The following is a 115,343-nucleotide window of genomic DNA, read 5'->3' as shown; positions in this document are numbered from 1 at the left end:
TTATTAGCGATGACATGATGTGGGAACATTTAAAACAATACGAGGTGAAGAAAGATGAATATCCAGACACATATCAAAATAAACCGTCAGATGACGATTCTGACCTCGATTAGACAGCTGAAATTCGCAACACGTAGGCATCTAATGGCGGTACACGATATGGGAGGGATTCGTAACGCAAATCGAATTTTGAAGGACCTCAGTCCATATGTAAATAACACAGTGTACCAAAAAGAGTACGTGTATTACTTAAATAAAAAGGGCCGTGAGCTGTTCGACGATACAGAGAAGATTGTACCAAATAGTCGACTAGCACACAGCTTAATGAGAAATGAAGCATGGCTCTATCTGTTTTGTCCCGACGACTGGCAAATAGAAACACCTATACGTTATAAAGTAGATGATAAAAAGAAGACAATTATTCCTGATGTGAAGTTCAGAGATGAAGAAGGTACACTAAATGCAGTAGAGATAGATCGTACGCAAATGATGCAGGTGAACGCTGAAAAGATGAGCAGGTACAGGGAATTTTCGTTATACTACAAAAATAAATACAGCGGAAGAGTACCGCTCATTCATTTCTTTACCGTGACAGAATATAGGCAAAAAAAGCTAGAGCAACTTGCAGCTAAACATGATATATATGCAAAGGTTTATGTGGTTCTAGGTGTTTAATTTTTAAAATTGAGGTGGTCTATCATGAATGAACCGGTAAAAGAATTGAATGCAATTTTACGTAAGTATGAGATAAGCGGGCCTCAACTTGCCTATTGGTTGTATCTAACACTTGAAAGAATAACAGAAGATTACCGTGATAATTATTTAGAAGAGCTTGGTCAGGAGATAATGGAACAGTTAGATTTGCTAGCGGATGAACTAAATGGTGTAGTTAATAATTACTGGCACTTAATCAAGTAAACCTACAGCTAAAGAGCTTAGAACCCTAACAGTAATAATACTTATATATTATTACTAATAATATACTCTATATATAATATATATATTTATAAGTTATATATTTATATTATATATATATAAGGTATATTTTTTATAGAGGGGGTTCTTTTTTGTTTTTGTTTTTATTAGGTGTTGTTGTGTATTGTTTACCCCCTCCTAAATTTTTGAGATTTATATATTTTTATTTTGACGACTGTAGAAAGTCGTCTTTTTACATTGGTAATAGATTGCCAGTTTTTGCGGTTAATCATATAATTTAATCATGATTATTCTTAGCAACAAACAGGAGAGGGTGTGTAAAAATTGCGGTATGCTGTGTATGTACGTGTATCAACTGATAAGGACGAGCAAGTATCATCAGTTGAAAACCAGGTTGATATTTGCCGATACTGGATTGAGAAGAATGGTTATGAATGGGATCAGAATGCTGTGTATTTTGACGATGGTATTTCGGGTACCGCATGGCTTGAGCGCCACGCGATGCAGCTTATATTACAGAAAGCTAGGAAAAAGGAATTAGATACGGTAGTTTTTAAATCGATACACCGCTTAGCTCGTGACCTTAAAGATGCACTAGAGATTAAAGAAATATTACTTGGTCATGGGGTGCGTTTAGTAACAATTGAGGAAGGTTACGATAGTTACTATGAGGGTAATAATGATATGAAATTCGAGATATATGCGATGTTTGCTGCACAACTCCCTAAAACATTATCAACATCCATCTCAGCAGCATTAAGTGCTAAAGTAAGACGTGGGGAGCATACAGGAACAATTCCTTTTGGTTATGATCGTATTGATAAAAAATTAATAATTAATGAAGAGGAAGCGCTCATTGTTAAGGAAATGTTTGACTGGTACGAAGACGGGCGGGGATATCGTATGATTGCTAATAACTTAAATAAAAAGGGCTGCAGGACAAGATTCGGGAACTTATGGTCTGAGGCATCTGTAAAAACAATAGTGACTAACTCTTTATATACTGGTGAACATGTAATGCACAAATATAAAACAGTAAAAGTTGATGGTAAAAAGAAAACCGTTAAAAATCCTAAAGAGAAGTGGTTAGTATTTGAAAATCACCATGATGCTATCATTTCAAAAGAACAATGGGAACGTATAAACCCAGTAAATGACGTGAAGGATAAAAAAACAAAATCAGATTATCGTAATGAGTTTCGAGGAATAGTATGGTGTGCACACTGTGGTAAAAGAGTAAGAGCAATTTATGCTGGAGTACGTAGTAAATATGAGCGCGTGTATATGAAATGTTCGACGTATAAGGCGTACGGAACATGTGTAAATCATATACCAGTCCGATACGAAGATTTTCGTAATTTAATCTTGGAACGATTAAAACAAAAGCAGGAGTATATTGAAACTAGATTAGTTGCACAAATTAAGGACAAGCTACAAGAAAAAATAGCAAAATCAAAAAAGACGATTAAACAGCTGGAGAGTAAAAAAGAAAAACTATTAGAACTTTACATGGATTCGTTCATTGATAAAGAAACTTTCGTTAATCGAAACAGGAAATTAAAAGATGAGATGACAGCTCAGGAACTTCAATTACTTAAATTAAGAGATAAAGATATTCAAAACAGGGAAACAAAGGATATACAGGATGCTTTTATGCTGTTGCAGGAGGAACAGGACTTACATAAAGCTTTTCAGAAACTAATAAAAAAAATAGTGTTTTATCAAGATGGGAAGCTAGATATAGAATATACTTTTGATTTTTAATTTTTGTAGCTATTGATATAATGAACATCAAGTAATAACTGGCAGCAAACACAAAATAAATGGTTAGATTATTGGTTGTACGGAATTGAAAATGGAATTATGGATGAACCAATGGTTGATGTGCAAAGAGAAAATAAAACGTGGCAAAAGATAAAAAATTGGCCAGATCCAGCGGCTGTACCTTCAAAAATCCGTATGTATTTAAGCAATAAATCAGTCAATTTGCCACTAAGTATGGGATCGGCTAATAAAGTTTTCTCATTCTTAGATGATGCACAAATAAAATCAAACCAATTAGTAGCAAACACAGAATTAGAAGTAGCAAATCGATTAGTATATACAATGCCTGTACTGCAAAAAGATACGCGTATAAGTGGTACACCAAAGATTTCAATTACAGGAAATATTGATCGATCTGTATCAAATTTAACAGCGTTACTTGTTGACTATGGAGGAGCGAAGCCGGAAATCGTAACGAGAGGCTGGATGGACCCACAAAACGTAAAGAGTATAGAAAATTCAACAGCGATTCAACCGGGCAAAGATTATACATTCACATGGGACATGCAGCCAGATGATTATGTATTTAAAGCGGGGCATCAAATCGGAGTTGTTTTAATTGCAAGTGATTATGATTATACAATTAGACCGAAAGCTGGTACAAAACTTACTGTGAAATTAAGTGAAGTGACATTGCCGATTGTGAAATAAATATTTTTTCTAAAGAGCTTACTAAAGTAAGCTCTTTAATTTGTAGTCTGAATTTTTAATTTTTATATTTCAAATTGGAAGGTTATGTAATACAATATCATTATATTCTATGGAAAGTGAGTGATATATTATGACAGTCAGCTCTTTCGAAATCTCATTAAAATTAGAGGTACAGGAAGATTAGTTGAATTGAAATCTTCCGTACGTAAAAACGGAGGAGAAAATAAATGTTTAGCTTTTATAGTACACTTTGTACGGAACTGTATGATTACACAAAACCAGTCGGTTATTCTTTAAATGGTGATATTGAGTATTACAAAGAACGTTTAAAAGATTGTAGAGGAAGAATCCTCGAAGCTGCAGTAGGTTCAGGGCGTGTCATCATTCCGCTTCTAGAGGCTGGTTTTAAAGTGGATGGGATAGATTATTCACCTGAAATGCTAGATTCTTGCCGTAAGCGCTGTAAAGAGAGAGGCTTACATCCTAATTTGTATGAAGGAAGCTTGCAACAATTTTCACTTCCGCATAAATATGACGCAATTATCATTCCTACTGGATCTTTTTGTTTAATTGAAAATCGTGTGGATTCTATAAATGCATTAAAATGTTTTTATGAACATCTTAATCCAGGTGGACGATTAATCGTAGATATTATGCTCCCGCATAAATGGAAGACTGGGGAAATTCATACATCGACTTTCTCTTTGCCAAGCGGAGACGGAATCACATTAGAAAATAAATCAATTGAAATAGATTGGCTGAACCAAGTTACTGTATCATATTTGAAATATGAAAAGTGGAGTAAAGGACAGTTAGTACAAACAGAATTGCAACGCTTTGCGCTGCGCTGGTATGGAATAGAAGAGTTTATACTTCTTTTAGAAAGTATAGGTTTCTCAAACATTACTTGCTCTGCTGAATATGTTTATGAAAAAGAACCGTCAAATGCAAATCAAATGATTACTTTTGAAGCTGTGCGAAAAGAATAGAACTAAAACTATGAATAAAAAATAAGGCAATCGATTAAAAATCGGCTGCCTTATTTTTAATTTTATGTAGTGGTTTATAGAGAAAGATTGGAGGGAAATAAATGAAACTTATATTAATATTTGGCCCACAAGCAGTTGGAAAAATGACAGTGGGGCAAGAATTAGCAACATTAACCGGTTTAAAACTTTTTCATAACCACATGACAATTGATTTAGTAAGTCTAATTTTTGATTACAGTACGAAAGAAGCAAAAAGACTAGTAAGTTTATTTCGTAATAAAATATTTGAAGAAGTATCTAAAAGTGATTTATCTGGAATGATTTTTACGTATATATGGGCATTTGACCTCCAAGCGGATTAGGATTATATACATCATGTAGAAAGTATTTTTGAATCAAAAGGTGGGATAGTGTATTTTGTAGAGCCGGAAGCGGAATTAGATGAAAGATTAGAACGAAATAAAAGCCCGAATAGATTAGAACATAAACCGAAAAAAAGAGATATTGAGTGGTCTAAAAATAATTTGAAAGAAACGATGAAAATGCATAGATTAAACTCTCTTCATGGTGAAATTGAAAAAGAAGAGTATATAAAAATTAATAACACGTATTTGAGTGCAAAAGAAGTAGCGGAAATGATTAAAGAGAAGTTTCAATTGTAAAATTCCCGAAGTCTATTTCGTTTCTATTGTCCAAGCATTCTCCTACTAATTACATATACTATTTATGTTAAAATCGGTCACTATTTTAGATGGTGCTATTTTAATATATATAACTATGCAGGGAAGAGGGGAGAATAAATTTGGAAAACGTAGAACAAGATAGAATTGAAAATCAAGTGTATTCAAATCGTGTAGTAAGATCAGAATTTGATGCGAATTGGGAAACTTGTATATCAAAGAGTGGTTATGTAATTTATATAGCAACAAGTAATAATGCTGAAGTAATAGTGCTTCTTGCAGATGGTTCAAGTAAATTATTAATTTTCGAAAAAGGCGGTAAAGTAGTTGTAGGTGGCGGTGGAACAAGTCATTACAGTAAGCCGCATATTGCAAGAAATATTTAAGATAGAGCATGTTAATTAAGAAGAAACTAGAAAACGGTTGTCATTCATGTTTAGGGCATGATAGACGAACCGTTTTTTATTTGTTTATAAATTTAGAAGAACTTCATTGATTACCAATACATCGAGATGAGCAGCGAAATTAGAAGAAAACTTGGCGGGTAATGGTACAAAATATTATGTACATTTGCAAGAATCTTACAGCGATATAAAAAAGCATTTCCTATTTGGGGAAACACTACTTCTATGTTATAGTATAATAGTGTTTTTAGATGGTACTATTTTAATATATCTATAATTTTGTTATGTATTATTTTCATATTAAATTAGCACCTAAAGTATTTTTTTATATAAGGAGTAGTAATTAGGGAATGAAAAATATAGACTTTATACTAGAAAGTGACGAGACATTAAAACCGTCTGAACGATTAGTACTATTATTATTAGAGAAGCATAGAATGTTATATACGAACGATCTATTGGCATTATCAAATTTATCATATAAAACATTAACAGATGCATTAACGGCGCTAGTTTTAAAATCGTATGTGTTAAAGGAAACAGGTAAGGGAAGAAGACAGAATTGCTATAGATTAGTATGATAAGGCAGCTGTTTTAGAAACTTTTACATATGTTTTTTCAATTGTAAGGTGAAATTGTATTTTTGTTTTCGAACGAAAAATTTACTATAAGAGGGGCTAAGATAGTAGCGTTTCATTTTTGTAAATATAATTATTCTATCATTGAAAATACAAAAATAAAATAAACCGCATAAAACAGAAATAAAAAACAATCCATTTTTAAAATGGATTGTTTTTTATTGGAATAATATTATTTGATATGTTGAAAGCATAAATAGCAGAATAAACATTACCTGTTTTAGTTCATGCAACTGAACAAATATGATGAAAACTATGTGTATAGTTTTTTGCTTGCTTTTTCAGTCACTCTAATGAAATCATGGTCTTCATTGTTTAAAGGCAGTATTTTTAACATTATTGCTATTCAGCATTAAGCACAAAAAGTGATATATAATATTATTATGTAAACTTAAGATTTTAAAAGGGAAATATAATAATGAATAGAACATGTAGAAGGAGATGCTTAAATATTTTGAAGGATGGGAGATTATTATGGAGCATTTACAATCAATAGCACAAGCTGTTATAAGTGGTAATAAGGAAAAAGTAGTGAAGTTTATAAAGGCGAGTCCAAGTATTGTTAACGAATGTAGTGAAGATGGATGGACACCACTTCATTTAGCAGCTTATTTTGGACAGAAAGAAATAGCGAGTTTTCTTTTAGAAAGTGGTGCAGATATACATAGTAGAGCGAAAAACGAAAATGAAAATACGCCTTTGCAAGCGGCAATTGCGAACAAGCAAAGTGAACTTGTCGATTTCTTAATTGAAAAAGGATCAGATATAAATATTATGCAAAGTGGTGGCTGGACAGGACTCCACGAAGCAGCATTATTAGGAAATGAGGAAATAATTATGTTGCTCCTTAAAAATGGAGCTAATAAGATGATTAAGAAAAGTGATGGGAAAACAGCGTATGATATTGCATTAGAAAAAGGGTATGATCACCTTTTACATCATTTGAAACAGGAAGTGAACTTATGATGAATAAATGGAGTGTTGGTATATTTTTATTTAATGAAGTAGAAGTGTTAGACTTTGCAGGGCCATTTGAAGTTTTTTCTGTAACTGAGGTGAATGGAGAAAAACCATTTACTGTTTATACAGTTAGCGAGAATGGGGAAATGATTACAGCAAGGAATGGATTGAAGGTACAGCCAGATTATAGTATTGAAAATTTACCACCAGTGGATATTTTAATAATTCCGGGCGGGCTAGGTGCTAGAAAATATGAAATAAAAAATGAAATAGTAATAAAATGGATTCGCCAACAAATGAAAGAAGTAAAGCTGATGACTTCAGTTTGTACAGGAGCGCTATTACTGGCGAAAGCAGGTTTACTGGAAGGTTTAAAAGCAACAACACATTGGGCTAGTATTGAAAAGTTTAAAAATGAGTTTCAAAATGTTGAAGTTATAGAAAATGTAAAGTTTGTAGATGAAGGACATATTATAACATCTGCCGGAATTTCAGCTGGAATTAATATGGCATTTCATATTGTGAAAAACTTGTTAGGTGTGCATGTTGCGGAGGACACAGCGAAGCGAATGGAGTATGATATTAGTTTCCCAAATTAAAAAGCCCGGATTGGGCTTTTTATATTGAATGAATATAACTAAGCTCTTCATCACTCAACATAGGGCGAACAGATGCATTTGCATTTTCTTGTGCTTGTATTCCTGTTTTGGCACCAGGAATTACAACACTTACTGCCGGATGAGAGAGTACATAGCGAAGTGCAAGTTGCCCTAAGGTCTGATTTTTATTTGAGAGCAACCGAAGTTTCTCTACATTTTGTAAGTCTTCTTGAAACCAAGTTTCATTTGGCCAATCTTTGCGTAAATCTCCATCCGGAAAAATTGTTTTATTTGTGAATTTTCCAGTTAATATGCCCATTTTTAATGGGCCACGAATAACAGCTCCTAAATTTTTCTCTTGTAAAAATGGTAATATATCTTTCTCTGGTTTTCGATTTAATATATTGTAATCAAGCTGTACGATATCAATTTCGTTGTTGTTATTGAAATGATGAATGTATTGTAAATCATGAGTCGAAACACCGACTGCCCTTACTTTTCCATCACGTTTTAATATGTCAAATGCACGTAGAAATGCTTCTGTTTCTCTACGATTATGCCACCAAATATGACAAAAATAAAGATCAATATAATCTGTTTGAAGACGTTGTAAACTTGTTTCAAATACGGCGATGATTTTTTCGGGAGTATCATATACAGGAACTCCATTAGGGTCGTAGTGGTGTCCGATTAAACCACCTTTCGTTGATAGGATAATATCATTACGATGTCCTTTAATCGCGGTAGCCACCAACTTTTCACTATGTCCTAAACCATACACATCCGCAGTATCAATAAAATTCACACCACACTCAATTGCTTTTTTTATAGCAGTTATAGATTGTTTATCGTTAACAGGTCCCCATTCATCACCACCGATTGCCCATGCCCCAAAACCTATTTCAGAAACAGTTATTCCAGTTTTACCTAATGTGCGGTAATGCATATTTCTCCTCCTTGTAAGCATGTTATAACATGGATATGTGGTGTAAGAATTTTGTGTGTGAAAAAACTCTTCTACAATAGTAGAAAAAGAATTACAGAAACTACTATTTTATAGCAGCATGTATAAAAAAAAACGGTGTAAATGTAGAAATGTCGTCGAATGCTATCTTTAATTGGTTAATTTATGGGATATTTTTGTGAAGGAGTTTATTTTATAAGAATAGAATTTAGTTTAGTAAGAAAACGTGCCGATGGTAGTGAAAAATATGGGTTAGGGGGATTTGAATGAGGAAACTCAAACGAGTAAATGTTCCTAATATACCAGAGCAATTATCACAACCTAGTGACAAGCGGAAGATAAATAAAAAGAAGTTAAGGCGTCTTATTTTAATGGTCCTTTTTATTGCGACAACTACTCTGTACGTTCAATATATTTTAACGAAACAACAAGAAGTAATTGATAAAAAGAAAGATACGATTACGGATCAAAAGAAACAATTAGTATCTTTAAAGAAAGATAAAGATTCTTTAAAGACTAACATAGAAAATTTAACAGACGATGAGGAAGAAATTTTGAAGTTAGCGAGAAAAGAGTATCAATTTTCTAAGTCAAATGAAACTATATTTGTGATGCCAAAGTAATAAAAAAACAGTTAGCCATTGAACTGCACCTCCAATTGTTAGGCAGCGTCTAACAATTGGAGGTGCAGTTTTTTATGTATGAATGTCATGGTACAAGGAACAATCACATATTGTAAAAATGAAGAGTTTAAGCTGTTTTCATAAATATGGAATATACACTAAAATAAATGTTGTTAAAATTCTGTCAATTATATTATAATACAAGGTAAGCGGATACATTTTTTAATCAACGTTGAGTTCCTCGCTCATACGACTATTAAGAAACCCGTTATCCTCGTATAAGAAAGGAAGATAGCTGTGTACGCTTCAAATACAATTTATATCGTAGGGGATGCGAAAGCACCTCAAAATAATCCCATTACTGAAAAGTTTAAAAGCTATTTCGTAGCATTTATCCTTGTTAAGGATACAGGGGAAATTGTAGATGCAGACTGCTCAGCGACAATTGCATTAACATCTCAATTTGTTAAATATTTATTTCTACATAAAAATATAAATGACCCGGCGTTAGTAATGGAAGTAAAGAACCGATATTTCGGTTCTTCTCAAAAAGCGTTACTTGTAGCGCTAAAAGATGCACAGAAAAAATATAATCAGCTTGCTGCTTTGTCTACTCAATCATAGACAAAATCCAGCCGTAAGAATCATTCTTATGGCTGGATTTTTTTATTTCACATTATCGTCCTACATTAAAAGTAAACGAAAATAAAGTAGAGAGATAGGAGAGTAAATGCCCAATGGGTTTACCTAATAATCCGTGGGTATAAATCTCCGGTGGATTAAAATTTCACTTCATTGGAGAACGAAAGGATGAACAAAATGAAAATTACAGATGTAAAAGTAAATCGTAGACGTGTAAAACTGCATACACCGTTTAAAACCGCGCTTCGTACTGTAACCGAAATTGAAAGTATAGATGTTTATATTCATACAGACGAAGGAGTGATTGGTAAGGGGGCTGCAGCCGCAACGCCAGTTATTACGGGGGATTTCACCAGCGGAATGGAAGAAGCGATTTTAGGGCCGATGCGTTCATGTTTAATTGGTCAAAATATCATTCAATTTCAGCAGTTACTACAGCGCATTCAAATGAGTTGTATTGGAAATTCAAGTGCGAAAGCAGCGGTAGATATCGCTTTATATGATGTATATTGCCAATATCAAAATGTGCCGTTATATGCATTGTTAGGCGGGAAGAAAGAAATTCATACCGATATTACAGTGAGTGTGGATGAGCCTGTATTAATGGCAAAAGAAGCGAAGAAACATATAGAAAAAGGATTTCAAACATTAAAGATTAAAGTGGGTAAAGAGGCGCATTTAGATTTGGAACGTATTGAGGCAATTCGAAATGTGGTACCAAGAAATACGACATTACGTTTAGATGCGAATCAAGGTTGGAGTCCAAAAGAAGCGGTCTCTATCATTCAAGAGATGGAAAATCGTAATTTAAATATAGAATTTATTGAACAACCAGTACACGCGAAAGATTGGGATGGGTTAAAGTACGTCAAAGATCGTGTGCAAACGCCAATTATGGCCGATGAAAGTATATTTTCAGCAAGTGACGCATTAAAGCTCGTTCAAGGAAGATATGCAGATTTTATTAATATTAAATTAATGAAATGTGGTGGCATACGTGAAGCATGGCGTATTGCTGATATCGCAGAAACAGCTGGTGTGAAGTGTATGGTGGGCAGCATGATGGAGTCTTCACTTTCCGTTAGTGCTGTTGCGCATTTAGCGGCAGCGCATCCTAATATTCATTATTTTGATCTTGATGCACCGCTTTGGTTAATGGAAGAGCCAGAAGGAATGACTTATTCTGGATCAAAAGTAAACCTTCAATCGACAGTGAATAGTAAATCTTAGGAGAAGAGACAAGTAAACTATCTTTTAAGGGGGATATATATGAAAAAAGTAGGAACTGCATTTTTAACAACTTTATTTATATTTTCATCGTTTACATCGGCAAATGCTGAAGAAAAGAAGGATAATAAAGCATTTATAGATGTATCTGCTGCAACGTTATGGACAGCACCTGATTCATTAAGACCAATCGATACACCGAGTGCAACAAATCCAGTGGATCTATGGAAATGGACGAAATCAATGACACTTGACGAGAAACTATGGTTAACAAATGCAAATAAATTAGAAACACAAGCTTTACTCGGTCAAGAAGTAACTGTTATTGATAAGAAAGGCGAATGGGTGAAGGTATTAGTGCATGGACAGCCAACACCACGAAATGAAGAAGGTTATCCGGGCTGGATGCCTGAAAAACAATTAACATATAATCAAGAATTTGCAGATAAAACAAATGAACCTTTTGTCTTAATAACTAAACCAACAGCGATTTTATATATAAATCCTTCTGAAAAACATAAATCACTTGAAGTCAGTTATAATACAAGACTGCCGTTATTAAGTGAAGACACAATTTCATACCGTGTATTGTTGCCAAATGGTCAGAAAGCATGGCTACGAAAAAATGATGGAACAGTTTACCGATCTCAAACTGATATTCCAACTCCGGCGGCCAATGATTTAATTAACACAGGGAAAATGTTTTTAGGCTTACCGTATATATGGGCTGGTACAAGTGGTTTTGGATTTGATTGCTCTGGCTTCACACATACGATCTATAAATCGCACGGCATTACAATTCCGCGAGATTCTGGACCGCAATCAAGAGCAGGGGTTGCAGTTGATAAAGAAAATCTACAAAAAGGAGATTTAATTTTCTTTGCACATGATCAAGGGAAAGGTAGTGTCCATCACGTTGCAATGTATATTGGTGATGGCAATATGATTCACTCACCAAGAGCTGAAAGGTCGGTAGAGATTATACCGCTAAATACACCAGGATATATAGAAGAATACGCTGGTGCTCGTCGTTACTTACCTTAAAAATAGAAGGGGGTTTTTAAATGAAAAAAGTTGTTCGTTACTCATTAGTTAGTACTCTATTAGTTTCTTCATTTTTAGTTGGTTGCGCAAAAGAAAAAACTGCAACAAAGCCGAAAGATGAGAAGAAAGTATTACAGTTACTAGAAACAGGTGAAATTCCGTCGTTAAATTCAGGGAAAGTAACAGATGCAGTCTCGTTTAACGTTTTGAATAACGTAATGGAAGGACTATTCCGTCTATCGAAAAATGATGAAATAATTGAAGCCGGCGCACAAAAGTATGAAGTGAGTAAAGATGGAAAAACATATACATTCCAATTGCGTGATGCGAAATGGTCTAACGGAGAGCCAGTAACCGCTCATGATTACGTATACGCTTGGAAGCAATTGATAAATCCAGATACTGCTTCTCAATATGCATACATTGCGTACGATGTAAAAAATGCTGAGAAGATAAATAAAAAACAACTAGGTCTAGATGAATTAGGAGTAAAAGCGAAGGATGATAAAACATTCGTCGTAGAGCTAGAACATCCTGTACCGTATTTTACGAAATTATTAATTTTACCATCCTTCTATCCAATTAACGAAAAATATGCGAAAGAGCAAGGTGATAAATATGGATTAGAAGCAAATAAAGCGGTATATAATGGACCGTTTACATTATCAGAGTGGAAGCATGAAGCTAGCTTTACAATGAAGAAAAACGATAAGTATTGGGATAAAAAAGAAGTGAAGTTAGATGAAGTAAACTATCAAATTGTAAAAGAAATTTCAACTGCGGTAAATTTATATGAAACAGATAAAGTTGATAGAGCTGTTATTTCTACAGAATTCGTAGATAAATATAAAAATAATAAAGAGCTAAAACAATATACAGATCCAGTTATGTACTTCTTCCGATTTAATGAAAATGTACCGATTCTTAAAAATAAAAATGCACGTCTTGCGCTAAGTACAGTTTTTGATAAGAAGGGACTCGCAGATTCATTTTTAAATGATGGATCGGTTGCAGCAAACTATTACGTACCAAAAGGATTTTTAAAGGGACCAGATAAAAAAGATTTTAGAAGTACGGCAGGTGAGTTTAATAAAACTGATGTAAAAAAAGCGAAAGAATATTGGGAAAAGGCAAAGCAAGAAACAGGTACAGATGAAGTGACGTTAGAACTATTAAATTATGACTTGGAAAACTTTAAAAAAGTTGGAGAGTACATTAAAGAGCAGCTTGAGAAAAACTTACCAGGATTAAAAGTGAATGTGAAATTACAACCACATACGCAAAAATTAGCACTTGAGAAGAAGAAAGAATATGAAATGTCGTTATCACGCTGGTTACCAGATTATCCAGATCCAATGACTTACTTAGAAGTATTCCTTTCTGGAAGTAGCGTCAATAATACAGAATATGCAAACCCGGAATATGATGCGTTAATTAAGAAGATTAAAACAGAATTAGGTAATGATGAAAAGGCTCGCTGGAAAGCAATGCAAGAAGCTGAAAAAATGCTACTTGATGATGCAGTAATTGCACCGGTATTCCAGCGCGGATTATCTTACTTACAAAAACCATATGTGAAAGATTTATATGTACATCAATTTGGTCCAGCTACAAGTTTAAAATGGGCAGATGTACAAAAATAAAAGAATGGAGAAACAGACTTCATGTATGTGATAGTCTGTTTTTCTTATTTAAAGTTAGAAAAATAGTTCATGGTATAATTTATTAGTCTGTAAACAGTATTTGGAGGGGAAATGATGTCTATGTTTGAAGAAGAGAAAGTAATTTATACAAAAAGATTATTTATGAGGAAACCAATTGTAGAAGATATTAATCAGTTTTATAACATATTAAAAAAAGATACTGTTGGCAAATGGTTGGCTAAATCAAGAGGAATGTCGAAGGAAGAAACAAATGATTATATTGGGCAACTTATCTTACATTGGGAACAGTATGACTTCGGGGTATGGTTGTTATTTAATAGTGAAACAGGAAAGCTTTTAGGACATTGTGGTTTAAGAACGGTAGAGGAAACAGGTGAAATAGAAATTATGTATCTCCTTGACCCAGAACATTGGAGGAATGGGTATGCATTAGAAGCAGCAGAGGCTTCCATTAAATATGCAATAGAGACTTTGAATGTAACAAGAATAATTGCTAGAGTTAAAGTAGCAAATGAGAGCTCGAAAAAACTTTTACGAAAGCTCGGGTTTATATATACTCATGAAGTTAATCATAGCGGGCGTTTATTATCATATTTTGAACTTCATACATCATCCGAAGAATTCTAGACATTTCATATGTTTTTTTATTGTTAAAAAATAAAATTATTACTAAAATTCCAGTGTGAAATTTATGTAGAATCTTGTATAATTAACATGTTTCTATGGAAACATTTTCTTGCGCTATTTATATAGGGCTTAATAGAACAAGGAAGGAAATACATACATGTATATAATAGATAAATAGAATGGAACATGTATAGAGACAAAGGAGAGAAAAGATGACGTGTCAAAAACAAGGGTTACAATTTAATAACGATAGAAAGAGGGACAGAAGATGAAAATGAAGCATGCTTTTGGTCCTATAATTTTAGCATGTGTGCTTTTTTTCATTATCATTCTAATCCCATCGAAAAGTTTAGTATCGCTTATTAGTGATAAGAAGGTAGAAGATGCGGCAACTTCTTTACAAAAAGAGAAATTACAAAGTGTTTTCTTACAGCAAAAAATGTTAGAGAATTCACAGTATTTACCGATGTACGGTTCATCAGAATTTTTACGAATGGATGCATATCATCCGTCTAATTATTTCAAAGTAAATCCAGCTGGTTTTACACCGTTTTTAATTGGAACTGGCGGTACACAAAGTTTAGCTCATATTTTAAATATGACATCTACTATGGATGAATTAGAAGGTAAAAAAGTAGTCTTTGTTCTTTCACCACAATGGTTTACAAAGACTGGTGTCTCACAAGGGGATTTCACTAATAATTTCTCCAAACAACAAGCATATCATTTTATTTTTAATGATAAGATAAATCCAGAAATGAAAAAGCAAATCGCGAAACGGCTATTAGATTATAAAGTTGTTCAAGAAGATGATATATTAAAAAATTCATTAGAAGGTATTGTATATAATGATACGAAACATAACATAAAAGCAGGTTTAGTTAAACCACTTGCTTATATGCATCGAAATATTTTAGATCATAGAGATATATTTAACTCTTTATTTAAAATCGAACCGATGAAGGAGAAAACAAATATCGGACTTCGTTCAATTTCTTGGGAAGATGCACGTAAACACGCAGAACAAGAAGGGAAAGCTGAGTCTACTACAAATACATTCGGAATTGAAAATCCGTATTATCATAAGAATAATCTGAAGAAAAAACTAAAAGGTTTAAAAAACTTTAGAGCAAATGAAACATATGATGAATCACCAGAATACGATGATTTACAAATTATTTTAGAGTTATTTAAAGAGAAAAATGTCAAACCACTCTTTATTTCTGTACCTGTAAATGGGCCTTGGTATGATTATACTGGCTTCCCGAAAGAACGCCGTGAAGTGTATTATAAAAAAGTTCGAGAACAGGTTGAGAAAGCAGGATATCCAGTAATTGATTTCTCTGGTCATGAATATGATAAGTATTTCTTAAAAGATACGATTCATTTGGGCTGGAAAGGTTGGATTTATTTTGATGAAGCAGTGCAGAAATTTTATTCTGAGAAATAAAGTATAGAAATCGGAATGGCTATGAGCCGTTCCGATTTTTTTAGTATAGAGGATTTTGGTGAGGACAATTTGGGAATGCATGTATATCTTGAATCTGTCTATAATCATAATGTTTCATTGCAAACTGAGCTTGATAAAGGTATTCATACACATATAATTGACCATCATGCGCTGAACATAATACACCAGAAGTTCCTTGCCCATTTATGAAGGAAATGCCGATAGGGCGTCCGATTAAGTACGGTATTTTTTGCTGCCAATGCATAGGGGAATCACTCCTTTTTGAGATAATATACGAAAGAAATGATCAAATGGTTGTTTATCCATGTAAATGTAGATGGAAAGGTATTATATAATTCCTGAAGATTAATTCATATATAAATAAAAAACCGCTATAATTCCGAATGAATTTATAGCGGTTTTTATTATATTCTTAAGCGAGATTTTTACGCTTTTTTGTCCATTTTTTTATAACGAAGTATAAAAGTATAAGTACGACGCCACCAATTGCGAATGATTTCACATACGGACCAGCAATATCATTTATATTCTCCCAATTTTCACCTAGTTTTTCACCTAAATAAATGAAAATAATAGACCAAGGGATAATCGCAAGTGCTGTTAATGTAGTGAAACGTAGTAATGGCATTTTTGTAATACCAGCAGGAATTGAAATCGCATGACGCACTACTGGAATGAAGCGTGCTGTAAAAATGACGCCAGTTCCGTAACGATTAAACCAATCTTCTGCAGCATCTATTTGTTTTTTATGTATGAAAATATATTTTCCGTAACGTTCTAATATAGGGCGTCCGCCGTATCGTCCAAGCCAATAAATAAAGATTTGAGCAATAACACCGCCAATTGTACCGAATACAACAGCGCCTATAAATGAGATACTTCCATTGAATACTAAGTATCCTGCATAAGCAAGGACAATTTCACTTGGGATAATTTCAATCATAAGTCCAAGCATAATGCCCCAATAACCTAATCCTTCAAAAAACGTTAATACTGAATGAATAAAACTACTTAACATTGTTGCACCTTCTAGTTTATGAATTTTTGAGTATAAGAACCTTTTATTTAATGACGTAAAAGGTTCACTATATGTAGATTATACCTTATTTACATAGGGGATTGCTATTTCAATTCTTTTATGTCTCTCATAATTATTATAGTAAAAGATATAAGCCGCGTTTTCATGAAGAGTTAATGAAAAGATTATTAAAAATTTCTCATAAAAAATAGAAGCATTTCTGCTCCTATTTTTTAAGGCTTCACATCTAAGTTCTGTAAAAATAAAGTTGCTGTTACGTAACGTTTTGCTAACATTTGTACATATGCGGTATGTACAGAAAGGGTCGCAATAATAATAGCGTTACGAATTGCTTCGCGTTGTTCGTTATTAATTTGATCGAACTTGCTTGCGATTTTATCAGCTTTTTCTTTTACGATGTTTTCAATTGTATGAACGGTATCTGTTGCATTTAATTGTAAGCAATTCCCTTGATTGAGTTCTTCAAATAGAGAAGAGTATGCTACATATAAATGAACAGGATTGATTAAATCATCACTTCGATCGGCTGGGTCATTTACAATAAGGCGTAGTAGCTTACGAATGGATTCAAAATCAAGTGCTGTTTTTAAATCTTCGACAATAAATAGTAAGGCTGCTTGTTCAATTGAATATTTTTTCCCCTTTTGAGGAGAGCCAATCATTTCTTTTATATCTCGTTTCACCCAGTTTTGCATAGCAGTTACAGAGAAACTTGTGTTTTCAATCTGATTGCCAAGCGCAACTATTTCATTTAAAGAAAAACCGACATCAGTATCGTCAATTTTAATCAGCTTTTCAAAAATAGGTGAAAGTGCGGTAGTAATAAAAGCTGTAACGCTTTGTCCGCTTTCAATATCTTTTTTATGTGACTTTGCCCAAGCTTCTTGTAAAATACCGAGAGGCTTTTTCGTATTCCATCCTCTTAGTGATAGAAGAAGGGTAGCCATTTCGTTTCGTGTGAGATGAAATGTTTCCATCTTTTCACCTCCAAAATAATAAAAAGTTCTTATGAACTTATAATATGTTTTGTTTCATTTAAAGTCAATTCTGTTTTGCTTAATTTTTCCTTTGTCACCAAACTGTCGGAAGTAAATAATACTTGCATATTTCGACAAAAGTTCATATAATAAGTTCATAAGAACCTTTAAAATGTTCTTAAAAACAAATCTATCATTCTGAATTTACTAGAAAGATAGATTTCACATATATCTATATAAAAGGAGAATGGATATAATATGTTGAAAAAACTTGTAGCAGTAATGACAGCATTCATGGTTATCTTTGGGGCTAGCAGCTTTATGTTCGTAGATCATGCGGCAGCGAAAAGTTACAAATCTGGTAAAAAATCATTTACACCAAGTTCAGGTCAAAAGTCAAAAGTTGATTTAAACAAAAAAGACTCAAATGTAAATTCTCAAAAAACGACTCCAGATTCAAAAACGAAAGCAACAAATACAGCACCAAAAAGTAATAAAGGAAGCTTTATGAAAGGTTTATTACTAGGTGGTCTTGGTGGTTTACTAATGGGTAGCTTATTTGCAAATATGGGAGCTCTTGGTTCTGTATTAGCGTTTATGGTAAATATGTTAGTAATGGCTGGTATCGTAATGTTAGCAGTTCGTGCATTTAAATACTTCAAAGACCAACGTAAGAAGAAGGCAGATGAAGTAGCATGGAAACAATAAAAATTTCTGAACAAGAGCTTATAAATGCGCTTTGTATATATATCGCTGAAAAAAGACAAGTGGGTCCAGAAGAAGTATTAGTTGAACTTATGTATGATGATGACTACGGTTTCTCTGCGGAAGTAGAGGTAAATGGTCGCCAGCAAATTTTAATTCAAGCAAACTTAATCGAAGCTTTACGCTTATTGCTTGACAGAGAATATAATGTCAATCCATTCGCAGCGAGATTGCAACTTGAATTAGATGATGAAGAAGGAATTTACGCATTAGCGAAATTTAATAACTCAGATGAGTAGAGAAAAGAGCTGTTGAGAATAATCTCAGCAGCTCTTTTTAGTATGTGCATATGTAGAAGAATAATCACGCCAAATTTCATTCATTTTTCGTCTACCGATATCTACCATCGGATTAAACTGAATTGCAGCTTTCTGACGAACAAAGTGAACGTTTTGCATGGCGTGAGATAATTGTTGGTCGACTATATCACGTTTTTTACTTGCATATTTTGCGATAGATAGACCTGCAACTGTTCCTTGCGCCATCGCAATTTTTCCGCTTTCAATGCCTGTAATATTGCCAGCTACAAATAAACCAGGAAGAGGAGTTTCCATTGTTTCGGAATGGAGAGGAACGTGTCCGCCTAATTCTGAAATGTAATGGAAGGGACAACCGGCTACAGCTGCAAGTTCGGCAAGTGGGTATAATCCCCCGGCAATACATACAAAATCTGCTTCATATATTTTCTCTGTTCCATTAATAACATTTCCTTTAGAGTCAATATTAGCAATACGTACACCTTCAACTTGATCTGTTCCGATAATTTCAAGAGCTGCTTTCCGAAGGTGAAGTGGCGTTCCGTTTATTTTCATTCCGTTGTTTGGATAGAATGTTAATCCAGCTTTTCGAATCCAATCAAATTTCATAAAGTGGCTACCTATTCGCAAGAAAGCAGAAGGAGCGAGGTGAGCTGCATTTAAAAGAGAGTTTAAAACTTCTTCAGGTTCACCAGCTTTTTGACTTAACTCGCTTTTCTCAGGGAGTACAATATGATCCACTGTAATTCCCGCTAATTGCAATTCACTTAAAATGGCGAAAGACAAAATGTTAGCACCAATAATAATTCCTTTTTTTCCAACTTGCACGCGATGAACATTTGTCATAACTTGAGCTGCTCCAATTGACATCACTCCTGGAAGTGTCCAGCCAGGAAGGGGAATAGAATATTCCGCAGCTCCAGTAGCAAGTAGTACGAAAGGTGCTTCTAACGTACCGATATTAGTATGTACAAACCAATTGTTTTCATCTCTATCTAAATTATAGACCGAAACACCGCACCTGATATGTACTGAAAGTGATTCTGCTTCTTCATGAAGTCGCTTCGATTCTTCTATTCCGTTCCACCATTCTCCAGTAGGCTCTTGATGCAACTGTCCTAACAATCTCCCGCCCGGCTTCATAAATTCATCAATAACGAGCACTTTTAGTCCGAAACGAGCACAAGAGATAGAAGCAGATAATCCCGCTGGCCCTGCACCTATAATAATTACATCACTCATCGCTTTTTCACCATCTCTCTCACGATATTCGGATGCTGTTTCCCGCTTTCAACAACCATGTTTTCTTCTACAACAGTTAAGCATGCGCGTACATTTGTTTGATTATTTACTGTCACGCGGCATTCGGAACAGTGCCCGATATTACAATAAATACCTCGCGGTGTTCCGCTATCTTCATGAACTCTTAATGTCCGTATTCCATTTGCTAACAGGGCAGCAGCTATCGTTTCATGTTCATATGCTTCGTATTGATGACCGTTAAATTGAAAGGTAATACGCTCACTACTTTGTAAAGTACCTAAAATAGGGTGATGTGTAATTCTACTCATTTACTTTCACCTACTGATCCAAAAGTAACTGCACGTATTGGTGGTTGATATTTTAACGGTAGTTCATTAAGAGTTACGTCAGGATTCGCATTTTCAATCATTCGATCTATCATTATTCTGCATGTGCGCCCACCGCAAAATCCCATGCCAGCACGTGTTCTTAGTTTTAATTCTCTTGCCGAGCAGTTATATTCAGCAATTGTCGATTGAAGTTGCCCATATGTAACCCCTTCACAACGACAAACGATTAAGTTGTTTTTATTTGTCATGTGTATTCCTCCTCTAGTTCGATTTTCACAAATTATATATGCAAAAATCATGCCAATATAGAGGAGGGAGAGAGGGCTACCTGTAAACGCCTGATCGGTGCATACTGATTCTTTATTGAAGTCCAAGTTTCTTTAAACGGTTATATAAAGTAGCCCTTGTTACACCAAGTTGTTTTGCGCATTCTAATTTATTCCCATTTAAAATTCGTAAAGCCCTTTCAATAACTTTTTTCTCATGCTCATCCATCTCTTCTTGTAAAGAAAGGATTGTATTATTGTTGCTGAGTAATAGGGAATGAGCTGTATGGTTGTCTAAAGTTTCAGTCGTATGAAATGGTAGATATTCTTGTTTTATAATTCCGTCTGTTGCGAATACCACAAGCCGTTCAACAACGTTTCGAAGTTCGCGAATATTACCTGGCCAATTGTAATGAAGCAGTTCATGCATAATGCTTGAAGGTAGGTCACGAATTGGTCGGTTATAGTTGATTGAAAAATCATTTAAGAAAGAATAAGTTAATTCAATAATATCCTCGCGTCTTTCGCGCAGCGGTGGAATATGCAAGCTAACTACATTTAAGCGGTAATATAAATCTTCTCGGAAAGTTCCTTTTCTCATTTCTTCTTGTAAATCACGATTTGTAGCAGCGATAATGCGGAAATCAATATTAATTTCTTTTTCACCACCAACTCGGTAATACTTTCGCTCTTGCAGTACACGTAACAGTTTTACTTGCATATCAAGTGGCATTTCACCTATTTCATCAAGAAATAAAGTACCGCCTTGCGCGAGTTCAATTTTCCCTTTTTTTCCTTTACTATTTGCTCCAGAAAACGCCCCACGCTCGTAACCAAATAATTCACTTTCAAATAACGCTTCTGGAATTGCCCCGCAGTTAATCGAAATGAAAGGCGCCTTCGCTGCCTCACTTGCTTCATGAATTGCTTTCGCAAATACTTCTTTTCCAACTCCGCTTTCCCCAAGTATTAAAACAGTTGATTTTACCGAACAAACTTTTCTAGCTAATTGTATCGTTCTTTGTATAACAGGACTTTTCCCATTCATCGCAAGGAATGGATCGGATTCATCTTTATACTTTGCCACTTCTTGTTCTAAACGGTGCATTTCATGTGACATATTAAATAGTTTTTCATTTAAAGCGACTTGATTTGTAACATCTGTTTCTGAAACGACTGCTCCTATAATTTCATCATTACAATAAACTGGATTTGAATTAATTAATACGAATAAATCGGGACGAGGCTGATGGAACTGAGCGACTATGCTTTTTCCATCATGTAAAGATTGTAAAATTTCCAAGTCTTTATAATCAAAAAAACGAGTAATCGGTTGCCCAATAATCTCATTATGATTGACTGAAAATATTTTTTCAGCGCCATCTGTCCAAGTTCGAACGTATTCTTTACTATCAATGACTGTAACAGAAGAGTCAGTTGTTTGTATTACAGTGTCATAAAATGACTGTAGTTCATTGTAGGACTTATAAAGAAATGGAATCATTTGCTGAGAAGTTATACAGCATAGCGGCTCATTGTTTTCGTTAAGGATGATAACAGCTAATTCATAAGAAAAAGCGTCAATTAATGCAGTGAATGAGTCATCTACATAAATAATTGCGCAATTATATTCTTCTGTAGTAGAAGGGAGATAATAAAACCTTTCGTTTATTTTCTTAATGCGATCAAGGCTACATGTATGATTGATTAAAGTGCTTTCCAAAAATTCTTGTATAGTCGGAAATGAAAATGCCATAATGTCCTCCTGTTATGTATAAAAATTTTGACAGTGATAAAAAAATAATACACCTATTTACTATAAATTTAAAATATTTTTACAAATAAAAATATTATTTATAAAAATTGTATATGTACAGAATTGGCACGTCAATTGCATAAAAGAAAGTGAGAGGTTTAGGGAAAGGAGGAGTATAGTGTGAGGCATTGCGACGTTTTAATTATAGGTGGTGGAATAATAGGGTGTTCTATCGCTTATTACACTTCAAAATACGGAAGAGACGTAACAATCATTGAAAAAGGAGAATTTGTCAGCGGGACGTCTTCACGGTGTGATGGGAATATTTTGGCCATTGATAAAGACCCAGGGTTTGATAGTCAAATGTCTTTAGTAAGTCAAAAATTAGTAACTGATTTAAGTGAAGAATTAGAGCATTCATTTGAATATAGGGCACCAGGAAGTATTCTCGTATGTGAGTCAGACGAAGAGATGGAAGCTGCGCAGCAATGGGTAAATCGGCAAAAAGAAGCTGGATTACCGTTTCGAATGCTTGATAGGCAAGATATAAGAGAAGAGTCGCCTTTTTTTGCTGATGATTTATTAGGCGGTTTAGAATGTGCGACGGATTCAACTGTGAATCCATATCTCCTTGCATTCTCGCTTCTGTCAAAGGCACAAAAGTTTGGCACAAAAGCCTTTAAACAGACCGAAGTAAAGAGTATAAACATAGATACGAATGGTTCATTTGTTGTAGAAACTACGAATGGAACTTTTACAGCACAACAAGTTGTAAATGCAGCGGGTGTGTGGGCTCCTAAGATTGGTCAGATGTTAAATGTAAATATACCAATTGAACCGAGAAAAGGGCATATTATTGTAGCATCAAGACAACAACACGTAGGGTGCCGTAAAGTAATGGAATTCGGTTATTTAATTTCTAAATTTGGCGGAAAACGAAAAGTAGATGCTTTAACTGAAAAATACGGGGTTGCGCTCGTATTTGAGCCTACTGAAAGTCAAAATTTCTTAATTGGAAGTAGCCGTGAATTTGTAGGGTTTCATACGAGAATAAACAATGAAGTCATTAAATGTATTGCAAATAGAGCGATTCGCTTTTATCCGAAAATGGCAGATATGATGGTAATTCGTTCTTACGCTGGTTTACGTCCGTGGACAGAAGATCATTTACCGATTATTTCACGAGTGGAACATATTCCAAATTATTTCATTGCCGCTGGGCATGAAGGGGATGGGATTAGTCTTGCAGCAGTTACTGGGAAAGTAATTGAAGAGTTATTAAATGAAAAAGAGACAATTATTCCTATTGAACCACTTCGTTTGAGTCGTTTTACAGAAAGGGTGTTAAACGGATGAAGTCACAAAGAGTCTTTACGACAATTGATACACATACGGGTGGGAATCCAACGAGGACATTAATTAGTGGACTTCCAAAGTTGATTGGAGAGACGATGGCAGAGAAGATGTTACATATGAAAAAGGAGTATGATTGGATTCGAAAATTGTTAATGAATGAACCGCGTGGTCATGACGTAATGTCAGGGGCATTATTAACAGACCCGTGTCATCCTGAGGCTGATATAGGTGTTATATACATAGAGACAGGTGGATATTTACCGATGTGTGGTCACGATACAATCGGTGTATGTACAGCGTTAGTTGAATCAGGTTTAATTCCGGTAGTTGAACCAATTACTTCTTTAAAACTAGATACACCGGCTGGCTTAGTTGAAGTAGATATTGCTGTTCAAGATGGAAAAGCAAAAGAAGTATCTTTCTGTAACATACCAGCTTTTTTATTAAAAAATATTACTGTACAAGTGAAAGACATTGGAACTATAGAAGCTGATATTGCGTATGGAGGGAATTTTTATGCCATTATTGATGCGAAATCAGTAGATCTAGAATTAGTACCAGAAAATGCATCTACAATCATCGATAAGGCGATTCATATAAGAAACACAATTAATGAGAAGTTTGAAATCACTCATCCAGAGTATTCGTTTATAAGAGGATTAACACATGTTGAATTTTATACAGATCCTACTCATGAATGTGCGCATGTGAAAAATACAGTTGTTGTACCACCAGGCGGAATAGATCGATCTCCATGCGGTACAGGAACATCTGCGAAGCTAGCTGTATTATACGCTCAGAAAGAAATCGAAATTGGTGAAGAGTTCATTCATGAGAGTATCGTTGGTTCTTTATTTAAAGGATATGTCATGAATACGACACATGTTGAAAATATTGAAGCTGTCATAACGAAAATTACGGGATCAGCTTGGCTTATGGGTATGCATAAATTTTTTTACAATGAAATGGATCCACTTAAAGAAGGATTTTTGCTAATTCCGCCGATGGAACATGAAACGGAGGATATAAAATGAACATTCAAAAAATGTATACAGCAGTAGACGTACATGTAAATGGCGAGGCATTTCGTGTAATGAAAGACGTACCATGCAAATACTACTACAGTTTGGAGCAATTAAATGAACAATTTTCGGGTGAATTAGCAGAAGAGATGAAGCTTTTATTAAATGAACCACGTGGTTTTATCGGTTTGAACGGGTGTATTGTCGTTCCATCTATCCATAATGAAGTGGATGCAGCTGTATTATTTTTTAATCATGAAGGTTCGATTCCGCTTCATTATGGAGGCATTGTTGCAGTAATAACGATGTTACTCGAAAGTGGGTATTTAAAAAAGAGAGAGTCCAATCAATACAAAATTGAAACGTTATCTGGAATATTTTTAGTTCATGCGTATGTAGAGAATGATGAAGTTATATCGGTTTCGTTTGAAAGCAAACTATGCTATTTGATTGAGGAAAATTTACAGGTTGGTAATGTAAGTTATTCTCTCATACAAGCAGATAAAGTATATGCAGTTGTAGAAAAAGGTGCGTATTCGCCAGAAATTCGTGTTGAAAACATTTCAGAATTGAAAAGATGGGGAGAAGCTACACTGCAGGCTATACAAAAACAGTCGCTAATAAAAAGGCTTATTTTAGTAGATCCTTCGCAAAAAGAAAAGAACCATATAAAGTCGATTACATTTCATGAAGATAACTTTATCGTACGTTCGCCAGGTTTTGTTTCTACTATCGTTTCCTATGTTCATGCGTTATTTAAAAATGATTATATGGCGGATAAACCTTTTAAAAATGAAAGTATATTTAATAGTTTTATAACTGTGGAAAAAGTGAAGAAGGAGGAACTAGGATACATTTTCCGTTTTGAAAGTAGAGGATTTATTACAGGAATGCAGACGTTTCTATTAGACCCTACGGATCCATTTCCGGCAGGTTTCTTATTAAAATAAAATGTGATAAGGAGAGATAAATATGCAAAAAATTAAAGGGGCATTTCCAGTATTAATAACACCGATGGATGAATTTCAGGAAATTAATTGGGATGGGGTAAAACAAAATGTAAATTACTTTATCGAACAAAAGGTTGCAGGTGTCATCATTAATGGAAGTACAGGAGAGTTTGTAAGTTTATCAAAAGAAGAACGATTTAAAATGGTAGAAACCGTGTTGAAAGAAATTGATGGCCGTATTCCAGTCATTGTTGGAACTGCAGCAGAGACGACGAAAGAAACAATTGAATATACGAAACATGCAGAAGCGCACGGAGCGGATTGTGCATTAATTATAAACTCTTACTATTGTAAACCGAAGGAAGAGGAGATTTATTTTCATTTTAAAGAAATCTCAAATTCTGTAAATATACCAATTATGCTATACAATAACCCATTTACTTCTGGTGTTGATATGAGTACAAAGCTAATGCTCCATATTGGAAAAGAGTGTGAAAATGTTACACATATTAAAGAATCTAGCGGAGATATTCGAAAAGCGAGAGATTTAGTAAGACAAAGTGAAGGGGCTTTCCAAGTCTTCTGTGGTTCTGAAGATTTAGTTATGGAATCATATTTAGTTGGTGCTTCGGGATGGGTTTCAGTAGCAGGAAATATCGTTCCCGGTCTCGTTACAAAAATGTATGAGCATTTTCAAAATGGTGAATTAGAAAAGGCGTGGGAAATAAACGATGCTATTTTACCACTTTGCGAGTTTCTTGAAGGATCAGGGAAATATGTTCAAATCGTTAAACGTTCCATGGAATTACATGGGCAAGCGGGAGGACCTTCTCGCTATCCAAGACTAGGATTAACTGTTGACGAAGATCAAAAGCTTCAAACGATTTTATCAAATATTGCAGCTCATGTAGCTGTTTAAATAAGGAGGAGAACATAATGTTAAAGACAAATATTGAGCTGAAACCAAAAGTGGAAGCGTTTTTAAATGAAGAAATTAAAATGTTTATTAATGGCGAATTTGTTGCTGCTATTGGGGGAAAGACGTTTGAAACGTATAATCCAGCTACAGAAGATGTTCTAGCTGTCGTATGTGAAGCGCAAGAAGAGGATATTGATGCTGCAGTAAAAGCGGCAAGATCTGCATTTGAATCCGGTCCGTGGGCAGAAATGACTACTGCTGAAAGAGCGCATCTTATTTATAAATTAGCAGATTTAATTGAAGAACATAGAGAAGAATTGGCGCAACTAGAAGCTTTAGATAATGGAAAGCCATATCAAGTAGCACTTGATGATGATATTTCAGCAACTGTAGAAAATTATCGTTATTACGCAGGATGGGCTACAAAAATTATTGGGCAAACAATCCCAATTTCAAAAGATTACTTAAATTACACGAGACATGAACCTGTAGGTGTTGTAGGTCAGATTATTCCGTGGAATTTTCCGCTCGTTATGTCTTCTTGGAAAATGGGAGCTGCACTGGCGACAGGTTGTACGATCGTATTAAAGCCAGCAGAGCAAACGCCTTTATCTTTACTATATACAGCAAAACTTTTTAAAGAGGCTGGATTTCCAAACGGTGTTGTAAACTTTGTACCAGGCTTTGGTCCTGAAGCAGGAGCAGCAATTGTAAATCATCATGACATTGATAAAGTTGCTTTTACAGGATCTACTGTTACAGGAAAGTATATTATGCGTCAGTCTGCAGAAATGATTAAGCATGTAACGTTAGAGCTTGGCGGCAAATCACCAAATATCATTTTAGAAGATGCGGACTTGGAAGAAGCAATTAATGGTGCATTCCAAGGTATTATGTATAATCACGGTCAAAATTGTAGCGCAGGATCACGTGTATTTGTTCATCGTAAACATTATGAAACTGTAGTAGATGCACTTGTGAAAATGGCGAACAACGTAAAACTTGGAGCAGGTATGGAGAAAGGAACGGAAATGGGTCCACTTGTATCTAAGAAACAACAAGAGCGTGTGTTACATTACATTGAGCAAGGGAAGAAAGAAGGCGCTACAGTTGCGGCTGGTGGTGAACGTGCACTTGAAAAGGGTTATTTCGTTAAGCCAACTGTATTCACAGATGTTACAGACGATATGACAATCGTTAAGGAAGAAATATTTGGACCAGTTGTTGTTGTTCTGCCATTTGATTCGACAGAAGAAGTAATTGAACGAGCGAACAACTCATCCTATGGCCTTGCTGCGGGTGTATGGACGCAAAATATCAAAACGGGTCATCAAGTGGCAAATAAATTAAAAGCAGGAACAGTGTGGATTAATGATTATAACTTAGAAAATGCAGCTGCACCATTTGGTGGATACAAACAATCTGGTATTGGCCGCGAATTAGGTTCATATGCGCTTGATAATTATACAGAAGTGAAAAGTGTTTGGGTAAATATAAAGTAATAGGGTGTTTTACTGACAAAAATTGAGGGATGAAATAATGAAAGATGCGGACAACTAGAAAGTTTGATAATAGTTGTCCGTTTTCTTATATACAAAATTGCTTTTCCAAAGAATGATAAGGGGGATTTGGATGGAGAATTTAGTAGAATGGTTAGTAGGGCAAGTGTGGAGTATCGGTTTAGTTGTTTTTGCATTAGGGGCAGGCGTATATTTCACGATTGCAACACGCTTTTTGCAAATTCGTTATTTTAAAGAGATGATTAAACTATTATTTGAAGGAAAGAGTTCAGAGACGGGAATATCATCTTTTCAGGCATTTTGTTTAGCCTTATCGGGAAGAGTGGGAATTGGTAATATTGCAGGGGTAGCGACAGCAATTGCTTTCGGCGGGCCTGGAGCTGTATTTTGGATGTGGGTAATGGCTTTGTTAGGGGCAGCGAGCGCGTTTGTAGAATCAACATTATCTCAAGTATACAAAAGTAAAGTAGGGAATGAATATCGCGGCGGTACTCCATATTTCATTGAGAGAGGTTTAAAAATGAAATGGTTTGCAGTCATTGTAGCGGTAGTTGTAACACTTTCATATGGCGTGTTATTACCAGGTATTCAATCTAGTAGTATCGCAGTTGGATTCGAAAACTCTAATGGTATTAGCAAATATATAACTGGTATATTTTTAGTCGTGTTACTAGCAGCAATTATTTTTGGTGGTGTAAAGAGAATTGCCGGTGTTTCTCAAATGCTTGTGCCATTTATGGCAATTGGTTATGTAATTGTTACATGTATCATATTAATTGCGAATGTAACGGAGATTCCAAGTATGTTTGCTTTAATTTTCTCTAGTGCATTTGGTGTAAATGAAATGTTTGGTGGAATTGTTGGTGCAGCTATTGCATGGGGCGTAAAACGCGCTGTATTTTCAAACGTTGCTGGTGTCGGAGAAGCGACGTATAGTTCGGCGGCTGCTGAAGTATCGCATCCTGCAAAACAAGGATTAGTTCAAGCGTTTTCCGTATATATCGATACAATTGTCGTATGTACAGCGACAGCTCTTATGATTTTAATAACAGGTATGTATAATGTTATACCTGAAGGGAAAACCGCTATTGTACAAAATATAGGAAATGTGGAAGCTGGTCCAATTTATACACAACAAGCAGTTGAAACTGTGATAACAGGGTTTGGTCCAATATTTATTTCAATTGCGATTTTCTTTTTTGCATTTACAACGTTACTCGCTTATTACTATATCGCTGAAACGACACTTACTTATTTAGATCGTCAACTGAAGTATGGCTGGTTAAAACCAGTTTTAAAATTTGGATTTTTAATTATGGTTTACATTGGTAGTGTTGAATCAGCGTCGCTTTTATGGAATCTTGGAGATTTAGGAATTGGTAGTATGGCATGGTTAAACTTAATCTCAATCTTACTTTTAAGTAAAACCGCATTAAAAGTGTTAAAAGATTATGAAAGGCAGAAAAAAGAAGGGAAAGATCCAGTATTTAATCCTAAAAATATAGGGATTGAAGGATTAATATTTTGGGAAGAAAGAAGTAAAGAGGTTGAAAGAAAAAGTTCTAGAGAAAAAGTTATTGTAGATGATAATTTAAAATTATAACGTAAATTAACTGAAAATTCTTAATTTAAAAGAAGGTATATTGCCTCCATTTCATCACATACTACAATAGGTATGGATAATATGACTGGAGGGAATAAGATGGAACATGAGCAACATAGTTCGATAAATGATATTCTACATCATTATAAAGAAGGTATAGGTAGTTTTACAAATCAAATTCCTGAAATCGCTGAGACATATAATGCGTTCACGCAAGCTTGTTTTCAAGAGGGTGCTTTAACAAAAAGAGAAAAGCAACTTATTGCATTAGGAATTAGTTTAGCAACGCAAGATGAGTATTGTACAATTTATCATACAAAAGGTTGTCTTGATCAAGGATGTTCAGATAAAGAGATTCTGGAAGCATGTGGTGTTTCAGCAGCATTTGCTGGCGGAGCTGCGATGAGTCAAGCGGTAACTTTAGTGCAAGAGTGTTTAACAGAATTGAAAAATCAAAAGCATTGAATAAAAAACGTTTTAAACTTTATGTTTAAAACGTTTTTTATTTGAAATTAAATTTGTATTCAATTTAATATTCTATATCTTCATAAATAGATTTTTCTACATCAGGAAGAACTGTGTATATACTCTTACCGATTAAAGCTTCTAATTCTTTCTTAATCGCATAAAACCCTTTCCAATGTAAAGATGTATGAGATGTTGTACCATGACGGAAACCAACAGAAATTAATCTTCTTTCCAGCGTAGTAAAGCCACCCGCATCAGCAAGAGCGTCACAAAGAGTAATTACTTTATTGTATAAGTCGTAGTTACAATGTTCATTTAATATTTCAACTAACCGGCTTCTCATATGGTCAGGAACGAGACTCCATTCCGCTGCGATATCTATATGTTCATTTTTGCATGGGAATGAGTGTGTCACACAAATAACAGCGTTTCCTGTATACCCTAAATCATTCATATACATATAACCATCATAGGAATGAATGACCGATTTGGTAAAACCTTTGTATCTTCCGATATCATGCAAAAGGGCAGCGTTATATGCTATGTCAGCATCTAGGTTATACCCATTTTTAATAAGTTCTATAATTATGTTTTCAGTTGCATGAGCAACATGTAGTGAATGTTCAAACCAAGGGCCCGGGTTTTGTTCATATGCCCATTCGAGTAATTCTTTTGCGTACGTTCTATCTAATATATATTTCATATCGTTATCCTTTCACAAAAAGTCATATCTTTCTATAAATTCATCTTATTATTTCATTATTCCTTCTTTAAAAATTGTTACAATGAAACAAAAGGGGGAAAAGTAATGCGAAATTTAGTAATTGAAGAAATAAAGCAACTAGAAAATGATATGGAAGAACTTTCGAAACTTTTGAAAATGGTTGTAAATGATGGGGCATCAATTGGTTTTTTGCCTCCACTGGAACAAAAAGACGCAACAAAGTATTGGCAAACAGTATTAGCGCCAGAAGTGATATTGTATGTGGCTAAAATAAACAACGAAGTAGCAGGGAGTATTCAATTACAATTAGTTACTAAGCCTAACGGAATTCATAGAGCCGAGATTTGCAAATTAATGACTCATCCAAACTTTAGACGTAACGGTATTGGACGATCGCTTATGCAAAAAGCAGAGGAACGAGCAAAGCAAGAAAACAGGTCTCTTTTAGTATTAGATACTAGAGAAGGAGATCCTTCCAATAAACTGTACAAATCACTAGACTACCAAGAAGTTGGAACAATACCAGGGTATGCAATTTCTCCGAATGGTAAGTTAGATGCTACGGTTATTTATTATAAAAACATTTAAGGTATAATCAAACGGGGAGAGTGCTTAATTATTAGTAAGTGAATAATAAACGACTATTTTTAACACAGTCTATATTTTTCTGGCGGTGTTAAAATAGTTAATTATAATCTAATTAACGCACTAAATGAATTTGAGAAAGTTTTTAGAGGGTTCTTTTAGTAATGATTCTCGTCTTATAATAAATGTAGAGAAGATGACTAGCCAACTATAGTTATTTTCGCTTTATTATCGGAAGGGGATGAAAGTATGAAAAAGAATAGTTTACAAAAGATGAAGAAAGTTATTTTAAGTGGTGGAGTATTACTTACGGGATTATTAACATTTGGATTTTCAGAAAAGGCTTCAGCTCATGGATATGTAGAATCACCAGCGAGCCGATCTTATTTATGTAAGCAAGGGGTAAATGTAAATTGTGGACCGATTCAATATGAACCACAAAGCGTAGAAGGGATAGGTGGATTTCCGCAACTAGGACCTTCTGATGGACAAATTGCAGGGGCTGGTCATTTTCCCGCTTTAGATGTTCAAACTGTAGATAGGTGGAAGAAAGTTACGTTAAATGGCGGGACGAATACATTCAAGTGGAAACTAACGGCTCCTCATAGTACAAAAGAGTGGAAATATTATATTACGAAAAAAGGTTGGAATCCAAATAAACCTTTAACGCGATCAGATTTAGATTTAGTGCCATTCTATGTGAAAAATGACGGTGGAGCTAGACCAGGGACAACAGTAACGCACGAAGCAAATGTACCAACTGACCGTAGTGGATACCATCTTATTTTAGCTGTTTGGGAAATTGCAGACACTGGAAATGCGTTTTATCAAGTTATAGATGTAAACCTTTTGAATAATGGCTTATCCTCAAATTTCGTTTTTAACAATGTAGTGCAAGCCCCTACACTATTTTAATTGAAACATACATTTCGATCATCTAATTCATTTTAGATGATTTTTTTTATGAAAATGATGAAAAATATAGAAGAAAGTGCAATTATTTATAAAAAAATATGCTTTAAATATTGTCATATTTGCTTCTTTAAGATATCCTTTTCATGAAGAGGTGGAAAACATGGAAAAAGTACTAGTTTTCGGGCATAAAAACCCAGATACAGATGCAATTTGTTCTGCAATTGCTTATGCAGAATTGAAAAAAGAATTAGGAATGAATGCTGAGCCTGTACGTTTAGGCGAAATCAGCGGTGAAACTCAATTTGCGTTAGACTATTTTAAAGTAGAAGGACCGCGTTTTGTTGAGACAGTAGCAAGCGAAGTGGACAACGTTATTTTAGTTGACCATAACGAGCGTCAACAAAGTGCTAACGATATCGAATCAGTTCGTGTGTTAGAAGTCATTGACCATCACCGTATTGCTAACTTTGAAACAAGCGATCCTATATACTATCGTTGTGAGCCAGTTGGCTGTACAGCTACAATCTTAAACAAAATGTACAAAGAAAATGGCGTAACAATTCGTAAAGAAGTTGCAGGTTTAATGTTATCTGCAATCATTTCAGATTCTTTACTATTCAAATCTCCAACTTGCACAGAACAAGACGTAGCAGCTGCTCGTGAATTAGCGCAAATCGCTGGTGTAGATGCAGATAACTACGGCTTAGAAATGTTAAAAGCTGGTGCTGACTTAAGCGGAAAAACAATGGAGCAATTAATCTCTCTTGACGCTAAAGAATTCCAAATGGATAATGCGAAAGTTGAAATCGCACAAGTAAACGCTGTTGATACAAACGACGTTCTTGTACACCAAGCGGAACTTGAAAAAGTAATTTCTGCAGTAGTAGAAGAAAAAGGTTTAGACCTATTCTTATTCGTTGTAACTGATATCTTAACTAACGATTCTGTCGGTCTTGCGATCGGTAAAGCAGCAAACGTTGTTGAGAAAGCATACAACGTATCACTAGAAAACAATACAGCTACTTTAAAAGGTGTTGTATCTCGTAAAAAACAAATCGTACCAGTATTAACAGAAGCATTCCAAGCTTAATCGTATTGCGTACAGATGAACAGTAAGGACAAGTAGTCAGATTGGCTACTTGTCCTTTTTTATTTATAATAAGCATAAATTTTTAACTTTTAAACAGTCGCATTGTGTATGCTTAATGATATGGAAGTATTGAAAAGTAAATTACAGGGGCTTTTTGAAAAAATATTGCATCTGTTTCAAAATTAGAGAGCTGGATTTCGGAGGAACTGCGTTTAAACGCTGAAATACAGATGTTGCGTTTAACTTTTTAGAAGAAAGGATATAAAGTTTTGATTAACGAATTAAAATAAGGATAGCGTTAGCTATCCTTATAATCGTTTATTCGTAAGATTTTTTCTTGTTTATATAAAATGTGATTATCGTAGTAATGAAGAAAATAGGTATCGCATACACTTGCCCAACAAATAACTTCCAGCCGACATAATTATAGCCTTCAGATGCTGGGATGATAACGGAAATAACGCAAACGATAAAATAGACTAATAGTGCAGGGATAATATTTTTCATTTTTATGAACCTCCTTTATTGTTTTATTTATACATACTTGTATTATAATTTAGTTTCGTTATTTTGAAGAAAAAATGAAAAATTTTTTATGGTATTATAATATTTGCAATGAGAGTAATCTATAGTACGCATATGGTAAAATGTGTAATTTTAACTTTCAGAATTATTATATAGTATCTCGAGAAAAAAATGTACAAAATAACGAATTTTATTTACCAAAGTAAAGGGAGTAGAAATATATATGAAAAGGCTATGTATAATTCCATGCGGAAAAAAGAAAATTTGGGATAAACATTCAGACTACGGACCGATGGAAGCAAAAGATGTATATATTAGTCCGTTCGGAAAAGCATGTCAGGCGTACGCAACTATGTTTTTCGAAAACTGGGTTATATTATCAGCGAAACATGGATTTTTAAGACCAAGTGATATTGTATTAGAAAACTATGATCTTGCATTTGATTCAAAAAGCGATGAGGTAATAAGTATAGAGCAATTACAAAAACAGATGGTAGATAAAAGTTTACTACAGTTTGACGAAATCGTCTTACTAGCAGGGAAGAAGCATAAAAAAGTAGTGACAAAGTTATATCCAGAAGAAATGATTACATATCCGCTAGAGGGGTGTAAAGGAATTGGATATATGTTGCAGAGGTTGAAAGAAGCTGTGAAGGAAGGGGAGGAAATATAGGTGTAGTTTCAGTGATTTTAAACTCTATTTATTTAGGGAGCTGAAAAGTAAAATAGAGTTTTTATGCATCGCCGAAAGGGTGATGCTTTTTTGTTCGTGTCGTCATTCATGTAAAAGTAATTTAGAGAATAAATCATTCGATTTATGAAGCGATAGCTTTTTTATATCGAAAACAAATTGCGTCACTTTTAGAAAATATAGGACGTATGGGCACAGTTAAGATTGTAAGTGGGAATAGCAATAAGACAAGTTTTGAATAAGATATTAAGAAAGGAGATGTTGATGAATAATGGCTAGATATAGTTTGCACGGAGGACACAATAGTATTGTTCAAGGTGCTAATTTCGGGAATCGGAAAGAACACGTTCTAGATAGGCAAGTTAAAGATGCCGTGGCGGCTAAGTTAAGAGCCCTAGGACACACGGTTTATGACGATACGGACGAGGTAGGGGCAACTCAATCACAAAATTTAAATAATATCATTCGGAATAGCAATTCCCATGCTGTGGATTTAGTTATTTCTTTTCATCTTAATGCAAGTGATGGAAATGGACAGGGTGTTGAGGTTTTATATTATGATCAGAAAGATTTGGCGGCTAAAATCTCAGCTCAACTAGCAAAAGATATTGGATGGCGTGATCGAGGTGCGAAACAACGTACAGATTTAGCAGTATTAAATGGAACGAAGGCACCGGCTATTCTTATTGAATTAGGGTTTATTGATAATGAATCCGACATGGCAAAATGGAATGTTGATAAAATCGCTAATTCTATTGTATTTGCTCTTACAGGACAAACTGGAGGAGGTGCAGCGAATTTGCTCAAAGTAAAAACTGGTGGTGTAGCATTTAGTAATTTACAAGCTTTGGCTCAAGCTATGGTTGATGCGGGTATTGATGGACAAATTGTCGTTCAAAAAGATGGCATTGGTTATGCTATAACGAATGGTTATCCGTCCGGGAATATTGATAAATTTACAGCTTGGTTAGATGCACGTAAATGGTACTATGAGTACGTGAGATAAAACGAAAATTGGTTTGATTAAAAACTAAAAATTGTCTTATTTTTAGTTAACAAGTATATTAAGTAACTATAAAAATATGGACAATGTATATGTAAATTAGTACACAAAACCACCTGTCAGAAAGGTGGTTTTATTTATCAAGCTATTTGCGGGAAGTAAAATTCTCACCTCAAAATTCGGATGAAGCTAAGAAATTAAGTGGGAATTTCACTGCTCGTAGCCTCCTACTAATTATAGTTTCACTTTATATAGTTTAGAGCTTTGTAAATCTTTACTTGTTAAACCTGTAATAATATTTTGTTTTCTCAATACATAAGCCGAATTTTAAATTATTACCCAATAATATACTACCTCTCATACTATTTATTAGTTGATAATAGCAAAAAAACAAGCTTTGAATATAATAATGAAAAAGGAGATGTTAAATAATGGGTTATATTGTAGATATTTCGAAATGGAATGGCGACATTAACTGGGATATCGCAGCACCACAATTGGATTTCGTAATTGCACGTGTGCAAGATGGTTCAAACTATGTAGATCCTTTATATAAAAATTATGTACAAGCAATGAAAGCAAGGAATATTCCGTTTGGTAATTATGCGTTCTGTCGTTTCGTTTCAGTAGAGGATGCACGGATAGAAGCAAGAGACTTTTGGAACCGTGGTGATAAAAATGCAACAGTTTGGGTAGCTGACGTAGAAGTAAGAACAATGAACGATATGAGAGCGGGTGCACAAGCTTTTATTGATGAATTACGCAGATTAGGAGCTAAGAAGGCTGGTTTATATATTGCTCATCATATGTATGCTCCATTTGGAATGGCAAATGTCAATTCTGATTTTGTATGGATTCCTCGTTATGGTGGTAACAAACCGGCGTATTCATGTGATATTTGGCAATACACAGAAACAGGGAATGTGGCTGGTATCGGCAAGTGTGATTTAAATAAGCTGATTGGAAATAAGCCGTTAGCTTGGTTTACAAATCCAATTGTTGAGCCGATAAAAAAACAAGAAGGGGTTGGAATTATAGTGAATAAATATAACAAAGTAGTTACTTATGAATTTGGTGTAAATTTAGTTCCTGACATGATTCAAATGATGGATAAGCTTGGATATACTTCTAAAATAATATCTCGTGGAGATAACCAAGGGCTTGTGTATTTCGAAACAGATTATCGTCAAGGGAACGAACTGGACAAAGCAACTGCTTGGTTAGATACGAAAGGAATTAAATATTTTTATACAAAAGAGTAGTTTGCTAAATAAAAAGCCGTCATGTGACGTTTTTTTATTTTTATGTAATCTTTTAACTCTACTTATAATATGGAGAAAATAGACTAATAAACAAGCCTTTGTATACTTTTAAACATAGAATATGATGAATTCTATTAAGGAGGAAGCAGATTCATGGGGAATACTTGTCATTGTGGGCATTCCCAAAATTGTAATACATTTTGGGATAATTTAATGTTTGGGAGATGTAGATGTAAACGCAATGATTTTCACGAATGTTGTTGCAAAGAGAAACCGAAATGTGAATGTGAAAAATGTCATTGTAAAACAAAACCGAAATGCCATTGTATTCATGAAGAGGAAGGGTATTAATAATAAAAAAGAGTACGATACGTACTCTTTTTTTGGGTGATTATATTCCATCTTGAACAGATTTCTTTACAATTACCCATGTGTCTTTCTTTTTAACCGTTATAGCTACATTAGTTCCATTAGATTCCTTATAAAAGATATATCCATTGTTTGAGTTTACATATGTTACTGGTTCGCCTATGCAATCTCGCGAGCAGGATTTGTTGACCAGTTCAATTAGGGATAGTTCACTTGGATCGGTTTTGCTTGCTTCTATAACAGCATCAAGGCTTGTTTTTCGATAACCTTGCAAGTTTATATGAAAAAGCTGCTCTATTTCTCCTGTAATGCTAGTGTTCATTACTTCTACTGAATTCTTTTTTTCTTGAAGAAAGCCGTTTTCATAAAGTAATTTTGTATAGCCAATCCATGCTATTAACACTAGCATGAAAAACATACCCGTCATTTTAAGTATTCGAAGTCGTTTGCTTATAATTGTTTCTGAGTATTTCATTCACTCTAATCCTCCAATGTTTTTAATTTAAAATATGCTTGGATACATACTTTTAGAAGAGGATGAAAGTTAATGAGTTTTCAATAAAAAAGAAAACATCCAGAGTTAGATGCTTTCTTTTTTTGTATTTTTGGCTATCTGTTCGTTACTTGTTTCATAAGTGGTCTTATTTCTTTAACTGGTGGTTTCTTATCATAGTCATCAACGTAAGAAAAGTAGTAGTTTAAGTTTCTTAGAAGACCTTTTCCTATTTTTGCACTTAAGAAAGGAAATACTTGTCCGGTATAATCATCGAGAGATTTACAGTAATATTTTTCATCTAAATATATACTGTATTTACATGTTAGTTCTACTAAAGGATTCCCTTCATCATCAAATACTTCTTTAGAATCAATAATATCTATTAGTGCAAATTTTTCATTTAAGTAAACTTTCTTTTTTTTCTCTTGTTTATTTGTAAGTATAAAAACGAGACCAATTGCGTTAATCAAACTATTTCCTCCTATAAAAAACGGATATTAATAAAATATATCGATATAAGCTAAATGTAAAGAGGAGAGGTGAAATATCATGGAGAGAAAACTAAATAAGCCGATTTATGTTTGGAAACCGACTTATTTTTATCAAGTATTACTTAGTAGTAATACCTACTCTGATTAAAGTTTCACTTTATTGAAATACTTGCGGGAATTGTTTTACGATTGCGTTTGTTATCATGTCGGCCATTTCCAATGCTTCTTTTTCAATTTTATCGTAAAGTTTTACTCCTGCTTCATAATCTTTATTTAGGAAGGCAAGTGCTTCTGCTTTCGTTAGTGCTAAATGTTCATAAAACATTTTTCTAAATTCTTCTTTATCTATATATGGGTTGATACTGTTAAGAAATTCAATAATTTCATCACCATTAGCGTACCATTTTTTCTCTATAGCGGCCGCTGCATTTTGATTACCAGCTTTTGCGGCTTTAACAAGATCCGCTGCAATTACTAAGTGATCTTTAATTAATGCACTATATTTTTTCACTGCATCCTCACCGTAAAATGGTTCAAGTGATAGTCCCATATGTGTTGCGTTTTGTAGAAGTCGTCCAACAGTAACGTTAACATCTGGTAAATTAAAGACTATACTTATAATAGCCAATCTCGTCCAAGCGACGTGTTGTTCCCATAAAGAACGCATATACCCTTTTAAAAAATTCTCATTTTTACTAATTCGGTAGTTCCGTACGGATAAATCATAGTTTACATAAGGGTTATGGTAGGGGGAGTAATACGATTGCCAATAAGAATACATAAATAGTAACACTCCTTTGAACATGTATAACTCAAAGTATGATGAAGATTTATTTTTAGTTACGTGTCCTAGATTATTTTTAGGGAATTTGAAATGGAGAAATTCAATGAATGATGTTGTGGTATATATGAATAAATTGAATATAAAGTAAAAGAGGGTCTGCAAGGGAAGTTGCAGACCCTCAAAAGGGTATTGCCGAGATGTCGGACTCGACTACGTAATGTTATCATAAAATTCTTTTGAAAAAACCTGGTAAATGTGTCCAAATAAAATTAGGACCTTCATACAGTCAAAGGGACCTGCTTCCCGCGGCAGGCCCCAATAACTAGATAATGTCGATGAGCAAAAAACTCATCTGGAGTACTTTTATAGTAACAAGTAAAATGTCTTTTGTGTATTGAGAAAGAAGAATTGCATAATTATATGTGAACAATTTAACTCCCAACAATTCATGATAATCATGAATTGTTGGGAGTTAAATATGGTTATAAAATGGAGAAAAGACTTGGAAGTGAGATCGAGGTACACAGAAGTATGTAATCATGAAAAAGACCTGCTAATATAAGCAGGTCAACTTAAGGGGTTTATCCAACAGATTATTATATATGGTAACAACTGAATTGTAGTAAGTCTATACATTTAATATTGAGAAAAATTTTGTGAATGATATATTTTTTGCGCATATATTAACGTCTAAAAAGTTGAGAAAGAAAATTAAAAAGCTTTTTATAAGAGAATAATGGCTGATACTTATAGTATGATTCATATTTCCACGCATCATTATTAGAGAATTGGAGTTTTTGTGTTTTCGTTTTCGCCGTGATGGAACTCATATTACGATGCTTCATATAGTAACCTCCTGAATTTATATGTATACGATTAGTAGTATTCAAGAAAGGGAAATAAAATGAACGTTTAAATTGAAACTCTTTCTTCTTGTGTACTGGATTTATATTATAAATGTTGTAAAACATATAAAATAATGATGCTAGTTAGTATTAAATAGGTGGAGAAACATAGAATAATGAAAAAACAATAAGCATCTAATCATCCCTTTCAAGTCGCATAAGTGATTGATATAATAGAAGTAGATGAAAGATAAAGAAAAGCAGGTGACTCTTTTTTGTTTACTAAAGCACAAGAACTTTTAGCGTCCTACTTTGGTTATTCTTCGTTTCGAAGAGGACAAGATGAAACAATTAAAAACGTATTAGATGGGAAAGATACGGTTTGTATTATGCCAACGGGTGGCGGTAAGTCGATTTGTTATCAAATTCCGGCATTAGTATTTGAAGGAACGACGTTGGTTATATCACCTTTAATATCACTTATGAAGGATCAAGTAGATACATTGGTACAGAATGGCATTTCAGCTACATATATTAATAGTTCTATTTCTATTGCTGAAGCAAATCAGCGAATTCAATTAGCGAAACAAGGACATTACAAATTACTTTATGTCGCGCCTGAGCGTCTTGATTCGATGGAGTTTGTTGACCAACTTATCGATATGAAAATCCCTATGATTGCGATTGATGAAGCACACTGTATTTCACAGTGGGGACATGATTTTCGTCCAAGTTATTTACATATACATCGCATATTAAATTATCTTCCAGAAAAGCCGCTTGTATTAGCATTAACAGCAACAGCAACACCGCAAGTACGTGATGATATTTGTAATACACTTGAAATTAATCAAGAAAATACAATTATGACAACGTTTGAGCGTGAGAACTTATCGTTTTCTGTTATTAAAGGGCAAGATCGAAATGCATATTTGGCGGATTATATTCGTCAAAATCAAAAGGAATCTGGGATTATATATGCAGCTACTAGAAAAGTAGTCGATCAGTTATATGAAGATTTAATGAAGGCAGGAGTTTCTGTATCAAAATATCACGCTGGTATGAGTGATATTGATCGAAATGAGCAACAAGAACTCTTTTTACGAGATGAAGTAAGTGTAATGGTAGCAACATCTGCATTCGGGATGGGTATTGATAAATCGAATATTCGTTACGTAATTCATTATCAGCTTCCAAAAAATATGGAAAGTTACTATCAAGAAGCAGGACGTGCTGGTCGTGACGGATTAGATAGTACATGTATATTGTTATATTCTTCTCAAGATGTACAAGTACAGCGTTTTTTAATTGATCAATCAACTGGAGAATCACGTTTTTCAAATGAACTTGAAAAATTGCAAAATATGACCGATTACTGTCATACAGAACAATGTTTACAATCATTCATTTTGCAATACTTTGGAGAAGAACCGAAAGAAGATTGTGGACGCTGTGGTAATTGTACAGACAATCGCGAGAGCATCGATGTGACAAGGGAATCACAAATGGTTTTATCATGCATGATTAGAACGAACCAACGCTTTGGAAAGCAAATGATAGCGCAAGTATTAACTGGGTCGAAGAATAAGAAAGTTATTGAATTTAATTTTCATACTTTACCAACGTATGGGCTTTTATCGAACCGTAGTGTAAAAGAGGTCAGTGAGTTTATCGAGTTTTTAATTTCAGACGAGTTAATTGCAGTTGAACATGGCACTTATCCGACGTTAAAAGTAACTGAAAAAGGGAAAGAAGTATTACTTGGTAAAGAGAATGTTTTACGAAAAGAACGAGTAGAGACAAGACAAATTGTTCAAGACCATCCTTTATTTGAAGTGCTTCGTGAAGTACGTAAAGAAATTGCACAAGGAGAAGGTGTACCTCCGTTCGTTATTTTCTCTGACCAAACATTAAAAGATATGTGTGTGAAAATGCCGCAAAGTGATTCCGAATTGTTGACGGTAAAAGGTATCGGAGAACACAAACTTGTGAAATATGGTTCGCACTTCTTACAAGCAGTTCAGCATTTTATTGAAGAAAATCCAAATTATGCTGAAACGATTAAGACAGAAGTAGTTTCAGAGCGTAAAAAGTCAGGAAAAGCGTCCGCAAATTCTCATTTAGAAACGTATGAAATGTATAAACAAGGTATTGATTTGAATGAGATTGCAAAAGAACGTAACTTATCAAGACAAACAATCGAAAACCATTTAATTCGCTGCTACGAGGATGGAATGGAAGTAGAGTGGCAAAGTTTTGTTCCATCAGAGTATGAATCTCTTATTGAAACTGCCGTTCAAAATGCAGAGGGTGGTCTGAAATCTATTAAAGAACAGCTTCCGAATGAAGTGAGTTACTTTATGATTCGTGCTTATTTACAAATAAGAAAGTAGAGACATATAAAGGGGATAAGAATTTATGTATCATGTTTTCGTTTATGGCACGTTAAGAAGAGGACAAACGAATGCTCATTATATGTTAGGTGCAACATGCATTGCAGACAGAGCTTGGACATATGGAAAATTATTTGATACGAACGAAGGATATCCGGCCATGACTTATTCGATTGAAGAAAAGGTGTATGGAGAAGTTTATGTAGTAAATGATGAGATATTGTGTAAGTTAGATGAATTAGAAGAATATACAGGTAATGCGGAGACTGATTTATATGATCGAATCACGCAAAAAGTATATGTTGCTGATAGGAAAATAGAGGCATATGTGTATATCGCTCAAGATAAAAAGATGATATTGAAAGTTATTGATTCTGGTGACTGGGTGGAGTATCAAAAAGAAAAATAAGAGTAGCTAAAGAGTAGATAGTGGAATAATCCATTATCTATTTTTTATACTTTCACTTTCAAAATTCTTATTATTTTGATAAATTGTAAATGTAGGGAAATCAAAAGGAGGATTTTTCATGGGGATTAGAAATTTAGTTTCTCACCTGTAACAGAAAAATAATTTGCAGGAGGAGAATAATAATGAACGAATTAAATGTAAAAGAATTTTATAAAAAACAATTTGAACTAATGAGCTATGATATAAATAATGAAAATTGGTTACAGGAAGTTGCTAAAGAAGTGCAAGAACAAGTTGGATATCCAATTCAGACGATGTTAGAACTAGGAGCTGGAAATGGCGGATTTGCAAGGGCGATGTCTAATTTGAATGTAAAAATGACTACTGTTGAGCTTGTACCGGAGTTAGCTATGTTTGCAAAAGAACATTCTACTAATGACATTGAGGTTCATTGCGCCGATTTTTATAAAATTAACTTTAAAGAAAAGTTTGATGTTGTTATTTATTTAGACGGATTTGGTGTAGGAACAGATGAGGAACAATTATTTTTATTAAAGCGTATAAATAACTGGTTGAAAGATGATGGATGTGCACTTATTGATATTTATCAACCGTTATATTGGGAAAAAGCCAATGGACAAGAAATGCCGATAGGTTCTGCAATACGAAAGTATGAATATGATAGTGAAAATGCAAGAATGCTAGACCATTGGTGGGAAATAGATTCTTCAAATGATATCGTGACACAATCTTTACGCTGCTATGCTGTAGATGAGATTAGTAATTTATGTGCCGAGGCTCATTTAAGTATAGTTGGGATTTTCCCAGGAGGAGCGTATGATTTTGAAGCTGGGAAATATGAAGAGCAATCATCTTTAAATGAATGTTTATCATATCGAGTAAAAGTGAAAAAGAGTAGGGATTAAATCCTTACTCTTTTTACTTTTATTGTGTGAATAATTATCGTTCTCTTTTTATTCTTATAGTTCTTAGTACGATTCCAATTCCGAGAAATAAAACAGTAGCAGCGACCCCGCTAATAGGATTTAACCAAAAATCACTACTGTTTGTAAGGGTAATAATCCCTGTTAGGGTAACTAAAACAGTAGGAACAGCATCCTCAATCGCATGCATGATAACGCATGGCCAGACGGATTTTGTAAGTCTATATATTTCAACATACATAATTGACCAACAAACCATAAGGATACAGCCAGATAGAAGCATATTTAATCTTGAGATAGATTCAAAATATTCATTTGAAGAGCCTCCTTTACTTTTATTTATCCTACTATTTATGGGCAGTAAAACGCCCATTGATTAAATTCTTTAATTTTTACAATGTTTTTTAATAGATAAATTAAATAGGAGACAAATAGAAAGTAGTATCTTTTGCATGCATCATTATACTATATGTGTATTTGTGTGATTTAGATGTTGCATATTCTTTTTAAATTAGAAAGATGAAAAGTAAGTTTTTTCGGAAAATTTAAATAGAAACTATTGACTTTATGATTGGATTTTTAATACAATGATACTTCGACTGAAAAATTAGAACGGACAGGAGGGAATCGTCGAAATGAGCAACATATTTGAAGATGAGTTACAAAAAATGAAGGATACTTTACATACGATGGATGAGCAATTGGATAAGCTTGAAAAAATCCCAGTTTATTATGGAGAAGATTTTAAAGAGCAAATTCTTGAAAGTATGAGGGAGTCTAATAGACAAAACTTACGTATTGGTGTGCAAGAGCCGTACTTTGGAAGATTAGATTTTCAGGAAGATGGAAAAGAAGAAGTTATGCCGATTTATATCGGAAAAGTAGGGGTTTCGGATATGGACACGATGAAGCCAATCATTATCGATTGGCGGGCACCTGTCGCAAGTATGTTTTATTCATTTACCGGTGGAGACGAATTAGCATTTTATCAATCACCAGATGGGTTAGTAGAAGGTGATGTGTATTTAAAACGAAACATTTCCATTCGAAAAAGAGAACTTGAACGTGTTGTTGATACATATGTAAAAGGAAATGAAGATGTATCGCATGCCGATGATTTTCTTCTATATCGATTAGGTGAGAATAAAGATAATAAGCTAAAGGATATTGTTTCAACGATTCAATCGGAACAAAATGATATTATTCGAGCGGAAAGAAATTTACCATTACTTATTCAAGGGGTTGCAGGGAGTGGAAAGACAACAATTGCTTTACATCGCCTTGCTTTTTTAATTTATGAATATCGTGAACAACTAGAAGCAGAAAGAATGATCGTATTTGCGCCGAATAGTCTGTTTTTAGACTATATTTCGAGTGTACTTCCTGAATTAGGTGTAGGGAATATTAATCAAACAACGTTTCCTGATTGGGCATTACGTACGTTAGATGATTCAGTGAAACTAAAGCAGACAGAAGAAAAATTGAAAGAAGCATTTTCAATTAATCGTGATGAAAAGAAGGTAATGCTAGGTAAATTAAAAGGTACGTTGGAATTTAAGACGTTTATTGAAGAGAGAATGATCCAATTTGAAAATGAGTTAGTTCCGACAAAAGATTTTGAGGCGTGGGATAGAGCGATTATTCCAGTAGAAGATATTAAAAAATGGATGCAAGTTGAATATAAACATTATCCTTTACAGAAAAGAAGAGAACGATTAGTAGGACGAATGAAGCGCTGGATTGAAATTGAGCTTAAAAAATTCGGGGAAACAAACGAGAAAAAATTACTAAAAAAAGAAGCGACTAAGAGACTGAACGCATATATGAAGTTTTGGCCGAAAATGAGTGCTCTTTCACTGTATAGTTCAATAGTAAAAAGTAAAGAAATACTTGAGGCATTACCTGAAGAACTTGTTAAAGAAACAGAAAAGAGTTGTCGTAAAAAAGAAGTGTATGTAGAAGATTTACCAGCTTTAATATACATACATCATCGTATAACAGGGATTGAAATCGGGCAGAAGTTTCATCACGTTGTTATTGATGAAGCGCAAGATTTTTCGCCTTTCCAAGTTTATGTATTAAAAGAAATTACATTAGGTAATTCTTTCACTATATTAGGTGATTTATCGCAAGCGATTTATGATTACCAAGGAATTGAAGATTGGAATGCTTTTAAGGAAGTATTCCAAGAAACCGGTTATTATGAATTGACAAGAAGTTATCGTTCTACAAAAGAAATTATTGAATTTGCAAATGAAATAATTAAAAATGCAGAAATCCCAGTAGGACTCGCAACACCAGTCTTCCGCAGTGGAGAAGATGTGAAAGTAATTCATGCAGAAAATCAATTTACTGAAATTGTGAAGACGGTAAAACATTTGCAAAATGCAGATGTGAAAACAATTGCGGTAATCGGAAGAACAGAAGATGAATGCCGTGATATATATGTGAAATTAACAAATGCAGGATTAACGGTCAACGTAATTGAAGCAAACCAAAGTAAATATGAAGGTGGTATATCAGTAGTACCTGTCTATTTAGCGAAAGGTTTAGAATTTGATGCGGTGCTTTTAATTGATGTGGATGAAGAACATTACAAAAACACAAAACATGATGCAAAATTACTATATGTCGGATGTACGAGATCACTTCATGACTTATGGATTTTCTATAGTGGGGAAGCGTCACCTTTAATTAAAGGATTAAAATAAAGTAAAACTATAATCAGTGGGGAGTTTTACTGCAAGCTAATGTGGGATAAATATAAAAAGAGGATTTTCTAGTACTGTATGAAAATCCTCTTTTTTATATTGAAATAGTAGACGAATTAATGACTTGAGCTGTTGTTTAAATGATATACGATGCTTTTTTCTAATTCCTTAGTTTGTTCTTTTTCCCATATACGAACAGCATCTACTGGAATTTGTGTATGTTTTAACCAATCTAGAATTAAGTGTAGTTGTTCTTGTATTTGACCAATGTTTTGCTCCTTTATGTTCTTATTCTGAATTCTATTAGTTAATTGAAGCATATAGGGAAGTTTTTCTATACATTCGCTTAAATCTCCGCAATAACCTGAAGGGAATTCATGTGTACCAAATTTTAAAGTATTGATGTAATTAGAAACTAGGTATATCATGGCTTCTTGTTCGGTATCACCACCTAATTCAATCGCTTTTCGAAGGGATTTTTCTAAATCGTCTTCTTTATTGCTAGAGTCCATATAAATTCCTATCCATCTAAAAGGCCTTGAATCAAATGGGGTGTTTTCTGTCCATCTATATAGAATGTCAATTAGAAAACTATTTAGTGAGAAAGTTAACACCTCATCTTTTTCGTTTGATGCATCTAAAATAGTAAACAGTGAAATGGCAAACTCCTCTTGATCTTTTGATTCCCATTTCTTTGCATTTGTAATAAATGTCTCTAAATGTTTATAAGCTAATTTTCGAAGTCCCGCTTCGCGATGCTGACAGTAACAAATAAAATCATGCCAATGCTCAGTTGTATTCATATGTATAATAATAGTTTGTAATGCAGTGAGAGGTTTATCCATTATAAGTCCCCAATCTATTAAGCACGTGTTGAAAATTTAGTGTTATTATATCATTACATAAATTAAAGTGGGAAGAATTTAAGATGGATTTTATTGGTCACGGGATCCAATCGATTGGTAATGAAGCAGTTCTAACAGGACTCATTATAGACTTTGAAGATGAAACGTAAAAAAAGTTATTGTGTTTATCTGGATATTAAGGTAATGCAATATTGTATTTATTTAATTTTTAGAAAACATAGACTACAACATTAATAAATGGTATAATTTCCTTGTTATTGGAATTAAAATGAAAATATTAGAAGAAAAAGGATAGGGTTGGTTTTAATGGGGGATTCTGATCACAAAGAAACAAAGGCAATATTAAAGTTATGGTTTATTTATATACCACTTGCATTTGGAGAGTTTGTCTTTTCGAATATCATAGATTATTTAAAAAAATAAAGATTTTGCATTTGAAAAACAATTAACCTAATTTAATTGTTTTTTTATTTTTCTCTAATAAACCAAATAAAAATAGAGATTTTGAACAAGATGAAGTTTATGAAGGAAATAACGTTGATTAGGTGCTGAAAACAGTGTGAAATCAACAGTGCCTAAAGAATAAAACAGGAATCATTCAACCATGGTAATTTGCCGTTTTATTAGCTTCCTATAGTGATATGTTATGGTCACATCATATGTGTACGATACTTGTAACTTAATATAGCATTACTAGAACTTCAAAATTAGTAGTTAAGGTGCTACCTTTTAGAGTGCTATAGATATATAACTTAGCTAAAAAAGCAAAAATCATATAATTTGCGCTTTTTATTATCCGTTTTTTGGTAAATGATTATAGTTTTTGTCACATTAATACTGTACGATACATAGTATAAAACACATACTGTATGACATATAGTAATGGAAATGAGGTGAGTGAATGGATACTTTATTAAACTCGTTAATTACTGAGTTAAGAAGAGGGACATTAACGTTAGCTGTTTTAAGTCAATTAAGAACGCCGCAGTACGGATATTCACTTGTCCAGTTATTGGAGCAATCAGGGATTACAATTGATCAAAGTACTTTATATCCACTACTTCGCCGATTAGAAAAGCAGGAGTTAGTGACGAGTAGTTGGGATAAAACAGAGAGTAGACCTCGTAAGTATTATGTTTTAAGTGAATATGGATTAGAGATATTTTTACAATTGAAAAAGCAGTGGGTAAAGGATTCGAAAGAACTTTATAACTTATTAAAGGAGGAGGACGAAAATGAGTTTGATTGATATGTATGTCCATGAAGTTGCGAAGAGATTGCCTGAACAAAATCGTGAAGATATTACACTTGAACTACGGTCAACAATAGAGGATATGTTACCAGACGATTATAATGAGGAAGATGTGAAGAGTATACTCGAAAAATTGGGAAGTCCAGTTTCATTGGCTAATGGGTACTTGGATAGACCAATGCATTTAATTGGACCACGTTATTTTGATGTATATACGACGCTATTAAAAATGATTATACCACTTGCAGCTGTTATTGCGCTCATTCCAATGGTTGCAGAAAATTTTATAGGCTATAATGGTGATCAAGCGGTATTAAATGTTATTTTACAATTGATAGGTAAAGGTATAGGGGAAATTTTTGAAGTGGGTCTCCATGTATTTTTCTGGTTAACACTTGTATTTGCTATTTTAGAAAGAACTGATAAAGAAAAGGATCCACACCCATTAACAACAAGCTTAAAAAAATGGACACCAGATGACTTGAAAAATGTTTCGTATATCCCGAAGAAAAAGGCGATTTCAAAGTTTGAAGTTTTTGGAGGTTTAATGTGGACAGCAATATGGGCTACACTTTACTTTTATGCGAATCATCTTGTAGGCGTATATCATGGTACAGAAAACGGATTGAAGTTTGTCGCGCCAACGTTTAATCAAGATGTTTTGCTTCAATACTGGCCCCTAATTTTGGTTATGATCGTTTTCGAAGTAGCTATATCACTTTATAAGTTAGTACAGGGACAATGGACGAAAAGGTTGGCAATTGGAAATGCTATTCTTCAAGTAGTCGGAACAATCATATTCATTGTAATTGTAGTAAATCCACATTTATTAAACGCAGGATTTATTACGTATTTGGCAAATGCATTTACTATTTCCCCAGAGGAGTTTAAAACGTGGCTCATTGGGGGAGGAATTTTCTTCTACATGTTATCTGCTGCAATAAATATACTTGATGGTTTCCGAAAAGCTAGTATTCGTATGTAGATAAAAATCGGAAATTTCGATAAAATAAAACTATTGAAAAGATAGTGAAATAAGATGAACATGATGAAAGGAAGAAAATAATGATAAGGGAAGCAACGAAAAGAGATTTAGCATACATTTTAGATATTTATAACGATGCGATACTTTATACAACAGCTGTATATGCGTATAAACCTGTAACCCTTGAAAATAGAATAGATTGGTATGAACAAAAAAAGGCTGAAGGGTATCCAATTTTCGTATATGAATTAGATAATAAAGTAGTAGGATTTGCGACATTCGGCCCATTTAGAGCGTGGCCTGCTTATAAATATTCAGTTGAACATTCTGTGTATGTAGATAAGGCATATAGAAAAAATGGCATTGGGTCTTCATTAATGAAAGAATTAATCAAAATTGCGAAGGAAAGAGAGTATATGACCTTAATTGCTGGAATTGATGCAGAGAATGAGAAAAGTATTGCCTTGCATCAAAACTATGGATTTATTCATGCAGGAACAATAAAAAAAGCTGGTTATAAGTTTAATAAATGGCTAGATTTAGCTTTTTATCAGCTGGAACTTAACGGTCCTGAAAATCCTATAGAAGAATAAATATTTTTCGGTAGCAAGAAAAAATTCATGCTACCTTTTTCTTATTTAAATAGCTGATATGAGCTGCCGAAAAGTTTTTTTATATTCGATATTGAATTTATTGGTATAATAGGAATGTTTAACGAATTTCCGCTTCTTTATGTGATGGGGGGAAAAGATTTACCGAATCGACGTGAAAATAAAGAGGTAGATGAAGCTTTTGCAGCAGTTTTAAAGTACATATACAAAGAATATAGTGAAAGCATGCTAGGAGTGAGCGATTGAAAAGAAACTTAAAGACTTCAACAATCATTATTTTAATTTTAACGATTATTGCTCTTGAAGTTGGAATCGCACTATATGATCACAATTTGTCATTAGATACAATTTACTTTGCAGCGATCCTTATTTGTATTGTATTGCTTTTTGGCACACGTGTTTCTGGAGAGAAAGAAAGTACATCGCAACGAGGAAGAAGAAAAACAGCTCTTATATTTTGGCCATCTATTTTATTGTCTATCGTTTGTTTTGCGGTTATAAGTTACATAAGGGTAGGATATGTCTCTGTACCAGGTATAATTGGCTTTTCATGCTTTGTTACATATGGTGGATTCGTATGCATTAGTATTTTAAAGAGAAAAAATAAAATGTAGATTACTAAGCTGAAAGGAAGCAATATAAATGAAACATATAAAGAACGGTACACGTACTGAAGGAGAATATATTAAAAATAAAGTTATTCAATATAATATGTCCATCTTAACAGATGAGGCAAGACAGACGATGGAAGAAGTACGCCTCGTAGTAAAAAATGAAGAAGGAAAAATTTTTGGTGGCGTAACAGGTACGATGTATTTTTATCACCTTCATATCGACTTTTTATGGGTTGATGAATCAGTTCGTCATGACGGTTATGGCAGCCAACTTTTACATGAAATTGAAGGGATTGCGAAGGAGAAAGGGTGTAGATTAATATTGCTAGATTCATTTAGTTTTCAAGCACCAGAATTTTATAAAAAGCACGGTTACAGGGAGTATGGTGTCGTTGAAGATCATCCGAAAGGTCATAGTCAGCACTTTTTTGAAAAGAGATTATAATAATATTATGTATACTGTTTGATAGGAGAAAGAATATGTACACGTATAAATTGCAACAAGAACAACCAATCTGTGCAGAAAAAATAAAAAAACTTTATGATTCTGTCGGTTGGTGGCCAGAAAGAAAAGAAGTCGATATTGAAAAAATGTTAAAGAATAGCATAGCCATTGGAGTATGGGAAGAAAATGAATTAGTTGGATTTGCTAGAGTCGTTTCTGATGGTATTTTTCGAGCATACATTGAAGATGTTGTCGTACATGAGAGTGTAAGAAATAAAGGTATTGGAGAGAAGATGCTTACAATGTTACTCGAGGAAATATCTCATATTCATATTGTTAGTCTATTTTGCGGAGAGAAGCTAATAAAGTTTTACGGTGAGCAGCAATTTCAAGCAACGAAGCAAATTGTGATGCATCGTAATCAAACAGGGAAAGAATAAGAGGTGCCAATTAAAATGAATGCAACAAGAGCGTACTGTTTATCGAAAAGAAAAGCGACAGAAGATTCTCCAGATGGTTGGAGTGCAACATGTATGAGGCTTAATAATAAAATATTTGCGATAGTAAATCATGAAGAAGGCGAAAAAGCTACGATTACATTGAAGTGTGATCCAGAAGTCGCATTAAGAATAAGAGAAGATTATCCAGAAACCATTATTCCAGGGTATCATATGAATAAAAAACATTGGAATACTGTTTATATTCATAAGGATATAGAGCAGGAGCAAATTAATAAAATGATTGATTGGTCGTATGATTTAGTACTACAATCATTTTCAAAGAAAAAGCAGCAGGAGTTAATAGATTAATATGTATTAGGAGTGTGTGTAATGAAAGATTCTATTAAAGATACGTATGATAAATTAGCGAGTACATATAAAGAAAATCTAGATTTCGCAAATCCATATAACAGTTATTATGAAAGACCGGCGATGATGGAGCTTATTCCAAAGGAACTAGAAGGAAAAAAGATACTAGATGCTGGATGTGCAGCTGGATGGTATACTTCTCAATTCATAAAAAGAGGAGCAAATGTTACAGCAATTGATGTAAGTCCTGAAATGGTAAAAGCAGCAAAAGAAAATATAGGAGAAGAAGCAACGTTCCTTTGTCATGATCTGCAAGAAACATTGCCATTTAAAGATAATACATATGATGTGATTGTAAGTTCATTAACTCTTCATTATATAGAAAATTGGAATCAAGTATTTCAAGAATTTCGTCGTGTATTGAAGCCAGGTGGAGAACTTATATATTCTATTCATCATCCTTTTATGGATTTCACAAAGTTTCCATGTGAAAATTATTTTGAAAAACAGTTATTAATAGATACTTGGGTTAAACCGAATATTACTATTGAAGTCAAGTTTTTTAGAAGATCATTACAAGACATACTAAATGAAACTACAAATTATTTTGTATTAGAAGAGATAGTAGAACCGAAGGCAATTGAAAAAATGAAAGAAGTAGACGAAAAATCATATTATTATCTAAATACGAATCCACATTTTCTTATCATTAAAGCAACTAATAAATAGCTAGTAAAATAACTTTGTTTTACTAGCTATTTACAGTTTTACATTACATATTAGGGGACTTTAAAATGAATACGAAACGAAATAGAGTAGTATATGCACTATTTACTATAGTTATTATTATTTTAGGTCTTAGCTCAAGAAAGTTTTCTTTTGCACTACCACATCTATTAAATGATTACTTAGGCGATGCTTTATGGGCATTAATGATTTTCACTGGCTTTGGATTTTTGTTTCCTAAAACAGAGACGAAGAAGTTGGCTTTTATTAGTTTAATGTTTTGCTACGGGATTGAAGCGAGCCAATTGTATCATGCGGAATGGATAGATAGCATGCGTGCAACGACTTTGGGCGGACTCGTGTTGGGATACGGTTTTTTGTGGAGTGATTTAGTGGCCTATACAATTGGTGTTGGAGTGGGAGTACTGTGTGAGGTTATTTTTCGGAAGACATAAGAATTGTAAAAGGGGTATTTGTAAATGGAACAAGCACTGGAAATTGCAAAGTTTTGGTTTCAAAATGAACATGTCACAGCTACTGTAATTCAACAAAAAGTAGCGAAGGTTATATGCAAGAATAAAGAGTATATTTTAAAGAAAACAGGATCAATAAAGCAACTTCTAGTTGAATTCGATGTTTTGAAGCAACTGTATGAAAAGGGAATTAAAGTACAGAGAGTAGTAAAGACAGAAAATGATGAACAATATGTATTATATAAAGAAAAATATTATTGCTTATATGAGTATGTTGCCGGAAGTGTTTTAGAAATAAAAGATACGAATAAGCTGGAAAGGCTAGCAAGTACAATTGGAGAAGAAATAGCTAATCTGCACAAAGCATTACATTCGGTGAATAGTGACCATGAGTTAATAAAAAGAGATTTATATAGGATGGCATTTGAATGGGCTATACCGATTTTAGAAAAGAATGAGTATGTTCATCGACAGGTAATTCAAAAGATGGAGCGAATGCACGCAGCTTTCAAGGAAACGGTCCATCCATTACCGAGACAAATTATTCATCGTGATATGCATCTATCAAATGTAATCTTTAAAGATGATAAACTGGAAGGGTTTATAGATTTTGAGATTTTAGAAAATAATGTAAAAATATTTGATTTATGTTATTGCTGTACAAGTATATTAAGCGAGCTATTTAGTGATGAAAGATTAAGAGGGAAATGGTTACATATCGTTAGCAAAGTCTTTGAAGGTTATTATAAACAAAATGATTTAACGAAAGAAGAACTAAAAGCTATTTGGTATGTTATGCTTTCAATTCAAATTATCTTTATTGCTTATTTTGTCCAGTTACCAGATTTATTAAAGTTAAATGAAGAAATGTTCTTCTGGATTTTCGCTAATAAGGAAACTATTGAAGAAGTTATAGAAGGTATCGTAAAGGTATGAAAAAAATAATATTAATTGGTTCTGGTGGTTCAGGAAAATCTACATTAGCAAGGCAGTTAGGAAATAAATTAAATATTAAGGTGCATCATCTTGATGCATTATTTTGGAAACCGAATTGGGAAGGTGTTCCGAGAGAAGAACAAATAACAGTTCAAAATAACTTAATTAAAGATGAGAAATGGATTATTGATGGGAATTATGGCGGGACGATGGGTATAAGACTGAATGCAGCTGATACAATTATCTTCCTTGATATTCATAGAACAATTTGTATTTATCGTGCTTTTAAAAGAATTGTAAAATACCAGAATAAAACAAGACCAGATATGGGCGCGGGATGTGAAGAAAGATTTGATTTGCAATTTTTTAAATGGATATGGGAATATCCTAATGCTAAACGACCTACAATTTTAAAAGGGTTAGAGCAATTGCCGGAAGAGAAAAAGGTTATTGTTTTAAAATCTCCAAATGAGGTTCGGAAATTTTTAGAGCACATATAATTATAGAATGTAACACAAAAATTCTTTGTGAATCTTACCGATTAGTTTAATAAAACTAATCGTTTTTTATTATGAAAAATTTAACGCTTTTTGAAAATTCTATTTTGTAATGAGTATATGACTTTAAGTTCATATAAAATGAACGTTTGGAGGAATAGAAAATGACTAACGATTTAATTCAACTAATCAATTCATTAATGGTCAATATTCCAGCTGGAGAGGTAGTATTAAGAGATGATCGAATAAAAAAAGAATGGCTAGTACAAATTCAACCATTTCTTCTTGCAAAGTATGCTGTAACAATGGAACTATATGATGCTATTACAAATAGTACATTAAATAATTTTGATGAAAATCATAAACCAGTTGTCAATATTTCATGGAACGATGCCATTTCGTTTTGTAATGTACTTTCAAAAAAAGCGGGATTAAAAGAATATTATTCTATTAGTGATGGTGGTCAAATTGTGAAATGTAATTTAGGTTCAAATGGCTACCGATTACCATCTGAGGCGGAGTGGCAATATGCATGTAAAGCAAGTACAACCGGATATACATACGGAAAACTTCATGATATAGCGTGGTATAATGAAAATTCAAATGGAGAGATTCATGACGTTGGCCAAAAAGAACCGAATGCATGGGGACTTTATGATATGCTAGGGAACGTTTGGGAATGGTGTTATGATTTGTATGATGAAACAGTGTACGGATCATACCGTATTTTTCGTGGTGGTAGTTGGGCTGAAACAGCGAGAGGGTGCGGCGCTACTTGTCGTCGTCGAAGCCATCCTACATTTCATATAGATGATCTCGGTTTTAGACTCGCTAGGTCAATTTAGTAGGAACATGATACGAACAGCTAGGAAAAGAGTATGGAGAGAATCCGTACTCTTGCCAACATAGAAATGATTTAACGTAAGGAGTGTTTATTATGGCGCGTGTTTTATTTATTAATGCTGGATCAGAAGGACATATAAATCCAACTTTACAAGTTGTAGATGAATTGATTTCTCGTGGTGAAGAGGTCGTTTATTTTTCAATAGAAGCTTTCAGGGAGCGGATTGAGAAGACAGGTGCTACTGTACGAACGATTGATGATCAAAAATTTATAAAAGCGTTTCTATCTGGAGGCAGAAATTATTTACAGGAAAGAATAAATGGCCTTCTACATACAGCGGATATTGTAATACCTAGCGTTTTAGAACAAATTGAAGGTGAACATTTTGATTACATAATTCATGATTCTATGTTTGGCTGTGGCCATTTAATTGCTCAAATCCTTAAACTTCCAGCCATAAATTCATGCACATCTTTTGCGCAGGATGAAAAATCTTTTGAGCAAATGTTAGGTCATCTATCAAAAAATATCCCAGTAGAAATTTATGATAAAATACAGAATGATTTTCAAAACTTAACGAAGGGAATTGCTGAAAAATATGGTGTTGAAATAAAATCATCGTATGAAGTTTTCTGTAATCCTGCACCCCTTACTATTGTATATACAATTAAGGAGTTCCAGCCTTTTGGTGATACGTTTGATGAAATATATAAATTTGTAGGACCATCTATCTCTGCACAAATGAAAAACAGAGACGTTGATTTTACTTCAATTGAAGAAAAAAGTCCGATTTATATTTCATTAGGTACTGTTTTTAATGAAGCGATTGACTTTTATAAACTGTGTATGAAGGCCTTTGAGAATAGTGAGCATACAATTGTTATGTCTATTGGTAGTAAAACAAAAATAAGTGATCTAGGCGAAATTCCTAAAAACTTCATTGTGAAAAACTATGTACCCCAAACTGAGCTGCTTACATATACGAAACTATTTATTACACACGGCGGGATGAACAGTGCGCATGAAGGACTGTATAACGGGGTTCCGCTCGTTGTAATACCGCAAAGTGCAGATCAGCCAGTAGTCGCAAAGCAAGTGGAGAGTCTTGGAGCAGGAATAAAATTACAAATGCAAGGATTAACTGCGGATCAACTAAGTGAAAGTGTAGAAATGGTATTAAATAATCCGTCATTTAAAGAAGTTGCTTTGAATTTGAAGAAATCTTTCCAAAAATCAGATGGATATAAGGAAGCTGTTGATGAAATTTTTATATTTGTAGGTCAGTGAAAAAATGAAATTATACATTAGAAAAGCATCTAAATAGGATGCTTTTTATTTAACTTTATAATTCTTATTTTTAATATCTAGTATGGTTAAAACTAAGGCACTGAGAGATATAAGTATAAGAATAAAAGTTAACTAGTTAAATGTATTGTCAATTATGAAGTAAAGATGATAGATAAATATATTCAAATTTTATTTTAAAATGTTAGGACTTAGTTTTACATGTTAGTAATAATTTCACTGTTTCTGCACAACTTCTGCACATACTCAGGTAATTTCTATGTCATGATATATTCATAAAGTGAAATATTTCACAAGAAAAATATAATTTCACTGCGGTGTATGCATAATTAACACATACATCGGTACAAGTTTGTCTCTTGTTATTCTTTTACATCAAAGCCCACATTCCACTACAAAGTATAACAAGAAGGAGACATGAACATGAATAATCGATTTTTAAAACAACTACAAAATATGAAAATGAACAAAAAAAGTTTAGGAGCTGTAGCATTAACAGCTGGAATTATTAGTACGACACTTATTCCTCAAAATGCTTATGCGCACGGTTTTGTTGAAAAGCCTGGTAGCCGATCTGCTTTATGTAGTCCAACTTATGGTGCGCTAAATGTAAACTGTGGAAGTGTTATGTATGAACCACAAAGTTTAGAAGCTCCAAAAGGGTTCCCACAAGGTGGTCCAGTAGATGGACAAATTGCTTCAGCAGGCGGAAAATTTGGTGGTATTTTAGATCAACAAACAGCAAATCGTTGGTTTAAAAATACAATCACTGGTGGGGAAAATACATTTACTTGGAAGTATACTGCGCCTCACTTAACGAGTAAGTGGCATTACTATATTACTAAAAAAGGATGGAATCCAAATAAAGCGCTAACAAGAGCAGATTTTGAACCAATTGGAACAGTACAACATGATGGTTCTGCAGCTTCAAATAATTTAACTCATAAAATCAATGTACCTACTGATCGTAGTGGATATCATGTGATTTTAGCAGTATGGGATGTAGCTGATACAGCAAATGCATTCTATAATGTAATTGATGTTAATCTTATTAATGATGTGAAACCAGACATAGAAGCGCCAAGTATTCCAAATGGACTTCAGACGCAAAAAGTAACAGCGAATAGTGTAGAACTAACATGGAACGCTTCTACGGATAATGTAGGGGTAAAAGGATATCAAATCTTCCGTAACGGAGAGATGATTGATACAGTACTAGGCACTCATTTTATTGATAAGAAATTACAACCAAGTACAGAATACTCTTATACTGTAAAAGCAATTGATGCAGCTGGCAATGTATCGAAAGAAAGTGCAGCGCTTACAGTAAAAACGACAGTTGAGACTCCTGATACAGAAGCACCAACACAACCAAAAGGATTACATAGTATGGGAACAACAGCGTCAAGTGTGGATTTAATGTGGAGTCCATCTGACGATAATATTGGTGTAGACCATTATGATATTTATAGAGAAACAGAAGGGGCAATGAACAAGATTGCAACATCCAATACAACTTCTTATTTGGATAAAAATCTGCTCGCTAATACTACTTATAAATATGTAGTAAAAGCTGTTGATGTAGCTGGAAATGAATCCGTACAGAGTGATATATTCACAATTACTACAAAAACCGAAAGCGCTTCATATGAAGCGTGGGATGCAAAAAAAGCATATAAAAAGGGAGATAGAGTTCTGCACGAAGGAAAAGTATATGAAGCAGTCCAGAGTTATCAAGGAAATGGTGATCCGAACTGGATTTATGCATTATCATTATGGAAAACAGTGTAAGCTTTACCTAGATATGAACTAAGAGATGATGGGCTTTGATTTCAAAAGAGAATCTTGAGAATTCACTTTTCTATTAATAAAAAAGGGTAGTGTATGAATACATAAGATTCATATACTACCCTTTTTATTATGATAACACTTTCGTCATAAGTATATGCGGAATGCCATCTTCCATAAATATATCAGAAGAAGTTTCATAACCTAATTTTTTATAAAATCCTTCAGCTTGTGTTTGCCCGTGTAGTTTCACTTTTGTAGCTTGTTCGTTACGAGCAATTTCTTCTAACGTTTGAATGATGACTTTACCTAATCCGTATGTACGATAATCTTTTAAAATGCAAATACGTTCTAATTTTCCGACGCCATCAACAAATCGTATACGCCCTGTACCTACAGGAAGCTCATGATAATAAACTAAAATATGTTTACATTGCTCTCCGATTTCATCGAATGTATCGAATTCATCTGTAAGAGGAACACCTTGTTCTTTTACAAATACTTCTTTTCGAATATGAAAGGCAGTTTCTAAATCAGTAAGTTCTGTTATAAGTTTGGATTGCAAAATGTTCAGTCCTTTCTAGTGTAATCAGCTTGTGTTTTCATAGTATATCATAATAATGCACTATAAAGAGAAGAACATACTAAAAAGCCAACTTTAAAAAGTTAGCTTTTATTACAATTCCTTTATCCCATTTTTAGCGCCGATAATTACTTTACTCGTCATACTTATAAACAACCCTGTTTCAACTACACCAGTAATCATTTTTAATTGAGTGTGTAAATGGGCAGGATTAGAAATATGATTAGGGAATATACAATCGATAATCATGTTATTGTTATCGGTTATATAGGTTTCATTATTTTTCAAACGTAATGTTGTTTGACATCCTAAAGACTGAATTTTATTTTCGGTTTGTTTCCATGAAAAAGGGATGATTTCAATAGGTAATGGAAAAGTACCTAAATGTGTTACAAGTTTCGATTCATCAGCAATGATAATTAGTTCTTTAGAGGAAGAGGCAACGATTTTTTCACGAAGTAATGCACCGCCACCGCCTTTTATAAGTTGTAAATTTGAATCAATTTCATCCGCTCCATCAATTGTAAGATCAAGACTTTGTACGTCGTTTAACGAAATTAGGGGGATATTTAGTTGATGTGCTAATGCTTCAGTTTCCTTTGATGTCGGTACAGCTTGAAATGATAATCCTTCTTTTACACGCTCACCTAATTTTTGTATTGTCCAATATACAGTAGAACCTGTACCAAGCCCAATCTTCATGCCATCATTTACAAAGTTAGCGGCATATTCGCCAGCGAGCTGTTTTAAATTCATCGCTTTACTCCGCTGGACGCGGTCCAGCATCAAGACCTGAATTTTCAACTGTAAGTACCGGACGAACGACTATATCTTTATGTACACGCATTTGACAAGATAATCGTAAATGATCTTCAATCCCTTTTTCCGTCATTGCATGTTTCTCATTCGCACTCGCTTCACAGAAATCACCTGCTAGTATTTCTACTCTACAAGTTGTGCAACGTGCATTCCCGCCGCAACGATGAAGAATGTTGACACCGCTATCTTCAATTGCTAATACTAACTTCGTTCCTTCTTTTACATCAAATGTTCCCGCACCTTCAATTGTTAATTTTGGCAAATTTGTTCCTCCTCACGTAAAATTGTACATAACATATTTATGACCGCGAATTATTGAACATAAACATTATTTTTTTATATCCCCGTAACTTTTTTTAATGTTGAATCGTTTATTAAGTAAGCGCTAAAAAGGAGTGGTTATTTTGTGCACAAAAGTAACTCATGTTTTAAAGAACCATATCGATATGAATCATTCAAATATAAACTTTTTAATTGAACAATATGGAGAGTTAAAAAGATACTGTACTTTTTTAACGAAAAACAAATGGGATGGGGAAGATCTCGCCCAAGAAACAGTGTGTAAAGTGCTTCAAAAATATAGAAATAAAGATATTTGTATGACACTCGTCTATAAAATAGCAAGAAATCGTTGGTTAGATCAGATAAAGTCTAAGTCTGTTCATGAAAAAATAAGAGAACAAATCACTTTTGAAGAACCACATGAGAACATTGCAGATTTGCATGAAATGGTAGGGAAAGTATTGTCTTCATTAAATGTACAGCAATCCGCAATTTTATTATTAAAAGATGTTTTTCAATATAGTATCGCTGATATTGCTAAAGTGTGTTCTGTATCAGAAGGGGCAGTAAAAGCTTCTTTGTTTCGTAGTAGAAATAGGCTGAAAACTGTAAGTGAAGAAGGGATTGAGATAGTTGAATTCACAGATGATATGGAAGTTGTAGTAACGTCTATTCGAGAGGAGAGACCGGAATTATTAACGAAACTGCTTCCGACAATAGATTTTACTAAGTTACCATCTAAACAGCCAGTCTTATTATTTAATGCGAAAAAACCTTCTTCCTACAGTTGTATGCTTTTAGCAGCATAACAATTATTGGAGGGATATAAAATGAATGCAATTCCATATGTAGTGGAACAAACGAAATTAGGAGAACGTTCCTATGATATATATTCAAGGTTATTAAAAGATCGTATTATTATTATCGGTTCAGAAATAAATGATCAAGTAGCGAGTAGTGTCGTAGCTCAATTATTATTTTTAGAAGCAGAAGATGCAGAGAAAGATATATTTTTATACATTAATAGCCCCGGCGGATCAACGACAGCGGGATTTGCTATATTAGATACAATGAATTTAATTAAACCAGATGTGCAAACGCTGTGCATGGGCTTTGCGGCATCATTTGGTGCATTGCTATTATTATCTGGAGCAAAAGGAAAACGGTTTGCGCTCCCTAACAGTGAAATTATGATTCATCAGCCGCTTGGTGGTGCACAAGGGCAAGCAACAGAAATTGAAATAACTGCGAAAAGAATATTAAAGTTAAAGCATGATATTAATAAAATGATTGCAGAAAAAACAGGCCAACCGATTGAAAGAGTAGCACATGATACAGAAAGAGATTATTTTATGACTGCAGAAGAAGCGAAGGAATATGGGATTGTAGATGATGTTGTTACGAAAAAATAAGATGAAAAAGGCTAGAGGATATATTAATTCTCTAGCCTTTTTATTAATCCTTTACCCATTCATCAACTAATGCTTGATTTTTTTTAATCCATTTTCGCGCAGCTTCTTCAGGATCTTTTGTTTTATTTAACATGACCATTAACGTACCGAGCTGTTCATCGTTCATTTTCCATTTATCAAAGTATTTTATGATATCCGGGTGATCTTTTTCGAAACCTTTACGAACGGAGTAATAAATGTCATCTTTTTCACCATATACTTTCTTAGGGTCTTTTAAATATTTTAAGTCAAATTCTGAAAAACCCCAATGCGGATTCCAAAGCGTAACAGCGATTGGTTTCTTTTTTGTATATGCTTTCTTTAGTTCACTCATCATCGCAGCTTCAGAAGATTGGACAAGTTTTAGTTTTATATCATATTCTTTCATTGCTTTATTCGTTAAATTCATAAGACTACTACCGGGTTCGATACCGACAATTTTATTATCTAGTTCATCTTTATGAGCATTTAAATCTTCGATACTGTTTATGTTTTTCATATAAGAAGGGACGACTAAACCTAGTCCAGTACCTTCGTACCATTTTGATTTTAAGACAATATCATCTTTATAACGATCGTTTAGCGGTTTATCTGTAACTGGTAGCCATACTTCTAAATTCGCATCAACATCGCCACGAGCGACACCAGTCCAAATTGCGGCTTTTTCTAAATACATGAGCTCAACTTTGTAGCCTTTTTCTTCTAATAAAACTTTCCACATGTTTGCAGTTGCAATATTTTCTTTCCAACTTGTTACACCAAGTTTAATTTTTCCTTTCGAATTTGCATTTGTTGCATTACATGAAGTGAAAATCATAGTAATAAATAATGCAAGGCATATAAACCAAATTTTCTTTCGCATCGAAAACCTCCTAAGTAACGTTTGCTTTATAAAATAAATGTATAAGTAAGCATTCTTATTATGAACGGAAACGAGAATTTTAAAGAAATCTTATGAATGTCATTTTTATGTAATATTTCTTTGTAAAATCGCAACACTATGTGAATAGATGGGTAGAAAAGGAGTAGTGACATGGATAATACAAAGGTGCGTGTTGAAAACGTAACAAAAGTATTCGGGAAACATCCGCAAAGAGCCCTTTCCTTATTAAAAGAAGGAAAAAGTAAATCGGAAATTTTAAAAGAGACAGGAATGAACGTTGGGGTGAAAAAAGCAACGTTTGAAGTTTACTCTGGAGAGATTTTCGTTATTATGGGTTTGTCTGGTAGCGGGAAATCTACGCTAGTTCGTATGTTAAATCAATTGATTAAACCAACTGCAGGTCATATATACATAGATGGTGAAGACATCGCAACGATGGGAAAAGAAGAGTTACGGAGAGTAAGAAGAACGAAAATGAGTATGGTATTTCAGAAATTTGCTCTATTTCCGCATCGTACAGTTATACAAAATGTTGCATATGGTTTAGAAATACAAGGAGTTCCGGTTGAAGAGCGAGAGAAAAAAGCGTTAGAATCGCTACAGTTAGTAGGACTCGATCATCATAAAGATAATTATCCAAGTCAACTTAGTGGTGGTATGCAGCAGCGCGTTGGAATCGCAAGGGCACTAACGAATAATCCAGATGTATTACTAATGGACGAGTCATTTAGTGCATTAGATCCACTTATTCGAAAAGAAATGCAAGATGAATTGTTAGAGTTACAAGATAAAATGGAAAAAACGATTATATTTATTACGCATGATTTAGATGAAGCGCTTCGAATTGGAGATCGTATCGCATTAATGAAAGATGGAGAAATCGTCCAAATTGGAACGCCAGAAGAAATTATGATGAGCCCCGCAAATGAATTTGTAGAAAAGTTTGTTGCGGACGTGAATTTAGGAAAAGTAATTACGGCGGAGTCTATTTTAAAACGACCAGAAACTTTATTAATTGATCGTGGACCTCGTGTGGCCCTTCAAATTATGAGGAATGCAGGTGTCTCAACTGTATATGTTGTAAACAAAAAGTATGAGTTTTTAGGTATATTAACTGCGGATGATGCGAGTAAAGCAGTACAAAAACAGTGGCCGATTGCTGATTTATTACTTAATGATATTCCGCATGTGTATTTGGATACTTTACTGGAAGAGACATATGCAAAAATGGCAGAGATGAAATATCCGTTACCAGTAATCGATGAGAAGAAAAGGCTAAGAGGAATTATTAAACGTGAAAGTGTCATTCAAGCTCTTGCAGGAAACATTGAGGAAGAGGTGAAAGACGATGAATAGTATACCACGTATTCCATTAGGGGAATGGGTCGACTCATTTGTTGCAAGTTTATATGAGCACTTTGAAGGCTTATTCCGAGGATTCTCTTATATTATTGGTGGATTCGTTGATTTACTCACTAATTTTTTAACAATAATACCTGCCATATTGATGATTATTATCTTGTGTTTCTTCATTTGGTACACAACGAGGAAATTATCTTTAGTCATTTTTACGCTTATTGGATTATTATTCATTTTGAATATTAACTACTGGGCACAAACGATGCAAACATTAGCACTCGTACTTACGTCTGTTATTATTTCAATTATTGTCGGAATTCCAATTGGTATATTAGCATCTCAAAATGAACGTTTCTCAAAATTTTTAAAACCAACATTAGATTTTATGCAAACAATGCCTGCATTCGTATACCTTATTCCAGCGATCACATTTTTCGGAGTAGGTGTAGTACCTGGAATTATTGCATCAGTAATCTTTGCAATGCCACCGACAATTCGTTTTACTGACTTAGGAATTAGACAAGTTCCAGAAGATTTAATTGAAGCAGCGAATGCATTTGGATCCACTGCATCACAAAAACTATTTAAAGTACAATTACCACTTGCAACCGGAACGATTATGGCTGGTGTGAACCAAAGCATTATGCTTTCGTTATCGATGGTCGTAACAGCATCACTTGTAGGAGCTCCAGGACTTGGAGTTGATGTATATCGCTCTGTAACACAAGTTAATATCGGTATGGGATTTGAAGCTGGATTAGCTATCGTAGTAATCGCAATTATATTAGACCGTATTACACAAGGGTTCCATACGAAAAGAAAATAATGACCAAAAGACACACTTTTATAATACAAAGTGTGTTTTTTATTGCATCCAGATCACATACGAACGATAACAGAACCTCCAGCTGGTGCGCAAACTTGGTTTTGTTGTTGTTCCATTGATTTGATGAATTGATTATTTTCCTCGATTAATGAGATTAATTTAGTTAATTGATTTTCAAGACTTGCGATACATTGCATCATATATTGTGAATCATGATGCAATGTATTCCTTGCGGGATGGGGGGAATAAACATACTGTTGATTTATATTTGGATTCCAATGAGGATACATTTGAATCGTTCCTCCTTCAATAAATTACGAAGCTTTCTTATAGTAAATGCCTATGTATAATTAATGGTTACTTGAAAATTTTTTAATATAAAAGGAGTATGTACAGAAAATGGAAAATATTATATGTGAAGTTACAGTACATTTTTTAGAAATATTTAAGCGAGATAGTGCGTATATTAATACATTCAAGTAAACGTATGCTATTTAGCGAGAAATGGTAGGAGGAGATGCAATATTGGCTAAAAATAAAAAAAGAAATGATGCTTTGGCAATAGGTGTCGGTATAGGGGTTGTAATTGGTGTATTTCAAGGGCACTTTACAAATAATTTAGTAATCGGAATTGTGATTGGGATTATAATTGGGATTGCGTTTTTGAAGAAATAATGAGGTGTAAATTCATTTCAAAAATTGCTGTATCAAAAGAATGAAAATTCGGAATACAAAACCTGTTTTTCCTTTTTTTGTGATATTATATATGAAAAGGAAGGTGATGGATATGTCAACAAACAATCAAGTAGAACAAAACTGCTTCATTTGCAAAAAGCATAAAGGAAATATTATAGTTCCAGGTGGAGCTATTTACGAAGATGAACTCGTTTACGTTGGACATGTCCACTGGGATAGTGAAGAAACATACCTGGGTTATGTAATGATAGATATAAAAAGACATGTACCTGGACTTGCTGAACTAACAGATGAAGAAGCGAAAGCGTTCGGACTTATAACAAGTAGAGTAAGTAAAGCGCTAAAAGAAAGCGAAGGTGCAGAGCATATTTATACTTTTGTTTCAGGAAATGGTGTACCACATATGCATATGCACATTATTCCGCGTTATCCGAATACACCAAAAGAGTTTTGGTCACCAAGCGAGATAGCGAAATGGACTGGCGCACCATATGGTGACGCAGCGAAAATCAAAAAACTATGCGAAAGAATACGAGAGTATATGGTGAGTGAATATGCATACAAAAAATAATAGACAACATTCATGGGTTGGAAGTAGAGAAATGTGTTTAGACGAAATTTCGGTAAAGCAATATGGTGATATCGTGCTCGGTGCATATGGTGGGAATATTAGTGCCGGAGCAAAAAAGAACGAAGATGGTGCATTAGTTTGGTCAAATGGTGAATGGGAATTTGCAGCTATATTAGATGGACATAATAGTGCAGAAAGTGTTGATTTAGTAGTAAATACAATCGAAAAAGAATATGAAAATATAAGCGTAATTTTGAATGAACCAATTGATACAGTATTTCAGTATGTTGAAAATCATATACTTACAATTTTTCAGTCATCTTCATTTAAGGAAAAGTGCAAAAGAATACAAGGTGAAACAGCTTGCTTACTATGTGTAAGAAAAGAAAATTATATATGGTGGATTTCTATTGGTGATTGTTTAGTGTATGTATTTCATGAAGAGTTACATAAGTTAGGACAATATGCATTAAATCAACGTCATTTTTACGAATGGATTGGAAATGTAAACACATTTGATTTACCTGTTCCTTGTTATTCATCAGGTATTCGTGAATTACGTACTGGAAAGAACCGAATTGTAATGGTGACAGATGGAGTATTAGAATGCGGGGAACGCCGATATGAAACACCTGTAAATTTGTATAATGCTATGAACAGAAATGATAAAACACTTAAAGAAAATATTCACAATGTTTTAGAACACGTGCATCATCAGTTGGGACGTGATAGTGCGACAATTATTAGTTGGGACGTAGAAAATAAAAGGAATGCCACGTATCCGAGTGATCAGCCGTAGAAAATGCAAGTAAGAAAATAAAAGGATAGGGTTTTCTGTCAATTATAAAAATAACTCTATTAATTTTATCGGTACTATCTATATTCGTTTTTGAAAAAATAGAAAGAAAAAGGATTAAACATCCCGAAACAAAAGGGATGGGAAATAGATTGTTGTTATACAATACATAAAACATGTCTTGATAAAACTACTACTAAAGAAGATAAAGAAAATGAATACATTATCTACATATTAAAAAATATATAATCCATTTTGTTACGAAAACATAATTAATTTAATAGGAGGGAATGCAATGGGCAACTCTACTATTTGGATTATAGTTATTATTATGATAATTGGAGGATATTTTTTAGAAAAGTTTTTAAGAAAAAAACTAAATATGCCAAAGGGCAATGCTTGGATATATAAGCATGTAAATAGTTTACATGTAAAATTAGAAATAGGTCTTTTTATCGTATATCTTATAGTAAGTTTTATTTATCTGTTCAAAGTAGAAAATGCTAATATAGGAATTGCTGTACTTACTTATTTTGGAGCAATTTCCTTATTACGCGTATGGATGGAATGGAAGTATAGCAGAGAGACAAAGGAATATATTCTTTCTATAATTGGATTCTTTGCATTTGTTTTTATGGTTTCAATGTTACTTTATTTTGATCCTCTTTCTACATACTAATGTCGTTTTGGTTTTTCATGATGAATATTTAAAAAGAGTAGCTACCATTATTTATCTTGATAGTTACTCTTTATATTTACATCTTCTTAAAGCTTCTCAAAACAAGGTATTCCCACAATCTCCAAGGAAGAATCTTCTTCGTAAAGATCATAAATTTTACACCTTTTCCAATAGGATATCGTAAAGTAGTACGCTTTGTTTCAGCAATTTCAACGATTTTATTAGCAACATCTATCGGATTACCAAATGTATCACTACCGCTATTAATATGTTTTTGTATTTTATCCATATATTCTTTGTAAGGAGATGTTGTATCAGATTGGTTTTCAGCTAGTTGTTTACCAACCTCCCATATATTTGTGTTGTAAGAACCAGGTTCAATTAAAGCGACATCTATTCCGAAAGGTTTTAATTCTAAGCGAAGCGATTCACTCCAGCCTTCTAATGCATATTTTGAAGATACATAAGGAGATAAACCAGGGAATCCAACTTGGCCGCTAATGCTGCTTATATTAATGATTTTTCCACTTCTTTGTTTTCTCATATATGGTAAAACAAGCTGGGTAATTGATATAGCTCCAAAAAGGTTCGTTTCAAATTGCTTTCGATATTCGTCTACTTGGATTTCTTCTACAAAGCCCCCATTTGCATATCCTGCATTATTTATAAGGAGATCTATTCTATTAATTTCTTTTAAAAATAATTGGAAATTATGTATAGAATTTTGATCTGTTACATCTAATTGTTGAACTTTTATATTTTGCTGTAAGTTAAGTTGAGTAACTTGGGATAGTAAGGTTCCTTGTTTTTCAAGGTTTCGCATTGTAGCGATAACTAAATAATCTTTTTTTGCGAGTTCGAGTGTAGTTAATAGTCCAAATCCACTTGAGGCTCCAGTAATTATTGCGATTTTTTTATTCATTTTTCGCCAGCTTTCTTTTTCTTTTATCATAACGAGTTATGATAAGAAAATCTATTATTCTTACATTCATTATGAAATCAATTTGTATGTAAAAAAAGGGGATTATAGGGAATCAGCGTATATAGAGTAGTGTATATTAATATGATAATGAAATGAGGGAAGAAAAATGGTCCATGTAAAAGCTGTATTAGCAGATCAGCTATTAGCGAATGCAAATGATCCCAGTTGGTATATGCCATTTTCAGATGCAGTTAAGGATTTATCTGAGAGGGAAGCTTTCTGGAAACCGAATGAAGAGAGTAATAGTATAGCTGAAATCGTACAACATTTACTGTATTGGAACTCTACGTGGCAAACTAGGTATAAAGAATCAAATGTGAATGCAGTACCCGCTATAGGAGATAATAACAAAAGTTTTATGCTCTCAGATAATCAAACTTTCGATGAATTACGGGAAAAACTACTAGAAAAACTGTTACAATGGCAAAATCTCATAAATGAAGAAAAGGTTGAAAGTGATGTAGTGGGATTTCCTGTTTCTGCAAAGTGGTGGGAAGTGCTAGCGAATGTAACAACTCATAATGCATATCATATTGGTCAAATTATTTACATCCGAAAATTACAGAAGAGCTTTGATAATGAATAAAGTAACAATTCTCTTATTAAGGGAACAAAAGTGGACAAAACGAGACAAACGTCTCATTTTGTCCACTTTTTTATTGTTAAAAGATAGAGAAAACCTATTAAAACAAGGATTAGAATTTGGCACAATACTTGCAATATAAAAGACGAACAAGAAAATAGGAGGGCTGGACATGTTAAAAACAACTGAAAGTAAAGGGAATGAAATTACGAAAGAACAAGCTCGTTGGATGTACGAAAAAATGTTAGAGATTCGTAAGTTTGAAGATAAGGTGCATGAATTGTTCGCGCAAGGCGTTTTGCCAGGTTTCGTTCATTTATACGCAGGTGAAGAAGCGGTAGCAGTTGGTGTATGTGCCCACTTAACGGATAGTGACAATATTACAAGTACACATAGAGGTCATGGACATTGTATCGCAAAAGGTTGTGATTTAAATGGTATGATGGCTGAACTTTTCGGGAAAGCGACAGGATTATGTAAAGGTAAAGGCGGTTCCATGCATATTGCCGATTTAGATAAAGGAATGCTTGGTGCGAATGGCATTGTAGGCGGGGGTTTCCCACTTGCTTGCGGTTCAGCATTAACAGCTAAATATAAAGGAACAAAAGATGTAAGTGTTTGCTTCTTCGGTGACGGAGCAAATAATGAAGGAACATTCCATGAAGGGGTTAATTTAGCGGCGATTTGGAAGTTACCAGTTATTTTTATTGCAGAAAATAACGGTTACGGTGAAGCAACTACATTTGAATATGCTTCAAGTTGTGATTCTATCGCTGATCGCGCAAAAGCTTATAATATTCCAGGTGTTCAAGTAGATGGAAAAGATCTTCTAGCTGTATATAAAGCTGCTGCAGAAGCAGTGGAACGTGCGCGTAATGGTGATGGTCCAACAATTATTGAATGTATGACATATCGTAATTATGGTCATTTCGAAGGTGAAGCGCAAACATATAAAACATCAGAAGAAAAAGAAGAACATTTAAACGAAAAAGATGCAATTGTGAATTTCCGTAAGCATTTAATTCATGAAGGTTTATTAACAGAATCTGAACTTGTTGATATGGAAAAAGCAGTAGATGATGCAGTACAAAGATCCATTGAATTTAGTGAAAATAGTCCATACCCAGACGATGAAGAATTATTAAAAGATGTATACGTTTCTTACAAATAAGAGGAGGGTGAAAAATTATGACTAGAACAGTAAGTATGTCAACTGCAATTAATGAAGCGATGAAAATCTCAATGCGTCGTGATGAAAATGTAATTTTAATAGGTGAAGATGTTGCAGGAGGTGCACAAGTTGATCACCTGCAAGATGATGAAGCTTGGGGTGGTGTTCTTGGTGTTACGAAAGGACTTGTACAAGAGTTTGGCCGAAATCGTATATTGGATACACCAATTTCTGAAGCGGGTTATATGGGAGCTGCGATGGCAGCTGCTGCAACTGGGTTACGTCCGATAGCTGAGTTAATGTTTAATGATTTTATCGGTAGTTGTCTTGACCAAGTATTAAACCAAGGTGCGAAATTCCGTTATATGTTTGGAGGTAAAGCAAAAGTACCCGTTACAGTACGTACGATGCATGGCGCTGGTTTTAGTGCAGCAGCTCAACATTCACAAAGTTTGTACGCATTATTTACGAGCATACCAGGTATTAAAGTTGTTGTTCCTTCCACACCGTATGATGCAAAAGGCTTATTATTAGCGGCAATTGAAGATGATGATCCAGTAATCTTCTTTGAGGATAAAACACTTTACAATATGAAAGGTGAAGTGCCAGAAGGATACTATACAATTCCATTAGGAAAAGCAGATATTAAACGGGAAGGTTCTGATGTAACAATTGTCGCAATCGGAAAGCAAGTTCATACAGCGCTTGCAGCTGCAAAGCAATTATCGAAAAAGGGGCTTGAAGTAGAAGTAATTGATCCACGATCTTTATCACCACTTGATGAAGATACTATTTTATCATCTGTTGAAAAAACAAATCGTCTTATCGTCATTGACGAAGCGAATCCTAGATGTAGTATTGCAACAGATATTGCGGCAATTGTAGCGGATAAAGGTTTTGATTTGTTAGATGCACCTATTAAACGAATTACAGCACCACATACACCTGTTCCGTTCTCACCACCACTTGAAAAGTTGTATTTGCCAACACCAGAAAAAGTAATTGAAACTGTATCAGAAATGATTGGAGACCAATCTTTATTACATGTGTAATAAAACGATGAGAAGGGAGAGAGAGACATGGCTGTAGAAGTTGTAATGCCGAAGTTAGGTATGGCGATGAAAGAAGGTATTATTACGAGCTGGAATATTAAAGCAGGCGATAATGTAGCAAAAGGAGAACTAATTGCTAGTATTAATTCAGAAAAAATTGAAACGGAAATTGAAGCGCCAGCTGATGGTACGGTACTTGATATAGCTGTAAGTGAAGATGAAGGAGTGCCGCCTGGTACTGTAATTTGCTACATCGGTAAACCGAATGAAAAGGTAGAAATGCAGGAAAGTACACATGTTGTAGAAGAAAAAACATCTAATATAGAAGTACAAAATGTACAAAATCAAGAAGCAAATGGGAAAGAAGTATCGAAGCAAAGAATTAAAATTTCACCTGTAGCCAAGAAAATTGCAAAGTCTGAAAATCTGGATATCAAGGCATTAGTTGGTACAGGTCCTGGCGGAAGGATTACAAAGGCAGATGTATTAAAAGCACTTGAGGTAAGAGGAATCGTTCCGGAAATATCTGAACAAGAAGAAAGTAACGTGATTCCTGTTACTGGTATGCGTAAAGCGATTGCAAATCGTATGCACGCAAGCTTAAAAAATAGCGCACAATTAACGTTAACGATGAAAGTAGATGTAACAGATTTAGTTGCTTTACATAAAGAAATAGCGAAAGTTGTACAAAAAAGATATGATAATAAATTAACCATTACGGATTTTGTCTCGCGTGCTGCTGTATTAGCACTTGGAGAGCATAAAGAAATGAACAGCGCTTATATAGATGATGCAATTCATCAATTTGAACATGTGCATTTAGGCATGGCAGTCGCATTAGAAAAAGGGTTAATCGTTCCAGCTATTCGCTTTGCAAATAATTTATCTTTAGTAGAATTGTCTAAAGAGATTAAGAATGTGGCACAAAAGGCGCGAGCAAGTAGCTTAAGTAGTGATGATATGCACGGAACGACATTTACAATTAGTAATTTAGGTAGCTTTGGTATTGAATATTTCACACCTGTATTAAATACACCTGAGACTGGCATTTTAGGTATTGGCGCAATTGAACATGTTCCTGTATATAAAGGGAAAAAATTAAAAAAAGGTAGTATGTTACCTTTAAGTTTAACATTCGATCATCGTGTACTAGACGGTGCACCAGCAGCTGCATTTTTACGCACAATTAAACATTATTTAGAAGAACCTATAACAATTCTTTTATAAAGAGAAGGTGAGAGAATGAGTAAACTAGTTGTAATGGGAGGCGGACCAGCTGGATATGTAGCGGCAATTACCGCGGCTCAAAATGGCAAAGGTGTCACTCTTATTGATGAAGCTGAACTTGGCGGAACGTGTTTAAATGTTGGTTGTATGCCTACGAAATCACTGTTAGAAAGTGCTGAAATACATGACATTGTGAGAAAAGCGAATGATTATGGAGTTACGCTTAATACAGGAAGTATATCAATTGATTGGGATCAAATACAGGCGAGAAAATCACAAATCGTAATGCAACTCGTCCAAGGAATACAATATTTAATGAAGAAAAATAAAATTAAAGTTGTAAAAGGAAAAGCGAAATTCGAAACGGATCATCGTGTGCGAGTTGTACAAGGAAATAAAGAAGAAGTAGTTGATGGAGAGAGCTTTATTATCGCATCTGGTTCCGAACCTACAGAATTACCATTCGCTCCGTTCGATGGAAAATGGATTTTAAATAGTAGCCATGCCATGTCTCTTGAGAGTGTACCATCTTCATTGTTAATCGTTGGCGGTGGTGTAATAGGATGTGAGTTTGCAAGTATTTATAGTAGACTTGGCACAAAAGTATCGATAGTTGAAATGGCACCGCAATTACTACCTGGTGAAGATGAAGATATCGCGAATATTTTAAGAGAGAAATTAGAAAAAGATGGTGTGAAAATTTTTACGGGAGCAGTTTTAAAAGGATTAAATAACTATAAGAAGCAAGCTTCATTTGAGTACGAGGGAATTACTCACGAAGTAACTCCAGAATTTGTTCTTGTTTCTGTAGGAAGAAAACCACGAGTGCAACAATTAGGATTAGAAAAGGCAGGGGTTCAGTTTTCAAATAAAGGGATTTCTGTGAATGAACATATGCAAACGAACGTATCGCATATTTACGCAGCTGGTGATGTAATCGGTGGAATTCAGCTTGCTCACGTTGCCTTCCATGAAGGAACGACAGCAGCATTACACGCAAGTGGAGAAGACGTGAAAGTAAATTATCACGCTGTGCCTCGATGTATATACACAGCTCCAGAAATAGCTAGTGTCGGGTTAAGTGAAAAAGGTGCAAGAGAACAATATGGTGATATTCTCATCGGAGAATTTCCTTTTACAGCGAACGGAAAAGCTCTTATTTTAGGAGAACAAGTAGGGAAAGTAAAAGTCATTGTGGAACCTAAATACCAAGAAATTGTAGGGATTTCTATTATCGGTCCTTATGCAACTGAACTTATTGGTCAAGGAACCGTAATGATTCATACAGAAGTTACCGCTGATATAATGAGAGATTATATTGCAGCACATCCAACTTTATCTGAGGCGATTCATGAAGCGTTAATGCAAGCGGTAGGACATGCTGTACATGCTTAAATGGAAATATGATAAACCACTATTCTCTAAACGAAAGAGAGAACAGTGGTTTGAATTTTTATAGAAGAAATTAAATATCTTATTACTATTTAATTTCAATCGCTGAAGTAATATCGTTCCAATCAGCAGCTAAATTAGCAGTTTTACCGTACCAATCAGCATGTTTAAATAAAACGCCTTTTCCATATCCTTGTGTTGAAGTGTGCTCCCAAAGTGTCGTTGAATAACTTGCAGAAGGTGACGCTGTACTTACAGAAGAAATTCTGTCATTCCAGCTAGATGGTAAGTTTTTAAAGCCGCTACTCCAGTAAATATATTGGCCACCTTTATCTTTATGTTCATAAAAATCAGTACTACCAGCACCGCTACCTAAAGGATTAATTTTATTTTTAATTGCTTTTTTATCCTTTTCAATATACGCATCTAATGTTTCACGGCTAGTAAAACCATAAGCTAGCCAATCTCCATTTTCATTTTGCTTAGGTAATACCATAGTAATTTGGATATCTTTCTTATCCTGATCACTTAATTTTGCAAATGAATTAACATTTTGTTCATCCACTTTTAAATAATCAAATGACTTAATTGTGTTACTTTTTTCTTCAGCACTTACCGCACCTAGTCCTCCAGTTAGTGCAAAACCCGCTACTAATGTCCCTGCTACTAATTTCTTCAACATATAACCATCCCTTTTTGTTTGAATTTTTGTACAGGTGAATCTTGTACAGCTAAAATGTATTCTAATTTTATACTTTTGTAAATATTCTGAAGTTTTAGAAATGATAGGTGGAATATTTACATTTTTACATTATTTCTTTAGAAAAAATGGTTATTGGAATGATATAATAAGTGGATGTATTGCTTTTACTGGATGTAAAGATATTTTAGGAGAGGTGTCATTGAAATATTTTACAAGAGAATGGTATAAAAAATGCAAGTTTTAGAATTTGTAAGTTTTATAGAGTCTATAAAAGAATGGTCGGAAATGGATATACAAAGTTTAAAGGAAGAAATAGAGGAAAGGAAAATAGATTTATTAAAATTCCTTCCTGAATCGATATACTCAATTATACAAAACATCACAATTAATTCAGAATATCCATCAGGTGAACTGAAAAAACGTATGCAAGAGTGGACAACAGATTATGAGAAAAGAATGGCACAATTAGATCAATCATACGTAGAATATTTTAATTCCATTGAGAAAAAACTTCCGTCAAATGTCGCTCAGTTACACAAGACATCACTACACGATAGTGTAATTAAAGTAATAAAGAGAGAATCAGAAGATACTTTGTCTATCGTATTAGATTGCAGTGGTACTTTTAGTGAATTTGATAAACTTGAAGTAACCTTTATAGGAGTAACAAATTGTTCTATGCCGGAAAACTTTGAAAATGCTTGGTGGTTATATCATGAAATAGCTCTTACTGAAGATGGTTTTGAACTAGGTGTTTTATTTGACTGTCCATTTAGAGAAGTGACGATTTGTGCGACAGATGTATTACTTGTGAATAAATAATTTTTTATGGAGCATTACAAACGTTTGACATAATAAAAAAATAAAGTTATTGTAGATACATGAAGTCTACAATAGGGGCTGTACTATGAAATATTCTAAAGCTACAAATTATGCTCTTCATACAATACTTTTTCTGGCAAAGGCTACACCAAATAAGTTAGTTAGTGTTCACCAATTAGCAGAAATGCAAAATGTTTCACCAACGTACTTGTCTAAAATACTAACTAAGTTGACGAAGGAAGGGATGATACATTCATCATCTGGTCCAAAGGGCGGTTACTCGCTTAGTAAGAATTGGGAAGATATTTCATTTTTAGATATTATACATGCAATTGAAGGTAAAACATCATTGTTTGAATGTTGTTTACATGACAAACCGGGATGTTTAATTAATGAAGTAATGCTTGCAGCAGAAGAGAAAATGGAAGAAGAGTTACGAAATCAAAAAATCGTAGATCTTGCGAAAAAAATAAAAGTGGATTTTTAATCTGCTTTTATTTTTAAATTAATTAAGGATAAAAAGACTCTTTGATATCTTTAATTGTAGTTAGAAAATGATATGAAGAAGGAGAGAAGATGATGACTAAATTTTGGAATGATCGATATAAATCAGATGAATATTTTTACGGGGAAGAACCTAATACATTTATTAAAGAACAAGCATTTCGTTTAGCAAATCACAATAAAGTAATAGCTTTCGCGGAGGGAGAAGGTAGAAATGCTGTATTTCTAGCAAGACAAGGGAACGAAGTAACAGCTATTGATTATTCGGAAGATGGATTAGAGAAGACAAAAAAATTGGCAGAGAAGCATAACGTAAACGTGCATACAAAAAAAGTAGATTTATTAGCTGATAGTTTGCCAGAAAATGAATATGATGCAGCAATTATGGTATTTGGACATTTTCATGATGATTATAAAAAAATGATATTAGGTAAAATGATACAAACGATAAAGCCTGGTGGTTTAATTATGTTTGAAGTTTACTCAAAAAAACAAATAAACTATGGTACTGGTGGACCAAAAGATGTTGATATGCTGTATGATCCAATTGATATCCTTACTTGGTGTGAAGAACATAAGGTAATTCATTTCTTTAATGGCGAACAAGAGCGAATTGAAGGGAAAGGGCACACTGGTTTAGCTGATGTTATTCAAGTTGTTATTAGAAAATGAATATAAGTGTTAATGAAAGTTAAATGTATGAATGTAAAAGACCAGTCATGTAAGACTGGTCTTTCTATTTAGATACTAAATTATCAAGCTTCCAATATGTATCTGTTAACGGCGCTGCTTTGCTATCTATGTATAAATACATATTATTTAAATCTTTTGGTGAAGTTTTCAGTTCAAATACAACGTCAGTAGTTAAAGAGAACTCGTGTGGAACATTTTTATAGTGCTCGTCATCTATCGGATGAGCTTCACCTTCATATTTCTCACCAGTTTTTTCATCTTGTATGAAATATTTTATTTCCGAAAGATCAATAGTTTGTCCATCGTCTCGAACATTATTAATCATAACACGAGTAGTAAGGCGCCGCTCTTTGTCTATTTTTTCAAACTTTGCATTCTCAACTGTCGCTCTATAGTATTCGTTTTTAACTATTTCTCCATAGTGCATTGCATTCTTTTCGAGAGCGCTCTTTTCTTGTTTTGATGTAGTATTGCTATTACATCCTGTCAATATTCCAGTAAATAATAATGCTGTACATGTCGTTTTGATTAATGATTTCATAGTAATCCCTTTCTGTATTAAAAAGTAAAACATAGGAATAATTTTACATCAATAGGAAGGTAAATGGAAGTGTTTTTGCGTAATATACAGATATACATTTATTTGGTTGTCAAGTTAACAGGATAGAAAGAGGGAGAAGACTGTATAAAACGGAATAAATAAGAATTGAAAATATTGTAAAACGGAAGAGGCATGCATATAATTAAAATAAAGTTTAAGTTTCTGAACCTTCAATAACGGTGGTGATGACATGTTTACTGAAGAACGTCGAGAGAAAATTTTAGAACGACTTAATACAGATGGAAGAGTAATAGCAAAGGATCTTGCGGAAAGATTTGATATGTCTATTGATTCTATAAGAAGAGATTTGTCTATTATGGAAAAGGATGGTTTATTAAAAAGAACGCACGGAGGTGCAATTGAACTTACGCGAGTGAGAAACTTAGCTGCGGAACCAACTAAACGTTATAGTGATAGCTCAATATATGAGGACACAATTGCAAGAGTTGCGGTATCTTATATACAAGAAGGTGATTCAATTTTTATTGGCGGGGCTCCCGTTCATAATGCGATGCTGAAATATTTACCGGAAGTATCATTTACGGTTATTACGAATTCTATAGAAATAGCTGGTTATCTACGAGAATATAAGAATATTGATACGTATTTAATTGGCGGAAAAGTAAAACCTTCAGGGAATATTACTGATACACTTGCCTCTGAATTGATAAGTAGATTTTCTATTGATCTTTATTTCTCCACAGGTGGAGGCATTTCATTACAAGGTATTAGTACTGCAACACCTGAAGTTGCTTATTTTAGTAAAAGAGTAAGTGAAATTGCTAGAAGAAATATTTGTTTAGTTCCGCATAATAAACTTGGAATAGATTGTTTTATAAGAGGAGAGTCTCTAAAAGAAATTGACATTATTATAACTGACGAAGAGGCTAGTAAAGAAACTGTTCAGGACTTTGAGAAACAAGGTAAACAAGTTGTAATAGCACCATTATATTCATTTGAAAGGAGTTTGACATGATTGTAAAAGAGCAAGAGTTTTATATAAATGGATTAACTTATACAATTCGTTCTGCAGCTGAGAAAGATGCTGAGCAGTTATCGAAAATTAGAGTTCAGATTGATGGAGAAACTGAAAATATGGATAGAGATGCTGGAGAGGGATTTATAGATGACCTAGGGTTTCAAAAAATAATAAAAACAGATAGTGAAGAGACTAAGAATCTCTTTTTAGTTGCAGAAGTGCACAATCGAATCGTTGGATTTTCAAGATGTGAAGGATCAAATTTTAAGAGATTATCTCATAAAGTGGAGTTTGGCGTTTGCATTTTAAAAGAGTTTTGGGGATATAGAATGGGGAAGAGCCTATTACAACAATCTATTAAATGGGCTGACGAAAATGCAGTAAATAAAATATCTTTACAAGTATTAGAGACAAACGAGAAAGCTATTCATCTGTATAAAAAATTAGGTTTTGAAGTAGAAGGCATTTTGAAAAATGACAAAAGACTATCGGATGGAAAGTATTATAATACGGTATTGATGGGAAGATTTACTAATACTTTTCATGAAAGAGGTGAAGAAGTATGTTTTACAGAAGGAAGTACTATGTAGTGAAAAATGAATTCATAGAAGTATTTAATGATCATTTCAATAATACGAACTTACCTAATCAATTAAAGCATGGTTCTAGGCTAATAGGACGCTGGATGAAAGATAATAAGAATGGTACGTCTGAAGTATTTGCCATATGGGAATATGATAGTTATGAACAGTATAATGAAATAGAATCGAAAATTAGAAGTGACGAGAGGCATATTAAAGGAATACATGAATGGTATGAAAACCATGGCGGGAAAGAATATGTTTTACAGGAGTACATAGTAGAGATGAAAAATGAAGAGTTAGTATGTACTGTAAAGTAACAGAGGGGTGAGGGATAATAGAAATTAAAACAAAATTATATTTTAGTTTAGCATCCGCTATTTTATTTGCAATAGCCGTGATTGTTTTCTTTATAAATGGTAATCCACAAAAGTGGTTTTGGTTATGTATTTTGTTTGCGTCCATTATACAAAATATAGTGCTACTAAAAAAGAATAAAGAAGTGCATTAGGATATTCAAATTATTAACATATTTGTGTCGTATTGCTAGTTGTATTGAAAACGCTTTTATTCAGTTTTATAATAAAAGTATGTTTTATAAATCTCCAAAACAATTAAAAGGGAGATGATACAATGTTAGCTTCACCGTTTTACTTACATGCATGGAAAAAGTTTGTTAATGAAGGTGTTCTTGATTCAAATCGCATAAATCAAAGAATTTCAGAATCGTGGCATCGATGTAAACAGGCTAATGTTAATCCTCACATGAATAAAGGTCAGAAAGTTTTGTCTTCTAATATTTTTCGAGAACAAAAGAAAAAGAGTGAAATTTTCCTTGATATAGCATTACCCCAAATACAAAATTTGAGAAAAACCATTGATGAACTACAAATGATGGCATTATTAATCGATCCAGATGGTTATGTTCTATCCTTAAGTGGAAATAAACAAACGTTAAAGCGAGCGAAACATATTAATTTTATTGAAGGTGTAAAATGGACGGAAGCAGCTGTGGGGACAAACGCAATAGGAACAGCGCTAGAAATTGAAGAAGCTATTATGATAAGTGGTACTGAACATTACTCCGTGGCATCTCATAGCTGGAGTTGTGCGGCTGCTCCCATTCATAACGATGACGGGAAATTAATTGGTATTCTAGATTTCTCCTGTCCAATTGAATTTTCACATCCATATATGCTCGGTATGGTAACTTCAATTGCACATGCGATTGAACGTGAATGTAGCATAAGAGTTCATCAAAATGAATTACACTTAATCCATCGTTTTTTAGATGTCATTGATAGTGATGAACAAGTAGTTATTTGTAATCATCGTGATGTTATCGTTTCTGCGAGTAAGAGCGTTCGGGAACGAGTAACTAATTGGTCAAGAATGAAACTTGAAGATTTAGTGCACCATGGATTGGAAACTAAATTAGAGATACCGGTATATAGTAATGAAAGAATGATCGGGAAATGTATGTATTTAAAGGAAAACAAACAAATGAATACATATTCTGCTTTCACATTTATAAAAGGAATTACTTTTCCAGGAGTTACCGGGACAAGCAAAGCATTTCAACACACACTAGAAGAAATTAAGCTTGTTTCACCGACTGATGCTAGTGTGTATGTATGTGGTGAGACAGGAGTAGGAAAGGAATATGTCGCGAGAGCGATTCATGAAAATAGTCCAAGAAAAGACGGGCCCTTTATAGCTGTTAATTGTGGTTCTTTGCCTAAAGAATTAATGGAAAGTGAATTGTTCGGTTATGCTGAAGGTGCGTTTACAGGTGCGCGACGTCAAGGGTATAAAGGGAAATTTGAACAAGCGAATGGAGGAACATTATTTTTAGATGAAATTGGTGAAGTACCACCAGAGATGCAAGTAGCCTTATTGCGTGTTTTACAAGAACGCACAATAACTCCAATAGGAAGTTCAAAAGAGGTACCAGTAAATATTCGTATTATTACTGCCACACATAAAGATTTACTAAGGTTAGTAGAAGAAGGGAAATTCCGTCAAGATTTATATTATCGTTTACATGTTTATCCACTATATGTTCCATCGTTAATAGAAAGAAAAGAGGATATTCCATATTTTATACAACACTTTTGCGAACGGAAGAATTGGAATGTTGTATTTCCGAAGAGTATTTGTAATCAATTTTTACAACATACATGGCCCGGAAATATTCGAGAACTAGTAAATGCATTAGAACGCATTTACATTTTGTCGCAAGGACGGGAAATATGCGAAAAACAAGTCGCTTTTTTGATACAAACAATGATGGGAAATCAACAACAACTTGAGTTACAAGTTGAAAATAAAACCGAACATACATTGAATTTTCGCGAAAAAATACAGCGTGATAGCATGATTGAAGCATTACAAAAGACAAACGGAAATGTTTCATTAGCTGCAAAACTATTAGATGTACCCCGTAGTACATTTTATAAACGAATGCAAAAATATAAGTTATAAAGTAGATTTTTGTAATCTACTTTTTCTTTGTGGGCTCATGTTCTGTCGGAATGTGCGCTTACCGGGGAAATAATAGAATTGTTAGAAGGGAAATTTCCTAATGGGGGTTAGTGTGTGAAGTACATTGAAATTGGAATCGGGAATAGGTGGTTCGTTCGAACGGAAACTGAAAATAAAGATGGAACTGAATTTGAAGAACGAGGAATTATAAAACCTATTTATTTTGAGTCTTTATACATACGTATTTGGTTTCGGAAAACTTGTTTTATTTTTGATACGAAAGAGGGGTTTAAGAAAGATAAGAAGAGGAGGGTTGAATATAAATTTATAGTTGGAATTGTAAGTAGACTGGATAAAGAAGAAGTGGGCTAACATACGTAGTTATATTGGACAGGAAATTCTTTTGACTTATATCAAACTCATAAAAAGTAATTTTACTAAATATAAATTGTTAATAAAACCACTAAGGAAACTTAGTGGCTTCTTTTTTTATAGGAAGGATTTTCATATGAATAGGATCTTAACGATTGTACTTGCAATTATTGTAATGGGGTATTCCATTTATAGTTGGAATGCTGTTTCGGAACAGAGTATGCTAATTTTACAAACGCTTATAGGGATTATGTTAGTTAGTTTAGGAGTGCAAAATTTTTTAAAAAAAGAAAATAAAAGTATGGACATCGCTTGACTACTCGTTGCATTATATTTAATTGTTGTATTGTTAGTAAAACATTTTGCATGAATAAGTATTTAAATTATTTATTCATGATTTTCTTATTACGAAAAACATTCTCGCAATAAAAGTTAAAATTCCACTTGTATTTCACTATATAAAATATGGCATAATGATTTAGTTAAATAGAAATGGATAGGGTATTTGAGAGGGGCAGTATAATGAGTTTTGCAATTGAAATAGTAATAAAAGCACCAATGGATATTGTATGTGACTATATAATAGAAGATGAAAAAATAAAAGAATGGAATACGTTTATAATAGAAAATCGCTATCCTTCAAATATGGATAAAGAGAATCCACGTGTAGGAGATAAATATATTACTGTTCAAAAAGTCGGTAAGAAAATATTCGAGGCAGAAGTAGAAATTCTTGAATACGATACACCGCATATTATTTCACTTGGTAGTGAAATGAAGCAAGGATATTCAGCAATGACTTATATGTTAGAAGAAGATGAGGAAGGTACAGCACTAACATTAATTTCAGAATATGAACCTAGTAATTTTTATTATAAAATGATGTATAAGTTAACAGGTTGGATTTCACGAGGTTTAACTATGGAACAAATGGAACGTCTAGTAGAATGTGTAGAAGCTGCTTATCATAAAGAAGATTAATATTAAAATATATTAAGGTAAAAGCGTTACTCAATCTCATGAGTAACGCTTTTACTGTTTGAAGATTTTTCATTGAAAATCTCAATAGCTCTTTCATATATTTCTTTATCAACACAAAATCTTTCTGTTATCCAATAATTAAGTTCAGAAGATGTAATGATTTGTTCTCTTTTCTTACCTTGGAAATATCGTTTTAAAACATTATCATTAATAGAAGTTGGAATACCATCGATATAACCGAAAATCTGAATTTTCTTTAATACAGGAGATGTATGCCAATCGTTAGACTTTTTAACGAGTTCTTTCATACTTGATAAATGTATTGGATCTGTATGTAAGATTTTTGCTGGACCTGGATTTCTAGCAATTTTAATCCTATTATTTGAGACTTCATAAGTGAAAGTTTCTCTTACATTACTTACTTGAAATGATTCATAAAGTGGGTAAGCTTGGAATAAAGGTGCACAATAACCAACATCAACATAATAAGGTTGGTCTAAGTTAACCCGTAAGCATAAATGTCCGGGATCCATATACATATAATGAATATTAAAACCAAGATTTGATAATAACCAATGGAATCCAATTGAGTGCGTCCAACAAGTACCCCCGAGACCTTTTGTTGTAATACGGTTTATGTATGTCTCAATGGAAGGAAAATAATTACCTGTTTCATTACCCTTTTCCCAGTCAATTATTTTAGTAAGGGTTTCCCATTTTATTTTTTCTTGATGAGCTTTAATAAGCTCATTTAAAAACTTTAAGCTAGTAGGCTGTTTTGTCGTACCTAAAAATGATAGAAAGCTATTTACTAGTTGTACTGGGGTCATTTTCTTATCCTTTCTATATAGAAATTGCTATTGGTATTATTATACAATAGGTGTCAGAAAATACAGTTGTTTATTATTGGGGTGGGAGAGAATTATATGTCGATGTCGCTATATTATAAAAAAATCCGTGAGCAATTAGGCCATGAACTAATATTCATGCCAAGTGTAGCTGCAGTTATTAAAAACGAGCAGGGAGAAATCTTATTTCAATATCCTGGCGGAGAATATTGGAGTTTGCCGGCTGGAGCAATTGAACCTGGGGAAACTCCAGAAGAAGCAGTAATTCGGGAAGTATGGGAAGAAACAGGATTGAAAGTACGAGTAAAAAAACAAAAAGGGGTATTTGGAGGGGAAAGGTTCCGCCATATATATCCGAATGGCGATCAAGTAGAATATATTGTTGTTGTGTTTGAATGTGAAATTACTAGTGGAAAACTGAAATCGATAGATGGTGAATCTTTAAAACTACAATATTTCTCATTTTCTGAAAAGCCTACTTTAGCGCTACCATACCCAGATAATATATTTTTATAGATGTAAAATAACACACCTTACTTATTGAAGGTGTGCTATTTATATAACCCGGTTGTATACATCTCCGTTAACGTATACACAATTTCCTCTAAGTTAATCTTTTTATCATTTTGCGTAATAGTCCAAAGAAACGATTCATTCATCGCGAACCAACCGCGTGCTACAATCTCTTTATTTAAATTAGGTTGTGCTAATCTACTTTCTTGAGAGTAAGTAATATCCTGTTTAATACTTGTTATAAAACGTTCCCGAATCTCATCCCATTTTTGCCGTATTTCTCTTGATAATCCTATCGCTTCCTCTACAACTTGCAAAATAGCGCGTTCTGCATCTGCTAATTGCAGGAATGCTCTAACTTGATTTTGGATCATTATACGTGCTTCCTCTTTTGTTTGTGGAGAAAAAGAGCGCTCAGCAATATTATAAAATTGATTCATAACATCTTCCATTAAACTAATTAGGAGATCATCTTTGTTTTTGAAGTATACATATGCTGTTCCATAACCAGTTTCTGCATGTTTAATAATTTGTGTAATTGTCGTTTTTTGAAATCCATTATTTATAAAAATAGTGTAACCAGAGTGTAATAGTTTCTTCTTCGTTTCTAAGGAGCGGTGTTTTCTTGATGAAAGAGTAGAGTTTTTCAAAGAATCACCTCTTTATACTGAAATATCTGAAAATATAACTGTATTGTAAAAGAAGTTCATATATAAAGTCAACTGACATAATATCATTGACGTTGTATCAATTAAGGTGATATATTTCAATTAGTTAGAATAAAAAGAAAATTAAGAGAAGGTGACACCATGTATAAAGAACCATTTCAACCAACTTATGAGTATGCGCTTGAATGTGATAAACATGATGAACTGAAAGATTTTCAAACTGAATTCTATAAAAAAGAAGGTACTATATATTTAGATGGAAACTCATTAGGGCTACTTTCAAAAAGAGCAGAGAAATCATTACTTACGTTGCTAGATTCGTGGAAAGAGTATGGCATTGACGGCTGGACAGAAGGTGAGCACCCGTGGTTTTTCCTTTCAGAGAAATTAGGTAAACTTACAGCCCCTCTTATTGGTGCTTTACCGGAAGAAACTATTGTAACCGGTTCTACAACTACAAATATACATCAAGTTATTGCGACGTTTTACGAACCAAAAGGAATACGTACAAAAATACTTGCGGATGAATTAACTTTCCCATCAGATATTTATGCACTTCAAAGTCAAATTCGTTTAAAAGGATTAGATCCAGAGGAGCATTTAGTAAGAGTGAAAAGCCGAGATGGTAGAACACTTTCTGAAGAAGATATTATTTATGCGATGGAAGATGATATCGCTTTAATTTTATTACCTTCTGTTTTATATAGAAGTGGTCAAATTCTGGATATGAAACGTTTAACAACGGAAGCTCATAAACGCGGCATTCATATCGGATTTGATTTATGCCATTCAATAGGATCTATTCCGCATCATTTCAAAGATTGGGATGTCGATTTTGCTGTTTGGTGCAATTATAAATATTTAAATGCAGGACCGGGTGGCGTTGCAGGAATTTATGTGAATAATAAACATTTTAATAGACTACCAGGGTTGTCTGGATGGTTTAGTTCTAGAAAAGATAAGCAGTTTGATATGGAGCATACATTAACAGCTGCTGATCATGCAGGTGCTTATCAAATTGGTACGCCGCACGTTTTAAGTACAGCACCATTAATTGGTTCACTTGAAATTTTCAAAGATGCTGGTATTGAACGTTTACGTGAAAAATCTTTACATATTACGAGATACATGCTGAATTTAATTGGACATGAATTAAAAGATTTCGAATTTACAATTGGAAATCCATTAGAGGATGAAAAACGAGGCGGGCACATTTATTTAGAGCATGCAGAAGCAGCACGTATATGTAAAGCACTAAAAGCAAATGGAGTAATTCCAGATTTTAGAGCGCCAAATGGGGTGAGACTGGCGCCGGTCGCTTTATATAACACATACGAAGAAGTGTGGAAATCTGTACAAATATTAAAGAAAATTATGAAAAATGAAGAGTATAAGCAGTTTGAAAATAAGCGAGAGGTTGTGGCATAAATATGAAAACATCAGAGTGGATTGATATTTCACAACCGCTAAATAATAATATTGCAACGTGGCCAGGAGACACACCGTTCTCGTATGAAGTTTCATGGTCAAAAGAAGAAAGTGGCTCAGTAAATGTCGGAAAGTTAACGATGAGTATTCATACAGGCACTCATATTGATGCACCATTTCATTTTGATAATGATGGAAAGAAAGTATTGGATTTAGATGTTCAAGTTTATGTTGGCCCAGCACGGATTATTGACGTTTCTAATCTTGAAAGCATCGGGAAAAAGGAATTAGAAAGCTTTCATTTAGAAGGTGTAGAACGATTATTATTACGTACATCTTCACATGGAAAAGCTGAAGAATTTCCAGAGGTGATCCCTCATTTACGTGCAGACATAGCGTCGTTTCTTTCAGAGAAAGGTATTCGTTTAATCGGAGTAGATGTACCATCAGTTGATCCGCTAGATGATAAAGAATTAGCAGCGCATCATCAATTATTTAAACATGGAATTCATATTTTAGAAAATGTCGTACTAGATCATGTAGCAGACGGTGATTATGAACTTATTGCATTACCACTTGCATTAACTGATGCAGATGGAAGTCCAGTTCGAGCCGTTATTAGACCAATATAAGTAGAATCATATAAAAGGGGCGTTTGGCTAATATGAAAGAAAATGAAAAAGTAATTATGGAAAAAGGGATTCATACGGATTTTAAAGAGAATATGACGTATGGGGAGTATTTACAATTAGATAGTTTACTATCTTCTCAAAAAAGATTATCGGACCATCATGATGAAATGTTATTTATCGTTATTCACCAAGCAAGTGAGCTTTGGATGAAGCTCATTTTACATGAGCTAAATGCGGCGATTGAATCTATTAAACAAGATAAATTACAACCAGCTTTTAAAATGTTAGCACGTGTATCAAAAATTCAGTCTCAAATTATTCAATCTTGGGATATTCTTGCGACATTAACACCATCAGAATATATTGAGTTTCGTGATTCACTCGGTCAAGCTTCAGGTTTTCAATCGTATCAATATCGTATGATTGAGTATGCACTTGGCTATAAAACGCCACACGCATTAAAAATTTATGAAAAGGATCCAGAATTACATGCACGACTTCATAAAGCGCTACATGCACCAAGTCTATATGATGTCGCGATTCAAGCATTAGTAAAAGAAGGATTCCCTATTCATAAAGATGTGTTAAACCGTGATATTACGCAGCCTTATGAAGAAGATGCAACAGTAGAAGCAGCATGGTTGGAAGTGTATGCGGATGTGAAAAAATATTGGAATTTATATCAGCTTGCTGAAAAATTGATTGATATTGAAGACTGGCTACAACAATGGCGTTTCCGTCATATGAAAACAGTAGAAAGAATTATTGGACATAAAATGGGTACAGGTGGATCCTCCGGTGTTTCTTATTTAAAGCGAGTACTTGATCAACAATTCTTCCCAGAGCTTTGGAATGTTCGTACGAAATTATAAAAATAAACCTGTCAGTTCATTATGGCTGACAGGTTTATTTTTATTTGAGCACAATTATGTTTAAAATGAAGGAACAAGATATAATAAATGGAGTAACTATTTAAATGGAGGTAAAGTTTTTGGATTTCAAGCAACTAGAAAATAAATTCGAAAAGAAAAAAGTGAATACATTTCTTGTTTATCAAAAAGGGGAATTAACAACGGAGTATTATAAAACACCCGAATGTGCAAATAACTTATATAAAATAAATTCGATTACAAAAAGTATCGTATCTTTATTAATTGGTATTGCAATTGATAAGGGCTATATAAATGATATACATACATCAATTACAGAGTGGATTGAAAATGTACCTGGGGAAAAACATGATTTAACGCTATATCACTTATTAACAATGACTACTGGTGAGGACTGGAAAGAGTTTGGGAATGGAGTAGTATTCCCAAATGACTTTGTAGAATCAGAGAACTGGGTACAGTACATATTAGAAAAGCCAATAATTGAAGAACCTGCTACAAAAATGAATTATAATTCAGGTTCTTCTCATTTACTGAGCTATATTATTCAAGAAGCTACTGGAATGTCGACAGAGCGGTTTGCAAAGAAATATTTATTTGATCCATTAAAAATTAACGAATACGAGTGGCAACAAGATCCGCAGGGTATATATGTAGGTGGCTTCGGTATGAAAATGAAATCTACCGATTTATTAAAATTAGGAAAATTATGTTTGCAAAATGGATATTGGAATGAAAAAGAAATTGTATCAGCGAAATGGTTAGAAGAATCAAGTAGGGCGCAATTTGAAACATATGAACATGTCGGCGCATATGGATATCACTGGTGGGTATTACATAACGAAAGATTTCACATACCGTATTGTATATATTTCGCTATGGGATACGGCGGACAATACATCGTTATCATTCCTCAGTTAGAAATAGTAGCTATTATAAGTAGTCATATGCCAAAACGTGGGCTCGTTCCGTTAAAATTATTTATTGAGCATGTACAGGGAAATTCTAATTATATATAAGAAAAGGAGGGAATGTATGAAGGATGAAAAAATTTTATCTTTATTTAGATTCTGTTTAAGTCTTCTAGTATGTAGCGCCATTATTACGCAATTCATAATTAGGGCACAAGTGAAACCGTTTAATCCAGTTAACTTTTTTAGTTTCTTTACGATCGAAAGTAACATTTTAGTTGCATGTATTCTCCTTTTAAGCAGTATCGGAACAGCTACATTTGGTCGCTCAGAACAGTTTAGTATACTTCGTGGTGCAGCAACGGTATACATACTTACGACTGGACTCATTTATTTTTTATTATTAAGAGGGTTAGAAGAATCACTTCAAACGGCAATACCATGGGTAAATACGGTGTTACATTATATCATGCCAATTGCTATGCTTTTAGATTGGATATTAAATCCACCAAATAAGAAAATCGCTTGGAAACAAGCTTCAAGTTGGCTCTTATTCCCGTTTTTTTACGTTGTATATAGCTTAATTCGTGGTCCAATCGTGAATTGGTATCCTTATCCATTTTTAGATCCGAGAATAGGTGGATATGGTAGAGTACTTTTATACAGTATAGGGATAGCAGTTGTAATTGGCACTATTTGTATATTGGTAAGATTTTTAGGGAATCGATATTTTAGAAAAGAATTTTAGAAATGAAAGAAACCCGGCTGTTATGAATCTAAATAGCCGGGTTTCTTTCATTTTATCTACTCGTCTTCTGAAACGACATTTTAATAAATTTCTCCGTCTTCGTTTCAAATTCCACATCAACAAAAACACCATATTCTTTTCCGTCTTCACGTAGCCACAATTTGAATTTTTCAACTGTTATTTGAACGGTTTTTGGTTTTCTACCTATATGAAGGTAATCAATAATCTCTGCTTTTGGGTACTGTTCTTTCGTTTTCTCTACAGCAAGCTTACCCCATTTTGCATACGGCGGCTGCGCATGAACAATTGATGAGCCTGTATATACATTTGAACATGTTGTTAGGAACAGAAGGACGAGTGCGACACGCTTTAACAAATTCTTCATGATGAACTCCTTTTATCCTTTTTTTATATTGTTTACATTTTCTTTCTACGATATTAGTTTGGATTTTTTTGTCTTCTTTACATAAAAGCGAGGCTTTTACAAAACATAACCAAGAAATCATTTACATAATTAAGGAGGGAAAATTATGCGCCAAAAAGCTATGTTTAAAATAGCGGTTTTACTTGCGTTCATAGGACTGTCTTTAATGGTCAGTAGTATACAACTAAAGAATGTAGAAGCATTTTCTAATCAAGTCATTCAAAGAGGAGCGTCGGGCGAAGATGTCATTGAACTGCAATCTCGTTTAAAATATAACGGATTTTATACGGGAAAAGTAGATGGTGTTTTCGGATGGGGTACATATTGGGCACTTCGGAATTTTCAAGAGAAATTTGGATTACCCGTTGATGGTTTAGCTGGAGCTAAAACGAAGCAAATGCTCGTGAAGGCAACGAAGTATGACAAATCAACTGCTAATAAAGGAACGACAACGAATAAAGGAAATAGTGGTGGCACTGCACAAGAGAATAAACCACCTCAAAATAAAGGGACAAATGTTCCGAACGGTTATTCTCAAAATGATATTCAGCTGATGGCAAACGCAGTATACGGAGAATCACGTGGTGAACCGTATTTAGGACAAGTTGCAGTAGCTGCTGTTATTTTGAACCGTGTTACAAGTGCGTCATTCCCAAATACTGTTTCAGGTGTAATCTTTGAACCTAGAGCATTTACAGCGGTAGCCGATGGACAAATATATTTAACACCAAATGAAACAGCAAAAAAAGCAGTTTTAGATGCGATTAACGGATGGGATCCAACAGGAAATGCTTTATATTATTTCAATCCAGATACTGCGACTAGTAAATGGATTTGGACTCGTCCACAAATTAAAAAAATCGGTAAACATATTTTCTGTAAATAGAGCGGAGGTGGGACAATGTTACGAGGTATTATCATTGTATTATTAACAGTCGGTGTAGTAGGAACAGGCTATTGGGGCTATAAAGAGCACCAAGAGAAAAATGCGGTTTTAATTCGAGCGGAAAATAGCTATCAACGTGCATTCCATGATTTAGCATACGAAGTCGATTTATTACACGATAAAATTGGCACAACACTTGCGATGAATTCACGATCATCTTTATCACCTGCATTAGCGGATGTATGGCGTTTAACATCTGAAGCTCGCTCAGATGTAGGACAACTACCTTTAACATTAATGCCATTTAATAAAACGGAAGAATTTTTAGCGAATATCGGTGATTTCAGTTACCGTGCAGCCATTCGTGATTTAGAAAAAGAGCCGTTAAATGAGCAAGAATATAAAACGCTACAAACTTTATATTCAAATGCAGGAAATATACAAGATGAACTAAGAAAAGTACAACATCTTGTTTTGAAAAATAATTTACGCTGGATGGATGTAGAAATGGCACTTGCATCAAATCGCGATCCAGCAGATAACACAATTATTGATGGATTGAAAACTGTAGAGAAAAACGTAACATCATATTCTTCTACAAACTTCGGACCGACCTTTACAAGTGCGCAAAAAAATAAAAAAGGCGGATTTGAAGCGGAAGGAAAGGCAATTTCTAAAGATGAAGCGGCGAAAATTGCCAAATCGTTTTTGAATTTAAAAGGAAATGAAAAAGTAGATGTAGAGAAAAGTGGAAAAGGTGCGAAAGAATCCTTCTATAGTGTGAAAATTAAAGATGAAGCAACGAACAATGAGTTCTATATGGATATTACCGGAAAAGGCGGATATCCAATTTGGGTTATGAATAACCGCGAAATTAAAGAACAGAAAGTTAGTTTAAACGATGCAGGTAGTAAAGGTTTAAAATTTTTAAAGGAACATAAGTTTAATAATATGGAGCTTTATGATAGCTCTCAATATGATAATGTTGGTGTATTTACGTATGTAGTAAATGAAAATGGAGTACGAATTTATCCAGAAGCAATCCAAATGAAAATTGCTTTAGATGATGGTTCTATCGTTGGGTTCTCCGCAAAAGAATACTTAGCGTCACATCAAAAGCGAACAGTTCCATCGGCAAAGCTAACTGCAGCAGAAGCAAGAAAGAAAATCAATCCGGATGTAAAAGTCATGGAAGAACGTAAAGCTTTAGTAGTCAATGATTTGCATAATGAAGTGCTTTGCTATGAATTTGTAGGCACTTTAGGAAAAGATACGTACCAAATATTCATTAATGCTAATAGCGGGGCCGAGGAAAAGGTAAAGAAAATGCAAGCTGTTGAAAAAATTTATGATTAAACCTTAATAGTGAAGTGGTGAAAATAATGAAAACTCTAATATATATATTGATGCTTTGCTTCGTTATAACTGGATGCAGTATTGGAAAAAAAGACAATCCAAACGAAAAGCCGGAACAAAAAAATGTTTCAATGAAAAATGTTAATTATACGAATAAATCAAATAAGCCAAATGAAAAAGCAGCAGATCATTTAGCATCTTTAGCAGCAAGTGTGCCAGGTGTGAATGATGCAACAGCGGTCGTTGTTGGAAAATATGCTATTGTAGGTATTGATGTAAAAGCAAAACTTGATCGAACTCGAGTTGAATCAATTAAATACTCTGTTGCAGAAAGTTTAAAAAATGACCCTGACGGTGCTAATGCAGTCGTTGTAGCAGATGTTGATACGTATGAACGCCTCAAACAAATCGGAAAGCAAATTAAAAAAGGAAAAACAGGTGAAGGTATACTAGATGAATTAGCCGCTATTGTGGGCCGAGTAATGCCACAAGTTCCAAATGATATGATAGAAAATAGAGAAACGAATCCAATTAAAGATAATGATAAACAATTACCAAAAGATGAAGAACAAGAGTTAAGAAAAGAACAGGATGATCAATCAAATAATCATTTGAATAAATGAAATTAGCCTCGTACTTAATTGTACGAGGTTTTTAAATATAATATTAAATATTCAGTTTATTTTTAAGGGAATATATGGTTTAATTATCATGGGAGGGACAACTGTTATGATGAAAAAAAGCGCATGTATATTGTTTAGTTTATGCTTAGGTTTCAGTATGACAGCGTGTGAACAGAGAAAAGAAGTGAAAAACCAAACAGCAACTTCTTCTACTGTGATGGAAAGGCAACAGAAAGAGTCTATCAATATAAATCATTTCTCGAGTATAAATGAAGGAATGACTTATACAGAAGTGAAAGATTTAATTGGTTTTGAAGGAGATTTACTTATAGAAGAAGGGGTAGAGCATTCTACACAAATTAAACAAATTTTTGCTTGGAAAGGGAACGATCCAAATTCATTTGTTGAAATTACCTTTTTAGATGGAAGAGTGCATTCAAAAGCACAGCAAGGTATAAGTTAATAAGCTAAAAAATGGGAGAGTTTAGCATGAACATACACACAGGGGAAATTCAATTAGCTCCGTATAAGGAGAAATATAAAGAAGTTATACAAACATTTACTTTACCAAGTGAACAAGTTCAGTTTACATCAGATCCAAGCGCATTACTGGAGAAAGCAAAAAGTGATCATACAAAAAATGTGATTGTTATTTTAGATCACAATGGGGTACCGGTGGGTCTTTTCGCATTGGAAACGGGAGATAGAGTAAAGGAGTTCACAGATAATGAGGATGCTTTACTTTTAACGTCATTTTCTATTAATCACAATAGACAAAGAAAAGGATTCGCTAAAAAGTCATTGTTATTATTAGAAGAGTTTGTAAAACGTTATTTTCCAATAAAAAATGAAGTTGTACTTGCTGTGAATGAAAGAAATATTCCTGCACAAAATTTATATGCAAAAGTTGGTTTCCAAGATAAAGGTTTTAGAAGAATGGGACCAATTGGCGAACAAATAATAATGCATTTACCTATAATGAAATAATGAGATAGAAAACTTACTCTTGAATATTCAAGTAGTAGGTTTTTTTATTTTAACAATATATAATATATGTATATAAAATGAAACCGGAATGAAGGATATAAAAAATGAATCAAGATAGAAAATGGAATATCGTTGGAGGAAGAGTGATTAAAACTGGGATTGCAGTTTTTCTTACAGTGTTAGTTTGTGATTTTTTTAACATCCCAACTATTTTTGCTGTAATAACAGCAATTGTTACAATTGAACCAACTGCAACAGACTCAATAAAAAAAGGACTTATTCGCTTTCCGGCCTCAACAATTGGATCGGCATATGCCATGACTTTCACATTTTTCCTAGGCCACCAAGCAATTTCTTATGCATTAGCTGCAATGTTTACGATCGTTACATGTCAAAAACTAAGGTTACATGCGGGAACTTTAGTTGCAACTTTAACTGCCGTAGCAATGATTCCAATTACGGCAAATCATTATTTTACTGCATTTTTAATTCGTTTAGCTACTACATCTACTGGTATTATAGTATCTACTTTAGTGAATTTTTTCATTTTTCCACCCCACTACACGAAAATGATTTTTGGATGTACAGAGGATCTATTTGCTAAAACAGCAAATATTATGGAAGAATGGATTCCTGCATTAGTTGCAGGAAAAGGTGTGAAAAAGGAGACTGCTCAGGATTTATCTAAATTGACTTTATTATTGCATAAGGCGATACAATTTGTTCAATATGAGCAGAAAGATTGGAAATATCATCAACATACAAAGAAGGAAATGAGAAGCTTTTTAACGATGCAGAAGCAAATTCATATATTACAGCAAATCATTTACCATATAGATAATTTAGCTCGGGTATCAATTGAGACTTGTGACTGGTCACAAAGTGAAAGAGAAATATTACAACGAACAATTCATTCTATAATTGCTATATTGAGAAACCGTTGTAATGAAATTGATGAGGAACATTTCAAACTTATTGCTGAATTAGACAAGCAATTTTGGAGTTATAAAAATGATTTAAAAGATTATAAACCAAATCATTATCATCACCATTTTTCAAGTGAATCTATTATTTTATTTGAGGTATTATCTATTCATGATATGTTAGAAGAATTAAAACAAATATCCGAGAAATATGAGTGGGAAAACCGATTCAATTGATAAGTTCATTTTACTGTGGGGGGATAATATGACACTTTATATTGCATTACTAAGAGGAATCAATGTCGGTGGCCATAAAGTAATCAAAATGGCTGATTTAAAACGAGTGTTTGAATCAATAGGGTTAAAACAAGTGAAAACATATATACAAAGTGGTAATATTGTGTTCGAATCTGAGGAAGGTATAAACTTTCTAAAGGACCAAATACAATCTGAAATAAAAAAAGAATTTGATTTCGATGTTCCAGTCATGCTAAGAACACATGATGAATTTATAAATATTATTAAACAATGTCCATATGAAGTTCATTCATTGTTAGAAGGAGAAAGTGTTCATATTGCTTTTTTAGCTAATGTACTTTCTGAAGAAGAGAGTAGTCAATTGCTTACATTTAAAAGTGAACTTGAAGATTGCTATATAGATGAGAAGGTCGTTTATTTATTTTTCAAAAATAGCATTCGAAATTCTAAATTAATGAACCAGTTTCAGAAGTTACATACACCAGCTACAGTTAGGAATTGGCGGACTGTGAATAAATTAAAAGCAATTGTAGAGAGTATGTAAATATAAAAAGATGAGGTTTTCTACATGTAGAAAACCTCATCTTTTTACTTATATTGTTTTGCAACTATGAGTTCGACAATAGGATAAATAAAGAATGAAGAGCAAATTGCGATGAACAGGGGGAGGTTTTTTACTCCATCTAAATTAGCCCCCATAGAAAATCCTTCGGAGAAGATTAATAAAAGGAACATTACAACTACAAGCACAAAATACGCAATTTTAAAGCTTTTATATGTAATTTGTTGTCCCATCTCATCTTGACTTTCTTCTGACACACCGTGGGGATCTCCCCAAGTAATGTGATTAATTAAATTACTAAGTATTAACGAAATAGCAAAAATCGTACCACCTAAAATAGAACCTTCAGTTATGTATTTATATGTGCCATGTACTAGTATTGCAATTAATGCTAAAACAATGATTATAAAAATAGTTTTTTTAGTATTCAATAAATAATTGCCCCCTCGATTGTAAAAAACTCTTTACAAATATAAGTATAAAATTGGAAAAGTGTCATGTCAAATACTTTTTACACACAATATGTAAGTATGCAATATTTTGTTTTTATGATAAATAAAAAATTACAATACATTTGAATGTAAAAGAATGGGCTCGCATATATTTGGAAGGGATGTCAGATTAATTTAGGGGGTAGTTATGTCTATACTTTTAAAAGCTGGTGCAGATGCAGGAAACAACGGTTTGAAGTTAATGGTGAAAGGGCAAGACCCTATTTTTATTCCGAGTATTTATTCTTTATATATAGGTGAGCCTACAGGACTCTTAGATGAGGTAGATGTTTCATTATCTGAATTAGAAAACCACATTGATGTGACTATAAGTTCGCCATCGTTAATGCTAAATAATGTACGATACATCGTTGGAGAAAAAGTTATTCAAGATCAATTAAAAGGTACTGAGGTAGAGAAGAAATCGAATAAGTCAACGGATGAGTTAATGGTTATTACAATACTATCAGGTTTGGCGGTAAGCGCTATGCGTCAAAGTCCAACTTCTAGCCATATTAATATTCGTTATGATTTATCTGTCGCTCTTCCTATGCAGCTTATTACACAAGAAATAGCTGCTGAAAATGCAAAACGTTATATGGGAAATCATAAGGTTATTTTCCATTATCCGAACGGACGCGATGTGACAATTAATGTTTCAATTGAGTATTGTAAATGCCTGCCTGAGGGCGCTTCTGGTACGTGGGGCATTGTATACGATGAAGAAGGAAATGTTGTGAAACATAAAATAGAATGTGAGCAAAATCAAGTTTCTGAAATTGATTTTGTAGATAAAACTCTACTCTCTTTTGATATTGGTGCAGGGACGACAGAAGAAGTCGTTTCATTAGGGGTGAATTTCCGTCCGCAACTAAGTAAAGGTTTATCTTATGGTGTAAAAGAGACGTTACTACAAATCATTACGAGATGGAACCGGAAGTATCCAACTAAAACGATTGATAGTATTACAGAATTCAATCAAATTTATTTAAATGATAAGCATCCGAGAAATACCTTATTAGTTGAGGAATCACAGCCAGCGCTATTAGGTTTAGCAGCACGTGTTGCAACAGATATTATAAATAAAATTGATGATATGAAAGACGATCCATACGTGTTTATTTATGGCGGGGGTGCAGTAATTATTAAAAACAGTTTAAAAATGATTTTAAAGCAAAAAGGACGACTCAAAAATGTAATCTTTGTAGATAATCCGTTATTTACAAATGCACGAGGATTATTAGTTTATACTTGTTCGCCAAAATATAGAGAGCATAAGCAAAAAGAGTTAGGATTTACAAACTTAACGATAAGTTAGTTGGTGGAAGTATGCGATCTAGGCGATATAAACGTGGTGATCGAGTAAAAATCAATATTCATAAATCGGTATCACCTGAAATGCTTGCGTGGCTGAATAAACAATCAAATCCAACTAATTTCTTCTTTTTTGCTGCGCAGCAACTATTTAAACAAGTTGGAGATATTGACGTTTCAAAAGCTTTACCAAGCAGCCATGTTTTCTCATTATATGTGGAGCCTTCATCCTTATTAAAAGTCGAAGTAAACCCTTTTAAAAACATGACACTAGACACAAATACATCCACCGAAAATGCAAAAAAAAAATTATGGGAATCTGTTGATCAATTAGATTGTCCATTTTTTTAAACATAGAAAAATATAAAAAGTCCCCATCACTATACATACGAATACAGTGATGGGTTTTTGTTTGTAACTAGAAGGGGGCACAATTTGTGCCCCCTTCCATTAGTTATTTATCTAAATTTTAGATGTATGTTTAGAAACAGCGTTAATTATGCTTTCCCAGTCATCTGGATGGTTTTCATGGCCTGCCCCTTTAAGAGTTAATAGTACTGAGTTTGGAATTTCATCAATTAGTGCGAGGCCATGTTCAAATGGGAGTGCTGTATCGTCTGTTCCGTGAATAACCAATGTTGGTGCTTGTATGGAGTGAAGTATACCTTCATATGCATCATCACCTTGAAGTAAAGCGTGATTAAACATACTTAATAAATTGTTTGCGCGTTCTATTTCTTGTTTTACTTGTGTATAAACTCTATTTTCATCAAATATTCGTTCTGATCCACATAATAGACGAGATCCTGAAACTAAATATTCTGCCACATCATTTTTATTTGTCCAATCTATACTTGCGCTCTTTACATGATGTTTTAAAATCCTTTCATCCATTGGGGGTAAATCGCGAGTATTATTATCAGATCCTATTACACTAGTCGCTAGTAAAGTTAGCGTCAAAATTCTTTCGGGATGTTTTACAGCGGCAATTTGAGCAATCATACCACCTAATGACATACCAAAAAGATGGGCTTTATCAATATGATAAGCGTCTAATACTCCGATTGCATCTTCAGCCATATCTGTTACTGAATAATTTGAAGTGCCAGGTTCATATGTAACAGAGCGTCCAACATCGCGATTATCAAAGCGAATAACAAATTTTCCTGTGTTCGCCAACTGTTCACAAAATTCTTCATCCCAATATATCATTGAACAAGTAGCTCCCATAATTAATAAAATAGCGGGATCATTAGAGTTACCGAAGCTTTCTGTACATATATCAATACCGTTTATTTTAAATATCTTTTCACTCATAAAGTTAGCCCCATTTCTTTTGAATTTAATTAATAATACAGTTTTGAATAATTCTAAGATGTGTGTAAGATTCTTTTTGAAATTCATCCCGCTATTTGCCGGGCAGTAAGAGCCCGATTGGTGAGGAATGATTAAAGTTTCACTTTATAATGCTTTTTGCATAATTACCCCCAAAAATAAGTATATGGTAATTCAAGACAAAAAATTTTGAGAAATAATTGTATGTTATTAAAATAAACAGCAAGGAGGAGAGGAAATGAAAGCAATCGTTATTGATCGATATGGCAGTGTTGAAGAATTAAAAGAAAGACAAGTTTTAAAACCGGTTGTTAAGAATAATGAGGTATTAATACGTATTTATGCAACATCTGTTAATCCAGTTGATTGGAAAATAAGAAAAGGTGACTTACAAGAACAGTTACGCTTTTCATTTCCAATCACTTTAGGATTAGATGTAGCTGGAGTTATTGAAGAAGTTGGAGAAGATGTAGAGTGTTTCAATATAGGAGATAAAGTGTTTACGAAACCTGAAAATATAGGAAGTGGCTCTTATGCTGAATTCATTGCAGTACAATTAGATTTAGTATCACATATGCCTAATAATATTAGTTACGAAGAAGCAGCTTCTATTCCTCTTGCAGGACTTACAGCGTGGCAAAGTCTTGTAGATTACGCAAAAATAAAAGAGAATGACCGTGTATTCATTCATGCTGGAGCTGGTGGCGTTGGAAGTATGGCAATCCAAATCGCAAAATCATTTGGAGCTTTTGTTGCCACGACTGCTAGTAGTAAAAATAAAGAATTTTTACAGTCTTTAGGAGCGAATCTCGTTATTGATTATAAAAAAGATAAATTTGAAGAACTAGTATCAGATTTTGATATTGTGTTAGATACAATAGGTGGCGAAGTGCAAGAAAAAAGTTTTCGAATTATTAAACCTGGTGGTGTTCTAGTTTCCATTGTTCATGAACCACTACAAAAAGTAGAAGGAATAAAATCAGGATTTTTATGGCTAAAACCAAATGGAAAACAATTAGAAGAATTATCAGCTTTAATTGTAAACGGAAAAATCAAACCAATCATAAGTAAAGTGGTGCCATTTAATGAAGCAGGAGTTCGAGAAGCTCATATTTTGAGTGAAGGACAACATGTTAGAGGAAAGATTGTAGTTAAAGTGGAATGATAATAAAGATTACAGCTTATAGAGTAACTAGATTTGAATAACGAAAAAGCTCAACAATAGATAATATCCCATACTATACATTTTCATTTGCGGGTATTATTTATTGTTGGCTAATGTGATATTGCTTCTAACAAATACTTTTTCGTATTGTATCATGTAATTTCTCTAATCCAATTTCCATATCTTTCTCGTTTAACATTGAATAGCTAATTCTTAATTGGTTATCATTTGTTTCGTAGTTTAATAGACAAGCTGTTCCTGGTAAAAAAGAGACATCTACTTCATTTGCTTTTTGTAATAAGGTAAAGGGATCTATCGAATCAGGCAGTGTCACCCATAAATTAAAACCTCCATTTGGTATTTCAAAGTGTAGTTCTTTTAATGGCGATAATATATCAATTGTTAAATCACGTCTCATTTGTAAAGCTGTACGTAATTTTTCTAAATGGTTTTTCATACGTTCTGCACGTAAAAACGGTAGAAGTGCCTTTTGTGTTAATAAAGGACTACCGATATCCATTGAACCTTTTACTGCATATAGCCATTCAAAAATAGGACCATCGGCAATAAGTGCCGCGATACGCAGTCCTGGTGCTAACGTTTTACTAAATCCTTTTATATATATTACGTGGCCATCCTTATCAAAACTTTTGATTGGGGGCGGGACTATAGCATCCTCAAAATATATTTCTCCGAAAGAATCATCTTCAATAATAAAAAATTGATATAGCTCCGCTAGTTCTATAAGTTCCATTCTTCGTTCTTTACTCATTACTGTACCTGTCGGATTCTGAAAGGTGGGATTCGTATACAATAAAACGGGATTTTTACTTTGACAAATATCATCAATTAAGTCGGAGCGAACTCCATGATTATCAAGAGAAACGGGAATGATTTGAACACCTTTATTGATGAAAACATCAAGCGCGGCACTGTAACATGGACTTTCTACTAATACGATATCTCCAGGTTTTAATAATGTTTGAGCAATTAAATCAATTCCTTGTTGTGCTCCGCTTGTAATTAATAATTGAGATGGGTCTGTCACTAAATTCTGGTGTTCATATAAGTAATTTACTATTTCAACTCGCAATTCATAATCGCCTTGAACTGGCCCATAAGTTGCTAACAACATCGGATTTTTATCCAGCAATTTATGCATTTCGTCTGCCAAAAATGGATTTGGTAACAGACGGGGATACAGAATTGCTTGTGAAAAATCATAATATTTACGGTGTTTATTCATTGCATATTGAGAACGCATAACATTAATAGATCTTGATTGTTGCCATTTATACGGTATCGGTTTGAAATCTTTCTTTACACGTTTATATATGTAAGCACCTTTTCCTTGTTCGATGCGTATATACCCTTTCGTTTCTAACTGTTTATAAGCTTTACGAACAGTTAATACATTGATTTGTAAATCTGTGGCCATACAACGTAAAGAAGGAAGGGATTCACCATGTGAAAGCATACCACTTTGTACTCTTTCAACAATTTGCATATATATTTGCTTGTAATACGGTATGTTTGATTCTTTACGCAATACAATCTTCATAGGTTCACCTATTTTTCTTTTTAATTTAATTAAAGTGGAAAATATATAGGGAATCAACTACAACTTGAAGTAACTGTTATATGTACCGATACACTGTTATACACCATAGCCTCTATACTCATTTTAAGAGTAAAAAGGAGGAAGTAAAATGGTCATTTTTAATTACATTTTAGTATGTATTATTTTCGGGACAACATTTTTAACGATTAAAATTGGAATTGAAGCAGGAGCGCCACCGTTGTTTTCAGCAGGAATTCGTTTCTTTTTAGCGGGTATAATCCTTATGATTATTTTTAAATTAAAGCGAAAAGAAATTATGCCACATATATTTTCAAAACGTATTATGTATGCTGGATTTTGTTTAACATTTATGACATTCGCAAGTTTATATTGGTCAGAACAATATATTTCTTCGGGATTAGCTGCTGTTCTTTCTGCTACGGGACCAATGATGATTTTATTAATACAAGCAAAGAGGAATAGGGAGAAATTACAAAAGGAACAACTCGTTGCTTTAGTTATTGCACTAATAGGTGTTATATTTGTTTCTTTACCAGGAATGCATCAACAAGTAAGTTTCATATGGAGTATTGCTTGTATTGTTTTAGTTATAGGGGAGCTATTTTACGGAATAGGCTCTATTCGTTCGAAAGAAATACTGTCAGATTTATCAAATGTATCACCATTTCTTATTAACGGTATTCAAATGTTTTATGGAGGGATTTTACTACTAATCGCATCTATTATTGTAGAACAACCAAATGTAACCGTATTAACTTCATGGAGTGTGCAATGGCCTATTTTATATCTCATATTTATCGGATCGATTGGTGGACACGGATTATATTACTGGCTCTTATCAAAAACAAATCCAATATTTCCATCGACGTGGTTATATGTATCACCATTAATTGCAATAATTGTGGGATATATCATTTTAGGAGAGCCTTTAAATCCTACAATGGGAATGGGGGCTTGTCTTATATTGATTGGTGTATTTTTGGCCAATCGTTCAACACTACGGACTTATTTCAAAAAAGGGCGGTTATTAGAGAAGGAGATGTAGTTTAATAAAGCAACAGCCCTGTATATTACAGGACTGATAAAATCAAAAACACAGTTGGAAAAATAACCAACTGTGTTTTTGATAATTAATTCACTTTTTTAATAAAGCCTTTATAATGACGTTTTACAAGCTGGCTTTCTAACGTCTTCATAGTTTCTAGTGCTACACCGACAATGATAAGTAAGCTTGTACCACCAATTTGAGCAGAAGGTGGTAACGTAGCAATTTTCGTGAATACGAGCGGTAATATAGAAATAGCACCTAAGAAAATTGCACCGATAAATGTTAAACGGTATAGAATTTTAGTTACATATTGTTCAGTTGCTTTACCAGGACGAATACCAGGAACATATCCATTTTGCTTTTTCAAATTCTCAGCCATTTGTTCAGGATTTACTTGAATAAATGCGTAGAAGTATGTGAAAGCAACGATAAGACCGACATAAAGTGTCATTCCAATTGGATGTGCGAAATCAAGATTTGCAACTAACCATTTTGATACGCTTGAATCAGGGAAAAGTTGCGCAATTGTACGCGGCGTCATTAAAAATGCAGAAGCAAAGATAACTGGTATAACACCAGCACTATTTACTTTAAGCGGTAAATGAGTGTTTTTTGCTCCTTGATATTGAGTGTTTCCTGAAACAGCTTTTGCATATTGGATCGGTATTTTACGTACAGCTTGTTGAATGTAAATAACACCAACAACTATCGCTAAAATTACGAGTCCAATTAAAACAATTTTTATTATGTGCATAAATAGCTGATCGCCAGCATTTTGGAATTGTTGTAAATAAATTTGATTTGCAACATTTGGAATCGCGGCAACGAGACCTGCGAAGATAATCATCGAAATACCATTACCAACTCCGTTAGCGGTAATTTGTTCGCCTAACCAAAGTAAAAATGCAGTACCTGCAGTTAAAACTGTCGCAATAAATAAGTATGTAGTCCAGCTTTGATCTGTTATTAATTGTCCACCTGCTATATTATTAAAGCCATAAGACATTCCGATGGCCTGTATGAATGCGAGAATGATTGTAAAGTATCGAGTGAATTGAGCTGATTTCTTACGGCCCATTTCTCCTTGCTTTGCCCATTCCGAAAACTTAGGTATAACATCCATTTGTAGTAATTGTACTATGATGGAAGCTGTAATATATGGTGTAATACCTACAGCAAAGATTGAGAAATGTTGCAATGCTCCTCCACCAAATACGTTTAACATACCTAGAACGTTAGCTTGATCTTGTACTTTTAATACCTCTGCGTTAGTATGAGGAACTGGAATAAACGTGCCAATTCGAAAAACGATTAACATCGCTAGTGTAAAAAGGATTTTCCTTCTTATCTCAGCTACTCTCATGAAATTTGAAATCGTACGAAACATTATGTCGCCTCCTATATTTTTATCAGTAAAAAACTGATTATTATACCCTATGAAGTAACCACAAACCTCCTTCCGCACTAAATTCATTTGACAAATGGATTTTCATACACTTTGTAGTTTTCACGGATATAAAAATATAAGGTGTTATATAAGCGACCTATACACTTTACGTAATCATTCAATACCCATAATATATCGAATAAATTAACAAATGTACATACATACGCATTAAAAATGAATAAATAGGGTCATTTTTTACATTTATTTAATGATAAATTGATAGGACATTATTATTCAAGATTGTTATACATGTTATAAAAATAAAAGCGAGCCATTATGATTTATAACTAATATTCATTCAAATGTGTCAGCTAATAGCGTCTCCCAATCTTTAAAGGATAATTTATCAGTTATATGTTTTAGTGCGTTAGGTACAACAATATGACAAATAAGTTCTAAGCTATTACCATCTGGATCAATAAAATAAACAGATGCATTACCTTGATGTGGACGGACAAAGGGTTCAATAGATTCATTACTCCCAAACGGAACAGCTTTAATTTGAAGTGAGTGTAACCAATGTAATGATTCTTTTAAATCCTCATAGGAAACTCTAAATGCAATATGACGTAAAGAAGGATGATATTTTGTTTCGTATTCAGAGCCCGCCCATAATCCTAGCCAACTTTTCCCTTCCTCAATCCAAAAGAATGCTGTTGATTCATCGCTCCAGGCTAACTTCAACCCTAGTTTTTCATAAAATTCGATAGATTGTTGTAAATTACTCACTGGTAAATGCGCTTCGTATATTCCTTTAATCAATTAAAATCCTCCACCTTTTTATTTTCTTACAATTAATATATCGATTTAAAAAGAATGTAAAATCAAATAAAAGTATGAAAGTACATACTACTTTAGTAGTAATAGTAATCAATTATATTTCAATTCAAATTCATCTCCCGCTGATTAAAGTTTCACTTTATATGATTAGAGAATTCTTTTTATTTAAGAAGGAATAAATGTTAAAGAAAGCTAATTAAACAGTGTACATATTTATAGGGGAGAAGATATAAATGAAAGTTGTTATAAAAAAATTACCACCATTAGAAGTAGCGTATATAAGACGAACTGGTAGCTACTTTGAACCGCAAGATCACTGGGGAAAGTTACTGAATTGGTCAATTGAAAATAAACTGTATCCACCAGAGCAATCATTTATCGGAATATCATTGGATAATCCTGAACTTGTTGCAAGTCATAAGTGCCGGCATGATGCATGTGTTACGATTCCTGAAAACTTCGATAAAGAAAAGTATCATGATGTGCAATTTAAAAAATTAGATGGAGGTACATATGGTCTATACCAGTTCTATGATGAACCTCATAAATTAAGTGAAGCGTATCAATACATGTATGTAGAGTGGCTACCAAATAGTGAGTATGATGCAGATTATGATAGAGATAATTTAGAGTTTTGCTTAAATAATGTTGCTGAAGATCTAGACGGAAAGTTAAAGGTTGATTTATTTGTGCCAATTAAAAAGATATAAAAAAACAAATAAGTTCATTTGTGGCTTTAAAATAAAATTGGAATAGTAGTGAAAGAAAAACTTTTTTTGAAGATAATATCTCTAGCGTAGAAATTTAAGTATGTAGGTTGCAATGAAAGGAGAATCCATATGGATACATTTGTAAATGACAAGTTTTATGAAACGAGAGATCAATTATTTGAGGAAATTACTTTGTTGAGTGATGCTCAATTTAATAGGAAACCAGATAAGGATAAATGGAGTATTGCACAAGTTTGTCATCATTTAGTTTTATTAGATGAGAGAGTGATAACAGTTATTTCCTCAGGGTTAAAAAAGTTAGATAGTACCCAAAATGAGCGTAAAGAAATTCACACTATTTTATTAGATAGAACGAAAAAGTTTATAGCTCCAGAAATGATTGAACCAAGTATAGAACCATTTGAAGTGGAGCAAATGCTCAATATGCTAAACGAATCAAGAAAAGAATTGATGCGTTTCCTGAGTACAATAGAAGATGAGTCTATATTAGCGAAAAAATCAGTGATGCATCCAGCTCTTGGAGAATTATCCCTTGATCAGTGGATAGAATTGATCTATTTACATGAACAGCGTCATATTTCACAAATAAAAGAGATAAAATTGCTTTGTGAAATTGAAAAGTAAAAATTATTCCCTATTTATTGATACGTATTATAAACAGGGGAAACGGTTGATTCATATTGATTCAGAAGAAAACAAAAATAGAATGAAATTAGTTGAAAGTGACCAATAAGCTTAAGAAAATATGAAACTATCCGATTTTCTGTATAAGTGTAACCCCGTCTTAAATGAAGAGCGGGGTTATTTTTTTGAAAGTACACTTCACACGCTTAAGGAAGGAGTATTCTGTCAGAAAACGATAAAATACAATTCTGTTAGGGGATGTATGCAATTTATTCTCTTTATTTTTGCAACAGAACCACCTTCAAAATTATCTTTTGTAGTTGAAGTTTCCTGAATAATAAGTTACATTTTTAAAGTTCAAGCAACTTTATGAAAGTACAAAAAGGGGAGAAATATTATTATTATGCAAAAAATGAAATGGAAGAACTATGTATGTTACTTTGTAATTTTATTACTGCTTGGAACGGCAGTAATAGTCAAACCATCTATCTCTAAGGCTGAGGAATCTGAAGTTAATATTACATTGTTAGGTACTGCAGATATTCATGGTAGATTTATGCCTTGGGATTATGCGCTTGATGGAGCAAATATGAGTGGAAGTTTGACGCAGCTTTATACGGTTATAAAGAAGGTCCGTCAAGAAAATCCAAATACCATATTAGTAGATGCCGGGGATACAATTCAAGGAAACTCAGTAGAATTATTCAACGATAAGCCACAATCGCCAATGATGGTAGCGATGAATACAATGGGATATGATGCCTGGGCATTTGGAAATCATGAATTCAACTTTGGATTAGATACATTGAAAAAAGTTAGTGAGCAATATAAGGGAAAAACGTTAGCAGGAAATATTTATAAGGAAAATGGAGAGCGCTTTCTTCCTGCATATACAATTGTAGAAAAAGGTGGAATTAAAGTTGGGATTATTGGTATGAATACACCAATGATTAGTGATTTTGAAAAAGGGACAGATCACTTAAATGGTTTAGTGGTGAAAAATCCGGTAGAAGAGACGAAAAAGGCAATTAAGGAATTAGAAGGTAAAGTAGATGTAATGGTAGGAGTTATGCATATGGGACTAGAAAATGAGAATGGTATCCCTGGTACTGGTGTTCAAGATATTGCAAATGCTTGTCCGGAACTAAACGCTATTTTTGCGGCTCATATGCATAAACTTGTAAAAAAAGAAGTTGTAAATGACGTAATTATTACAGAACCAGATAAATATGGAACACATATTTCACGTATTGACCTTACTTTTACAAAGCAAGATGGGAAGTTGGCTTTAAAAAATAAAACTGCTACCGCTATACCTGTAAAAAATGCTGATGGAACAACGATATTATCCGATCCTACACTTGAAGAAACATTAACACCTTTTCATGAATATGCGAGAGGAGATGCAAATGTTGTAGTCGCTCAATTAAAGGGTAGAAATCTTGTTCCTGAAAATGAAATAAAGGGTATTCCAAGTGTTCAGATTCAAGAAACACCTTTATCAGATTTCTTTCATGAAGTTATGCTCTACTACAGTAAAGCAGATGTAGTAGCCCATCAAATTGATAATGATTATGCCCGTTTAGATACAGGTCCTATTAAGAAAAAAGATATTGCGTACAATTACCAATATGCCTTGGGAGAAATTACAGTATATAAGATTTCTGGAAAAGATTTAAAAGACTATATGGAATGGGCAGCAGGATATTTTAACTCATCTCGTGCCGGAGATGTAACCGTTAGCTTTGATAAAACCCGCCGTGCATCTAAATACAGTACGAACGATTTCTTTGGAGGCGTAAAATACGAAATTGACTTAACAAAACCATATGGAAGCAGAATTACAAATTTACGCTCTATTCGTACAAACAAACCAATCAAAATGAGCGATGTTATGACGTTGGGAATGAATGCATATAGAATGGAGGCTCTTCAGGCAAAAGGTGGAGCTTTAGAGGGGCGTAAGTTTGAACAAATTTGGTCATCTAAACAAGAGAATGCATTTGGAGAAACAGGTGGAACCATTCGTAACCTTGCTATTACATATTTAAAAGAGGTAAAGAACGGTGTATACACACCAAAAGTTATGCATAATTGGAAAATTACTGGTGTAGATTTACATTCTTCAGAGCATAAGGCGGTAGTTGATCTTGTGAATAAAGGGATTTTAGAAATTCCAAAAACAGAAGACGGAAAATACACAAATATAGCATCTATAAATACGAAAGACTCAATTTCAAAAGAAGAGATTATATTACTCTCACAAAAAGCAAATATTAATCCAAATCAGTTTAATCATGTAAAGACAAAAGGTGAATTTTACAAAAAACTTAGTAGGATTACTAAAAAAATATAAATTATAAAATTTCTTATAGTAATTGTTATTTTAATAACATTAAACCCACTCTTACAATAGTAAAGAGTGGGTTTTTATGTTGTTATTTAGAGGTAAGTATACTTTTATTACAATGAATATAGATAATTAATAACTAACCAATTGGGTGAGCACCTATAAGGACTCTCTTTTATTCAAATTAATGTACATATGTGTTCCGTTCATTATTTATAATATTGACCACAATTTATGTAATTTTGCATAATGTTACATAAATTGTGTATTTTCTCTTTTTTTAGACATTAATAGACAGTATACTTTGTACAAGCTTTCTATTTCAAAAATTATACGAGGTGAAATAATGAAAAACAAAAAGACATTAACTAAGGTAGCATTAACAACAGGATTAGCTTTAACAGCTGTGGCACCATATGGGGTAGGTCATGCAGAGGAAACAGATCAACTACAAGTTCAAATTCAGGAGGAATCGTTCCGTTCGGGTGAACTTACACAGCCGTCACAAAAGGCACCAGAAAATGTAGTAAAGGATGCACTTAAGGAGAAAACAGAACAAGCTCTGTCCCAAAAACAAGTCAATGGAGAAGCAGGAGTAGATTATAAAGTCCTTCAAAAACGTGGTTCGTATGATGGAACTACACTTGTGCGTATGCAGCAAACATACGAAGGAAAAGAAGTATATGGACATCAATTAACTGCACACGTAGATAATAAGGGTGTTATTAAAAGTGTTTCAGGTGATAGCGCGCAAAATTTAAAACAAGAAGAATTGAAAAAACCTATTAATCTATCAAAAGATGAAGCAAAACAATATATTTATACGAAATACGGGAACGATATCAAGTTTATTTCTGAGCCAGAAGTTAAAGAGGTTATTTTTGTTGATGAAAATAATGGACAAGCTAGCAATGCATACCAAGTTACCTTCGAAGCTGCAACACCAAACTATGTTTCTGGTACTTATTTAGTAAATGCACAAAATGGTGATATGTTAAAAAATATGGTACAAGAATCTAACTTAAAGGCCAGTGACAAACTAGTTGGAGCTTTAAAGAAAAGTAAACAAAGCAGTCTTACATCATTAACCGGAACAGGAAAAGATGATTTAGGTATTAATCGTTCATTTGGTATCTCTAAACAAAGTAATGGCAAATATGCTCTTGCTGATTATACAAGAGGGCAAGGCATTGAAACATATGATGTGAATTACAGAGATATTACTAAAGAAGAAAGCTATTATCCTGGTACATTAGCGACAAGTACTTCGGCAACATTTAACGATCCAAAAGCAGTAAGTGCTCATTACTTAGCAACAAAAGTATTTGATTTTTATAAAGATAAATACAAGCGTAATAGCTTTGATAATAAGGGACAAAAGGTAGTTTCAGTTGTACACGCTTGGGATTCTGAAGAGACGAATGATCCGAAAAATTGGCAGAATGCATTAAGTGCTAATAATGGAAGTATGCTTGTATATGGCGATCCTATTGTTAAAGCATATGACGTAGCTGGACATGAATTTACACATGCTGTTACTTCTAGCGAATCTAATCTTGAATATTACGGGGAATCCGGTGCGATTAATGAGGCGCTATCTGATATTATGGGAACATCTATTGAGAAATACGTAAATAATGGAAACTTTAACTGGACAATGGGAGAACAAACGGGATCTGTTTTCCGTGATATGGAAAACCCAGCTTCTGTTCCATCTTCACTTGGAGTGCCTTATCCAGATGATTACAGTGAATTTAACGATTTTAATGGATGGGATCAAGGCGGTGTTCATTTTAATTCAAGTATTATTAATAAAGTTGCGTATCTGATTGCAAAAGGCGGAACTCATAACGGAGTAACTGTTAAAGGAATTGGTGAAGATAAAATGTTTGATATTTTCTATTATGCAAATACAGATGAGTTAAACATGACTTCTAATTTCAAAGAATTGAGATCAGCATGTATTCGAGTGGCAACTAATAAATATGGTGCGAATACAGCTGAAGTTCAAGCAGTTCAAAAAGCATTTGATGCAGCAAAAATTAAGTAATTTAGAAATATAGTTATCATTCATATATTAATACATTATGAAAAACAGCTAATGTCATTTTAAGGATATTAGCTGTTTTTTACGTGGCAATGTATCGTTGAAAATAAACTGACTAAGCAATAATGAGGCACTTTATCTGTAAGAAGTTGTGACAAATAAATAAGGTTTAAAATATATAAAAACAGAAAATTAATAATATATTGACCTCTTGATAGAAAGTCTATAAAATGAAAGCGATAACAAACGATTGCTTTAAAATGTTTTCCCTGATCTTTTAGTATTTACAAATATATGAAGGCATAAACAAATCTATTTTTTTAAGTACTAATGCAAACGTTTTCGTATTAAAAGGTCATTGAAATACATACGTGAAAATAGCCGATATGGAGGTGAAGTAAAAGAGATTTCTAGATTAATTTAAGCAGTGTTATTCAGTGTAAGCATAATAAATCGTTAGTAATATTTGAAGAAAGGGTGTATGTGATGCAAATTACAAAAAGATTAATTAACAAAACAGTTTTATTACTTACTTTAATCGTTATGTTATCATCTGTTTTCTCCTTTCAGAGTGTGAAGGCAGTTTCAAATTCGAAAACAACTGAAATTATCATTCATTACAAAGAAAAGCTTGGAAATACAAAAGACTGGAATCTTTGGTTATGGGGAGAAAATGCAAATGGTACATCTTATCAATTTACTGGTGAAGATGAATTTGGAAAATACGCTAAGATAAAAATAGACGGTGACTATAATCGTGTAGGATTTATAGTTCGAACAAATGAATGGGAAAAAGATGGTGGGGATCGTTGGATTGAAAATATAAAGGACGGTCGTGCTGAAGTATGGATCCTTTCGGGTGATGAAAAAGTATATAACTCTAAGCCTTCATCGGATCTCTCAATTCAAAAAGCAACTATTGATGGTTTCCATGAAATTACTGTAACGACTAATGTCCCGTTTAATATTAAGGAAAAGAAAATTGAAATTGAAGGCATTAAAATTAAGAATATTACTCCTTATGATATAAACAGTGGCGATATTACTAATAAGGTCAAAATAATTACGGAACAGAAAATTGATTTAAAACAAACATACAAAGTTAAAATAGAAAACTTAGCTGATACGAATACTGAAATTGGTAAAGTCATTCGTAGCGAAGAATTTGATAATTTATTTTATTATGGTGGTAACGATTTAGGAAATACATATACTCCGCAACATACAAAGTTCCGTTTATGGGCTCCTACTGCAAGCGAAGCGAAGTTAGTTACATATAAAAAATGGAGCGATAAAATAGGTGCTGAAATAAACATGCAACAAGGTGAAAAGGGAACTTGGACATCAGAACTAAAGGGGAACCAAAAAGGGCTCTTTTATACGTATAAGGTCAAAATTGGTGATAAGTGGACTGAAGCGGTTGATCCATATGTGCGTGCTGCTTCTGTAAATGGGGATAAAGGTGCAGTCGTTAATTTAGAAGAAACAAATCCGAAAAAATGGAAAGCAAACAAAAAGCCAAAATTTAAAAATCCGGAAGATGCTATTATTTATGAGTTACATGTACGTGATCTTTCCATTCAACCTGAAAGTGGTATTAAACAGAAAGGGAAGTATTTAGGTGTAACAGAAAAAGGAACAAAAGGGCCAGAAGGTGTAAAAACAGGACTTGATCATATAAAGGATCTCGGTGTTACTCACGTTCAGTTTTTACCGATATTTGATTATGCTTCTGTAAATGAAGAGACTTTAAATGAACCGCAATATAACTGGGGATATGATCCTAAAAATTTCAACGTTCCAGAAGGCTCCTATTCTACAAATCCTTATGAGCCGACTGTGCGAATAACTGAATTAAAGCAAATGGTTCAAACACTACATGATAATAATCTTCGAGTGGTGATGGATGTAGTATATAACCATATGTATAACGCTGCTGAATCTAATTTCCATAAGTTAGTTCCAGGTTATTATTATCGTTACAATGAAGATGGAACATTTGCAAATGGAACCGGTGTAGGAAATGATACTGCTTCAGAAAGAAAAATGATGAGGAAGTTTATGGTAGAGTCCGTCACATATTGGGCAAAAGAATACAATTTAGATGGATTCCGTTTTGATTTAATGGGTATTCATGATTATGAAACGATGAATGAAATACGTAAAGCTGTGAATCAAATTGACCCTTCTATTATACTACACGGAGAAGGCTGGGATTTAAATACACCTCTTGCAGCTGAGCTGAAAGCAAATCAAAAAAATGCAGAGAAAATGAAAGGGATTGCACATTTCAACGATGATATACGTGATGGATTGAAAGGTAGTGTATTTGAGGAGAAAGAAAATGGATTTGTAAATGGAAAGCAAAACATGGAAGATCGTATTAAAAAAGGCATTACAGCAGGTATTGACTACGATACAAATTCGTCTACTTATCAAGATCCGGAACAGGTACTAACTTATGTGGAAGCGCATGACAATCATACATTATGGGATAAACTTGAGTTGACTAATTCAGGTGATAACGAAGAAGTGCGAAAACAAATGCACAAATTGTCTTCTTCGATTTTATTAACATCACAAGGTATTCCATTTTTACATGCAGGGCAAGAGTTTATGCGGACGAAATACGGTGATCATAATAGTTACAAATCTCCAGACTCAATTAACCAGATGGATTGGCTGCGCCGTGCAACGTTTAATAATGAAGTAGATTATATGAAGGGTTTAATAGAATTACGCAAAAAGTACTCAGCTTTTCGAATGACATCTGCAGAGCAAATAAAAACACACGTATCATTTATTGATGCTCCCAAAAATACTGTAGCTTATATAATAGAGGGGAATAAACATGAATACTTTACAGTGGCTCACAATGCAAATAGAGAAGCTGTTGAAATAACACTTCCATCGAAAGGGCCTTGGAAAGTACTAGTAGATGGCAAGCAGGCGGGAAGTAAACCACTTTATGTTGTCCATGACAATAAAATTAAAGTTCCTGCATTAAGTTCCATTGTTTTAAAATCAGAAAAACCAATTAAATAAAAGCGAAGAGTGTGGAAATAAATACTGAATTGAGCAAAGTTAATAAGGATTGCAAATGAAAAAAGCGAAGTGAAGATTATTCTCACTTCGCTTTTAAAGTTAATGTAATATAATTTCACATACTGTAATTATATTACAATTTAATAAAAGAAATAAGCAATAGATTATTTCTTTTATGACAGTAGGAGGAGAAGATATCTTTGAGTTTATTTATAAAATTACCTGAAATACATTCGTAATTCATATAATGTTTATTATATATTCGAACATATAACGAACTAGATGTTCGAGTTGTATTAACTCCTACAAATCGTTTAAAAATAACAAAGGCGTAAAAAGTATATGGAATTAAAATAGAGAAAAGACACCATTCAAGGTGTCTTTTCTCTATTTTGAATATGAAATGTAAGTAACTCGATTGTATGTAATAGTATGTGATATTTTCACACTAACTGATTAAGAAAAATTTAAAACTCTTTTCTTAATCTATTTGTAATAAATTACATCATAAAATTTTATCGATATAATAAATAAAACTTTCTCAACATTATTTGATTTAATAACTATATTCAACCGCTCTCCAATCCATTACAATAATTTCACATTGGAAATACATGAATATTCTCAATGTTATAAATGGTTTATACCTTATAGGATTACTATGGGAAAGGATGTGAAATATCCAAAAAGAAATCATTTTTTATGATGAAATAAAAAATTTTAATGAAGAAAAAGTTATTTCATTATTTTCAATTTTCGTTAAAGTGCATGTATTTATAATCACTATGAGACAAGGAGCAGAATCCGAAAAAATTTTTGTAAATTAGAAAATTGCATTTCAAAAATAAGTTAAACGTTTATGGAGGGTTATATGAGCGAGAAAATTTATTACTGGTCTCCGATTAAGCATTGGGAGAAGTTGCATAATGAAGTTTTGATAGGGGAAATGAGATTTACAGGTATTCTGTCTGAGTGGTTTCCAGATTTTTATTTTATGGCTCAAAAAGGTGTGAAAATTAGTGAACTAGTAGAGCGCTTTTCGTTAGGAAATGTAGAAGAGACACAAAAAAACATAGAGCTCATGATAAAAAATCGTGTGTTAGTAAGTAATATATTACACCCAAGAGAAGTATTTTCTTCACAAGAAAAGATTTTTTCAAATCCATATAGCAACCAGATTCGCTTTTCTAAAGAAAAGTTAGATAAGTATATGAGTAAACAATTAAATCGCACGCACGTTGCTGCACGGTCGACCGAAATTCAACTTGAAACAACAAATGAGCTACCTACTATAATCAAGGAACGTAGGTCTTGTCGTCAATTTGATATGGAAAAACATATTAGTTTTTCGGAATTTTCCCGATTCTTATCAACTCTAAAACAGGTTAGGGAAGAAAAAATATACTATCATTACGCAAGTGCAGGCGGGCTCTATCCCATTGATATCTTTGTTTATGTAAAACCAAAACGTATAGAGGATATGAAAGCTGGATTTTATTATTATAACCCATCAAAAAATAGTCTTGTGATTGTAAACAACATTGATCAAGTAATCAAAAGTGATCATGAGTTAATTAATCAGGATTTATTTACTCAATCTGCCTTCTCAGTTTATTTGGTTTATAATGCGAACGCTTCCATCCCGAAATACGGTTCAGATGGATATTTATTTGCTTGTATTGAGTCAGGCATTATCACTGCTACCTTAAATATGGTTGCTGAGACATTAAATTTAGGGGTTTGTTCAGTCGGTCATATGAAATTTGAAGAGATTCAGCAATTTTTATGTTTGGATAATCATCAAGTGTTTCTCCATGGGCTTGAAGTTGGCTTG

126 protein-coding genes and 5 pseudogenes (2 of these 131 running past the window's edge) are annotated in these 115,343 nt (G+C 33.6%); 99 read left to right on the top strand and 32 right to left on the bottom strand.

What is annotated here, in order from left to right; all coding sequences use genetic code 11:
- The 11 genes and pseudogenes from ACUN13_RS16000 to ACUN13_RS15950 form a co-directional block, all read left to right on the top strand.
- On the top strand, positions 1–113 hold the 3' portion of the coding sequence (locus ACUN13_RS16000; RefSeq protein WP_086395552.1) for an FtsK/SpoIIIE domain-containing protein. The gene continues 1,072 nt to the left of window position 1, outside the view; the window shows 113 of its 1,185 coding nt (coding positions 1,073–1,185); its start codon lies off the left edge, out of view; its stop codon occupies positions 111–113.
- The gene (locus tag ACUN13_RS15995) at positions 55–675 is read left to right on the top strand and encodes a replication-relaxation family protein (RefSeq protein ID WP_086395551.1); all 621 of its coding nucleotides are present in this window, start codon (positions 55–57) and stop codon (positions 673–675) included. The genes ACUN13_RS16000 and ACUN13_RS15995 overlap by 59 nt, the downstream gene beginning before the upstream one ends.
- A gap of 24 nt (positions 676–699) precedes the next feature.
- The gene (locus tag ACUN13_RS15990) at positions 700–918 is read left to right on the top strand and encodes a hypothetical protein (protein WP_086395550.1); all 219 of its coding nucleotides are present in this window, start codon (positions 700–702) and stop codon (positions 916–918) included.
- 342 nt (positions 919–1,260) lie between these two features.
- Complete coding sequence (locus tag ACUN13_RS15985; RefSeq protein WP_086395549.1) at positions 1,261–2,700, top strand: recombinase family protein; 1,440 nt, start codon at positions 1,261–1,263, stop codon at positions 2,698–2,700.
- A 24-nt stretch (positions 2,701–2,724) separates the two neighbouring features.
- A pseudogene (locus tag ACUN13_RS15980) lies at positions 2,725–3,411 on the top strand (CocE/NonD family hydrolase C-terminal non-catalytic domain-containing protein); the annotation flags it as partial.
- 227 nt (positions 3,412–3,638) lie between these two features.
- Entirely contained in the window at positions 3,639–4,400 is a 762-nt protein-coding gene (locus ACUN13_RS15975; protein ID WP_000490909.1) for a class I SAM-dependent methyltransferase, read from the top strand.
- A 101-nt stretch (positions 4,401–4,501) separates the two neighbouring features.
- A pseudogene (locus tag ACUN13_RS15970) lies at positions 4,502–5,062 on the top strand (shikimate kinase).
- Positions 5,063–5,202: 140 nt separating this feature from the next.
- Positions 5,203–5,466, top strand: a complete 264-nt coding sequence (locus tag ACUN13_RS15965; protein ID WP_000432421.1) for a hypothetical protein — start codon at positions 5,203–5,205, stop codon at positions 5,464–5,466.
- A gap of 368 nt (positions 5,467–5,834) precedes the next feature.
- Positions 5,835–6,065 carry a hypothetical protein gene (locus ACUN13_RS15960; RefSeq protein WP_088345578.1) on the top strand — a complete coding sequence of 77 codons (231 nt, stop codon included), beginning with the start codon at positions 5,835–5,837 and terminating at the stop codon, positions 6,063–6,065.
- Positions 6,066–6,596: 531 nt separating this feature from the next.
- Positions 6,597–7,088, top strand: a complete 492-nt coding sequence (locus ACUN13_RS15955) for an ankyrin repeat domain-containing protein (RefSeq protein WP_002182823.1) — start codon at positions 6,597–6,599, stop codon at positions 7,086–7,088.
- Complete coding sequence (locus ACUN13_RS15950) at positions 7,085–7,681, top strand: DJ-1/PfpI family protein (protein WP_088345580.1); 597 nt, start codon at positions 7,085–7,087, stop codon at positions 7,679–7,681. Before ACUN13_RS15955 ends, ACUN13_RS15950 begins: the two co-directional genes overlap by 4 nt.
- Positions 7,682–7,700: 19 nt before the next feature.
- On the opposite strand, the gene ACUN13_RS15945 is transcribed toward ACUN13_RS15950, so the two are convergent.
- The gene (locus ACUN13_RS15945; RefSeq protein WP_071740740.1) at positions 7,701–8,627 is read right to left on the bottom strand and encodes an aldo/keto reductase; all 927 of its coding nucleotides are present in this window, start codon (positions 8,625–8,627) and stop codon (positions 7,701–7,703) included.
- Between the two features lie 284 nt (positions 8,628–8,911).
- On the opposite strand from ACUN13_RS15945, the gene ACUN13_RS15940 reads away from it, so the two are divergent.
- The 7 genes from ACUN13_RS15940 (at position 8,912) to dltD (ending at position 15,922) form a co-directional block, all read left to right on the top strand.
- A complete protein-coding gene (locus ACUN13_RS15940) occupies positions 8,912–9,268 on the top strand; it encodes an FtsB family cell division protein (RefSeq protein ID WP_088345582.1) in 357 nt (118 codons plus the stop codon).
- Between the two features lie 297 nt (positions 9,269–9,565).
- Entirely contained in the window at positions 9,566–9,892 is a 327-nt protein-coding gene (locus ACUN13_RS15935) for a DUF3870 domain-containing protein (protein ID WP_000271313.1), read from the top strand.
- A 186-nt stretch (positions 9,893–10,078) separates the two neighbouring features.
- Positions 10,079–11,140: a dipeptide epimerase gene (locus ACUN13_RS15930; protein WP_001038463.1), complete on the top strand. Its 1,062-nt coding sequence runs from the start codon at positions 10,079–10,081 to the stop codon at positions 11,138–11,140.
- A 39-nt stretch (positions 11,141–11,179) separates the two neighbouring features.
- Positions 11,180–12,181, top strand: a complete 1,002-nt coding sequence (locus tag ACUN13_RS15925) for a C40 family peptidase (protein WP_000755417.1) — start codon at positions 11,180–11,182, stop codon at positions 12,179–12,181.
- A 20-nt stretch (positions 12,182–12,201) separates the two neighbouring features.
- The gene (locus ACUN13_RS15920) at positions 12,202–13,824 is read left to right on the top strand and encodes a peptide ABC transporter substrate-binding protein (RefSeq protein WP_025688400.1); all 1,623 of its coding nucleotides are present in this window, start codon (positions 12,202–12,204) and stop codon (positions 13,822–13,824) included.
- Between the two features lie 114 nt (positions 13,825–13,938).
- Entirely contained in the window at positions 13,939–14,472 is a 534-nt protein-coding gene (locus ACUN13_RS15915; RefSeq protein ID WP_025688399.1) for a GNAT family N-acetyltransferase, read from the top strand.
- 268 nt (positions 14,473–14,740) lie between these two features.
- Complete coding sequence (gene dltD / locus ACUN13_RS15910; protein WP_000782309.1) at positions 14,741–15,922, top strand: D-alanyl-lipoteichoic acid biosynthesis protein DltD; 1,182 nt, start codon at positions 14,741–14,743, stop codon at positions 15,920–15,922.
- 40 nt (positions 15,923–15,962) lie between these two features.
- Here dltD and ACUN13_RS15905 read toward each other — a convergent pair whose 3' ends face one another.
- The 3 genes from ACUN13_RS15905 to ACUN13_RS15895 form a co-directional block, all read right to left on the bottom strand.
- Positions 15,963–16,187, bottom strand: coding sequence for a hypothetical protein (locus tag ACUN13_RS15905; protein ID WP_000558689.1), 225 nt, complete (start codon positions 16,185–16,187; stop codon positions 15,963–15,965).
- A gap of 168 nt (positions 16,188–16,355) precedes the next feature.
- Positions 16,356–16,961 (bottom strand): DedA family protein, encoded by a 606-nt coding sequence (locus ACUN13_RS15900; RefSeq protein WP_000952913.1) that lies wholly within the window; start codon positions 16,959–16,961, stop codon positions 16,356–16,358.
- A 233-nt stretch (positions 16,962–17,194) separates the two neighbouring features.
- Positions 17,195–17,959 (bottom strand): DUF1836 domain-containing protein, encoded by a 765-nt coding sequence (locus ACUN13_RS15895; RefSeq protein WP_000447231.1) that lies wholly within the window; start codon positions 17,957–17,959, stop codon positions 17,195–17,197.
- Positions 17,960–18,217: 258 nt separating this feature from the next.
- Here ACUN13_RS15895 and ACUN13_RS15890 point away from each other — a divergent pair, with 258 nt between their 5' ends.
- Together ACUN13_RS15890 and ACUN13_RS15885 are read left to right on the top strand one after the other, a co-directional pair.
- On the top strand, positions 18,218–18,667 hold the full coding sequence (locus tag ACUN13_RS15890; protein ID WP_000914478.1) for a hypothetical protein: 450 nt from the start codon (positions 18,218–18,220) through the stop codon (positions 18,665–18,667).
- Positions 18,655–18,963 (top strand): YxcD family protein, encoded by a 309-nt coding sequence (locus ACUN13_RS15885; protein ID WP_000447747.1) that lies wholly within the window; start codon positions 18,655–18,657, stop codon positions 18,961–18,963. The genes ACUN13_RS15890 and ACUN13_RS15885 overlap by 13 nt, the downstream gene beginning before the upstream one ends.
- Before the next feature lie 24 nt (positions 18,964–18,987).
- Here the strand turns inward: ACUN13_RS15885 and ACUN13_RS15880 are convergent, their stop codons facing one another.
- From ACUN13_RS15880 to ACUN13_RS15865, 4 genes are all read right to left on the bottom strand, one after another.
- Positions 18,988–20,223, bottom strand: a complete 1,236-nt coding sequence (locus tag ACUN13_RS15880) for an NAD(P)/FAD-dependent oxidoreductase (protein WP_001286092.1) — start codon at positions 20,221–20,223, stop codon at positions 18,988–18,990.
- The gene (locus tag ACUN13_RS15875; protein WP_000087065.1) at positions 20,220–20,552 is read right to left on the bottom strand and encodes a (2Fe-2S)-binding protein; all 333 of its coding nucleotides are present in this window, start codon (positions 20,550–20,552) and stop codon (positions 20,220–20,222) included. Before ACUN13_RS15875 ends, ACUN13_RS15880 begins: the two co-directional genes overlap by 4 nt.
- Positions 20,549–20,821: a (2Fe-2S)-binding protein gene (locus ACUN13_RS15870; protein ID WP_059303746.1), complete on the bottom strand. Its 273-nt coding sequence runs from the start codon at positions 20,819–20,821 to the stop codon at positions 20,549–20,551. Before ACUN13_RS15870 ends, ACUN13_RS15875 begins: the two co-directional genes overlap by 4 nt.
- Before the next feature lie 112 nt (positions 20,822–20,933).
- On the bottom strand, positions 20,934–22,595 hold the full coding sequence (locus ACUN13_RS15865) for a sigma-54 interaction domain-containing protein (protein ID WP_000885739.1): 1,662 nt from the start codon (positions 22,593–22,595) through the stop codon (positions 20,934–20,936).
- A 180-nt stretch (positions 22,596–22,775) separates the two neighbouring features.
- On the opposite strand from ACUN13_RS15865, the gene ACUN13_RS15860 reads away from it, so the two are divergent.
- From ACUN13_RS15860 to ACUN13_RS15830, 7 genes are all read left to right on the top strand, one after another.
- A complete protein-coding gene (locus ACUN13_RS15860) occupies positions 22,776–23,951 on the top strand; it encodes an NAD(P)/FAD-dependent oxidoreductase (protein ID WP_001215262.1) in 1,176 nt (391 codons plus the stop codon).
- Positions 23,948–24,985 (top strand): proline racemase family protein, encoded by a 1,038-nt coding sequence (locus ACUN13_RS15855; RefSeq protein WP_000842047.1) that lies wholly within the window; start codon positions 23,948–23,950, stop codon positions 24,983–24,985. Before ACUN13_RS15860 ends, ACUN13_RS15855 begins: the two co-directional genes overlap by 4 nt.
- Positions 24,982–25,923, top strand: a complete 942-nt coding sequence (locus ACUN13_RS15850; RefSeq protein WP_001025560.1) for a proline racemase family protein — start codon at positions 24,982–24,984, stop codon at positions 25,921–25,923. The genes ACUN13_RS15855 and ACUN13_RS15850 overlap by 4 nt, the downstream gene beginning before the upstream one ends.
- Before the next feature lie 22 nt (positions 25,924–25,945).
- A complete protein-coding gene (gene dapA / locus ACUN13_RS15845) occupies positions 25,946–26,842 on the top strand; it encodes a 4-hydroxy-tetrahydrodipicolinate synthase (protein ID WP_001169454.1) in 897 nt (298 codons plus the stop codon).
- Positions 26,843–26,859: 17 nt separating this feature from the next.
- Positions 26,860–28,344: an aldehyde dehydrogenase family protein gene (locus ACUN13_RS15840; RefSeq protein WP_000920973.1), complete on the top strand. Its 1,485-nt coding sequence runs from the start codon at positions 26,860–26,862 to the stop codon at positions 28,342–28,344.
- A 130-nt stretch (positions 28,345–28,474) separates the two neighbouring features.
- Positions 28,475–29,965, top strand: coding sequence for an alanine/glycine:cation symporter family protein (locus ACUN13_RS15835; RefSeq protein ID WP_257115407.1), 1,491 nt, complete (start codon positions 28,475–28,477; stop codon positions 29,963–29,965).
- 72 nt (positions 29,966–30,037) lie between these two features.
- Positions 30,038–30,430, top strand: coding sequence for a carboxymuconolactone decarboxylase family protein (locus ACUN13_RS15830; protein WP_001999958.1), 393 nt, complete (start codon positions 30,038–30,040; stop codon positions 30,428–30,430).
- Between the two features lie 64 nt (positions 30,431–30,494).
- On the opposite strand, the gene ACUN13_RS15825 is transcribed toward ACUN13_RS15830, so the two are convergent.
- Positions 30,495–31,136: an HD domain-containing protein gene (locus ACUN13_RS15825; RefSeq protein ID WP_257115406.1), complete on the bottom strand. Its 642-nt coding sequence runs from the start codon at positions 31,134–31,136 to the stop codon at positions 30,495–30,497.
- Between the two features lie 105 nt (positions 31,137–31,241).
- Between ACUN13_RS15825 and ACUN13_RS15820 the strand changes: the two genes are divergently transcribed.
- The 3 genes from ACUN13_RS15820 (at position 31,242) to ppaC (ending at position 33,747) form a co-directional block, all read left to right on the top strand.
- Complete coding sequence (locus ACUN13_RS15820; protein WP_001245258.1) at positions 31,242–31,745, top strand: GNAT family N-acetyltransferase; 504 nt, start codon at positions 31,242–31,244, stop codon at positions 31,743–31,745.
- A gap of 246 nt (positions 31,746–31,991) precedes the next feature.
- Positions 31,992–32,657, top strand: a complete 666-nt coding sequence (locus ACUN13_RS15815) for a lytic polysaccharide monooxygenase (RefSeq protein ID WP_088345739.1) — start codon at positions 31,992–31,994, stop codon at positions 32,655–32,657.
- Between the two features lie 160 nt (positions 32,658–32,817).
- Positions 32,818–33,747, top strand: a complete 930-nt coding sequence (gene ppaC / locus ACUN13_RS15810) for a manganese-dependent inorganic pyrophosphatase (RefSeq protein ID WP_086395547.1) — start codon at positions 32,818–32,820, stop codon at positions 33,745–33,747.
- 318 nt (positions 33,748–34,065) lie between these two features.
- Here the strand turns inward: ppaC and ACUN13_RS15805 are convergent, their stop codons facing one another.
- The gene (locus ACUN13_RS15805) at positions 34,066–34,254 is read right to left on the bottom strand and encodes a DUF4017 family protein (protein WP_000789486.1); all 189 of its coding nucleotides are present in this window, start codon (positions 34,252–34,254) and stop codon (positions 34,066–34,068) included.
- A gap of 241 nt (positions 34,255–34,495) precedes the next feature.
- Between ACUN13_RS15805 and ACUN13_RS15800 the strand changes: the two genes are divergently transcribed.
- From ACUN13_RS15800 to ACUN13_RS15785, 4 genes are all read left to right on the top strand, one after another.
- Positions 34,496–34,945, top strand: a complete 450-nt coding sequence (locus tag ACUN13_RS15800; RefSeq protein WP_000824872.1) for a DUF6884 domain-containing protein — start codon at positions 34,496–34,498, stop codon at positions 34,943–34,945.
- A gap of 289 nt (positions 34,946–35,234) precedes the next feature.
- Positions 35,235–35,969: an N-acetylmuramoyl-L-alanine amidase gene (locus ACUN13_RS15795; protein WP_000135279.1), complete on the top strand. Its 735-nt coding sequence runs from the start codon at positions 35,235–35,237 to the stop codon at positions 35,967–35,969.
- 428 nt (positions 35,970–36,397) lie between these two features.
- Positions 36,398–37,228: a GH25 family lysozyme gene (locus tag ACUN13_RS15790; RefSeq protein WP_060852051.1), complete on the top strand. Its 831-nt coding sequence runs from the start codon at positions 36,398–36,400 to the stop codon at positions 37,226–37,228.
- A 217-nt stretch (positions 37,229–37,445) separates the two neighbouring features.
- Positions 37,446–37,619 (top strand): hypothetical protein, encoded by a 174-nt coding sequence (locus ACUN13_RS15785; RefSeq protein WP_000503000.1) that lies wholly within the window; start codon positions 37,446–37,448, stop codon positions 37,617–37,619.
- Here ACUN13_RS15785 and ACUN13_RS15780 read toward each other — a convergent pair whose 3' ends face one another.
- From ACUN13_RS15780 to ACUN13_RS15765, 4 genes are all read right to left on the bottom strand, one after another.
- Complete coding sequence (locus ACUN13_RS15780; protein ID WP_000877572.1) at positions 37,620–38,072, bottom strand: hypothetical protein; 453 nt, start codon at positions 38,070–38,072, stop codon at positions 37,620–37,622. It lies immediately after the preceding gene.
- A 134-nt stretch (positions 38,073–38,206) separates the two neighbouring features.
- Complete coding sequence (locus tag ACUN13_RS15775; protein ID WP_409532119.1) at positions 38,207–38,563, bottom strand: cytoplasmic protein; 357 nt, start codon at positions 38,561–38,563, stop codon at positions 38,207–38,209.
- A gap of 178 nt (positions 38,564–38,741) precedes the next feature.
- Positions 38,742–39,365, bottom strand: a complete 624-nt coding sequence (locus tag ACUN13_RS15770) for a hypothetical protein (RefSeq protein ID WP_000287728.1) — start codon at positions 39,363–39,365, stop codon at positions 38,742–38,744.
- A gap of 686 nt (positions 39,366–40,051) precedes the next feature.
- Positions 40,052–40,213, bottom strand: a complete 162-nt coding sequence (locus ACUN13_RS15765; RefSeq protein WP_000682743.1) for a hypothetical protein — start codon at positions 40,211–40,213, stop codon at positions 40,052–40,054.
- 275 nt (positions 40,214–40,488) lie between these two features.
- Here ACUN13_RS15765 and recQ point away from each other — a divergent pair, with 275 nt between their 5' ends.
- From recQ to ACUN13_RS15750, 3 genes are all read left to right on the top strand, one after another.
- A complete protein-coding gene (gene recQ / locus ACUN13_RS15760) occupies positions 40,489–42,606 on the top strand; it encodes a DNA helicase RecQ (protein ID WP_088345751.1) in 2,118 nt (705 codons plus the stop codon).
- A gap of 25 nt (positions 42,607–42,631) precedes the next feature.
- The gene (locus tag ACUN13_RS15755; protein WP_000274899.1) at positions 42,632–43,015 is read left to right on the top strand and encodes a gamma-glutamylcyclotransferase family protein; all 384 of its coding nucleotides are present in this window, start codon (positions 42,632–42,634) and stop codon (positions 43,013–43,015) included.
- Positions 43,016–43,197: 182 nt separating this feature from the next.
- On the top strand, positions 43,198–43,941 hold the full coding sequence (locus tag ACUN13_RS15750) for a class I SAM-dependent methyltransferase (RefSeq protein WP_088023663.1): 744 nt from the start codon (positions 43,198–43,200) through the stop codon (positions 43,939–43,941).
- Positions 43,942–43,975: 34 nt separating this feature from the next.
- On the opposite strand, the pseudogene ACUN13_RS15745 reads toward ACUN13_RS15750, so the two are convergent.
- Positions 43,976–44,275, bottom strand: a pseudogene (locus ACUN13_RS15745) (CPBP family intramembrane glutamate endopeptidase); the annotation flags it as partial.
- A gap of 319 nt (positions 44,276–44,594) precedes the next feature.
- Here ACUN13_RS15745 and ACUN13_RS15740 point away from each other — a divergent pair.
- A complete protein-coding gene (locus tag ACUN13_RS15740) occupies positions 44,595–46,670 on the top strand; it encodes a HelD family protein (protein ID WP_000065171.1) in 2,076 nt (691 codons plus the stop codon).
- A gap of 116 nt (positions 46,671–46,786) precedes the next feature.
- Here ACUN13_RS15740 and ACUN13_RS15735 read toward each other — a convergent pair whose 3' ends face one another.
- Positions 46,787–47,515, bottom strand: coding sequence for a hypothetical protein (locus ACUN13_RS15735; protein WP_065224849.1), 729 nt, complete (start codon positions 47,513–47,515; stop codon positions 46,787–46,789).
- 922 nt (positions 47,516–48,437) lie between these two features.
- Here ACUN13_RS15735 and ACUN13_RS15730 point away from each other — a divergent pair.
- The 15 genes and pseudogenes from ACUN13_RS15730 (at position 48,438) to ACUN13_RS15660 (ending at position 58,824) form a co-directional block, all read left to right on the top strand.
- On the top strand, positions 48,438–48,785 hold the full coding sequence (locus tag ACUN13_RS15730; protein WP_000380296.1) for a PadR family transcriptional regulator: 348 nt from the start codon (positions 48,438–48,440) through the stop codon (positions 48,783–48,785).
- Positions 48,772–49,773, top strand: coding sequence for an HAAS signaling domain-containing protein (locus ACUN13_RS15725; protein WP_409532115.1), 1,002 nt, complete (start codon positions 48,772–48,774; stop codon positions 49,771–49,773). The genes ACUN13_RS15730 and ACUN13_RS15725 overlap by 14 nt, the downstream gene beginning before the upstream one ends.
- An 80-nt stretch (positions 49,774–49,853) precedes the next feature.
- Entirely contained in the window at positions 49,854–50,366 is a 513-nt protein-coding gene (locus tag ACUN13_RS15720; RefSeq protein WP_000617522.1) for a GNAT family N-acetyltransferase, read from the top strand.
- Between the two features lie 99 nt (positions 50,367–50,465).
- Positions 50,466–50,630: pseudogene (locus ACUN13_RS15715) on the top strand (serine hydrolase); the annotation flags it as partial.
- Positions 50,627–50,998 carry a hypothetical protein gene (locus tag ACUN13_RS15710; RefSeq protein ID WP_000827997.1) on the top strand — a complete coding sequence of 124 codons (372 nt, stop codon included), beginning with the start codon at positions 50,627–50,629 and terminating at the stop codon, positions 50,996–50,998. The pseudogene ACUN13_RS15715 and the gene ACUN13_RS15710, both read left to right, overlap by 4 nt.
- A 28-nt stretch (positions 50,999–51,026) precedes the next feature.
- On the top strand, positions 51,027–51,443 hold the full coding sequence (locus ACUN13_RS15705) for a GNAT family N-acetyltransferase (protein WP_000680537.1): 417 nt from the start codon (positions 51,027–51,029) through the stop codon (positions 51,441–51,443).
- 35 nt (positions 51,444–51,478) lie between these two features.
- Entirely contained in the window at positions 51,479–51,883 is a 405-nt protein-coding gene (locus ACUN13_RS15700) for a GNAT family N-acetyltransferase (protein ID WP_060852057.1), read from the top strand.
- A 15-nt stretch (positions 51,884–51,898) separates the two neighbouring features.
- Positions 51,899–52,252, top strand: a complete 354-nt coding sequence (locus tag ACUN13_RS15695; RefSeq protein ID WP_000994627.1) for an MmcQ/YjbR family DNA-binding protein — start codon at positions 51,899–51,901, stop codon at positions 52,250–52,252.
- Between the two features lie 21 nt (positions 52,253–52,273).
- A complete protein-coding gene (locus tag ACUN13_RS15690) occupies positions 52,274–52,981 on the top strand; it encodes a class I SAM-dependent methyltransferase (protein WP_000655262.1) in 708 nt (235 codons plus the stop codon).
- A 65-nt stretch (positions 52,982–53,046) separates the two neighbouring features.
- Positions 53,047–53,433 (top strand): ribosomal maturation YjgA family protein, encoded by a 387-nt coding sequence (locus tag ACUN13_RS15685; protein WP_001093456.1) that lies wholly within the window; start codon positions 53,047–53,049, stop codon positions 53,431–53,433.
- Between the two features lie 24 nt (positions 53,434–53,457).
- Positions 53,458–54,387: a phosphotransferase enzyme family protein gene (locus ACUN13_RS15680; protein ID WP_409532112.1), complete on the top strand. Its 930-nt coding sequence runs from the start codon at positions 53,458–53,460 to the stop codon at positions 54,385–54,387.
- On the top strand, positions 54,384–54,887 hold the full coding sequence (locus tag ACUN13_RS15675; protein ID WP_000720558.1) for a DNA topology modulation protein: 504 nt from the start codon (positions 54,384–54,386) through the stop codon (positions 54,885–54,887). Before ACUN13_RS15680 ends, ACUN13_RS15675 begins: the two co-directional genes overlap by 4 nt.
- 161 nt (positions 54,888–55,048) lie before the next feature.
- Positions 55,049–55,729 carry a formylglycine-generating enzyme family protein gene (locus tag ACUN13_RS15670; protein WP_000180354.1) on the top strand — a complete coding sequence of 227 codons (681 nt, stop codon included), beginning with the start codon at positions 55,049–55,051 and terminating at the stop codon, positions 55,727–55,729.
- 92 nt (positions 55,730–55,821) lie between these two features.
- Entirely contained in the window at positions 55,822–57,015 is a 1,194-nt protein-coding gene (locus tag ACUN13_RS15665) for a macrolide family glycosyltransferase (RefSeq protein ID WP_000124879.1), read from the top strand.
- Between the two features lie 441 nt (positions 57,016–57,456).
- On the top strand, positions 57,457–58,824 hold the full coding sequence (locus ACUN13_RS15660; RefSeq protein WP_001065147.1) for a lytic polysaccharide monooxygenase: 1,368 nt from the start codon (positions 57,457–57,459) through the stop codon (positions 58,822–58,824).
- 127 nt (positions 58,825–58,951) lie between these two features.
- Here the strand turns inward: ACUN13_RS15660 and ACUN13_RS15655 are convergent, their stop codons facing one another.
- The 3 genes from ACUN13_RS15655 to ACUN13_RS15645 form a co-directional block, all read right to left on the bottom strand.
- Complete coding sequence (locus ACUN13_RS15655) at positions 58,952–59,386, bottom strand: GNAT family N-acetyltransferase (protein WP_001190883.1); 435 nt, start codon at positions 59,384–59,386, stop codon at positions 58,952–58,954.
- 111 nt (positions 59,387–59,497) lie between these two features.
- Positions 59,498–60,160: a ribose 5-phosphate isomerase A gene (gene rpiA, locus ACUN13_RS15650; RefSeq protein ID WP_001049982.1), complete on the bottom strand. Its 663-nt coding sequence runs from the start codon at positions 60,158–60,160 to the stop codon at positions 59,498–59,500.
- Between the two features lie 4 nt (positions 60,161–60,164).
- Positions 60,165–60,485, bottom strand: coding sequence for a 2Fe-2S iron-sulfur cluster-binding protein (locus tag ACUN13_RS15645; RefSeq protein ID WP_001125388.1), 321 nt, complete (start codon positions 60,483–60,485; stop codon positions 60,165–60,167).
- A gap of 142 nt (positions 60,486–60,627) precedes the next feature.
- Here ACUN13_RS15645 and ACUN13_RS15640 point away from each other — a divergent pair, with 142 nt between their 5' ends.
- The gene (locus ACUN13_RS15640) at positions 60,628–61,314 is read left to right on the top strand and encodes an RNA polymerase subunit sigma-70 (RefSeq protein ID WP_000337507.1); all 687 of its coding nucleotides are present in this window, start codon (positions 60,628–60,630) and stop codon (positions 61,312–61,314) included.
- Between the two features lie 21 nt (positions 61,315–61,335).
- Positions 61,336–61,917, top strand: a complete 582-nt coding sequence (gene clpP, locus ACUN13_RS15635; protein WP_000991612.1) for an ATP-dependent Clp endopeptidase proteolytic subunit ClpP — start codon at positions 61,336–61,338, stop codon at positions 61,915–61,917.
- 43 nt (positions 61,918–61,960) lie between these two features.
- Here clpP and ACUN13_RS15630 read toward each other — a convergent pair whose 3' ends face one another.
- A complete protein-coding gene (locus tag ACUN13_RS15630) occupies positions 61,961–62,818 on the bottom strand; it encodes a glycine betaine ABC transporter substrate-binding protein (protein WP_001227614.1) in 858 nt (285 codons plus the stop codon).
- 171 nt (positions 62,819–62,989) lie between these two features.
- Here ACUN13_RS15630 and ACUN13_RS15625 point away from each other — a divergent pair, with 171 nt between their 5' ends.
- Both ACUN13_RS15625 and ACUN13_RS15620 read left to right on the top strand, forming a co-directional pair.
- Positions 62,990–64,195, top strand: coding sequence for a quaternary amine ABC transporter ATP-binding protein (locus ACUN13_RS15625; RefSeq protein ID WP_000370606.1), 1,206 nt, complete (start codon positions 62,990–62,992; stop codon positions 64,193–64,195).
- Positions 64,188–65,024: an ABC transporter permease gene (locus ACUN13_RS15620; RefSeq protein ID WP_001084759.1), complete on the top strand. Its 837-nt coding sequence runs from the start codon at positions 64,188–64,190 to the stop codon at positions 65,022–65,024. The genes ACUN13_RS15625 and ACUN13_RS15620 overlap by 8 nt, the downstream gene beginning before the upstream one ends.
- Before the next feature lie 53 nt (positions 65,025–65,077).
- Here ACUN13_RS15620 and ACUN13_RS15615 read toward each other — a convergent pair whose 3' ends face one another.
- Positions 65,078–65,314: a hypothetical protein gene (locus ACUN13_RS15615; protein WP_000283220.1), complete on the bottom strand. Its 237-nt coding sequence runs from the start codon at positions 65,312–65,314 to the stop codon at positions 65,078–65,080.
- A 214-nt stretch (positions 65,315–65,528) separates the two neighbouring features.
- Here ACUN13_RS15615 and ACUN13_RS15610 point away from each other — a divergent pair, with 214 nt between their 5' ends.
- The 4 genes from ACUN13_RS15610 (at position 65,529) to ACUN13_RS15595 (ending at position 67,766) form a co-directional block, all read left to right on the top strand.
- Complete coding sequence (locus tag ACUN13_RS15610; protein WP_033689096.1) at positions 65,529–65,699, top strand: hypothetical protein; 171 nt, start codon at positions 65,529–65,531, stop codon at positions 65,697–65,699.
- A gap of 91 nt (positions 65,700–65,790) precedes the next feature.
- Complete coding sequence (locus ACUN13_RS15605) at positions 65,791–66,291, top strand: HIT family protein (RefSeq protein ID WP_127063999.1); 501 nt, start codon at positions 65,791–65,793, stop codon at positions 66,289–66,291.
- Positions 66,275–67,090 carry a PP2C family serine/threonine-protein phosphatase gene (locus ACUN13_RS15600; RefSeq protein WP_000556968.1) on the top strand — a complete coding sequence of 272 codons (816 nt, stop codon included), beginning with the start codon at positions 66,275–66,277 and terminating at the stop codon, positions 67,088–67,090. The genes ACUN13_RS15605 and ACUN13_RS15600 overlap by 17 nt, the downstream gene beginning before the upstream one ends.
- 292 nt (positions 67,091–67,382) lie before the next feature.
- The gene (locus tag ACUN13_RS15595) at positions 67,383–67,766 is read left to right on the top strand and encodes a DUF4181 domain-containing protein (RefSeq protein ID WP_000528448.1); all 384 of its coding nucleotides are present in this window, start codon (positions 67,383–67,385) and stop codon (positions 67,764–67,766) included.
- A 76-nt stretch (positions 67,767–67,842) separates the two neighbouring features.
- On the opposite strand, the gene ACUN13_RS15590 is transcribed toward ACUN13_RS15595, so the two are convergent.
- Complete coding sequence (locus tag ACUN13_RS15590; protein ID WP_001034798.1) at positions 67,843–68,688, bottom strand: oxidoreductase; 846 nt, start codon at positions 68,686–68,688, stop codon at positions 67,843–67,845.
- A 166-nt stretch (positions 68,689–68,854) separates the two neighbouring features.
- On the opposite strand from ACUN13_RS15590, the gene ACUN13_RS15585 reads away from it, so the two are divergent.
- The 5 genes from ACUN13_RS15585 to lpdA all read left to right on the top strand — a co-directional run bounded on the left by ACUN13_RS15585 (position 68,855) and on the right by lpdA (position 74,176).
- Positions 68,855–69,334, top strand: coding sequence for a DinB family protein (locus tag ACUN13_RS15585; protein ID WP_000233778.1), 480 nt, complete (start codon positions 68,855–68,857; stop codon positions 69,332–69,334).
- 169 nt (positions 69,335–69,503) lie between these two features.
- Positions 69,504–70,502, top strand: a complete 999-nt coding sequence (gene acoA, locus ACUN13_RS15580) for an acetoin:2,6-dichlorophenolindophenol oxidoreductase subunit alpha (protein WP_000921269.1) — start codon at positions 69,504–69,506, stop codon at positions 70,500–70,502.
- Between the two features lie 17 nt (positions 70,503–70,519).
- Positions 70,520–71,554, top strand: coding sequence for an acetoin:2,6-dichlorophenolindophenol oxidoreductase subunit beta (acoB, locus tag ACUN13_RS15575; protein ID WP_000198898.1), 1,035 nt, complete (start codon positions 70,520–70,522; stop codon positions 71,552–71,554).
- Positions 71,555–71,581: 27 nt separating this feature from the next.
- Positions 71,582–72,781 (top strand): dihydrolipoamide acetyltransferase family protein, encoded by a 1,200-nt coding sequence (locus ACUN13_RS15570; RefSeq protein WP_342761387.1) that lies wholly within the window; start codon positions 71,582–71,584, stop codon positions 72,779–72,781.
- A gap of 15 nt (positions 72,782–72,796) precedes the next feature.
- Positions 72,797–74,176, top strand: a complete 1,380-nt coding sequence (gene lpdA / locus ACUN13_RS15565; protein WP_000041232.1) for a dihydrolipoyl dehydrogenase — start codon at positions 72,797–72,799, stop codon at positions 74,174–74,176.
- Between the two features lie 85 nt (positions 74,177–74,261).
- Here the strand turns inward: lpdA and ACUN13_RS15560 are convergent, their stop codons facing one another.
- Positions 74,262–74,855 carry a hypothetical protein gene (locus ACUN13_RS15560; protein WP_000914438.1) on the bottom strand — a complete coding sequence of 198 codons (594 nt, stop codon included), beginning with the start codon at positions 74,853–74,855 and terminating at the stop codon, positions 74,262–74,264.
- A 220-nt stretch (positions 74,856–75,075) separates the two neighbouring features.
- On the opposite strand from ACUN13_RS15560, the pseudogene ACUN13_RS15555 reads away from it, so the two are divergent.
- From ACUN13_RS15555 to ACUN13_RS15545, 3 genes and pseudogenes are all read left to right on the top strand, one after another.
- A pseudogene (locus ACUN13_RS15555) lies at positions 75,076–75,698 on the top strand (DUF4085 domain-containing protein).
- Positions 75,699–75,783: 85 nt separating this feature from the next.
- Positions 75,784–76,185, top strand: a complete 402-nt coding sequence (locus tag ACUN13_RS15550; RefSeq protein ID WP_000877642.1) for an Rrf2 family transcriptional regulator — start codon at positions 75,784–75,786, stop codon at positions 76,183–76,185.
- A gap of 89 nt (positions 76,186–76,274) precedes the next feature.
- The gene (locus ACUN13_RS15545) at positions 76,275–76,874 is read left to right on the top strand and encodes a class I SAM-dependent methyltransferase (RefSeq protein WP_002041261.1); all 600 of its coding nucleotides are present in this window, start codon (positions 76,275–76,277) and stop codon (positions 76,872–76,874) included.
- A gap of 64 nt (positions 76,875–76,938) precedes the next feature.
- On the opposite strand, the gene ACUN13_RS15540 is transcribed toward ACUN13_RS15545, so the two are convergent.
- Complete coding sequence (locus tag ACUN13_RS15540) at positions 76,939–77,436, bottom strand: hypothetical protein (protein WP_000838466.1); 498 nt, start codon at positions 77,434–77,436, stop codon at positions 76,939–76,941.
- Between the two features lie 250 nt (positions 77,437–77,686).
- Here ACUN13_RS15540 and ACUN13_RS15535 point away from each other — a divergent pair, with 250 nt between their 5' ends.
- From ACUN13_RS15535 to ACUN13_RS15505, 7 genes are all read left to right on the top strand, one after another.
- On the top strand, positions 77,687–78,472 hold the full coding sequence (locus ACUN13_RS15535; RefSeq protein ID WP_000493652.1) for a DeoR/GlpR family DNA-binding transcription regulator: 786 nt from the start codon (positions 77,687–77,689) through the stop codon (positions 78,470–78,472).
- Positions 78,469–79,065, top strand: coding sequence for a GNAT family N-acetyltransferase (locus ACUN13_RS15530; RefSeq protein ID WP_000635680.1), 597 nt, complete (start codon positions 78,469–78,471; stop codon positions 79,063–79,065). The genes ACUN13_RS15535 and ACUN13_RS15530 overlap by 4 nt, the downstream gene beginning before the upstream one ends.
- A complete protein-coding gene (locus tag ACUN13_RS15525; RefSeq protein ID WP_000499992.1) occupies positions 79,038–79,376 on the top strand; it encodes an NIPSNAP family protein in 339 nt (112 codons plus the stop codon). The genes ACUN13_RS15530 and ACUN13_RS15525 overlap by 28 nt, the downstream gene beginning before the upstream one ends.
- A 313-nt stretch (positions 79,377–79,689) precedes the next feature.
- Entirely contained in the window at positions 79,690–81,540 is a 1,851-nt protein-coding gene (locus ACUN13_RS15520; protein WP_098679153.1) for a sigma-54-dependent Fis family transcriptional regulator, read from the top strand.
- Between the two features lie 114 nt (positions 81,541–81,654).
- Positions 81,655–81,912 (top strand): DUF3977 family protein, encoded by a 258-nt coding sequence (locus tag ACUN13_RS15515; RefSeq protein ID WP_000873841.1) that lies wholly within the window; start codon positions 81,655–81,657, stop codon positions 81,910–81,912.
- A gap of 136 nt (positions 81,913–82,048) precedes the next feature.
- Positions 82,049–82,228 carry a DUF3953 domain-containing protein gene (locus ACUN13_RS15510; protein WP_342761908.1) on the top strand — a complete coding sequence of 60 codons (180 nt, stop codon included), beginning with the start codon at positions 82,049–82,051 and terminating at the stop codon, positions 82,226–82,228.
- 206 nt (positions 82,229–82,434) lie between these two features.
- Positions 82,435–82,893 (top strand): SRPBCC family protein, encoded by a 459-nt coding sequence (locus ACUN13_RS15505; RefSeq protein WP_409532097.1) that lies wholly within the window; start codon positions 82,435–82,437, stop codon positions 82,891–82,893.
- A gap of 26 nt (positions 82,894–82,919) precedes the next feature.
- On the opposite strand, the gene ACUN13_RS15500 is transcribed toward ACUN13_RS15505, so the two are convergent.
- Entirely contained in the window at positions 82,920–83,723 is an 804-nt protein-coding gene (locus tag ACUN13_RS15500) for a hypothetical protein (RefSeq protein ID WP_409532095.1), read from the bottom strand.
- A 96-nt stretch (positions 83,724–83,819) separates the two neighbouring features.
- Here ACUN13_RS15500 and ACUN13_RS15495 point away from each other — a divergent pair, with 96 nt between their 5' ends.
- Positions 83,820–84,257: an NUDIX hydrolase gene (locus tag ACUN13_RS15495; protein ID WP_119683510.1), complete on the top strand. Its 438-nt coding sequence runs from the start codon at positions 83,820–83,822 to the stop codon at positions 84,255–84,257.
- A 35-nt stretch (positions 84,258–84,292) separates the two neighbouring features.
- Here ACUN13_RS15495 and ACUN13_RS15490 read toward each other — a convergent pair whose 3' ends face one another.
- Positions 84,293–84,904, bottom strand: a complete 612-nt coding sequence (locus ACUN13_RS15490; RefSeq protein WP_063245486.1) for a TetR/AcrR family transcriptional regulator — start codon at positions 84,902–84,904, stop codon at positions 84,293–84,295.
- A 159-nt stretch (positions 84,905–85,063) separates the two neighbouring features.
- Between ACUN13_RS15490 and kynU the strand changes: the two genes are divergently transcribed.
- From kynU to ACUN13_RS15465, 5 genes are all read left to right on the top strand, one after another.
- Positions 85,064–86,350: a kynureninase gene (kynU, locus tag ACUN13_RS15485; RefSeq protein WP_000276302.1), complete on the top strand. Its 1,287-nt coding sequence runs from the start codon at positions 85,064–85,066 to the stop codon at positions 86,348–86,350.
- Positions 86,351–86,352: 2 nt separating this feature from the next.
- Positions 86,353–86,982, top strand: a complete 630-nt coding sequence (kynB, locus tag ACUN13_RS15480) for an arylformamidase (protein WP_000858074.1) — start codon at positions 86,353–86,355, stop codon at positions 86,980–86,982.
- A gap of 32 nt (positions 86,983–87,014) precedes the next feature.
- A complete protein-coding gene (gene kynA, locus ACUN13_RS15475) occupies positions 87,015–87,854 on the top strand; it encodes a tryptophan 2,3-dioxygenase (protein ID WP_000661957.1) in 840 nt (279 codons plus the stop codon).
- 119 nt (positions 87,855–87,973) lie between these two features.
- Positions 87,974–88,891, top strand: a complete 918-nt coding sequence (locus ACUN13_RS15470) for a serine hydrolase domain-containing protein (protein ID WP_259592219.1) — start codon at positions 87,974–87,976, stop codon at positions 88,889–88,891.
- Between the two features lie 16 nt (positions 88,892–88,907).
- Complete coding sequence (locus tag ACUN13_RS15465; protein WP_259592221.1) at positions 88,908–89,531, top strand: Pr6Pr family membrane protein; 624 nt, start codon at positions 88,908–88,910, stop codon at positions 89,529–89,531.
- 52 nt (positions 89,532–89,583) lie between these two features.
- On the opposite strand, the gene ACUN13_RS15460 is transcribed toward ACUN13_RS15465, so the two are convergent.
- Positions 89,584–89,916: a DUF3889 domain-containing protein gene (locus ACUN13_RS15460; protein ID WP_000793373.1), complete on the bottom strand. Its 333-nt coding sequence runs from the start codon at positions 89,914–89,916 to the stop codon at positions 89,584–89,586.
- 145 nt (positions 89,917–90,061) lie between these two features.
- On the opposite strand from ACUN13_RS15460, the gene sleB reads away from it, so the two are divergent.
- The 7 genes from sleB (at position 90,062) to ACUN13_RS15425 (ending at position 95,532) form a co-directional block, all read left to right on the top strand.
- Entirely contained in the window at positions 90,062–90,841 is a 780-nt protein-coding gene (gene sleB, locus ACUN13_RS15455) for a spore cortex-lytic enzyme (protein WP_001249063.1), read from the top strand.
- Between the two features lie 15 nt (positions 90,842–90,856).
- Positions 90,857–92,197 (top strand): germination protein YpeB, encoded by a 1,341-nt coding sequence (gene ypeB, locus ACUN13_RS15450; protein WP_342761904.1) that lies wholly within the window; start codon positions 90,857–90,859, stop codon positions 92,195–92,197.
- Between the two features lie 26 nt (positions 92,198–92,223).
- Positions 92,224–92,820: a YhcN/YlaJ family sporulation lipoprotein gene (locus ACUN13_RS15445; protein ID WP_000854053.1), complete on the top strand. Its 597-nt coding sequence runs from the start codon at positions 92,224–92,226 to the stop codon at positions 92,818–92,820.
- A 106-nt stretch (positions 92,821–92,926) separates the two neighbouring features.
- On the top strand, positions 92,927–93,283 hold the full coding sequence (locus ACUN13_RS15440; RefSeq protein ID WP_000976446.1) for a hypothetical protein: 357 nt from the start codon (positions 92,927–92,929) through the stop codon (positions 93,281–93,283).
- A gap of 11 nt (positions 93,284–93,294) precedes the next feature.
- The gene (locus ACUN13_RS15435) at positions 93,295–93,807 is read left to right on the top strand and encodes a GNAT family N-acetyltransferase (protein ID WP_409532089.1); all 513 of its coding nucleotides are present in this window, start codon (positions 93,295–93,297) and stop codon (positions 93,805–93,807) included.
- 104 nt (positions 93,808–93,911) lie between these two features.
- The gene (locus ACUN13_RS15430; protein ID WP_409532087.1) at positions 93,912–94,967 is read left to right on the top strand and encodes an aromatic acid exporter family protein; all 1,056 of its coding nucleotides are present in this window, start codon (positions 93,912–93,914) and stop codon (positions 94,965–94,967) included.
- 28 nt (positions 94,968–94,995) lie between these two features.
- Entirely contained in the window at positions 94,996–95,532 is a 537-nt protein-coding gene (locus ACUN13_RS15425; protein WP_000177387.1) for a DUF1697 domain-containing protein, read from the top strand.
- Between the two features lie 44 nt (positions 95,533–95,576).
- Here the strand turns inward: ACUN13_RS15425 and ACUN13_RS15420 are convergent, their stop codons facing one another.
- Positions 95,577–95,981, bottom strand: coding sequence for a hypothetical protein (locus tag ACUN13_RS15420; protein ID WP_001093141.1), 405 nt, complete (start codon positions 95,979–95,981; stop codon positions 95,577–95,579).
- 208 nt (positions 95,982–96,189) lie between these two features.
- Here ACUN13_RS15420 and ACUN13_RS15415 point away from each other — a divergent pair, with 208 nt between their 5' ends.
- Both ACUN13_RS15415 and ACUN13_RS15410 read left to right on the top strand, forming a co-directional pair.
- Positions 96,190–97,359 (top strand): ParM/StbA family protein, encoded by a 1,170-nt coding sequence (locus tag ACUN13_RS15415; RefSeq protein WP_000025622.1) that lies wholly within the window; start codon positions 96,190–96,192, stop codon positions 97,357–97,359.
- Positions 97,360–97,370: 11 nt separating this feature from the next.
- On the top strand, positions 97,371–97,706 hold the full coding sequence (locus tag ACUN13_RS15410; RefSeq protein WP_001257760.1) for a hypothetical protein: 336 nt from the start codon (positions 97,371–97,373) through the stop codon (positions 97,704–97,706).
- Between the two features lie 111 nt (positions 97,707–97,817).
- Here ACUN13_RS15410 and ACUN13_RS15405 read toward each other — a convergent pair whose 3' ends face one another.
- Complete coding sequence (locus ACUN13_RS15405) at positions 97,818–98,672, bottom strand: alpha/beta fold hydrolase (RefSeq protein ID WP_409532083.1); 855 nt, start codon at positions 98,670–98,672, stop codon at positions 97,818–97,820.
- 256 nt (positions 98,673–98,928) lie between these two features.
- Here ACUN13_RS15405 and ACUN13_RS15400 point away from each other — a divergent pair, with 256 nt between their 5' ends.
- Positions 98,929–99,855, top strand: a complete 927-nt coding sequence (locus ACUN13_RS15400; protein ID WP_409532082.1) for an NADP-dependent oxidoreductase — start codon at positions 98,929–98,931, stop codon at positions 99,853–99,855.
- 127 nt (positions 99,856–99,982) lie between these two features.
- Here ACUN13_RS15400 and pdxR read toward each other — a convergent pair whose 3' ends face one another.
- Complete coding sequence (pdxR, locus tag ACUN13_RS15395; protein WP_088344313.1) at positions 99,983–101,416, bottom strand: MocR-like pyridoxine biosynthesis transcription factor PdxR; 1,434 nt, start codon at positions 101,414–101,416, stop codon at positions 99,983–99,985.
- 148 nt (positions 101,417–101,564) lie between these two features.
- Between pdxR and ACUN13_RS15390 the strand changes: the two genes are divergently transcribed.
- Positions 101,565–102,482 (top strand): DMT family transporter, encoded by a 918-nt coding sequence (locus ACUN13_RS15390; protein ID WP_088344315.1) that lies wholly within the window; start codon positions 101,565–101,567, stop codon positions 102,480–102,482.
- Between the two features lie 85 nt (positions 102,483–102,567).
- Here the strand turns inward: ACUN13_RS15390 and secY are convergent, their stop codons facing one another.
- Together secY and ACUN13_RS15380 are read right to left on the bottom strand one after the other, a co-directional pair.
- Positions 102,568–103,872 (bottom strand): preprotein translocase subunit SecY, encoded by a 1,305-nt coding sequence (gene secY / locus ACUN13_RS15385; protein WP_088344317.1) that lies wholly within the window; start codon positions 103,870–103,872, stop codon positions 102,568–102,570.
- A 354-nt stretch (positions 103,873–104,226) separates the two neighbouring features.
- Positions 104,227–104,694: a VOC family protein gene (locus tag ACUN13_RS15380; protein WP_000589640.1), complete on the bottom strand. Its 468-nt coding sequence runs from the start codon at positions 104,692–104,694 to the stop codon at positions 104,227–104,229.
- A 251-nt stretch (positions 104,695–104,945) separates the two neighbouring features.
- On the opposite strand from ACUN13_RS15380, the gene ACUN13_RS15375 reads away from it, so the two are divergent.
- The 6 genes from ACUN13_RS15375 to ACUN13_RS15350 all read left to right on the top strand — a co-directional run.
- On the top strand, positions 104,946–105,422 hold the full coding sequence (locus tag ACUN13_RS15375; RefSeq protein ID WP_000869612.1) for an AraC family transcriptional regulator: 477 nt from the start codon (positions 104,946–104,948) through the stop codon (positions 105,420–105,422).
- Positions 105,423–105,551: 129 nt separating this feature from the next.
- Positions 105,552–106,067 carry a DinB family protein gene (locus ACUN13_RS15370; RefSeq protein ID WP_000379366.1) on the top strand — a complete coding sequence of 172 codons (516 nt, stop codon included), beginning with the start codon at positions 105,552–105,554 and terminating at the stop codon, positions 106,065–106,067.
- Positions 106,068–106,470: 403 nt separating this feature from the next.
- Positions 106,471–108,423: a bifunctional metallophosphatase/5'-nucleotidase gene (locus ACUN13_RS15365; protein ID WP_089607530.1), complete on the top strand. Its 1,953-nt coding sequence runs from the start codon at positions 106,471–106,473 to the stop codon at positions 108,421–108,423.
- Positions 108,424–108,763: 340 nt separating this feature from the next.
- Positions 108,764–110,467 (top strand): M4 family metallopeptidase, encoded by a 1,704-nt coding sequence (locus tag ACUN13_RS15360; RefSeq protein WP_000791447.1) that lies wholly within the window; start codon positions 108,764–108,766, stop codon positions 110,465–110,467.
- Positions 110,468–110,950: 483 nt separating this feature from the next.
- Complete coding sequence (pulA, locus tag ACUN13_RS15355; protein WP_025687742.1) at positions 110,951–113,509, top strand: type I pullulanase; 2,559 nt, start codon at positions 110,951–110,953, stop codon at positions 113,507–113,509.
- An 871-nt stretch (positions 113,510–114,380) separates the two neighbouring features.
- A protein-coding gene (locus ACUN13_RS15350) for a SagB/ThcOx family dehydrogenase (protein ID WP_001290968.1) crosses the window boundary here: on the top strand, positions 114,381–115,343 show its 5' portion. The gene runs 15 nt beyond the window's last position; 963 of the gene's 978 nt are visible here — the first part of the coding sequence; its start codon is at positions 114,381–114,383; its stop codon lies off the right edge, out of view.

This window comes from Bacillus cereus group sp. Bce041 (assembly GCF_052646455.1).
This window is presented reverse-complemented; position numbering and strand designations above follow the sequence as displayed.

Bases quoted from the DNA above. Each gene is read 5' to 3' on its own strand.
- ACUN13_RS15790 (WP_060852051.1), top strand. From the start codon at position 36,398: ATGGGTTATATTGTAGATATTTCGAAATGGAATGGCGACATTAACTGG.
- ACUN13_RS15950 (WP_088345580.1), top strand. From the start codon at position 7,085: ATGATGAATAAATGGAGTGTTGGTATATTTTTATTTAATGAAGTAGAA.
- ACUN13_RS15740 (WP_000065171.1), top strand. From the start codon at position 44,595: ATGAGCAACATATTTGAAGATGAGTTACAAAAAATGAAGGATACTTTA.
- ACUN13_RS15505 (WP_409532097.1), top strand. From the start codon at position 82,435: ATGAGTTTTGCAATTGAAATAGTAATAAAAGCACCAATGGATATTGTA.
- ACUN13_RS15620 (WP_001084759.1), top strand. From the start codon at position 64,188: ATGAATAGTATACCACGTATTCCATTAGGGGAATGGGTCGACTCATTT.
- ACUN13_RS15520 (WP_098679153.1), top strand. From the start codon at position 79,690: ATGTTAGCTTCACCGTTTTACTTACATGCATGGAAAAAGTTTGTTAAT.
- ACUN13_RS15590 (WP_001034798.1), bottom strand. From the start codon at position 68,688: ATGAATAAAAAAATCGCAATAATTACTGGAGCCTCAAGTGGATTTGGA.
- ACUN13_RS15890 (WP_000914478.1), top strand. From the start codon at position 18,218: ATGTTGAAAAAACTTGTAGCAGTAATGACAGCATTCATGGTTATCTTT.
- ACUN13_RS15530 (WP_000635680.1), top strand. From the start codon at position 78,469: ATGATTGTAAAAGAGCAAGAGTTTTATATAAATGGATTAACTTATACA.
- ACUN13_RS15405 (WP_409532083.1), bottom strand. From the start codon at position 98,672: ATGAGTGAAAAGATATTTAAAATAAACGGTATTGATATATGTACAGAA.
- ACUN13_RS15925 (WP_000755417.1), top strand. From the start codon at position 11,180: ATGAAAAAAGTAGGAACTGCATTTTTAACAACTTTATTTATATTTTCA.
- ACUN13_RS15830 (WP_001999958.1), top strand. From the start codon at position 30,038: ATGGATAATATGACTGGAGGGAATAAGATGGAACATGAGCAACATAGT.
- ACUN13_RS15885 (WP_000447747.1), top strand. From the start codon at position 18,655: ATGGAAACAATAAAAATTTCTGAACAAGAGCTTATAAATGCGCTTTGT.
- ACUN13_RS15820 (WP_001245258.1), top strand. From the start codon at position 31,242: ATGCGAAATTTAGTAATTGAAGAAATAAAGCAACTAGAAAATGATATG.
- ACUN13_RS15765 (WP_000682743.1), bottom strand. From the start codon at position 40,213: ATGAAGCATCGTAATATGAGTTCCATCACGGCGAAAACGAAAACACAA.
- ACUN13_RS15960 (WP_088345578.1), top strand. From the start codon at position 5,835: ATGAAAAATATAGACTTTATACTAGAAAGTGACGAGACATTAAAACCG.
- ACUN13_RS15670 (WP_000180354.1), top strand. From the start codon at position 55,049: ATGACTAACGATTTAATTCAACTAATCAATTCATTAATGGTCAATATT.
- ACUN13_RS15865 (WP_000885739.1), bottom strand. From the start codon at position 22,595: ATGGCATTTTCATTTCCGACTATACAAGAATTTTTGGAAAGCACTTTA.
- ACUN13_RS15700 (WP_060852057.1), top strand. From the start codon at position 51,479: ATGTACACGTATAAATTGCAACAAGAACAACCAATCTGTGCAGAAAAA.
- ACUN13_RS15375 (WP_000869612.1), top strand. From the start codon at position 104,946: ATGAAAGTTGTTATAAAAAAATTACCACCATTAGAAGTAGCGTATATA.
- ACUN13_RS15955 (WP_002182823.1), top strand. From the start codon at position 6,597: ATGGAGCATTTACAATCAATAGCACAAGCTGTTATAAGTGGTAATAAG.
- ACUN13_RS15595 (WP_000528448.1), top strand. From the start codon at position 67,383: ATGGGCAACTCTACTATTTGGATTATAGTTATTATTATGATAATTGGA.
- ACUN13_RS15415 (WP_000025622.1), top strand. From the start codon at position 96,190: ATGTCTATACTTTTAAAAGCTGGTGCAGATGCAGGAAACAACGGTTTG.
- ACUN13_RS15545 (WP_002041261.1), top strand. From the start codon at position 76,275: ATGATGACTAAATTTTGGAATGATCGATATAAATCAGATGAATATTTT.
- lpdA (WP_000041232.1), top strand. From the start codon at position 72,797: ATGAGTAAACTAGTTGTAATGGGAGGCGGACCAGCTGGATATGTAGCG.
- ACUN13_RS15940 (WP_088345582.1), top strand. From the start codon at position 8,912: ATGAGGAAACTCAAACGAGTAAATGTTCCTAATATACCAGAGCAATTA.
- ACUN13_RS15835 (WP_257115407.1), top strand. From the start codon at position 28,475: ATGGAGAATTTAGTAGAATGGTTAGTAGGGCAAGTGTGGAGTATCGGT.
- ACUN13_RS15425 (WP_000177387.1), top strand. From the start codon at position 94,996: ATGACACTTTATATTGCATTACTAAGAGGAATCAATGTCGGTGGCCAT.
- ACUN13_RS15560 (WP_000914438.1), bottom strand. From the start codon at position 74,855: ATGTTGAAGAAATTAGTAGCAGGGACATTAGTAGCGGGTTTTGCACTA.
- ypeB (WP_342761904.1), top strand. From the start codon at position 90,857: ATGTTACGAGGTATTATCATTGTATTATTAACAGTCGGTGTAGTAGGA.
- ACUN13_RS15410 (WP_001257760.1), top strand. From the start codon at position 97,371: ATGCGATCTAGGCGATATAAACGTGGTGATCGAGTAAAAATCAATATT.
- ACUN13_RS15825 (WP_257115406.1), bottom strand. From the start codon at position 31,136: ATGAAATATATATTAGATAGAACGTACGCAAAAGAATTACTCGAATGG.
- ACUN13_RS15815 (WP_088345739.1), top strand. From the start codon at position 31,992: ATGAAAAAGAATAGTTTACAAAAGATGAAGAAAGTTATTTTAAGTGGT.
- ACUN13_RS15750 (WP_088023663.1), top strand. From the start codon at position 43,198: ATGAACGAATTAAATGTAAAAGAATTTTATAAAAAACAATTTGAACTA.
- ACUN13_RS15665 (WP_000124879.1), top strand. From the start codon at position 55,822: ATGGCGCGTGTTTTATTTATTAATGCTGGATCAGAAGGACATATAAAT.
- kynU (WP_000276302.1), top strand. From the start codon at position 85,064: ATGTATAAAGAACCATTTCAACCAACTTATGAGTATGCGCTTGAATGT.
- ACUN13_RS15610 (WP_033689096.1), top strand. From the start codon at position 65,529: ATGGTAGGAGGAGATGCAATATTGGCTAAAAATAAAAAAAGAAATGAT.
- ACUN13_RS15770 (WP_000287728.1), bottom strand. From the start codon at position 39,365: ATGTATTCTTATTGGCAATCGTATTACTCCCCCTACCATAACCCTTAT.
- ACUN13_RS15870 (WP_059303746.1), bottom strand. From the start codon at position 20,821: ATGACAAATAAAAACAACTTAATCGTTTGTCGTTGTGAAGGGGTTACA.
- ACUN13_RS15495 (WP_119683510.1), top strand. From the start codon at position 83,820: ATGTCGATGTCGCTATATTATAAAAAAATCCGTGAGCAATTAGGCCAT.
- ACUN13_RS15730 (WP_000380296.1), top strand. From the start codon at position 48,438: ATGGATACTTTATTAAACTCGTTAATTACTGAGTTAAGAAGAGGGACA.
- ACUN13_RS15680 (WP_409532112.1), top strand. From the start codon at position 53,458: ATGGAACAAGCACTGGAAATTGCAAAGTTTTGGTTTCAAAATGAACAT.
- ACUN13_RS15685 (WP_001093456.1), top strand. From the start codon at position 53,047: ATGAATACGAAACGAAATAGAGTAGTATATGCACTATTTACTATAGTT.
- ACUN13_RS15630 (WP_001227614.1), bottom strand. From the start codon at position 62,818: ATGCGAAAGAAAATTTGGTTTATATGCCTTGCATTATTTATTACTATG.
- ACUN13_RS15850 (WP_001025560.1), top strand. From the start codon at position 24,982: ATGAACATTCAAAAAATGTATACAGCAGTAGACGTACATGTAAATGGC.
- pulA (WP_025687742.1), top strand. From the start codon at position 110,951: ATGCAAATTACAAAAAGATTAATTAACAAAACAGTTTTATTACTTACT.
- ACUN13_RS15570 (WP_342761387.1), top strand. From the start codon at position 71,582: ATGGCTGTAGAAGTTGTAATGCCGAAGTTAGGTATGGCGATGAAAGAA.
- ACUN13_RS15780 (WP_000877572.1), bottom strand. From the start codon at position 38,072: ATGAAATACTCAGAAACAATTATAAGCAAACGACTTCGAATACTTAAA.
- ACUN13_RS15855 (WP_000842047.1), top strand. From the start codon at position 23,948: ATGAAGTCACAAAGAGTCTTTACGACAATTGATACACATACGGGTGGG.
- ACUN13_RS15660 (WP_001065147.1), top strand. From the start codon at position 57,457: ATGAATAATCGATTTTTAAAACAACTACAAAATATGAAAATGAACAAA.
- ACUN13_RS15880 (WP_001286092.1), bottom strand. From the start codon at position 20,223: ATGAGTGATGTAATTATTATAGGTGCAGGGCCAGCGGGATTATCTGCT.
- ACUN13_RS15390 (WP_088344315.1), top strand. From the start codon at position 101,565: ATGGTCATTTTTAATTACATTTTAGTATGTATTATTTTCGGGACAACA.
- ACUN13_RS15600 (WP_000556968.1), top strand. From the start codon at position 66,275: ATGCATACAAAAAATAATAGACAACATTCATGGGTTGGAAGTAGAGAA.
- ACUN13_RS15540 (WP_000838466.1), bottom strand. From the start codon at position 77,436: ATGAAATCATTAATCAAAACGACATGTACAGCATTATTATTTACTGGA.
- ACUN13_RS15460 (WP_000793373.1), bottom strand. From the start codon at position 89,916: ATGAAGAATTTGTTAAAGCGTGTCGCACTCGTCCTTCTGTTCCTAACA.
- dapA (WP_001169454.1), top strand. From the start codon at position 25,946: ATGCAAAAAATTAAAGGGGCATTTCCAGTATTAATAACACCGATGGAT.
- ACUN13_RS15805 (WP_000789486.1), bottom strand. From the start codon at position 34,254: ATGAAAAATATTATCCCTGCACTATTAGTCTATTTTATCGTTTGCGTT.
- ACUN13_RS15725 (WP_409532115.1), top strand. From the start codon at position 48,772: ATGAGTTTGATTGATATGTATGTCCATGAAGTTGCGAAGAGATTGCCT.
- ACUN13_RS15510 (WP_342761908.1), top strand. From the start codon at position 82,049: ATGAATAGGATCTTAACGATTGTACTTGCAATTATTGTAATGGGGTAT.
- acoA (WP_000921269.1), top strand. From the start codon at position 69,504: ATGTTAAAAACAACTGAAAGTAAAGGGAATGAAATTACGAAAGAACAA.
- kynB (WP_000858074.1), top strand. From the start codon at position 86,353: ATGAAAACATCAGAGTGGATTGATATTTCACAACCGCTAAATAATAAT.
- ACUN13_RS15440 (WP_000976446.1), top strand. From the start codon at position 92,927: ATGATGAAAAAAAGCGCATGTATATTGTTTAGTTTATGCTTAGGTTTC.
- kynA (WP_000661957.1), top strand. From the start codon at position 87,015: ATGAAAGAAAATGAAAAAGTAATTATGGAAAAAGGGATTCATACGGAT.
- secY (WP_088344317.1), bottom strand. From the start codon at position 103,872: ATGTTTCGTACGATTTCAAATTTCATGAGAGTAGCTGAGATAAGAAGG.
- ACUN13_RS15720 (WP_000617522.1), top strand. From the start codon at position 49,854: ATGATAAGGGAAGCAACGAAAAGAGATTTAGCATACATTTTAGATATT.
- ACUN13_RS15500 (WP_409532095.1), bottom strand. From the start codon at position 83,723: ATGACCCCAGTACAACTAGTAAATAGCTTTCTATCATTTTTAGGTACG.
- ACUN13_RS15365 (WP_089607530.1), top strand. From the start codon at position 106,471: ATGCAAAAAATGAAATGGAAGAACTATGTATGTTACTTTGTAATTTTA.
- ACUN13_RS15615 (WP_000283220.1), bottom strand. From the start codon at position 65,314: ATGTATCCTCATTGGAATCCAAATATAAATCAACAGTATGTTTATTCC.
- ACUN13_RS15905 (WP_000558689.1), bottom strand. From the start codon at position 16,187: ATGCATTGGCAGCAAAAAATACCGTACTTAATCGGACGCCCTATCGGC.
- ACUN13_RS15800 (WP_000824872.1), top strand. From the start codon at position 34,496: ATGAAAAGGCTATGTATAATTCCATGCGGAAAAAAGAAAATTTGGGAT.
- ACUN13_RS15445 (WP_000854053.1), top strand. From the start codon at position 92,224: ATGAAAACTCTAATATATATATTGATGCTTTGCTTCGTTATAACTGGA.
- ACUN13_RS15690 (WP_000655262.1), top strand. From the start codon at position 52,274: ATGAAAGATTCTATTAAAGATACGTATGATAAATTAGCGAGTACATAT.
- ACUN13_RS15605 (WP_127063999.1), top strand. From the start codon at position 65,791: ATGAAAAGGAAGGTGATGGATATGTCAACAAACAATCAAGTAGAACAA.
- ACUN13_RS15400 (WP_409532082.1), top strand. From the start codon at position 98,929: ATGAAAGCAATCGTTATTGATCGATATGGCAGTGTTGAAGAATTAAAA.
- clpP (WP_000991612.1), top strand. From the start codon at position 61,336: ATGAATGCAATTCCATATGTAGTGGAACAAACGAAATTAGGAGAACGT.
- ACUN13_RS15585 (WP_000233778.1), top strand. From the start codon at position 68,855: ATGGTCCATGTAAAAGCTGTATTAGCAGATCAGCTATTAGCGAATGCA.
- ppaC (WP_086395547.1), top strand. From the start codon at position 32,818: ATGGAAAAAGTACTAGTTTTCGGGCATAAAAACCCAGATACAGATGCA.
- pdxR (WP_088344313.1), bottom strand. From the start codon at position 101,416: ATGAAGATTGTATTGCGTAAAGAATCAAACATACCGTATTACAAGCAA.
- sleB (WP_001249063.1), top strand. From the start codon at position 90,062: ATGCGCCAAAAAGCTATGTTTAAAATAGCGGTTTTACTTGCGTTCATA.
- ACUN13_RS15945 (WP_071740740.1), bottom strand. From the start codon at position 8,627: ATGCATTACCGCACATTAGGTAAAACTGGAATAACTGTTTCTGAAATA.
- ACUN13_RS15435 (WP_409532089.1), top strand. From the start codon at position 93,295: ATGGGAGAGTTTAGCATGAACATACACACAGGGGAAATTCAATTAGCT.
- ACUN13_RS15930 (WP_001038463.1), top strand. From the start codon at position 10,079: ATGAACAAAATGAAAATTACAGATGTAAAAGTAAATCGTAGACGTGTA.
- ACUN13_RS15990 (WP_086395550.1), top strand. From the start codon at position 700: ATGAATGAACCGGTAAAAGAATTGAATGCAATTTTACGTAAGTATGAG.
- ACUN13_RS15430 (WP_409532087.1), top strand. From the start codon at position 93,912: ATGAATCAAGATAGAAAATGGAATATCGTTGGAGGAAGAGTGATTAAA.
- ACUN13_RS15975 (WP_000490909.1), top strand. From the start codon at position 3,639: ATGTTTAGCTTTTATAGTACACTTTGTACGGAACTGTATGATTACACA.
- dltD (WP_000782309.1), top strand. From the start codon at position 14,741: ATGAAAATGAAGCATGCTTTTGGTCCTATAATTTTAGCATGTGTGCTT.
- ACUN13_RS15525 (WP_000499992.1), top strand. From the start codon at position 79,038: ATGTTTTACAGAAGGAAGTACTATGTAGTGAAAAATGAATTCATAGAA.
- ACUN13_RS15550 (WP_000877642.1), top strand. From the start codon at position 75,784: ATGAAATATTCTAAAGCTACAAATTATGCTCTTCATACAATACTTTTT.
- ACUN13_RS15535 (WP_000493652.1), top strand. From the start codon at position 77,687: ATGTTTACTGAAGAACGTCGAGAGAAAATTTTAGAACGACTTAATACA.
- ACUN13_RS15360 (WP_000791447.1), top strand. From the start codon at position 108,764: ATGAAAAACAAAAAGACATTAACTAAGGTAGCATTAACAACAGGATTA.
- ACUN13_RS15370 (WP_000379366.1), top strand. From the start codon at position 105,552: ATGGATACATTTGTAAATGACAAGTTTTATGAAACGAGAGATCAATTA.
- ACUN13_RS15920 (WP_025688400.1), top strand. From the start codon at position 12,202: ATGAAAAAAGTTGTTCGTTACTCATTAGTTAGTACTCTATTAGTTTCT.
- ACUN13_RS15735 (WP_065224849.1), bottom strand. From the start codon at position 47,515: ATGGATAAACCTCTCACTGCATTACAAACTATTATTATACATATGAAT.
- ACUN13_RS15465 (WP_259592221.1), top strand. From the start codon at position 88,908: ATGAAGGATGAAAAAATTTTATCTTTATTTAGATTCTGTTTAAGTCTT.
- ACUN13_RS15995 (WP_086395551.1), top strand. From the start codon at position 55: ATGAATATCCAGACACATATCAAAATAAACCGTCAGATGACGATTCTG.
- rpiA (WP_001049982.1), bottom strand. From the start codon at position 60,160: ATGAATTTAAAACAGCTCGCTGGCGAATATGCCGCTAACTTTGTAAAT.
- ACUN13_RS15840 (WP_000920973.1), top strand. From the start codon at position 26,860: ATGTTAAAGACAAATATTGAGCTGAAACCAAAAGTGGAAGCGTTTTTA.
- ACUN13_RS15625 (WP_000370606.1), top strand. From the start codon at position 62,990: ATGGATAATACAAAGGTGCGTGTTGAAAACGTAACAAAAGTATTCGGG.
- ACUN13_RS15900 (WP_000952913.1), bottom strand. From the start codon at position 16,961: ATGTTAAGTAGTTTTATTCATTCAGTATTAACGTTTTTTGAAGGATTA.
- ACUN13_RS15795 (WP_000135279.1), top strand. From the start codon at position 35,235: ATGGCTAGATATAGTTTGCACGGAGGACACAATAGTATTGTTCAAGGT.
- acoB (WP_000198898.1), top strand. From the start codon at position 70,520: ATGACTAGAACAGTAAGTATGTCAACTGCAATTAATGAAGCGATGAAA.
- ACUN13_RS15875 (WP_000087065.1), bottom strand. From the start codon at position 20,552: ATGAGTAGAATTACACATCACCCTATTTTAGGTACTTTACAAAGTAGT.
- ACUN13_RS15755 (WP_000274899.1), top strand. From the start codon at position 42,632: ATGTATCATGTTTTCGTTTATGGCACGTTAAGAAGAGGACAAACGAAT.
- ACUN13_RS15705 (WP_000680537.1), top strand. From the start codon at position 51,027: ATGAAACATATAAAGAACGGTACACGTACTGAAGGAGAATATATTAAA.
- ACUN13_RS15695 (WP_000994627.1), top strand. From the start codon at position 51,899: ATGAATGCAACAAGAGCGTACTGTTTATCGAAAAGAAAAGCGACAGAA.
- ACUN13_RS15915 (WP_025688399.1), top strand. From the start codon at position 13,939: ATGTCTATGTTTGAAGAAGAGAAAGTAATTTATACAAAAAGATTATTT.
- ACUN13_RS15895 (WP_000447231.1), bottom strand. From the start codon at position 17,959: ATGGAAACATTTCATCTCACACGAAACGAAATGGCTACCCTTCTTCTA.
- ACUN13_RS15675 (WP_000720558.1), top strand. From the start codon at position 54,384: ATGAAAAAAATAATATTAATTGGTTCTGGTGGTTCAGGAAAATCTACA.